The organism is Stenotrophomonas sp. AS1, from assembly GCF_048957655.1.
Lineage (GTDB): Bacteria > Pseudomonadota > Gammaproteobacteria > Xanthomonadales > Xanthomonadaceae > Stenotrophomonas > Stenotrophomonas bentonitica_A.
In genome coordinates, this window is the sequence record NZ_JARVXM010000001.1 from 288,358 (window position 1) to 403,700 (window position 115,343).

Sequence of the window (115,343 nt, forward strand, 5' to 3'; positions counted from 1 at the left end):
CGAGGGCAGCCCGCTGGCGCAGCTGCGCCCCTTCGCGGCCGACGCGGACACCCTCGCCGCGTTCGTTGCCGCCCTGCAGACGTTCACTGCGGCCGAGCAGCACCGGCAGGCGATCCTGCTGGCGCACCCAGCCAGCTTCGAGCTGGACGATCCCGCGCCGCACCAGGCCTGGAAGTCGGCGCACGTGGCGACCCTGCTCGGCCTGGACGACGCACAACGGAGCCGACTGGCACGCTGGCTGCCGCTGTTCCGCACCGCACGCGCGGGGCAGCCAAGCCAGGGCGACATCGCCCTGGACCGGCTGCAGCAGATCGAGAAGGCCGTTGCGGCGCTCGACCTTGACGCGTTTTCGAGCACGCTGTCGCCGGCCCTCACCGGCATCGACGAGCGCACGCTTGCGCAGCTGCAGCGCGACGCGGCGCGCGTGCTGGGCGCGCGCGGCCTGCTGGCGCGCATCAATCCGCTGCACCTGCTCCGCCGGCAACGGGTGAACCGCGTTCTGCAGGCGCAGTCCCATACGATGGGGGAAGCGGGCACCGCAGCACTGCTGGCCGCCGCGACGCTGGAAGCGCGCCTGCGCCCGCTGCGCACCGAACTGGCCAGCCTGCACCAGCAGCTGGCGCTGGGCCCGGTTGGCCAACAGACCGGCATCGCGCTGGGCCCGATGGCACGCGCCAGCGCGCGCCAATTGTTGGATGTACAGGCACTGGCGCAGGCGCTGGCGCAGTCGCCGCGCCCCCAGCAGGCCGACGACGCAGCCCTGGCGGGCGACCGCGCGCACCTGGACGCACTGCTGCAGGACCTGGATGCCTCGCTCGCCCGGCATGCCGCCCGCCATGCCAGCGCGCAGCAGCTCGCACTGCTGGCCGACTGGCTGGAGCAGGCGCTGGCCGACGCATTGGCCACCGCCATCGCCCACAACCAGAGCAACGCCCAGGCGCTGCAGCACCTGCACGATTCCCTGCCCCATCTGGCTGCCTACCAGGCCTTCCGCGGTCGCGCCGGGCAGCTGTCAAGCGCAGACCTCGAACTGCTGGCACTGCTGCGCCAGCTGCAACCGCAGCTGGATACTCTTGCCACCGACGCGCTGGAGCCGGCCGTGCGCCGCCTGTTGCATCGCGAAGCACGGCTGGGCTGGAAGCACCGCATGGAGCAGGCGAACCCGGCGCTGCAGTTCGGCCAGGATGAAACCCGGGCCAAGGTCGCCAGCCTGGCAGCTGCCGACCAGCAGATGCGGCGGCTCAACCGCCAGATGCTGGGCACCCACATCGACCTGGAGCAGTTGGGCAACCGCAAGCAGTGGGAAGACGTCACCCGGCTGACCGGGCGCCGTTCGCGCCGCCTGCGCGAGTTCATCGAGCTGGGCAGCGAACTGGGCCTGATGCACCTGCGCCCGGTCTGGCTGATGAACCCGGACGTGGCCAGCCGCGTGCTGCCACTGCAGGCGGGGCTGTTCGACACGGTGATCTACGACGAGGCCTCGCAGATGCCGGTCGAGTTCGCCCTGCCCACGCTGTTCCGTGGCCGGGTCACGGTCGTCAGCGGTGATGAGAAGCAGATGCCGCCCACCGCGTTCTTCTCCAGCCGGGTGGAAAGCGATGAAGCAGAGGTCTTCGATGGCGACGAGCCCGATGCCGAGGTCGATGCCGAGCAGCGCGACGCCTTCGAGGAAACCTGGAACCGGCGCGAAATCAAGGATTGCCCGGACCTGCTGCAGCTGGCCCGCAATGCCCTGCCCAGCACCACGCTGCAGATCCACTACCGCTCGGCGTACCGCGAACTGATCGGCTTCTCCAATGCGGCCTTCTACGGCAACCGCCTCAACGTGCCGGTACGCCATCCGCGCAGCAGCATCGCGCGGATCAAGCCCCTGGAGCTGATCCAGGTCGACGGCGTGTACCAGCACCAGAGCAACCCTGCCGAGGCGGCGCGGGTGGTGGAGTACCTGGCCCAGGTGTGGCAACAGCCCTATGCCATGCGCCCCTCGGTGGGCGTGGTCACCTTCAACCGCAAGCAGGCCGAGTTGATCGAGGAACACCTGGAACAGCGCGCCGGGCAGGATGCCGCCTTCCGCGCCGCATTCGCCGAGGAACGCGAGCGCAGCGAAGACGGCGAGGACATGGCGGTCTTCGTCAAGAACGTGGAAAACGTGCAGGGCGACGAGCGCGACATCATCGTGTTTTCCTCCACCTTCGGCCGCAACGCGCAGGGCACCTTCCGGCGCAACTTCGGCGTGCTCGGCCAGACCGGCGGCGAGCGCCGCCTCAACGTGGCCGTCACCCGCGCCCGGCAACGGGTGGTGATGATCACCTCCATGCCGATCGCCGACATCTCCGACCTGTTCAACACCCAGCGCGCCCCGGCCAGCCCGCGCGACTACCTGCAGGGTTACCTGGAGTACGCCCGGGCCCTGTGTGCCGGCGAGTTCGACGGCAGCGCACGGCTGTTGGATCGCCTGCAGACCGACCGCAGCGTGGCCAACCGCACCCACGCGGCGCCCGCCGACGGGTTCACGCAGATCGTCGGTGCCTACCTGCAGTCGCTGGGATGGAATGCGGCCGCCGCCAGCGAAGGCGATGCATTCGGGCTGGACTTCGCCATCGAACACCCCGACACCGGCAACTTCGCCATCGGCATCGAGTGCGACGCGCCCAGCCACCCGCTGCTGGCGCATGCCCGCGCCCGTGAAATCTGGCGACCCTCGGTCCTGCGTCGCGCCATCGGCGGCATCCACCGGGTGTCCTCGCATGCCTGGTACCACGACGGCGAGGCCGAACGGGCACGCCTGCGCGTTGCCATCGAGGCGGCCATGGCCCCCGCCCCGGTGCCGGCCCCGCCTGTCCCCGCGCAACCGGAAACCCTGCCATGAGTGGTCCCAAAGTCGTCCGCATCGTGACTGCCGAAGAACTGCTGGCCCTGCGCGAGGCGATGCTGCACCGGCTGGACCAGGCGGTTGCGCGCTGGCAGGCGCAGTGCGAGCAGGTCGGCGAGCGTGACGCCTCGGCCGTGGCCGCCGTCATGGCACGCCGCCAGGCGCTGCAGGCACTGCTGGCAGACAGCGACAACACGCGGTATGCGCGACTGATCGAGGCCGAAATCGCCTTCCTGCAGGCCGACACCCGCGACCGCGAGGCGCGCGCCGTGGACCGCGCTGCGGCAGGCCGCCAGCAGCAGCGGCGGCGGCGCGACAACGCGGCGGCCGTGCTCAAAACGCTGCAGGATCGACCCGTCGATGCAGACGCGGGCCTGCTGCAGGCGCTACGGGCACTGGCCGACGGTCATCCCGGTGCTGACGCGGAGGCGGTGCTGGCCCGTGCCTTCGCCCTCCTTTCGCCCCCGGAGGAGCAGGCAACACTGAGCGAGGACCAGCGCGCGTTGGCCACTGCATTGCAGACCTCGGCGCCCACCCCCACGCTGGCCGACTGGGCCGCCGGGCAGCCCGCCGACCCCGGACGCGAGGCGCGCCTGCTGCGCGTGGACCGCTACATCGCCGAACTGCAGGTACTGCAAGGCCCGGCAGTCGCCGCGCCCTACCTGGAGGCGCTGCACCATGCCGAGCAGGAAACCGCTCCGCAGCGGCGCAACCTGCTGCTGGACAGCCTGGTTCTGGAACTGGCCGCCGCCTCGGCCGCGTTCGCCCAGCGCCGCGTGCAGCTGGAGCGGCTGCAGGATGTGGCCAGCAGGCTGGCGGCACTGGACCCGGTTGACCCTGCGCCGTTGCTGGCCCAGGTGGGCGCGTGCAGTACCGACACCGCGCTGCCGCTGCTGACCGCGCTGACCCAGCAGTGCGACACCGCCCTGGCCAGCCACCAGCAGGCGCTGGCGGCAGTTTCCCGGCGCCAGGCCGTACTCGACGGTCTGGCCAGCCTCGGCTATGAGGTGCGCGAAGGCATGGCCACCGCATGGCAGGACAGCGGCGCGGTGGTGCTCAAGAAAGCCGCCACCCCCGGCTATGGCGTTGAAGTGGGCGGCCAGGCCGACGGTGGGCGTCTGCAGGTTCGGGCCGTGGCGCTGGCGGCCGACCGCGACCGCAGTCGCGACCGCGACATCGAAACCCTGTGGTGCGGCGAGTTCGGACGGCTGCAGGCGCTGTTGCACGGTCAAGGCACTGAGCTGGTGGTCGAGCGGGCGCTGGGCGTGGGTGAGGTGCCCTTGAAGGAGGCCATCGCCACCGCGACGCCGTCCGGACAGGTGCAGGTGTCGCACGCGCGCAGCGGCTCGATCTGACGTCACGGAACGGTTCTTGCACGACCCCGGGTATTCCCCCGTGTCGTGCAGCCCATGTCCGAGAACGAACAAGCCGGCGAAAAGACCGAGCAACCTACCGAAAAACGCCTGCGCGATGCCCGGGAGCAGGGCAACATCCCGCGTTCGCGTGAACTGGCGACGGCGGCTGTGTTCGGTGCGGGTGTGCTGGCGCTGATGGCCTTCTCCGGCACCATCGCCCGCAACGCCAAGACCTGGATGCAGGTCGCGCTGAGCCCCGAGCCGGGGCTGCGCCTGCATCCCCAGGCGTTGTTCGGGCACTTCGGTGAATTGATGCTGCGCTTGCTGGTGGCCATGTGGCCGCTGCTCGTGATCTGTCTGCTGGCCTGCTTCCTGTCGCCGGTGGCGATGGGCGGGCTGCGCTGGTCGAACAAGTCGCTGATGCCCGATTTCAAGCGGCTCAGCCCGATGGCCGGCATGAAGCGGCTGTATGGCCCGGAAGCGATTGCCGAGTTCACCAAGTCCCTGCTGCGCATCGCCTTTGTCGGCACCGCCGCCGGGCTGGTGGTGTGGCACGGCATCCGCCCGCTGCGCGACCTGCTCAACCAGCCACTGGAGTCCGCGATGATCCACGGCTTGGGCTTCACCCTGAAGCTCATGCTCGCCACCGGCGGCGCAATGATGCTGCTGGCCGCCATCGATGCCCCGTACCAGCGCTGGAACTGGATGCGCAAATTGAAGATGACCCGTGAAGAGCTGCGCCGGGAAATGAAGGAGAGCGAGGGCAGCCCGGAGGTCAAGGGCCGCATCCGCCAGCTGCAGCAGCAGATGTCCAACCGCCGGATGATGGAAGCGGTGCCCACCGCCGATGTCGTGGTGGTCAATCCCACCCATTACGCGGTCGCCCTGAAGTATGAAGGCGGAAAGATGGGGGCGCCCACCGTGGTGGCCCTGGGCGTGGATGAAACCGCCCTGCGCATCCGTGAGGTGGCCGACGGCAACAAGGTCGCCATCGTCTCCGCCCCGCCTTTGGCACGCGCCTTGTATCGGGAAGGTCAACTTGGAAAGGAAATTCCCGTGAGACTGTATTCGGCCGTGGCCCAGGTGCTCTCCTATGTCTACCAGCTGCGTGGCTGGCAGACCGGGCCGATGCCGGCAGCGCCCAGCATCGACATCGATGAATTCGGCAAGGGAGGCCGCCCGTGAGCGCGCAGCCGGCCGGCATGAACGCGCGCCGCGCGCTGGACATGATCCGCCACGGGCTGGGTGCCCCGCTGATCGTGCTGGCCCTGCTGGCGATGGTGGTGGTGCCGCTGGCGCCGCCCGTGCTGGACGCGCTGTTCACCTTCAACATCGCCATCTCGCTGATGGTGCTGCTGGCGGTGGTCTATGTGAAGCGCCCGCTGGACTTCACCATCTTCCCGATCGTGCTGCTGATCACCACCATGCTGCGGCTGGCGCTGAACGTGGCCTCCACCCGCGTGATCCTGCTGCACGGCCAGAACGGCCACGAGGCCGCCGGCAAGGTGATCGCCTCGTTCGGCGAGTTCGTCATCGGCGGCAACTACGCGGTCGGCATCGTGGTCTTCGCGATCCTGACCATCATCAACTTCGTGGTGATCACCAAGGGCGCCGGGCGCGTGTCCGAAGTGACCGCACGCTTCATCCTCGATGCCATGCCCGGCAAGCAGATGGCGATCGACGCCGATCTCAACGCCGGTTTGCTGACGCGTGAAGAGGCCAAGGCCCGCCGCGAGGAGGTCCGCGAGGAAGCCGACTTCTACGGCGCAATGGACGGTGCCAGCAAGTTCATCCGCGGCGACGCGATCGCCGGCATCCTGATCCTGTTCATCAACCTGGTCGGCGGCCTGGCGGTCGGCGTGCTGCAGCATGGCATGCCCTTCGGCGATGCCGCCGCGACCTACACCCTGCTCTCCATCGGTGACGGCCTGGTGGCCCAGCTGCCGGCCCTGCTGGTGTCCTCGGCGGTGGCCATGCTGGTCACCCGCGCCTCGCGCTCGCAGGACATGGCCCAGGCCATGATGGGCCAGGTATTCGGCCAGTACCGCGCACTGACCATCGCCGCAGCGATCCTTGCAGTCGTCGGCCTGGTCCCGGGCATGCCCAACGTCGCCTTCTTGACGCTGGCCGCGATCCTCGGCTTCATCGCCTGGAAGGCGTGGAAGAAGAGCACCGCCCAGGCCGCGGCGGCTGATTCCCCGGCCGCCAACCGCCCCGATACCCTCGGCCTGCCCGGTGCAGCGCCCTCGCCCACCGCCGAGCTGACCTGGGACGAACTGCGCCCGGTCGACCCGCTCGGCCTGGAAGTCGGCTACCGGCTGATCCCGCTGGTGGACAAGAACCAGGGCGGCGAGCTGATGGCACGGATCAAGGGCGTGCGCCGCAAGCTCACCCACGACATCGGCTTCCTGATTCCCTCGGTGCATATCCGCGACAACCTGGAACTGCCGGCGACCGCGTATCGCCTGCTGATCCACGGGGTGCCGGTGGCCACCGCGGAGATCCATCCCGACCGCGAACTCGCGCTGGACCCGGGCAGTGCGCTGGGCACGCTGGAAGGCATTGCCGGCAAGGACCCTGCCTTCGGCCTGGATGCCACCTGGATCCAGCCGCACCAGCGCGCCAATGCCGAATCGATGGGCTACACCGTGGTCGACCCGGCCACCGTGGTCGCCACCCATCTGTCGCACCTGATCCGCGAGCACGCCCCGGAGCTGCTCGGCCACGAGGAAGTGCAGCAGCTGCTGGCCAACCTGGCCAAGAGCGCCCCCAAGCTCGTCGAAGATCTGACGCCCAAGTCGCTGCCGCTGTCGGCCGTGGTGCGGGTATTGCAGAACCTGCTGATCGAGCGCATCCCGATCCGCCAGCTGCGCAAGATCGTCGAATCGCTGGTGGAAAGCGCGCCGACCAGCCAGGACCCGGCCGTGCTCACCGCTGCCGTGCGCAACGCGCTGGGCCGCTTCATCGTGCAGGAGATCGCCGGGATGTCGCCGGAGCTGCCGGTGTTCACCCTCAACCCGCAACTGGAACGGGTCTTGCAGGAGTCCACGCAGGGCAACGGCGCCGCGCTGGAACCCGGACTCGCCGAGCGACTGCATCAAAGCCTGGCCGAATGTGTCGGCAAGCAGGAAGCGAAGAACGAGCCCGCGGTCGTGCTGGTGCCTGGCCCGGTACGTGCGGCGCTGGCACGGCTGGTACGCCACAGCGTCCCCTCGCTGTCCGTACTCGCCTACAGCGAGGTGCCCGAGGACAAACGGTTGAAGCTGGTCGGCACGATCAGTTGAGCCGGACGCCCGACGGTACCGCGACAGAAAACAGACACCTCATTCGATTTCACCGCAGCAGGAAATAAAGGGACTCCCTGACCGTGCAGACCACCGACAACCAGCGTTTCCCTTCCACGACTCCGCCGCCCCAGTCCCGGTACCACAGCATGAAAATCAAACGCTTCGTCGCCTCCGATATGCGCTCGGCCATGAACCTGGTGCGCAAGGAACACGGACCGGACGCAGTGATCCTGTCCAACCGCCGGATCGAGGAAGGTGTCGAAATCGTGGCGGCGGCCAACTATGACGAAAGCGCCGTGCAGCGTGCGCTGGAAGCGGCCCGCAAGGACGTGGCCCCACCGCCGGTGCCGCGCCCGCGCAGCGCCGCCGATGCCGTGATCGCCGCCGTGACCCGCCGCAGGGCCCCGGCCGCGGCGCCCGAGCCGGTGGCCGCGACCACTTCGGCCGTCGCCGCGCTGGCCCGCGCCGCCGTCGGCGCCACCGGTCGCACCCTGGATACCGCCAACGAGATCGTGCCGCCGCCGGGCAGCAGTGGCTTCGCCGCCACCCTGGCCCGTGCCAGCGTCGGCCCGGCCGTCAACGAACCGTCGCTGCCGGAGCAGATCTTCGCGCCGTTCAATGTCGAGCAGGCGGCGGCCGCGTCGCCAGCGCTGCTGCAGCCTGAGCCGCCTGTCGCCGAGCCCACCGTGGCGGCCGTGAACCCGCCGATCAACCGCGCGCGCTTCGTCATCGACCCGCCGATGGACGACGAACCGCACTTCCAGATGCACGTGCCGGCCGCGGCCGTGGCGATGCCGCCGCTGCCGGTCAGCGTCACCGTGCCGCCGGCCCTGCCTGCGGCCGAGAGCGTCGTGGCAGCGCAGGACACGGCCGCCCAAGCGCGTGCCGAAAACCCGGCGCCCGCCGTTGTCGCCGAACCGGCGCAGGCCCAGCCCCAGCCGGCCGCCGAACTGGTGGTGGTGCAGCGTGATGACGAAGAGATCCGCCAGCTGCGTCACGAAGTGGCCGGCATGCGCCATGTCATCGAGCGCGAGATGAACCGCTTCACCGACGAGCGCCTGCGCGGCTCGCCGGTCCGCGCTGCCGCACTGGACCTGATGGACGAGTACGGCTTCGATGCCGGCATCAGTCGCGACGTGGCCATGCAGGTTCCGCTGGACACCGAAGCCCACCGTGGCCGCGGGCTGATGCTCGGCCTGCTCTCCAAAAAGCTGCCGATCGCCCCGGTCGACCCGCTCGAAGCTGGCGGCGTGATCGCCCTGGTCGGCCCCACCGGTGCCGGCAAGACCACCACCATCGCCAAGCTGGCCTCGCGCTTTGCCGAGGCGCATGCGGCCCGCGATGTCGCCCTGGTCACCACCGATACCGGCCGCATCGGCGCCCGCGAGCAGCTGTACGGCTTCGGCCGGCAGCTCGGCATCGCGGTCCATGAGGCCAGCAGCGGCAGCGATCTGAACCAACTGCTGGAGCGCCTGAAGGACTACAAGCTGGTCCTGATCGACACCGCGGGCCTGGGCCCGCGTGACCGCGCCCTGGCCGCCCAGCTGCAGTGGCTGCGCGCGGCCCAGCAGATCCGCACCCTGCTGGTGCTGCCGGCCAACACCAGCTTCGGCGACATGGACGAGGTGGTCCGCCGCTTCAGCGCCGCCAACCCGCAGGGCGTGGTGCTGAGCAAGCTGGACGAGACCGGCCGCTTCGGCAGCGCCCTGTCGGTGGCCGTGGACCACCGCCTGCCGATCACCTGGGTCACCGATGGCCAGGACGTTCCTGAAGACCTGCACCGTGCCAGTGCGGCCAATCTTGTACTTCGCCTTGAAGATTTGCGCCGCGCGGCCGATATGCCCTGCAACCCGGAGTTGAACCATGCCGTCGCGTGAGTACGCCAAGCTGACCAAGACCTTCCCGTTGTCGGCTCCCCGAAGCCAGCCGCTGGGCCCGGTCCGCACCATCGCCGTCACCGGCGGCAAGGGCGGCGTGGGCAAAACGAACGTTTCGGCCAATCTGGCCGTGGCGCTGGCAGACATGGGCAAACGCACGCTGCTGCTGGACGCCGACCTCGGCCTGGCCAACATCGACGTGATCCTGGGCCTGCAGCCGAAGGTGACCCTGGCCGACCTGGTCGCCGGGCGCTGCACGCTGGAAGAAGTGATCATGGAAGGCCCCGGTGGCGTGCTGGTGGTCCCGGCCGCCTCCGGCCGCCGTCACATGGCCGAACTGCAGCCGGCCGAACACGTCGGCCTGGTCAATGTGTTCTCCGAGCTCGAGCGCGAGCTGGACATCATGATCGTGGACACCGCCGCCGGCATCACCGATGGCGTGCTCACCTTCTGCCAGGCCGCGCAGGACACCGTGGTGGTGGTCTGCGACGAGCCGGCCTCGATCACCGATGCCTACGCCCTGATCAAGGTGCTCTCGCGCGAGCGCGGCGTGGACCGGATCCAGGTGGTGGCCAACATGGTCCGCGACCCGAACGAAGGCCGCGTGCTGTACGAGAAGCTGACCCGCGTGTGCGAGAAGTTCCTCGCCGATGTCTCGCTGAACTACCTGGGCTGCGTGCCGCAGGATGACTGGCTGCGCCTGTCGGTGCAGCGCCAGCAGCCGGTGGTGAAGGCCTACCCCTCCAGCCCGGCGGCCCTGGCGCTGACCGAGATCGCGCGCCGCACCGCCCGCTGGCAGGCCCCGACCGAGCCGCGTGGCGGGGTCGAGTTCTTCCTGGAACGCATCCTCAAGCAACGCGGGGTGACGGTATGAAGGGCGCAGCACAATACAAAGAGGTCCAGCGGACCGCGGCCAACGAGTGCATTGCCCAGCACTCGGACCTGGTCCGGCGGATCGCCCACCATCTTGCCGCGCGCCTGCCGGCGAGCGTGGAAGTGGACGACCTGATCCAGGCCGGCATGATGGGCCTGATCGAGGCCTCGCGCAGCTACGACGCCGACCAGGGCGCCTCCTTCGAGACCTACGCCTCGATCCGCATCCGCGGTTCGATGATCGACGAGATCCGCCGGGGCGACTGGGTGCCGCGCTCGGTCCACCGCCGGGCCCGGGATGCCGCCGCCACCATCCGTCGCCTCGAGCAGAGCACCGGCCGCGCCGCCAGCGCCACCGAAGTGGCGGCCGCGATGGACATGCCGCTGCCGGATTACCTGCGGCTGATGGAAGACGCCTCGCGCGGCCAGGTGCTGAGCCTGGAATCGCGGATCGAAGACCAGGGCGAGCTCGACACCGTCGCTCAGGGCGGCCCAACCCCGCAGCAGGTGCTGGAACGCGGCGAGTTCGGGCGCGAGCTGGGCAACGCGATCGGCTTGCTGCCCGAGCGCGAACAGCTGGTCCTGTCGCTGTACTACGAGCAGGAACTTAACCTGAAAGAGATCGGCGCCGTACTGGGTGTGAGCGAATCGCGCGTGTGCCAGATCCATGGCCAGGCCGTGCTGCGCCTGCGGGGCCGGCTGAAGATCTTCGAGGCGGCAGACGCCGGCCTCGAGAACCATTGAAATCGAGGAAAGTGCTTTGAACAAGAACATGCGTATCCTGATCGTCGACGACTTCTCGACCATGCGTCGTATCGTCAAGAACCTGCTGGGCGATCTGGGCTTCACCAATACGGCCGAAGCCGAGGACGGGCATGCCGCGCTGGCGATGTTGCAGAGCCAGCCGTTCGATTTCGTGGTCACCGACTGGAACATGCCGGTGATGACCGGCATCGACCTGCTCAAGGCCGTGCGTGCCGATGCCAAGCTCAAGACCCTGCCGGTGCTGATGGTGACCGCCGAAGCCAAGCGCGAGCAGATCATCGAAGCGGCCCAGGCCGGCGTGAACGGCTACATCATCAAGCCCTTCACCGCACAGACCCTGGAAGAGAAGCTCGGCAAGATCTTCGAACGCCTGGCGGCGAGCGCCTGATGGAGACCCTGAGCGACAAATCCGCGCTGGTGCAGCGCCTGCAGGATGCCCTGGCCGCCCTGGAAACTGGCGACGAAGCCGGCTGGCGCCGGGAAATCGACGCCCTCGCCGCGCTGCGCACGCAGCCGATGATGGCCGGCCTGAACCGCCTGGCTCGCGAACTCGGCCAGGCCCTGGGCGAGCTGCCCAGCCTCCCCAGCGAAGCCGGCGAACTGGATGACGCCTGCGCGCGCCTGGACCACGTGGTAGCGATGACCGAACAGGCCACCCACCGCACGCTGGACCTGGCCGAGGAGTGTCGCTCGCTCACCGAACAGCTGCGCGCCAACGGGTTGACGCCCGACCAGGGCCAACAGCTCGACCGGATCCGCCACAATCTCACCGAAATCGCGCTGACGCAGAGCTACCAGGACCTCACCGGCCAGATCATCCGCCGCGTGGTGGGGATCGTGCGCCGCGTGCATGAAGGTTTCGGTGCGCTCGGTCTGCCGCCACAGGAAGACGAGAAGAAGCGCGACAACAACGGCCTGGCCGGCCCGGCCGTGAACGGCCTGGATCGCCATGCGGTGTCACAGAACGACGCCGACGACCTGCTCTCGGACCTGGGACTGTAACGATCATGAGTGCTGTTCCAGACGATATCGCTGCCGACTTCATCCTCGAGGCCCAGGAAATCCTGGACCGCCTCGGCGAACAGCTGGTGTCGCTGGAGCAGGCGCCCCAGGACGCCGACCAGCTCAATGCCGTGTTCCGCGGCTTCCACACGCTCAAGGGCGGTGCCGGCTTCCTCGGCATCCAGGCGATGGTCGAACTGTGCCACGCGGCCGAGGAAACCCTCGGCATGGCGCGTTCGGGCCAGGCCACGCTGCAGGCGCACCACTTCGATGCGGCCCAGCAGTCGCTGGACTACCTGCAGTCGATGCTGGATTCGGTCTCGGCCGGAACCGAGCCGGGCTATGCCCCGCCGGAACTGATCGCCCAGTTCGACGTCAACGGTCCGGCCACCCCGACACCCGCGGCTGCCGCCAGCGCCGGCAGCGGCGGTGGCGAGCTGATCACCGATGATGAGTTCGAAGCACTGCTCGACCAGCTGCATGGCGGCGCCGCGCCGACCGCGGTGGCCGTGTCGAAGAAGGACGACGGCCTGATTGGCGAAGACGAGTTCGAAGCCCTGCTTGACCAGCTGCATGGCGGCGCCGTTCCCGGTGCCAAGGCCATTGCCGCTGCGCCCGTGCCTGCCGCGCCCCCGCGCGCCGTGGCCGCCCCGGCGGCGCCGAACGCCAAGCCGGCCCCGGCCAAACCGGTCGCCGAAGCCGAACACACCGTGCGCGTGGATACCAAGCGCCTGGATGCGATCGTCAACCTGATCGGCGAGCTGGTGCTCTCGCGCAACCGCCTCAAGACCCTGCGTGCGCGCCTGCACGATGAAGAACTCGACCGCGCGGTGTCCACGCTGGACATCGCCACCGCGCGCCTGCAGTCGGCGGTCATGCGCACCCGCATGCAGCCGGTCGGCAAGGTGTTCTCGCGCTTCCCCAAGGTGGCCCGCGATGTCGCACGCTCGCTGAAGAAGGAAGTCGAGCTGGAGCTGATCGGCGCCGAAACCGAACTGGACCGCAACCTGGTCGAAGCACTGGCCGATCCGCTGGTGCATCTGGTCCGCAACGCGATCGACCACGGCGTGGAAATGCCGGAGCTGCGTGAAGCCCAGGGCAAACCGCGCAGCGGCCACGTGCGCCTGTCGGCCCAGCAGGAAGGCGACTACGTCAGCATCGAGGTGCAGGACGATGGTGCCGGCATCGATCCCGAACGCCTGCGCCAGAAGGCGCGCGAGAAAGGTTTGATCGATCCGGAAGCGGCGGCTCGCCTGAGCAGCGAAGAATGCCTGCACCTGGTGTTCCTGCCCGGCTTTTCGACCAAACAGCAGGTCACCGACATCTCCGGCCGCGGCGTGGGCATGGACGTGGTCCAGTCGCGCATCCGCGAGCTGAGCGGCCAGATCCAGATCCAGTCCGAACTGGGCCGTGGCAGCCGCTTCATGATCCGCGTGCCGCTCACCCTGGCGATCCTGCCCACCCTGCTGGTGCAGGCCGGCGAAGACGTCTACGCCCTGCCCCTGGCCCGCGTGATGGAGGTGCTGCATGCGCCCAACAGCTCGCTGGGCTGGTTCGATGGCCGCGCCGTGCTGGACCGCAAGTCGCACACGCTGGCCCTGGTCGATCTGCGCCACTGGCTGGATGTGGAGCCGATGCCCTCCTCGCTGCTGACCATCGTGGTGCTGCAGGCCGGCGAAGCCCGCTTCGGCCTGGTGGTCGACCAGGTGCGCGGCCGCGAGGAAGTGGTGATCAAACCCCTGCCCAAGGCGCTGCGTGGCCTGCGCGGCTATGCCGGTGCCACCCTGATCGGCGATGGCCGGATGGCGCTGATCCTGGACGTGGATGGACTGCGCACCCACCACGATTGACCGCGTGAAAGTGTGACCGCCGCATCACTGGATTCTTTCGGCGTCTCAAGTCCCATTCATACAAGCCGATAACGGACCCATGGACAGACTCAGCCTCATTGGACTATTCCTCGCGTTGGCCTCGCTGGTCGGCGGCAGCATCCTCAAGGGAGCCGGTCTGGCGTCGCTGTGGTCGCCGGCCGCCTTCGTGATCGTCATCGTCGGCACCATCGCCGCGATCCTGCTGCACACCTCGCCGGCAGTCTTCAAGCATGCGTTCAAGATCGTGCGCTGGGTGATCCGGCCGCCGAGCAGTGACCGTCGCCAGTTGATCCAGCAGATCGTGGAATGGAGCAACATCGCACGCCGCCAGGGCCTGCTCGGCCTGGAAGCGCAGGTGGATGCGCAGGACGATCCGTTCCTGCGCAAAGGCCTGCAGCTGCTGGTGGACGGCGTGGAGCCGGAGACCATCCGGCACATGATGGAAATTGAACTGAGCAGCCAGGAAAGCCAGGACCTGGCCGCCTCCAAGGTGTTCGAGGGCATGGGCATCTACGCCCCGACCCTGGGCATCATCGGCGCCGTGCTCGGCCTGATCGCGGTGATGAAGAACCTGGCCGACCCGAGCAAGCTCGGGCATGGCATCGCCGCGGCGTTCACCGCCACCATCTACGGCATCGCCTCGGCCAACCTGCTGTTCCTGCCGGTCTCGGCCAAGCTCAAGAGCGTGATCCATCACAACAGCCGCGACCGCGAGATGATCATCGAAGGGCTGATCTCCATCGCCCAGGGCGAGAACCCGCGGAACATCGAAACCAACCTGTCCGGGTTCCTGCACTGACATGGCCCGCCGCAGGCACCACGAAGAGCACGCCAACCATGAGGCCTGGGCGATTCCCTATGCCGACCTCATGACGCTGCTGCTCGCCTTCTTCGTGGTGATGTACGCCATCTCCTCGCTCAACGAAGGCAAGTACCGGATCATGGCCGACGCGTTGACCACCGCCTTCGGTGGCGCGCCGCGCACGATCAACCCGGTGCAGGTCGGCAACCAGCAGGTCCAGGGCGGTGGCTGGGACAGTCCCTCGGTGATCAAGGCCGGAAACCGGATCGGCCCCTCCGCACCAGCACCGAGCAACGACCCGACCCTGCTGCCGGCGATGGCCTCGCAGATGCGCATGCCGGTCTCGATCCGCAACCAGGAACAGCTGCAGCGTGCCGAGCGCCAGCTCAGCGGCATCGCCGACAAGCTCACCGCCACGCTGGCACCGCTGATCGAGCGCGGCATGATCACCGTGCGCCGCACCGAGCTGTGGATCGAGGTGGAGATCAACAGCGACATCCTGTTCCCGACCGGCTCGGCCACGCTGGACGTTCACGCGCGCGACACCCTCTCCAAGCTGGCCGAAGTGCTGCGGGATGCCCCCAACGGCGTACGCGTGGAAGGCCATACCGACAACATCCCGATCGCCACCTCGCTGTTCCCCTCCAACTGGGAGCTCTCGGCCGGACGCGCGGCCAGCGTGGTGCACCTGTTCGCCGACCAGGGCCTGCAGCCGGCACGCCTGGCGATGGTCGGCTACGGCCAGTTCCGCCCGCGCGAAGACAATGCCAGCGCCGAAGGCCGAAACCGCAACCGGCGGGTGATGGTGATCATCCTGGCCGACACGGCGCAGAGCATCGACCCGATCACCGACCGGCTCAGCGCCGACGCCGACGCCACCGATGCCGCCAAGGCGTCCAGCGCCGGCAACCCCGTTACCCCCGTTACCCCCATCGCACCGGTGCAGTTGCCACCGGTGCCGGCCGGCAGCCGCGTTGGCGCCGCCGTTCCGCCCGCAATGAAGGAGTGAACCGCATGCGTATCTGGGCTGTTGCCAATCAGAAAGGCGGCGTGGGCAAGACCACCACGACGCTCGCACTCGGCCGCGGCCTGGCCACGCAGGGCCACCGCGTGCTGTTGATCGATCTGGATCCGCATTCCTCGCTGACCCGCGCCTTCGGCGTGCCGTTGGATCCGCCTCCGCAGGGTGTGCTGGAGCTGTTCGCCACGCCGCCGGCCGAGTTGCCCACCCTCGCCCGCCACAGCGACATCCCGGGCCTGGACTACGTCTGCGCACAGGCGGCACTGGCCACGCTGGAACGGCGCAGCGCCAACCAGCCGGGCCTCGGCCTGGCCCTGCAGAACGCGCTCGGCCGTCACCAGGGCCAGCATGACTACATCCTGCTGGACTGCGCGCCCACCCTGGGGCTGTTGATGATCAACGCACTGGCCGCGGCCGACCGCCTGATCATCCCGACCCAGGCCGAGCCACTCGCCCTGCATGGCCTGGATGGCATGGTCCGCACCGGCGAGATGGTCGAGCGCTCGCGCCGCCGCGCGCTGCCGATGTCGATCCTGCCGACCCTGTTCGACCGCCGCACCCGCGCCGGCAACGAGACCGTCAAGCTGATGCAGGACAAGCATGGCCATCGCGTCTGGGAAGACGCGATTCCGGTCGATACCCGCATCTGCAATGCCGCCAGCCTGACCGTGCCGCCGCAATCGGAGGATTACCCCGGCCGTGGCCTGGCCGCGTATCGCCGCGCGCTGGAATGGATCCTGGCCGACGATGCACAGCAGATGGAGCGCGCGGCATGAACACCGCCGGCGTGCTCGACGATTACCTGGAGCAGCTGCTTGGCGACGCGATGCCGCCGCCGGCAGCGTCACCGGTGGCCGTCGCGACGGCCGACACCGTCAAAGCGACCGGCGGCCTCGACGCCGCACCTGCGACTGTCGAAACGGCCAGCGCCGACGCGGCGCCGGCCACCGACGAACAGACCGCCGCTGGTACAGCGCCGGCGGCAGACGACCCGGTTGTCCCGCCAGGCTTCAGTGACCTGCTCGACGAGCTTCGCGACGATCCGCTGCTGAGCGGCGCCATGACGCTGCCCACGGCGGGCGCTGCACTGGACGCCGAGGCAGCCTCGGCTGCCATCAGCGCGCCTGCGCCGGGATTCGACGACCTGCTCGACGAACTGCGCAACGATCCGCTGCTCAGCGGCGCGATGCCCGCGCCCGCCGAAGAAGCGCGCCCCAGCTGGGACGACCTGCCGCCCGAGGTCGTCTACGAAACCGATCCCATGCGCGCAGGCGCCAGCACGCCGGCCGAATTGCCCGCGCCTGTCGCGCCAGCCGCCCGCGCACCGATTGCCCGGCAGATGCCCTCGATGCCGCCCATGCCGGCAGCAACGAGTGCCCGCGCCGGCACGCCCTCATTGGCACAGAGCCGGCCTGGCAGCTGGGAAGAGCTGCAGCGCCAGGCACGCGACCCGGCCTCCAGCCCGCGCGAGAACCGCCGTGCCAGCGAGCGTACCTCGCGCTGGCTGCGCCTGCGCTGCGGCGCCCAGGCCTACGCGCTCGAACTGCTCAAGGTCCAGGAAGTGGTCCTGCCCGTGCCGCTGCTGCCGCTGCGCGGCACCTCCCCGGCGATGCTGGGCATCATGAACCTGCGTGGCCAGGTCGTGCCGGTAATGGACCTGGGCCTCCACCTGGGCAGCAGTGCGGCCGGCAATGACGCCAACACCCGCATCGTGGTGCTGGAGGAGAACGGCGAGACCATGGGCCTGCGCGTATCGGCCGTGGAGGATGTCGCCAATCTCACCGATTCCCAGATCGAGCCCCCCGACACCGCCCGCATCTGCCAGATCTCCAACGACCTGTTCCGTGGCGTGGCCCGGTGCGGCGCCCAGCCGATGATCCTGCTGGACGCGACCCAGTTGCTGAACTGACCAGCACCCACGCGATCGCCCACGCCGCCCCTAAAGCTTTGTGGGTTCGGGCCGTTATCTCTCTCGGAACCGTTTGTCCGGAGCAATGATGAGCACTGTGGCCCTGGGTGATGATCTCGGTATCGAGACCAGCACCGAGCTGAAAACACGTTTGGCCCCCCTGGTGGATCAGGCCGGCGATCTGACGCTGGATGCCAGCCAGATCGGCCGTATCCATACCGCCTCGGTGCAGGTGCTGTGCGCATTCGTCGAGGCCCGCCGCAAGGCCGGGCATCCCACCGGATTCCACGGTTGCACCGCAACCTTCCGTGATGCCGCGCGACTGCTCGGCGTCACCCAGGCCCTCGGCCTGGATGCACCCCATGACAACCTGAAATCTGTGGAGAACGCTGCATGAGCGCACGTATCTTGGTGGTGGACGATTCGGCGTCGATGCGCCAGATGGTCTCTTTCGCCCTCACCTCGGCCGGCTTTTCCGTCGAGGAAGCCGAAGACGGCGCGGTCGCCCTCGGGCGTGCCAAGGGCCAACGCTTCAACGCGGTGGTCACCGACGTCAACATGCCGAACATGGATGGCATCTCGCTGATCCGTGAGCTGCGCCAGCTGGCCGAATACAAGTTCACGCCGATGCTGATGCTGACCACCGAATCGGCTGCGGACAAGAAGTCCGAAGGCAAGGCTGCCGGTGCCACCGGTTGGCTGGTCAAGCCGTTCAATCCGGAACAGCTGGTGGCCACCGTCCAGAAAGTCCTGGGCTGATCCCGCTTCACCTTTCCCTCCCCTCGCAACCGGACACCCCGCACCATGAGCATGGATCTGCAACGTTTCCACGCCACCTTCTTCGAAGAAAGCCGCGAGGGGCTGGATGCGATGGAAGCTGGCCTGCTGGCGCTCGAATCGGGCCAGCAGGACCCGGAGATCATCAACTCGGTGTTCCGCGCCGCGCACTCGATCAAGGGCGGCGCCGGCACGTTCGGCTTCGATGCGATCGCCGCGCTGACCCACGTGCTGGAAACGCTGCTGGACGAACTGCGCGCCGGCAAGCGCGCGCTGGAGCCGGCCGCGGTGGACGCGATGCTGGCCTCGGTGGACGTGCTGCGCGCCCTGCTGCGTGAAGCAGAGCATGGCCAGGCGGCAGACCCGCAGGCGGTTGCCGAGGTCAAGGCGCGCCTGGAAGCGGTGCTGTCCGGCCAGGCCGCCGCCGTGGCGCCGGTCGCCGCCGCCAAGGTCGATGACACGCCCGAGGCGTGGCAGATCGGCTTCGTGCCGGCACCGTCGCTGTTCATGAGCGGCAACGACCCGCTGCGCATCATCCGCGAGCTTGAACACCTGGGCTCGCTGCAGGTTGCCGCGCGCCTGGACCGCCTGCCCGGCTTCGACCAGCTTGATCCGCTCGAAGCGCATCTGGCCTGGGACCTGGGGCTGGTCGGCAAGGTGCCGCGCAGCAAGATCGAAGATACCTTTGCCTGGGTCGTGGACGACTGCGAACTGGACATCCGTCCGGCCGCGCCGCCGAGCCTGGCCACCAGCGCGCCGGCCGAGGCCAAGCCTGCCGTCGCCCCCGCCATCGCCCCCGCCGCACCGGCCGCAGCAGCACCGGCCCCCGCCGCACACGAAGCTGAAACCTCGATCCGCGTCAGCGTGGACAAGGTCGATGCGCTGATCAACCTGGTCGGCGAACTGGTCATCACCCAGGCCATGCTCAAGCAGGTCTCGCACGCACTGGATCCGGCACAGGCCGAGCAGTTGCTGACCGGGCTGGACCTGCTGGAACGCAATACCCGCGATCTGCAGGAAGCAGTCATCGGCGTGCGCATGCTGCCGGTGGATGCGGTGTTCCGCCGTTTCCCGCGCCTGGTCCGCGATCTCTCTTCGCGCCTGGGCAAGCACGTGCGCCTGCGCACCATCGGCGAAGGCACCGAGCTGGACAAGGGCCTGATCGAAAAGATCGCCGACCCGCTGGTGCACCTGGTCCGCAACTCGATCGATCACGGTCTGGAAATGCCGGACGTGCGTCGCGAGGCGGGCAAGGACGAAACCGGCACGATCACGCTGGCCGCCTCGCACCAGGGTGGGCACATCGTGATCGAAGTCAGTGACGACGGCCGCGGCCTGAACCGCGACAAGATCCTGTCCAAGGCGCTCGAGCGTGGCCTGAGCGTGCCGGACAACCCCACCGACGCGCAGGTCTGGGACCTGATCTTCCAGCCGGGCTTCTCCACCGCCGATGCCGTCACGGATCTGTCGGGGCGTGGCGTCGGCATGGACGTGGTCCGCCGCAACATCCAGGCACTGGGCGGTGAGGTGCAGCTGGAAAGCCAGGCCGGCAACGGCACCCGGGTGCTGATCCGCCTGCCGCTGACGCTGGCGATCCTGGACGGCATGACCGTCTCGGTGGCCGGCGAAACCCTGATCCTGCCGTTGGCCTACGTCCTCGAAGCCCTGCAGCCGCAGGCCGACGATGTGCGCACCATGGCGGGCGAAGGCCGCGTGCTGCGCGTCCGCGGCGAGTACCTGCCGATCCTCTCGCTCAGCGAGTACTACGGCTACGGCGGGCGCGCGCTGGACGATCCGCTGGTGGTCGTCGTCGAGGGCGATGGCCAGAAGATCGCGCTGGAAGTGGACGAACTGGTCGGCCAGCAGCAGGTGGTGGTCAAGAACATCGAGAACAACTACCGGCGGATCAGCGGCGTGTCCGGCGCAACCATCCTGGGCGATGGCCGGGTCGCGTTGATCGTGGACATCGGCGGCCTCGTGCGTTCGCTCAAGGTGCCGCAGGCCGCGTAACGCCGCTGCCATCGCGTTGGTCCCGACGCCGCCGCTCCCCCGGGAGCGGCGGCGTTCGTTCGTGGGCGCGCGGTCCCATGCGCGTGGGCCGGAAAGTGTGACCTTCATCCACCGCCTCGCCCTCGTGATTGCCCTGCCATCCGTTCGCCACGGTATGGCCGATCCACCCATAACCCTTGCAACAGCAACCATCGGCGACCGATGAACCGCAGCTGCGCTCGTGAAAAAAATGTGACGTCGCACTATCAAGTTGCAACGGATCGACGCCGCTATCCGAAGTAGCGACCACGGCAACCGGCTCGCGCCTGCGCTCCACCCTCTCCCACCCCGCTGATTCCGCCCAGCACCCCACGGCTGTGCGCCACTGCCCTGCCCGGAGTTTCAACCATGAAGTGGTTCCACGACCTGCCCATCGCCCGCAAGCTGGCGGTAGGGTTCACCCTCACCACGTTGATGACGCTGGCCCTGGGCAGCTTCGCCCTGGTCCGCCTGGGCGAGGCCAACGCACAGCTGCGCGCGATGAGTACCAACGACATTCCCTCGGTGCAGCACCTGGGCGAAGTGCGCGCGCAGCTCGGCGAGTTCCGCACCTACGAAATGGCGCAGCTGACCGTGCTCGACAAACCCGAGTCGGTTGCCGACTACGACAAGCGCATGGCCGACACCGGCAAGGTCGTCAACGCCGAGCTGGCCGCGTATGCCGCCCTGCCGGCCGGCGACAAGGAACGCCAGTTGTATGACGTGGTCGCCGCGCGCACCGCCGATTACTTCAAGGCCAACGGCCTGATCAAGGAAGCGATCGCCGCCGGCGACGGCGTCACCGCCCAGCAGATTTCCGATGAGCAGTCCCGCCCGGCACGCCGCGCCCTGTTCGCCGCGCTCAAGGAGCTGGGGGAGTTCAGCAATGGCGTGATGGCCAGCCGCATCGAGACGGCCAACGCTACCCACCAGAACAGCGTCTACGCGATCATCGGCTGCATCTTGCTGCTGTCGCTGCTGGCCGCCGTGATGGGCGTGGTCATCTCGCGCGCCATCACCCGCCCGCTGGGCCAGGCCGTGCACGCCATCCAGTCGGTCGCCCGTGGTGACCTGTCGGTCAACATCCAGGCCACGAGCAAGGATGAAGCAGGCAAGATGCTGGCCGCCACCCGCGACATGACCGTGATGCTGCGCCGCTTCTCCGAGCAGACCCAGCAGATGGTCGACATGCACGCCGGCCCGGACATCAGCCACCGCATCCCGGAAGATTTCCCCGGCGTGTACGGCCAGCTGGCCATCGGCATCAATACGGTGATCTTCGAGCACCTGGATGCGATCAAGGACGCGATCAACGTCCTCAACCAGTACGCCGCCGGCGACCTTTCGCCCGATGCCCGCCGCCTGCCCGGCAGCCGCGCGATCCTGCACGAATCGATGGATGCGGCCAAAGCCAGCCTGCTGGCGATCAATACCCAGATCCAGGCACTCGCCCAGGCGGCCGCGGCCGGTGACTTCACCCAGCGTGGCGATGCGACCCGCTTCGACCACGACTTCCGGGTCATGATCGAGCACCTCAACACCATGATGCAGGTCGCCGATGGCAACCTGTCCCAGCTGTCGCACCTGCTGCAGTCGATCGCCAACGGCGACCTGACCGCCCGCATGCAGGGTGAGTTCCGCGGGGTGTTCGCCTCGATGCGTGATGATGCCAACACCACGGTCGCCCAGCTGACCCGGATCGTCGGCCGCATCCAGCAGGCCTCCTCCAGCATCAGCACCGCGGCCGGCGAGATCGCGTCGGGCAACAACGACCTGTCGCGCCGTACCGAGCAGCAGGCCGCCAATCTGGAAGAAACCGCGGCTTCGATGGAGGAGCTGACCTCCACCGTGCGCCAGAACGCCGAACACGCCCGTCAGGCGAACCAGCTTGCGATCGGCGCGCACTCGGTCGCCTCGCAGGGCGGTGACGTGGTGGGCCGCGTGGTCAGCACCATGCACGAGATCGACGCCTCCTCGCGCCGCATCGCCGACATCATCACCGTGATCGACGGCATCGCCTTCCAGACCAACATCCTGGCGTTGAATGCCGCGGTGGAAGCGGCCCGTGCCGGCGAGCAGGGCCGTGGTTTCGCGGTGGTCGCCTCGGAAGTGCGCACCCTGGCCCAGCGTTCGGCCGGTGCGGCCAAGGAGATCAAGGGCCTGATCGACGAATCGGTCGGCAAGGTTGCCGAAGGCTCGCAGCTGGTCAACCAGGCCGGCGCGACTATGGGCGAAATCGTGGCCTCGGTGCAGCGCGTGACCGACATCATGGCCGAGATCTCCGCCGCCTCGCAGGAACAGTCGGCCGGCATCGAGCAGGTCAACCAGACCGTCGTGCAGATGGATGAGACCACCCAGCAGAACGCCGCGCTGGTGGAAGAAGCCACTGCCGCCGCCCGTGCCATGGAAGAACAGGCCGGTCACCTGACCGACGCTGTCGCACTGTTCAAGCTGGACAGCCACGGGCACGCGGCACCGGCCACCGTGGTCCATGCACCGGCCGCGCCACGAGCCGTCGCAGCGGCCAAGCCGCGCAGCGTCGTTGCCGCACCGCGCCGGGTCAGCCCCCGCGAACCGGCCCTGGCCAACGACACCGAGTGGCAGGAGTTCTGATCGCGCCTGCCACGTGATCACGCGCCCTTCGACACCCCGCTCCGGCGGGGTGTCGTCGTTTCGGCAGGGCCATCGCGCATCGCCGCGCTGCAATTGCCCCTACATAAATGTGAACTACTGCCGATAAACGGACAGAGCCCCGGCATCTACGCCTGCCGGCACCCGCCCAACCCAGCAGATTCCATGTCCGAAGGCAGCCTCGACGCACACGACCGCCCCCATGGCATCCACGACGATGCCACGGATGACAGGTACCTGGTCCGCAACCCCCGCCAGATCCGGCAGTTGCTGCAGGCGCTGATCGACCAGCGTTCGTTGATCAACGCCCATCTCGGCGGCCGTGACCAGTCCTTCCCCACGGCCGTCCTGGAGCTGGACGAAGACGACGACTGGCTGCTGCTCGACGGCAGCCCGTCCGAGCCCTCCAATCGCGCCGCCGAGGACGCCGGCCACCTGCTCTGCTTCGCCCAGCTGGACCGGGTGATGGTCCGCTTCCGCTTGGACGGGCTGGAGCGCGTGCGCAACGAAGGCCATGTTGCCTTCCGCGTGCCGTTCCCGCAGGAACTGGTGCATCTGCAACGCCGCGAACTGTACCGGCTGGAAACGCCGATCACCGATTCCCCGCACCTGCAGTTCCCGGTCAACGAAGATCGCAGCGAAGCGCTCCAGCTGCGCGTGGTCGACATCAGCGGCGGTGGCCTGGCCGTCACGGTGCCGGTGGACTGCAACGTGTTCTCCCTGCAGAAACGCTACGCCGCCCGGCTCGACCTCCCCGACGGCAACCCGCTGCACGTCTCGCTGATCGTCTGCAACCAGTTGGCGCTCAGACTGCCCAACGGGGCGGAGATGAAGCGGATCGGCATGCGCTTCGACGACCTCCCGCGCGGCGGCGACAGCGCGATCCAGCGCTACATCTTCCGTATCGACCGGCAGCGGAGTGCGCGGAAGAACGGGGAGAGTTGATCGCTGCTTCAACGGCATGGCGTCGCCGCATCCCTGCGGCTCATGCTCCCGACTGAAGGCAGGGTTTGGGTGGGTGGAAGCTAAAGTCGCCCCCGGGCAGGCCGATATCCAGCGTGACCCCCGGTTTTTCGACCGCCACGCCCGACCCAGGACCCCTCGATGAACGACAAGAACAGCAACGCCGCCAGCGACGGCGGCGAGTACCTCAGCTTCACCCTCGGCGCCGAGCACTACGGCGTGGACATCCTCAAAGTCCAGGAAATCCGCGGCTACGACTCCGTCACCCGCGTGCCCGATGCCCCGGATTACATCAAAGGCGTCATCAACCTGCGCGGCACCATCGTCCCCGTCATCGACCTGCGCCTCAAACTGCGCCTGGAAAATGCCACCTACGATGCCTTCACCGTGATGATCGTCCTCAACGTCGAAGACCGCGTCGTTGGCATCGTCGTGGACAGCGTCTCCGACGTCATCCCGCTCGCCGCCGACCAGATCCGCCCGACCCCCGAATTCGGCGCCGCCGTCGATACCCGCTTCATCTCCGGCATCGGCACCCAGGACGACCGGATGCTGATCCTGCTGGATATCGAAACCCTGCTCGACAGCGCCGACATGGGCCAGGCAGCGGTCATCGACGACGTCGCCGCCTGAGACAACCGTCACAGAAAAACGGCAGTCACGCCGCTGCCGCCGTCTGCAACGGCCACCGTCGAAAAAATTGCTTCAGTTCCCCCCTGACCGGCCGATAGCTGGTTTCAGAACCCGGCTGCACTGGATCGCCCATGGCCGGGCCACCTTGCCCATATCCCCGGAGAATTTTCCCGATGAAGTCCCTGCTTGCCCTGTTCTCGGTCGCCGTGATCGCCTCTTCCGCCTCCACTGCATTCGCCCAGTCCGGTGAAATGATTCCGCCGGAACTGGCACCGCGCTCGGTCGGCAAGGACGGCATGGTCTGCGGCAAGGTCGAGAAGGCCCGCTACGCCGAAGGCTCCGAAGGCCAGCCGACCTTCCTGTACATGGGCGGCGCGTTCCCGCGCCACACCTTCTCGGCCCGCATCGCCGGCGCCAACCGCGACAAGTTCAGCTTCCCGCTGGAATCGCTGGAAGGCAAGACCGTCTGCGTGATCGGCAAGATCGCCCGCGATGCCTCGCGTGCTGAAATCGAAGTCAGCTCGCCGGCCGGCCTGAAGCTGGCCAACATCAAGTAACTGCCCGTTCGCCCTGCCACGCCGGCCCTGGCCGGCGTGGTCGCTGCAACCGGCCCCGACGGCCGGACGCGTTTGCCACTGGAGACCGCACCTGCCATGCCGTGGATCAACAACCTCAAACTGATGCCCAAGTTGATGCTGACTTTCGGCGTCCTCCTGCTGGTGATGCTGCTGCAGGGCATCGTGGCCTATCGTGGCCTGCACTCACTCAACAACGTCACCACCGAACTGGCCGGCCCCCGGATGGACAGCATCCGCACCGCCGGTGAGCTGCGTGGCATGGTCGGCGAGTACCGCAACTCCGCCTACCAGGGCCTCATCCGCGCCAGCGATGACGTCAAGGCCGAAGCCAAGGCCCGCGCCGCGGAGCTTCGCACCCAGATCGACGCCTCGATCAAGAAATACCCCGCGCTGATCGACAATCCCCAGCAGAAGAAGCTGTTTGACACCTTCGCCAAGGATTGGACCGATTCGCTGGCGTCCTACGACGCCGTTACCGAAATGCTCGAGCTGGACCTGCCCGACGATGCCGTGGACACCTTCGTCGGCGAAACCCGCGCCAAGCACCGCAAGGCCTCGGCGGCGCTCGAAGCGCTGATTGCTGAAGACAACCGTCTCGCACGCGCCTCCCGCGAGGAAGCCGAATCCACCTACGCCGCCTCCGCCACGCTGACCGTCATCACCCTGCTGGGCGGCGCCGCCCTGGGCCTGGTGCTGGTGTATCTGTTTGCCCGTTCGCTGGTGGGCAGCATGCGCGGCGCCGTCTCGGTCGCCAACGATGTCGCCAGCGGCAAGCTGGACGGCCATATCGACGTCAGCCGCAAGGATGAAGTCGGCGATCTGCTGCAGGCGATGCAGCGCATGCAGCGCGACCTGCGCGAGCGCACCGAAACCGACCAGGCCATCGCCCGCGAGAACCTGCGCATCCGCACCGCGCTGGATTACAGCTCCACCGGCGTCTACCTGACCGATGCCCACCACACCATCGTCTACAGCAACCGCGCCCTGCAGCAGACCCTGAGCCAGTACGAAGCCGACATCCGCAAGGACCTGCCGGACTTCGACGCCGCCGCTTCGCTGATCGGCAAGTCGGCCGCGACGCTGGAACATGGCAGCGAAATCGATCCCCGCACGCTGGCCCAGCTGCAGCAGCACGGCGTCAGCCGCCGCCCGATGCAGTTCGGCCAGGCCCAGTTCGCCCAGGTGATCTCCTCCATCGCCAACGAGCAGGGCGAGACCGTCGGCCACGTCATCGAATGGCGCGACCGCACCCCTGAAGCCCTGGTGGAAGCCGAAGTTGCCCGCGTGATCGCCCAGGCAGCGGCCGGCGACCTCTCCGGTCGCATCGACAGCGACGGCAAGGAAGGCTTCTTCCTGCAGCTGGCCCAGCAGCTCAACGGTCTGCTGGATGCCAACTCGGCCAGTATCGAACAGGTCTCCAACCTGCTCGCCTCGCTCTCGCAGGGCGACCTGACGGTGCGCATGCACGGCGACTTCCAGGGCGTGTTCGCCCGGATGCGCGACGATGCCAACGCCACCGCCGAACAGCTCAGCGGCATCGTCACCCGGATCAAGCACTCCAGCCAGCAGATCAACTCGGCCGCCAGCGAGATCGCCACCGGCAACAGCGACCTGTCGCGCCGCACCGAGCAGCAGGCTGCCAACCTGGAAGAAACCGCCGCATCGATGGAGGAACTGACCTCCACCGTGCGCCAGAACGCCGAGCACGCCCGCCAGGCCAACCAGCTCGCCATCGGCGCACACAGCGTCGCCTCCCAGGGCGGTGATGTGGTCGGCCAGGTGGTGACCACCATGAGTGCGATCCAGACCTCGTCCAAGAAGATCGCCGAGATCATCTCGGTCATCGATGGCATCGCCTTCCAGACCAACATCCTGGCGCTGAATGCCGCGGTGGAAGCTGCGCGAGCCGGCGAGCAGGGGCGTGGTTTTGCGGTCGTCGCATCGGAAGTGCGCACCCTGGCCCAGCGCTCGGCCGGCGCGGCCAAGGAGATCAAGGGCCTGATCGACGACTCCGTCGGCAAGGTCAACGATGGCTCGGCGCTCGTGCAGAAGGCCGGCGCCACCATGGGCGAAATCGTCGCCTCGGTGCAGCGCGTGACCGACATCATGGCCGAGATTTCCGCAGCTTCGCAGGAACAGTCGGCCGGCATCGAGCAGGTCAACCAGACCGTCGTGCAGATGGATGAGACCACCCAGCAGAACGCCGCGCTGGTGGAAGAAGCCACCGCCGCTGCCCGTGCCATGGAAGAACAGGCCGGTCACCTGACCGACGCGGTGTCCATCTTCAAGCTCGACGAGCAGGAGATCGCCCCGGCGCCGGTCGTGGCCGCACCGCCGCGCGCCGTGCGTGCGCCGCTGGCGCAGGCCGCGGTACGTCGCCCGGCCTCGCGCCCGGTGGCCACCGAACTGGCCGACGGCGACTGGCAGGAGTTCTAAGCCCCGCCACGCACCACGCGGAAAGGCCCCGATGCATGCGCATCGGGGCCTTTTTTCTGCGCGTTCCACTGCGGCGCCGCCCGCAACCTGAATACGCTCAGTCGAGCGGACTCAATCGTGGCGACCTGCGGCCGATAACAGCATTGCCGCGACATGTCTGTCGATCAAAGACCCCTGCCCATGAATCTACTCAGCCGCTGGAACCAGTCCTTCTCCAACCTGTCCGTCAGGCGCAAGCTCAACCTGCTGACCGCACTCATCGCCGTCGGCGTGATCGCGCTGGCGATCATTGCTGCCCGCATGCAGTACCTGGACCTTGCCGAAACCCGCAAGGAAGCGCTGAAGACCCAGGTTGAACTCAGCTACGGCATCCTGGCGCACTACACCCGACTGGCCAGTTCCGGCGAGCTGACCGAAGAGGCTGCCAAGGCAGCGGCGTTGCAGGCGCTGGACGTGATGCGTGCCGACAATGACAGCGCGTACTACAACGTGCTCGGCACCGACTACACCCTGTTGATGCACCCCTTCGCGCGTGACCGCGTGGGCAAGGTGCAGAAGGACTACACCTCCAAGGACGGCGTGCCGATCTATCTGCAGCAGGTCGACATGGCCAGGACCGGGGGCGGCTACACGTATTACAAGACCACCAAGCCCGGTAATGACGCCCTGATCGAGAAGGTCACCTACGCCGGCATGTACGCCCCGTGGCAGTGGGTCATCACCAGCGGCGTGTACATGGATGACGTGCAGTCCGACGCATTGGCCTTCACGGCCGTGATGACCGCCAGTGGCGGCGCCGTGGTGTTGATCGTGCTGGGGCTGAGCTGGCTGATCGGCAATCGCATCACCCTGCCCCTGCGCCAGGCCACGCACGTGGCCGAAAGCATCGCCCGCGGCAAGCTGGACAGCCGCATCGGCGAGCAGGCGCACGACGAGCCCGGCCGCCTGCTGGAAAGCATGGCGCGCATGCAGGAACAGCTGCATGCGGTGATCAGCGGCCAGCGCGAGATGGCCCGCCGCCACGATGCCGGCAGCACCGGCTACCGCATGGACGAAACCGCCTTCCCCGGTGAGTACGGCCTGATGGTGCATGAAACCAATACCCTGGTCGGCGCACACGTGCAGACCATGGATGCGGTGCTGGCGGTGGTGCAGCGCTACGCGCAGGGCGACCTCAGCGCGGACATCGCGCGCTACCCCGGCGAGAAGGCCGCCATCACCGCCACCGTGGATGCGGTCAAGCAGAACCTGGGCAACATCAACGGCGAGATCCAGCGCCTGGCCGCGGCGGCCGCCGCCGGCGATTTCAGCCAGCGTGGCGACACCGCCCGCTTCGATCACGATTTCCGCCGGATGATCGGCCACCTCAACGCGATGATGCAGGTCAGCGATGACAACCTGGGCAAGCTCTCCCAGCTGCTCTCGGCGATCGCCGAGGGTGATCTGACCGCACGCATGCACGGCGACTTCCAGGGCGTGTTCGCCACCATGCGCGACGATGCCAACGCCACCGTCGCGCAGCTGACCCAGATCGTCGGCCAGATCCAGGAGGCCGCGGGCAGCATCAACCTCGCCGCCGGCGAAATCGCCACCGGCAACAGCGATCTCTCGCGCCGTACCGAGCAGCAGGCTGCCAACCTGGAAGAGACCGCGGCCTCGATGGAGGAACTCACCTCCACCGTGCGCCAGAACGCCGAGCACGCGCGCCAGGCCAACCAGCTGGCGATCGGCGCCCACACCGTGGCCACCCAGGGCGGCCATGTCGTCGGCGAAGTGGTCACCACCATGGCCGCGATCCAGACCTCCTCGAAGAAGATCGCCGAGATCATCTCGGTCATCGACGGCATCGCCTTCCAGACAAACATCCTGGCGCTGAACGCCGCGGTGGAGGCGGCACGTGCCGGGGAACAGGGACGTGGTTTTGCCGTGGTCGCCTCCGAAGTGCGCACCCTGGCCCAGCGCTCGGCGGGTGCGGCCAAGGAGATCAAGGGGCTGATCGACGACTCGGTCGGCAAGGTCGCCGAAGGCTCGCAGCTGGTCAACCAGGCCGGCGCGACCATGGGCGAGATCGTCGCCTCGGTGCAGCGCGTGACCGACATCATGGCCGAGATCTCGGCGGCCTCGCAGGAGCAGTCCGCCGGCATCGACCAGGTCAACCAGACCGTGGTGCAGATGGACGAGACCACCCAACAGAACGCCGCCCTGGTGGAAGAAGCCACGGCTGCCGCCCGCGCGATGGAAGAACAGGCCACCCAGCTGGCCGATGCCGTGGCCATCTTCCGCCTGGACGACCAGGTCGCGCAGGCCGTCAGCGCGGTCACCGCCCGCGCGGTTGCCGGGATGCCGCCGGTGCGTCCCGCCAGCCGCCCAACGCCGGCCCCGCGTGCCGCCACGCCGATGCGTCCCGCGCGCAGCACGCCGGCCGATGACGGCAACTGGCAAGAGTTCTGAGTGCCCGCGGCGATCACCCGGTCGCCGCATCCCCTTCCCCTGCGAGTCCGCCCGTGTCCACGCCCCCCGCCAACGCCGCTTCACCGAACGCTCGCGAATTCGAGTTCGCCGACCGCGACTTCCGCCGCGTCTGCGAACTGATCTACCAGCGGGTCGGCATTTCGCTGGCGCCGGCCAAGCGCGACATGGTCTACGGCCGGTTGTCGCGCCGGCTGCGGGCGCTGGGCATGCGCAGTTTCAGCGAGTACCTGGACCAGCTTGAAGCCCACGGCGGCGACGAATGGCAGGCGTTCACCAATGCGCTCACCACCAACCTGACCGCCTTCTTCCGCGAGCCGCACCACTTCGAGAAGCTGGCCGAGGAACTGCGCCTGCGCGCCGGCCAGGGCACGCTGCAGCTGTGGTCGTGCGCGGCCTCCACCGGTGAGGAGCCCTACTCGATGGCGATCACCGCCTGCGAGACCTTCGGCACGCTCAAGCCGCCGGTACGCATCCTGGCCACCGACGTGGACACCCAGGTGCTGGCCACCGCCGGCCGTGGCGTCTACGCGATCGACCGCGTCGCCGGGCTGGATCCGGCGATCCGCAAGCGCTACTTCCAGCGCGGCACCGGTCCCAACGAAGGTCACTGCCGGGTCAACCCCGCGCTGCGCGACCTGATCGACTACCGCCCGCTCAACCTGCTCGCCACCCGTTACGACGTTGGCGGCCCGTTCGATGCCCTGTTCTGCCGCAACGTGATGATCTACTTCGACAAACCCACCCAGCGCGGCATCCTCTCGCGGCTCATCCAGCACATGGGCGATGACGGCCTGCTCTACACCGGCCACTCGGAGAACTACCTGCACGCCGCCGACCTGATCCAGCCCTGTGGCCGCACGCTGTACAAACGCGCGCCGGGAGCGCCGGCATGAGTCTGCCGATCCGCAACGACGAGGTGATGCGGTATTTCGACAGCCGCTTCCAGGTCACCGCGGCCAAGCTGCTGCCGACCCAGTACCTGGCCGTGGACGACGCCACTGCGTTGACCACCACCCTGGGCTCCTGCGTGGCCGCCTGCCTGCGCGACCCGGTGCTCAAGATCGGCGGGATGAACCACTTCCTGCTGCCCGAGGGCAACGTCGGTGATGGCGCGCCTGCACGCTACGGCAGCTATGCCATGGAACTGCTGATCAACGACCTGCTCAAGCGCGGCGCCCACCGCAAGCGCCTGGAGGCCAAAGTATTCGGCGGTGCCAACGTGCTCAAGGGATTCACCAGCAATCCGGTCGGCACCCGCAACGCCGAGTTCGTCCGCCAGTACCTGCAGGCCGAGCACATCCCGATCATCGCCGAGGACCTGTGCGGCATCCACCCGCGCAAGGTGTGGTTCTTCGCCGATACCGGGCGCGTGGTGGTGCAGCGACTGCCGCACGCCCACGAAGCCGAAGTGGCCGCGACCGAATCGGCCGTGCGCGCCCGCCTGTCCAAAGCCCCCGTCACCGGTGGCGTGGAGCTGTTCGAATGAGCCACGGTGTGCCCTGCAAGGTCCTGATCGTCGACGACTCGGCGGTCGTGCGCCAGATGCTCAGCGAGATCCTCGCCAGCGATCCCGGTATCGAGGTGGTCGGCACCGCGGCCGATCCGCTGCTGGCGCGCGAGAAGATCAAGCGCCTGGCGCCGGATGTGATCACGCTGGACGTGGAAATGCCGCGCATGGACGGGCTGGCCTTCCTGGAAAACCTGATGCGCCTGCACCCCCTGCCGGTGGTGATGATTTCCTCGCTGACCGAGCGCGGTGCCGACACCACCCTGCAGGCACTGGCGCTGGGCGCGGTGGACTTCGTCTCCAAGCCCAAGCTCGACGTCGCCCGCGGTCTGCAGGGCTACGCCGAGGAGATCATCGCCAAGGTCAAGATGGCCGCGCGCTCGCGGGTGCGGCCCCTGTCGCGGCCGAACCCGCCGCGCATCACGCTCGATGCCGTTGCGCCCGTGGCCGTGCCCCGCTCCATCCAGTTCCGCACCACCGACCGCCTGATCGCCATTGGTGCCTCGGCCGGGGGTACCGAAGCCCTGCGCGTGGTGCTGGAGGGCCTGCCGGCAGACGCCCCGGCGGTGGTGATGACCCAGCATCTGCCGGCGCAGTTCAGCACGCCCTTCGCCGAGCGCCTGGACCGCCATTCGGCGATGTCGGTGCGCGAGGCCACTGACGGTGAAGCGGTGCTGCCCGGCCACGCCTACCTGCCCCCTGGCGGCAAGCACCTGCGCGTGATCCGCGACGGTGCCCGCTGGCGCTGCCGGATCGACGATGGCCCCCCGATCAACCGCCACAAGCCGGCGGTCGATGTGCTGTTCCGCTCGGTGGCCGAAAGTGCCGGGGCCAACGCCATCGGCGCCATCCTGACCGGCATGGGCGACGACGGCGCCCGCGGCCTGCTGGACCTGCGCAACGCCGGCGCCCCGACCCTGGTGCAGGACGAGGCCACCAGCGTGGTCTGGGGCATGCCCGGCAGCGCGGTGAGGATCGGCGCGGCCGAGGAAATGGTGCCGCTGGAGCGGATCGCCGAGCGCTTGATGGCGTTGGCGCGCAGCTGACCGCGGCGGACCGCCCGCTGGCCCTATGCCCAGTACAACCGCATCGGGTTGTCCACCAGCAGCTTGCGCTGCAGCTCGGCGGTCGGCGCGATCCGGGGAATGACATCCACCAGCGCGCCGTCATCGGGCATATGCGATTTCAGGTTCGGGTGCGGCCAGTCCGTGCCCCACAGCACGCGATCGGGGAAGCGCTCCACCAGATGCAGGGCGAACGGCACCACGTCGTCATAGGTCGGCGGGCCGCTCCGTGACAGACGCTCCGGGCAGCTCACCTTGCTCCACACATTCGGGTGCTCGGCCATCAGCCGCACGAACTGCTGGAACGCCGGGCCATCCACGGGTTGGGTGACGTCCGGGCGCCCCATGTGGTCCACCACCACGGTGGTCGGCAACGAGGTGAAAAAGCCCCAGCGTTCGGCCAGGTCGGCCGCCTCGAAGTAGACGACCACGTGCCAGCCCAGCGGCGCGATGCGCTCGATGATCGCGCGGTAGTAGGCATCCGGCTTGGGGTCGACCAGCCGCTTGACGAAGTTGAAGCGGACCCCGCGCACACCGGCCGCGTGCAGCGCTTGCAGCTCGGCATCGGTCACGCTGTCACGCACGGTCGCCACGCCACGGGCGCGTCCTTCCGCGCTGCGCAGGGCGTCGACCAGGGCGCTGTTGTCGGCGCCGTGGCAGGTGGCCTGTACGATCACGTTGCGCTCGAAACCCAGCCGGTCGCGCAGCGCGAACAACTGATCCTTGCCTGCATCGCACGGGGTGTACTTGCGCTCGGGGGCATACGGAAACCGGTCGCCCGGGCCGAACACGTGGCAATGCGCATCCACCGCCCCGGGCGGCGGCACGAAACCGGGCACGCTCGGGTCCGGGCAGAAATCCAGCCAGTCAGCGTCTTTCACGAACGTCGTCATCTCACAGACCCCTTGCCTTCAGCTGTGCATCCAGGCGCGGGTAGACGCGCCGCGCGTTGCCTTCGCAGACCTTGCGGCGGTCGCCTTCGGACAGGCCCAGCGCGTTCACGTAGCGCAGCGTGTCGTCGAAGAACTGCCCGGTCTCCGGGTCAATGCCCCGCACCGCGCCCACCATTTCCGAGCCGAACAGGATGTTGTCGATGTCGATGACCCTGAACAGCAGATCGATGCCCGGCTGATGATAGACGCAGGTATCGAAGAACACGTTCTTCATCACGTGCTCGTTCAGCGGCGGCTTGCCCAGCATGTCGGCCAGCCCGCGGAAGCGCCCCCAGTGGTAGGGCACCGCGCCGCCGCCATGCGGGATGATGAAGCGCAGGTCCGGGAAGTCACGGAACAGATCGCCCTGCAGGAACTGCATGAACGCCGTGGTATCGGCATTGAGGTAGTGCGCGCCGGTGGCATGGAAGTTGGCATTGCAGCTGCCCGAGACGTGCACCATCGCCGGCACGTCCAGTTCCACCATTTTCTCGAAGAACGGATACCAGGCGCGGTCGGTCAGCGGCAGGCCGGTCCAGTGTCCGCCGGACGGGTCGGGGTTGAGGTTGCAGCCGACGAAGCCGAGTTCGTTGACGCAGCGCTCCAGCTCGGCAATGGAGTGGGCGATCGGTACGCCAGGCGACTGCGGCAGCTGGCACACGCCGATGAAGGTTTCCGGGTAGAGCGCCACAACGCGGGCGATCAGGTCGTTGCAGCGGCGGGTCCACTCGGCGCTGACCCGTTCATCGCCGATGTGGTGGGCCATCGTGCTGGCGCGGGGGGAAAAGATGGTCATGTCCGCACCGCGCTCGCGCAGCAGGCGCAGCTGGTTGACCTCCACGCTCTGGCGCAGTTCCGCATCGCTGATGTCCGGATAGACCGGCACAGGCAGCGAGGGATCGTTGTAGTGCGCGATCTGCTGTTTGCGGAAGGCGTCGTGGCTGGCGGGGGCGGTCGTGTAGTGACCGTGGCAGTCGATGATCATGCAAGGGCCTCGTGGGGGAGGAATCACCAGCCGAACAGCTGGGCGAAGTGGATGTCAACGCGCAGCCCGACGATCAGCGCATCGGGGATGTCGGTGGTGCGGGTCGGCGCGTAGATGGGGTCGGGGTTGATGACGTACTGCAGGTTGGGCATCACGCGGATCCCCTTGTGCACGGCCCAGCCGTAGCTGAGTTCGGCGATGATCTCGTCCGCGTGTGACGCCCCGCTACCGCCGTTGCGGGTGCGCCGGTCGTGCAGGAAGTCGATCTGTTCATCGCTGAAATGGGTGTTGGAGACGAACATCGCCAGCGTGTCCTGCTCGCGGCCGGCGAAAGTACCGGTCTTGACGAAGCCGGCCGAGAAGAAGGTGTCGATCGGTGCTTCGTTGGCCGTGTTCACGTATGCCCGTGCGAACAGCGCGAGGTTGCGCTTGCCTTCGCCACGCCAGACGGTCTGGTCGGCCATCGCATACCCGCCCGCCCGCGCACCGTCCTGCACGGCGGTCGGTCTGCCGGTCAGCGCCGCGGAGTTGCCGTCGGCGTCGTAGTAGGAGCTCTTGCCCCCATCGCTGTTGCGGTACATGCCCAGCCGGTAGGTCCGTGGCATGCGGTCATTGGCGAAGCTGGTCTGGTAACCCACTTCATAGGCGGTGATGGTGCCGGTGCCCTCGCCCACCGAAAAGTCCAGGCCGTTCTTGCCAGCCTTGTTCAACTCGTTGTTGTAGTCGAACGCGCCGGCCTGCGCATACCAGCGCTCGCTCACGTCGTAGCGCACGATCCCGGCCCAGGACGCGTTCGGGTAGGCGGTGATGCCCAGGTCGGTGATCGCCCCATACGGGGTCAGGCACATCGCATTGCTCATGAACACGCAGTTGAGCGCGGAGCTGTTGAAGTAGCTGTTCACCGGGGCGCGCCCGGCGATGATGCTCAGGCCGTTGTCGAAGCGGTGGCGCAGGGTCAGGCGGGTCAGGCGCCCGCCGGCCACCGGCCGCCAGGTCTGCTGGGCACTGATCGAATTGCCGATTTTCTCGCGCGCCAGGTTGCGGCCGGCGAACCAGGCCCACTGCGCGTCGACCTCGGTGTTGTGGATACCCCACAGCGTGTCCAGATCCAGCTTGGACTGGGCCATCACCCAGTACGAGCCTTCGGTACCCTGCTCGACGCCGCCGACCGGATTGGAGGCGACGTTGCCGACCAGGTCCAAGGTGAGATCGACGCCATCGGGCAGACCGCCCTGGGGTGAAGAGGACGCGGCGAACGCCGGCGCCGCCAGGCTGGCAGCCACCAGCAAGGAAAGAGTGTTGCGGGAGAAACGGGACACAAGCGCCTCCTGTGCGCGGCAGGAGCCGCGCAACGGATGGATGTCGGGAGGCCGCGGCAGCGCCGCGGCGAGAGGATCAGACCGTGGCGGCGGTCAGCACGCGGCGGCGCAGCCGGCGGGTGCCGATCTGCTCGGCCAGCACCTTCTCATCCAGCTTGCCTTCCCACTTGGCGATGACCAGCACCGCGATCGCATTGCCGATCAGGTTCACGAAGGTCAGCCCCTCGGCCAGGATCCGGTGGATGCCGAGGATCAACGCGATGCTCGCCACCGGAATGGTGCCGGTCGTGCCCAGCGTCGCCGCCAGCACCACGAATGCCGCACCGGCCACGCCGGCCGCCCCTTTGGAGGTCAGCAGCAGCACCGCAATCAGGCCCAGCTGGTGCCACACGGTCAGTTCGGTGTTGGTCGCCTGGGCCAGGAACAGCGCCACGGTGGTCAGGTACAGGCAGGTGCCATCCAGGTTGAACGAGTAACCGGCGGGGATCACGAAACCGACCACGCCTTCCTCGCAGCCCAGCTTCTTCATCTTCTCGATCAGGCGCGGCAGCACCGTTTCTGTTGAGGTGGTCGCCGCGACGATCACGATCTCATCGCGCAGATAGCCCAGCAGCCGCCACAGGCTGGCGCCGGTCCACCAGCACACACTGCCCAGCACCAGCACGGTGAACAGCCCGCAGACCACGAAGAACTCGATGATCAGCTCGCCCAGCGACAGCAGCGAACCCGCGCCGAACTGGCCGACGGTGAAGGCGATCGCACCAAACGCACCGATCGGGGCGAAGTACATGATGTAGCCGATGATCTTGAACAGCGCGCCCGAGGTCGACTCGATCACCTTCATCACCGGCGCGCCGCGCTCGCCGATCGAGGCCAGCGCCACGCCGAACAGCACCGCCACGAACAGCACCTGCAGCACATGCGCTTCGGTAAAGGCGCTGACCAGCGTGTTGGGGATGATCGCCATGATGTAGGACACGATCGACTGGTCGTGCGCACTGTGCACGTAGCCCTGGATGCTGGCCATGTCGATCGTGGCCGGGTCGATGTTCATGCCGGCGCCGGGCTTCCAGACATCGACCACGACCAGGCCCACGATCAGCGCCAGGATGGTGATGACTTCGAAGTAGATGAGCGACTTCAAGGCCAGGCGGCCCACGCTGCGCATGTCGCGCATGCCGGCGATGCCATGCACCACCGTGACGAAGATGATCGGACCGATCATCATCCGGATCAGCTTGATGAACGCGTCGCCGAAGGGTTTCATCGCCGAGCCGATGTCTGGCTGCAGCCACCCCAACAACACACCGATCAGCGTACCGGCCAGCACCTGGAACCAGAGCTGGCCAACAATGCCGAAGCGGCTCGGCCGCTTCTCTACAACGGTCATATCAACCCTCCCAGGTCACAAGAATAAGGACGTCGTGCGTATTCAGTCGAACAGCACGCCGTCGAAGAGCTTCCGCGCAGTGCGCAGTACGGCGGCGCGGGACACCTGCCCGGCCGTATCCAGATCAAGCACGGCCGCGGTGCTGCCGCTGGGATGTTCGATCTCCAGCGTCTGGTGCAGGCCGCCGGGCAGCACCGCCAGGGCGTGCGCGGGTGAGTCCGGCAGCAGGCAGGCGGTGGCGACCGTCACTGCGCCGAGCACGCCGATGGAGGCGTGGCAGCGGTGCGGAATGAAGGAACGGACGCTGATCACCCCGCCCGCGCGCGGCGCGGCCACCAGCATCATCTTGGGCACCGACTGGGCACGGACATCGCCGAGCCGCATCAGCGGGCCGGCCTGCAGGCGGATGGCCTCCAACCGTGCCTTGAGCGCCTCGTCCGCATCCAGCGTGGCGCGGTCCTCATGCCCGCTGATCCCGACATCGCCGGCACGCAGCACCACGCACGGCATGCCGTTGTCGATCAGTGTCACCTGCACGCCGTCGATGACATCCACGGCCTGGCCGGTCGGCAGCAGGGCACCACAGCTGGAGCCAGCAACATCGGCGAACGCCAGCGGCACCGGCGCGGCGCTGCCAGGGACACCATCGATGCGCGCCTCACCGTCGTAGGCCACCTTGCCCTGCGGCGTCTGTACGCTGGCCACGGCGAGCGTATCGGTGTTGCACATGAAGATGCGCACCTCGGTCTGATCCGTGGTGGCGGCAACCAGCCCGCGCTCGATCGCGAACGGGCCGACCGCGGCCAGCATGTTGCCGCAGTTCTGCGCATCGCTCACCACGGCCTGGTCCACGAAAACCTGCAGGAACAGGTACTCCACGTCGGCATCGGCGCGACTGGAAGGCGCCACGACGGCGACCTTGGAGGTCAACGGATCGCCGCCGCCCATGCCATCGATCTGGCGCGGATCGGGCGAACCGAACGCACGCAGCAGGAAGGCATCACGCGCGGCCGGCTCGGCGGGCAGCTCCGACGCGAGGAAGAACCCGCCCTTGGAGGTGCCACCGCGCATCCACATCGCGCGCACTCCCTCACTCATAGCGCAGGCCCTTGGCCGCCAGGCGCTCACGCATCTGGTAGATGTCCAGGCCGAGCTCGCCGTTGGCCAGGCGTTCGCGCTTGTCGGCCTCGCGCGCCTCGCGCGCCCGTGCGTCGGCGGCTACCCGGTCTGCATCGGCACGCGGCACGATGCAGACGCCGTCATCGTCTGCGATCACCACGTCGCCCGGCTGGACCAGCGCCCCGCCGCAGACCACCGGCACATTCACCGAACCCAGCGTTTCCTTGACCGTACCCTGTGCGTGGACCGCGCGGCTCCAGACCGGAAAGCCCATCGCGGTGAGGTCACGCACGTCGCGCACGCCAGCATCGATCACCAGCCCGCGGCAGCCGCGCACCTGGGCCGAGGTCGCCAGCAGATCGCCGAAGTAGCCGTCAGTGCAATCACTGGTGGGCGCGACCACCAGTACATCGCCCTCGCGCAGCTGTTCGATCGCCACGTGCATCATCCAGTTGTCGCCCGGCGGCACCGACACAGTGACCGCGCTGCCGGCGATGCGGACGCCGCTGTAGATCGGGCGCAGCCGTGGATGCAGCAGGCCGCTGCGACCCTGCGCTTCGTGCGCGGTGGCGACACCGGCCTCTGCCAGAGCCTGAATCGCCGCCGGAGCAGCGCGTTCGATAGAAGAAACTACCCGGGACATCCATCCATCCTTCGTTGACGATGACGCAGTCTGTCGTCGCCCGGCCTGCCCCCTCAAGATCGTTTTTCGAAACAGCCATTGGATTTGGTTATAGTTGATCCATGAGCAGCCCTCTGGATCTGAACCTCAAGCATCTGCACGCCCTTGCCGCCGTCTACCACCACGGCGGCATCAGCGCCGCCGCTCCGCACGTGAACCTGTCCCAGCCGGCCCTGACCCAGGCCATCGCGCGGCTGGAGAAACAGTTGGACGCGCCGCTGTTCGACCGGCAGCCCGGTGGCATGTCGCCCACCGAGGCGGCCGACCTGCTGGTCCCCCGCATCGAACGCGCGCTGGACTACATCACGCACGGGGTCCGCGTGGCCCGTCGCGCGCAGCGGCTGCCGGCGATGCCGGCTGTCGAACGCCGCGTCACCCTGGGCCAGCTGCGCGCCCTGGCGGCGGTGGATACGGCCGGCAGCTTCACCCTGGCTGCCAGTCGCGCGGGCGTGTCGCAGCCCGCGATCTACCGTGCGGTGCACGAGTTGTCCGAGGTGATCGAAACACCGCTGACCGTGCGCCGAGGCAAGACCGTACAGCCCACTCCGGCGGCGACGCGCATGCTGCGCCTGGTCCGGCTGGCCCTGTCCGAACTCGGCGCCGGCATCGATGAACTCGCCTCGCTGCGCTCGCAGCAGGGCGGCCGGGTTTCGCTGGGGGTCATGCCGCTCGCGCGGGCGATCCTGCTGCCCCAGGTACTGGCACGCTTCGCGCGGGCCTATCCGGGCGCCACGGTGAACGTGATCGAAGGCCCCTACGCCGAACTGCTGGGCGATCTGCGCGAGGGCAGCCTGGACCTGTTGATCGGCGCGATGCGCGACAGGCTGCCGGTGCGCGATATCGCCCAGGAAGGGCTGTTCGACGACGACCCGGTCATTGTCGCGCGCAGCGGTCATCCCCTGGCCGCGACCAAGGGCTTCGGCTTTGCCCGGCTGCTGGACTACCCGTGGGTGATCGCCGCGACCGGCGCACCGGTGCGGGCGCGCTGGGAACACATGTTCCGGCAGCACGGCCACGAACCGCCGCGGCTGCGCATCGAGTGTGGTTCGGTGTTGATCACGCGCGGCCTGCTGCTTGAAGATGATTGGCTCACCTTGATGTCGCGCGATCAGTTCGTGTTCGAACGTCGCGCCGGCCTGCTCTGCGAGGTCGGGCGGGCCGGTGATGACCTGCGCCGCCGCATCGGCCTCACCACCCGCGCCGATTGGCACCCTACCCGGCTGCAGCAGGCGTTCGTGGAAACCTTCCGCCAGGTCTGTGCCGAGCGCAACGAGGTGACCGACGACGCCTGGCCGTTCCGGTTTCCAGCGACCTGATCGTGCACATGAAAAAACACCCGGCTCGCGCCGGGTGTTTTCGTGTTTCATCCATCGGCCAGTGACCGATGGGTTACCGAAGCCGGGCAGCGCCCGGCGTCGGATCAGGCAGCAACCGTACCGGCCACGTCCTGATAGTCCTCGATCTGGTCGAAGTTCATGTAGCGGTAGATGTCCTTGCTGCTGGCATCCAGCACGCCGATGTCGGCCATGTACTCTTCCTTGGTCGGGATGCGACCCAGGCGCGAGCAGATCGCGGCCAGCTCGGCCGAGCCCAGGTACACGTTGGAGTTGCGGCCCAGGCGGTTCGGGAAGTTGCGGGTCGAGGTGGAGAACACCGTCGCGCCCTCACGCACCTGCGCCTGGTTGCCCATGCACAGCGAGCAGCCCGGCATTTCCATGCGGGCACCGGCGGTGCCGAACGTGCCGTAATGGCCTTCCTTGGTCAGCTCCGAAGCATCCATCTTGGTCGGCGGGGCGACCCACAGCTTGGTCGGGATGTCGCGCTTGCCTTCCAGCAGCTTGGCCGCCGCACGGAAGTGACCGATGTTGGTCATGCACGAACCGATGAACACTTCGTCGATCGCCGCACCGGCGACGTCGGACAGCGTCTTGACGTCGTCCGGATCGTTCGGGCAGGCCACGATCGGCTCGTGGATGTCGGCCAGGTCGATCTCGATGACGGCGGCGTACTCGGCGTCGGCATCCGGCTCCAGCAGCTCCGGGTTGGCCAGCCAGGCTTCCATCTTCTCGATGCGGCGCGCCAGCGAACGGGCGTCCTGGTAACCCTCGGCAATCATCCACTTCAGCAGCGTGATGTTGCTGGTGAGGTACTCGATGATCGGCTCCTTGTTCAGGTGCACCGAGCAACCGGCCGCCGAACGCTCGGCCGAGGCATCGGAGAGTTCGAACGCCTGCTCGACCTTCAGATCCGGCAAACCCTCGATTTCCAGGATGCGACCGGAGAAGATGTTCTTCTTGCCGGCCTTGGCCACGGTCAGCAGGCCGGACTTGATCGCGTACAGCGGGATCGCGTTGACCAGGTCACGCAGGGTCACGCCCGGCTGCATCGTGCCCTTGAAGCGGACCAGCACCGATTCGGGCATGTCCAGCGGCATCACGCCGGTGGCGGCCGCGAAGGCGACCAGGCCCGAGCCGGCCGGGAACGAAATGCCCACCGGGAAACGGGTGTGCGAGTCGCCGCCGGTGCCGACGGTGTCGGGCAGCAGCATGCGGTTGAGCCAGCTGTGGATCACGCCATCGCCCGGGCGCAGCGAGATGCCGCCACGGGTGGAGATGAACTCCGGCAGGGTGTGGTGGGTCTTGACGTCCACCGGCTTCGGGTACGCGGCGGTGTGGCAGAACGACTGCATCACCAGGTCGGCCGAGAAGCCCAGGCAGGCCAGGTCCTTCAGCTCGTCACGGGTCATCGGGCCGGTGGTGTCCTGCGAGCCCACCGAGGTCATCTTCGGTTCGCAGTAGGTGCCCGGGCGCATGCCCTTGCCTTCCGGCAGGCCACAGGCGCGGCCGACCATCTTCTGCGCCAGCGAGAAGCCCTTGCCGGTATCCGGCGGGTCCATCGGCAGGCGGAACAGATCGGTCGGGGCCAGGCCCAGCGCCTCCCGCGCCTTGGCGGTCAGGCCACGGCCGATGATCAGCGGAATGCGGCCACCGGCGCGCACTTCGTCGAACAGCACGTCGGACTTGACCTTGAACTCGGCGATGACCGCACCGTCCTTGAGGGCCTTGCCGTCGTACGGGCGCAGCTCGATCACATCGCCCATGTTCATCTGCGACACGTCGAGTTCGATCGGCAGCGCGCCGGCGTCTTCCATCGTGTTGTAGAAGATCGGGGCGATCTTCGAACCCAGGCACACACCGCCGAAGCGCTTGTTCGGAATGAACGGAATATCTTCGCCGGTGAACCACAGCACCGAGTTGGTGGCCGACTTGCGGCTCGAACCGGTACCGACCACGTCGCCCACGTAGGCGACCAGGTGGCCCTTGTCCTTCAGCGATTCGATGAACTTGACCGGGCCGCGCTTGCCGTCTTCTTCCGGCTCGATGCCATCACGCTTGTTCTTCAGCATCGCCAGGGCGTGCAGCGGGATGTCCGGGCGGGTGGTGGCATCCGGGGCCGGCGACAGGTCATCGGTGTTGGTTTCGCCGGTCACCTTGAGCACGGTGATGGTCAGGCTCTCGGGCACCTGCGGGCGGCTGGTGAACCACTCCGCATCGGCCCAGCTCTGCAGCACGCCCTGGGCGTTCGCGTTGCCGGCCTTGGCCTTTTCCTGCACATCGTGGAAGGCATCGAACACCAGCAGGGTGTTCTTCAGCGCATCGGCGGCGATCGCGCCGACGATGGCGTCGTCCAGCAGCTGCACCAGCGGGGCAACGTTGTAACCACCGAGCATGGTGCCCAGCAGTTCGGTGGCGCGCTCACGCGTGATCAGCGGATTGACTTCGCTGCCCAGCGCGATCGCGGCCAGGTACGAGGCCTTGACCTTGGCGGCGTCATCGACGCCGGCCGGCACGCGGTGGGTCAGCAGTTCCAGCAGGAACTCGGCTTCGCCCGCCGGCGGGTCCTTCAGCAGCTCGATGACGTCGGCCGTCTGCTGGGCGCTCAGCGGCAGCGGCGGGATGCCAAGCGCGGCGCGCTCGGCTACGTGGTGGCGGTAGGCTTCCAACATGACAACTCCCGGGTGATTCTTTGAAAGAATGCGGTTTAAAAGTATGGGCTCAGGCGTGCGGCACGATCAGCTTCAGGCCCTTGAAGTAGTCGCGGTAAAACGTGTCGTTCCAGGTGATCAGGCCATCGCACTGCAGGAGTGCATGCGACCCGACCATGAATTCGTCCAGCCCGCGTGGCTTGGCGCCCCGCTGCCGGTGCCGGCGGTGCATCTCACCGGCGCGCAATGCGGATTTGGCCTCCAGCGGACTGAAGTGGACGCCCATTTCCTCCAGCGCCTCCTGCACTTCGGCGCCGCCGCGCAGCGACGCGCAGATCTCGGCGAGGGTCACCCCGCAGATCACCACGCGCCCGCCGACCAGGCTCTGGCGCAGGCCCGCTTCGACCGCATCAGCCTGCGGGCCATTGCTGAGCAGTTCAATCAGCACCGGTGAATCCACGGCGATCATCACGCGCTCATTCCTCGTCGCGGACCGCGCGCACGGCTGCTTCGGCCGAATCGAAACCATCCAGCGCGAACTTGCCGCGGGCACGGGAGATCGCATCGTCCACGCTCTTGCGCAGGATGATGCGGCTGCCCTCGAGCTCCACCTTCAGCTGGGTGCCCTTGGTCAGGCCAAGCGCATCACGGACCGCCTTGGGCAAGGTGATCTGCCCGCGTTCTGCAACGGTAGCTTCCATCGGTACGCCCTCCAAAGTATGCACAAATTATACATACTTCCGGGGGCATACTTCCACTGGAGTACTGATCTGGCCGCCAAGACCCTTGGCACAGAAAGGATCTGTCTCATCCGTGACATGAGGGATACATATCTCCATGTAGCCTGAGACCAACTGCCGCAGGTGGGCACCGCCCTGAATCGTTCATACTCAGGACGATCGCGGGCCCACCGGTCAGCGGCGAACGCAAGCAGGCCTGCCTCGGGCGGGCCAACGCAAGCCATCCGCAAGAGGAGTCATCTGCAATGAGCGATTCGTTCTCCACCCGCAGCCAGCTGGACGTCGGCGGCACCACCTACGACTACTTCAGCCTGCCCAAGCTCGGACAGACGTTCGACATCTCCCACCTGCCCTACTCGATGAAGATCCTGCTGGAGAACCTGCTCCGGCACGAGGATGGCGGCGTCACCGTCGGCAAGGACCACATCCAGGCCGTCGCCCAGTGGGACCCCAAGGCCGAACCGGACATCGAGATCGCGTTCATGCCCGCGCGCGTTGTGCTGCAGGATTTCACCGGCGTGCCCTGCGTGGTCGATCTGGCCGCGATGCGTGATGCCGTGGTCAAGCTCGGCGGACGCCCGGAGCAGATCAACCCGCAGATCCCCTCCGAGCTGGTGATCGATCACTCGGTGCAGGTCGATGTGTTCGGCACCCCCGACGCGCTGGATCTCAACGGCAAGATCGAATTCCAGCGCAACCAGGAACGCTACGGCTTCCTGCGCTGGGGCCAGAAGGCGTTCGACAATTTCAAGGTGGTGCCGCCCAACACCGGCATCGTCCACCAGGTGAACCTGGAAAACCTGGCCCGCGTGGTGATGACCGCAGACAAGGATGGCAAGGCCGTTGCGTATCCGGACACCGTGTTCGGCACCGACAGCCACACCACCATGATCAATGGCATCGGCGTGCTCGGCTGGGGCGTGGGCGGCATCGAAGCGGAGGCGGCCATGCTGGGCCAGCCGTCGTCGATGCTGATCCCGCAGGTGGTCGGCTTCAAGCTGACCGGCCGCATGCCCGAAGGCGCCACCGCCACCGATCTGGTGCTGACCGTCACCCAGATGCTGCGCAAGCACGGCGTGGTCGGGAAGTTCGTGGAGTTCTTCGGCGAAGGCCTGCAGCACCTGCCGCTGGCCGACCGTGCCACGATCGGCAACATGGCCCCGGAGTACGGCGCCACCTGCGGCATCTTCCCGATCGATGAAGAATCACTGACCTACCTGCGCCTGTCCGGCCGCAGCGAGGAGCAGATCGCGCTGGTGGAAGCCTATGCCAAGGCCCAGGGCCTGTGGCATGCCGCCAACACCGCGCACGCCAGCTACAGCGCCACGCTGGAACTGGACATGGGCCAGGTCAAGCCGTCGCTGGCTGGCCCCAAGCGCCCGCAGGACCGCGTGCTGCTGGAAGACGTCAAGCAGAACTACCGCGAGAACCTCGTCGGCCTGACCACCAACCGCGACAAGCGCAACGATGATGTCGCCAAGTTCGTCAACGAAGGTGGCGGCGCGGCGGTCGGCAACGAACAGCTGGCCAAGGGTTACAGCGATGTCGAACTGGATGGCCAGAAATTCCGGCTGAAGGATGGCGCGGTGGTCATCGCCGCGATCACCTCGTGCACCAATACCTCCAACCCGGCGGTGATGATCGGTGCCGGCCTGCTCGCCCGCAACGCGGCGGCCAAGGGCCTGGACCGCAAGCCGTGGGTCAAGACCTCGCTCGGCCCAGGCTCGCGCGTGGTCACCGATTACCTGGAAAAAGCCGGAGTGCTGACCGAGCTGGAGAAGGTCGGCTTCTACGTGGTCGGCTACGGCTGTACCACCTGCATCGGCAACTCCGGCCCGCTGCCCACCGAAGTCAGCGCTGGCATCGCCGCCGGTGACCTGGTGGTGGCCTCAGTGCTGTCGGGCAACCGCAACTTCGAAGGCCGCGTGCACCCGGAAGTCAAAATGAACTACCTGGCCAGCCCGCCGCTGGTCGTCGCCTACGCAATCGCCGGCACCACCGACATCGACCTGACCACCGAGCCGCTGGGCACGGGCAGCGATGGGCAGCCGGTGTACCTGCGCGATATCTGGCCGAGCAACAAGGAAATCGGCGATGTGATTGCCGCGACCATCGGGCCGGAGATGTTCAAGAAGAACTATGCCGACGTGTTCAAGGGCGACACCCGCTGGAACACCATCAAGTCGCCCGATGGCGATCTGTATGAGTGGGACGGCAGCTCGACCTACATCAAGAACCCGCCCTACTTCGAGGGCATGACCATGGACGTCGGCCACATCGACGACGTGCATGGCGCCCGCGTGATGGGCCTGTTCGGCGATTCGATCACCACCGATCACATCTCCCCGGCCGGCAACATCAAGAAGGATTCCCCGGCGGGCCGCTTCCTGCAGGAGCGCGGCGTGCAGCCGGCCGACTTCAACAGCTACGGCAGCCGCCGCGGCAACGATGACGTCATGGTGCGCGGCACCTTCGCCAACATCCGCATCAAGAACCTGATGTTCGGCGGCGAAGAAGGCGGCAACACCCTGTACTTCCCGAAGGATGGCGGCGAGCCGCAGAAGCTGGCGATCTACGATGCGGCCGTCAAGTACAAGGCCGAGGGCGTTCCGCTGGTCGTCTTCGCCGGCAAGGAATACGGCACCGGCTCCTCGCGCGACTGGGCGGCCAAGGGCACCAACCTGCTGGGCGTCAAGGCGGTCATCGCCGAGAGCTTCGAGCGCATCCACCGCTCCAACCTGGTCGGCATGGGCGTGCTGCCGCTGCAGTTCAAGAACGGCGACAACGCCCAGAGCCTGGGCCTGGATGGTTCGGAAGTAATCGACATCACCGGCCTGGAGGATGGCGCCAGCAAGACGGCCACCCTCACCGCGACCAAGGCCGATGGCACGAAGAAGACCTTCGAGGCCCATGTGATGCTGCTCACGCCGAAGGAAGTGGAGTACTTCAAGCACGGCGGCCTGCTGCAGTACGTGCTGCGTCAGTTGGCCGGAAAGAAGTAAGCGCCTGGCACGGCGCCAGTTACGCCCTCTCCGGTAGAGGGATCGCACGACAGCAAGGGGGCAGACGCCCCCTTGCTGCTGTTTGGCGTTCCCCGCCGCCAGTCTTCATTTTCATAAATTTCATAAATCCCATATTTCTCCCAATCCGTACGGATCGGGCTACACTTGACGCCATCCGCCAGGGAGCCGCCGCCATGCTGCACGCGCTCAAGTTCGACCCGATCACCGAGCTGACCCGCACCACCGCCTCGACGGTGAAGGAGCACTGGCGCAAGGTGATGCAGGACGTCCGCGAACAGCAGGCCGTACTGGTCACCAATCACAACGAGCCGCAGGCCGTCATTCTGTCCGCCCAGCAGTACCAGGCCATGCAGGCCGAGGTTGTGTCGTTGCAGCGGGACCTCGCGTCCCTGCGCGAACAGGCCCCGGCCCTGCAGCAGCTCCGTCAGCGCTTCGATGATCGCCTTGCCGTGCTGGACAGCGCCGCGGCCGCCAACAAGGCGCGCGCGCTGCTGCGCAAGCCAGCACGCCTCAAGGGCAAGGTGGCCGCAGGCAGCGGTTACTGATGCCTGCACGGCCCTTCCTGTTCGTGCTGGCAGGGGTCAACGGCGCAGGCAAGAGCTCCATTGGGGGTCATCTGCTCCGCCAAGCGGGTCTGGACTGGTTCAATCCCGACGACTGGGCCCGCCAGCTGTGCCGCGAATTCGGCATGAATCAGCGCGAGGCCAATGGCCGGGCGTGGACGGAAGGCTTCAGCCGACTGCGCTCTGCCATCGCCGAACGCCGCAACCACGCCTTCGAAACCACCCTGGGCGGGCAGTCGATCGCCGCGACCCTGGCCGAGGCCTGCGCCACGCATGACGTACTGGTCTGGTACTGCGGCCTGGCCTCGCCCCAGCAGCACATCGCACGGGTGCGCGCACGCGTTGCGGCCGGTGGCCACCCGATCAGCGATGCGGACATCCACCGCCGCTACCCGTTGGCGCTGCAGAACCTGATCGCCCTGCTGCCAGCGCTGGCACAGCTGCAGGTGTACGACAACAGTGCCGAGGCCGGTCCTGGCCAGCCGGTTGCCGATCCACAGCTTGTGCTGCAGATGGACGGTGGCCGTTTGACCTGGCCTGCGGCCGATGACGTCGCCCAACTGCGGCAGACACCCGACTGGGCCGTGCCGGTGCTGGAAGCTGCACTGCAGTGCCACGACAGCTGCGCTGACGAGCCGCCGCGATGAGCGGGGATGGACGGATGAGCGAACACATGCGGCTGCAAACGTCATTTATCGCCGGCGCCACCCTGCCCCGCGGCCCCACTGCCGCCGTTGTTCACCGGCCCTTCGCGTTTTCCATTCGGGACGGTATGCTGCCGAGGCATGAAACGACGGATACTCTCCGTCATCGCTTTACATCATCCACGTTTCCTGGAGGGGGAATATGAGTCTGGAACGACCCTGGCTGCAGAGCTATCCCAAAGGCGTACCCGCCGAGATCGACGTCAACGAGTTCCATTCGGTCTCGGCCGTCTTCGACACTTCGGTGGCCAAGTTCCGCGACCGCCCCGCCTACTCCAGTTTCGGCAAGGTCCTGACCTACGGGGAAACGGACGCACTGGTCGAACAGTTCGCCGCCTATCTGCTGGGTGAGCTGCAGCTCAAGAAGGGCGACCGCGTTGCCCTGATGATGCCCAACTGCCTGCAGTACCCGATCGCCACGTTCGGCGTGCTGCGTGCCGGCCTGACCGTGGTCAACGTCAACCCGCTCTACACCGCCCGCGAGCTCAAGCACCAGCTGGTGGATTCCGGCGCGGCCGTGCTGGTGGTCGTGGACAACTTCTGCGACACCGTGCAGCAGGTCATTGCCGACACCCCGATCAAGCAGGTGGTGACCACCGGCCTGGGCGACATGCTCGGCGCCAAGGGCATCGTGGTGAACTTCGTCCTGAAGTACATCAAGAAGATGGTGCCCAACTACAGCCTGCGCGGCGCGATCCGCTTCAACCAGGCGCTCAAGCTGGGCAGCCGCCACACCCTGCCCAAGGTCGAGATCGACCACGACGATGTCGCCTTCCTGCAGTACACCGGCGGCACCACCGGCGTGGCCAAGGGCGCGATGCTGACCAACCGCAACCTGGTCGCCAACATGCAGCAGGCCTCGGCCTGGATCTCCGCCTCGGGGATCGAGATGGGCAAGGAGGTGATCATCACCGCCCTGCCGCTGTACCACATCTTCGCGTTGACGGCGAACGGGCTGGTCTTCATGAAGTTCGGTGGCTGCAACTACCTGATCACCAACCCGCGCGACATGAAGGGCTTCGTCAAGGAGCTCAAGGCGACCCGCTTCACCGCGATCACCGGCGTCAACACGCTGTTCAACGGCCTGCTCAACACCCCGGGCTTCGACGAGGTCGATTTCTCCTCGCTGAAGGTCACCCTGGGCGGCGGCATGGCGGTGCAGCGCGCCGTCGCCGAGCGTTGGAAGAAGGTCACCGGCGTCACCCTGGTCGAGGCCTATGGCTTGACCGAGACTTCGCCGGCCGCCTGCATCAACCCGCTCGACCTGGCCGAGTACAACGGTGCGATCGGCCTGCCGATCCCGTCCACCGATGCCTGCGTCAAGGATGACGCCGGCAAGACGCTGGCCGTCGGCGAAGTCGGCGAGCTGTGCATCAAGGGTCCGCAGGTGATGAAGGGCTACTGGCAGCGCCCGGAAGATACCGCGCAGGCGGTGGACGCCGAGGGCTGGCTGCACACCGGCGACATGGCACGGATGGATGAGCAGGGCTTCTTCTACATCGTGGACCGCAAGAAGGACATGATCCTGGTGTCCGGCTTCAACGTGTACCCCAATGAGGTCGAAGACGTCATCGCGATGATGCCCGGCGTGCTCGAAGTCGCGGCGGTCGGCGTGCCCGATGAGAAGTCCGGTGAAGTGGTCAAGGTGGTCATCGTCAAGAAGGACCCCAACCTCACCGCCGAGATGGTCAAGGAACATGCACGCGCGAACCTGACCGGCTACAAGCACCCGCGGATCGTGGAGTTCCGCAAGGAACTGCCCAAGACCAACGTCGGCAAGATCCTGCGCCGCGAACTGCGCGATACCCCTGCGCCGTAACGGTTCCCCAACGGCTGCATCTTCACAGGGCCCCTGCCGGCAACGGCGGGGGCCTTTTGCATTGCGTGAGATGCCGGGGGTGTAGGATCGCGGCGTGTGGACCCGTCAGGCCCGCCGCCCACCGTCCTCCCAGCGGGCCAGCCTCCGAGGAAATCGCCATGAGCACCATTGAAAAGCTGCCCGTCAACCACCGCTACGCCACCATCCGCACGGAAACCACCGGCAACGACGATGCCCATTGGCTGTTCATGCATGCCGATGCCGCCAGCGGCATCCGCCCGTGCTGCCGCAAGGACATGCTCGACGAAATGTGGAACTTCATGAGCGCGATCACCCGCAGCCCGGCCGAGCGCAACAGCGGCAAGCTGCGCCATTTCGTGCTCGCCTCCGATGCCAATGCCTACAACCTGGGCGGCGATCTGGACCTGTTCACCCGCCTGATCCGCGAGGGCAACCGCGACCGCCTGCTGACCTATGCGCAGCGCTGCGTGGAAGGCGTGCACCACCTGCACACCGGCTTCGGTGGCGACGTGCGCTCGATCGCGCTGATCCAGGGCGATGCCCTCGGCGGCGGCCTGGAGATGGCGCTGGCCTGCCACACCATCGTGGCCGAGGAAGGCTGCGGCATGGGCCTGCCGGAAGTGCTGTTCGGGCTGTTCCCGGGCATGGGCGCCTATTCCTTCCTGTGCAAGCGCGTGGCCCCGCAGCTGGCCGAGAAGATCATCCTCGACGGCCGCGTGTATTCCTCCGAAGAGATGCATGCCATGGGCGTGGTCGATGTGCTGGTGCCCAAGGGCCAGGGCGTCAAGGCCGTGGAAGACCTGATCCGCCAGCACCAGCGCATTCCGCATTCGTATCTGGCGATGAACGCCGCGCGCAACCTCGCCCAGGCCGTGCGCTATGACGAACTGCTGGAAATCACCAAGGTCTGGGTGGACTCCGCCCTTGCGCTGGGCGACAAGTCGCTGCGCACCATGGACCGCCTGATCAAGGCCCAGACCCGCCGCGCCACCCTCGACGTCGCCTGAGCCATCCCCTCCCCTGTGTTGTTCAAGCCCGGCTGCCGCCGGGCTTTTTTTTATTGCAGCCCCACTCAGCGCATGTCGCCGCCGTCGTCGGCCTGCCCCTGCGCCTTGCGCTGCGCACGTGCATCCAGCGCCTGCCGGCCTTCCTTGATGCCGGCCTGCAGCAGGGTCACGCGCTGCCGCCATTCGCTCTTGAGCTGCCAGTCGGCCATGCGCATCAGATCCCCGGCGCGGTTGGCAACGCGGACCAGGCCCAGATTGCTGGCCACGCCCTTGATCGCGTGCGCCTGCTCGCGGAAATGGACCCAGTCGCTGCGCTCGCCGTCGGCCAGTGCCACGCCGATGCACTGGTCGGCATCGGCCAGGCATTGGCGGATGAACTCGCGTTCGAAACCGTCGCCCATGCCGAGCGAGGCCAGCTCGTCGAGCACGCCCGGGTCCAGTACACCATCCAGCACGGTAGCGGTACGCACGATCGGTGCGCTGGCCTTGAGCTGGCCGTTGGAGGCGATATCGGCAAGCACATCCAGCAGCCGCACCGCGACCACGGGCTTGGCCAGGAACGTATGCGCGCCGGCCTGCGTGCAGCGTTGGATGGCCTCGGGCGTGACGTCGGCGCTGAGCACCAGCACCGGCGTGCGCGGACCGCCACCGGCCTGCATCACGCGCAGTTCCTTGAGCATGTCCAGGCCACTCATGCCGGGCATGTGCAGATCCACGATGGCCGCATCGAAATCACTCTCGGCCATCGCATCGAGCACCGCTTCACCGCCGTTGACGCACAGCACCTTGTGGCCGGCCTTCTGCAGCAGGCGCTGCAGCACCATCCGGTTGGCCTCGTGATCGTCGGCGACCAGGATGTGCATGCTGCGCACGCGCGCGCGGTGGCGCAGGAACGGGTCGGCAAACGCAATCACATTGCCGTTGCGGTCCGGCAGCCCGTCGCCGACCAGCGCCGGGGTGACCGTGCCCAGCGGCACGCGCGGCGGCGCGAACGGCAGCTCGAACCAGAAATGGCTGCCCTGCGGCGGGTTCTCTTCGTAGCCGATGTCCCCGCCCATCGCCTCGACCAGGCCCTTGGCGATGGTGGTGCCCAGGCCGGTGCCTTCGTGGCGGCGCGCCATGCTGACGTCGGCCTGCTCGAACGCTTCGAACAGGCGCGGGCGCATCTCCGGGGCGACACCGATGCCCGTGTCGAGGATGTCGAACCGCAGGCGCACCCCGCCGTTGGATTCGGCATCGAGCACGGCCACGCGGATTTCGACACGGCCGTGGTCGGTGAACTTGACTGCGTTGCCGGCGATGTTGAGCAGGATCTGCCGCAGGTGACCCAGGTCACCGCGCAGCAGCGGCGGCACGGTATCGGCCACCTTGACCCGGTAATCCAGCCGCTTGGCCTTGGCCTGCGGCAGCAGGATCAACCCGATGGCCTGGATCACATCGGCCAGCGCGAAGTCCTCGGCGGTCACGCGCAACTTGCCCGCTTCGATCGCGGAGATATCGAGCACTTCCTCCACCAGCGCCAGCAGGCTGCGCGAGGACGCCTGGATGGTGTTCACACACTCGCGCTGCTCGTCGTCGAGCTTGGTGGTGGCCAGCAGCTCGGTCATGCCCGACAGGCCGTTGAGCGGCGTGCGGAACTCGTGGCTCATGTTGGCCAGGAAACGGCTCTTGGCCTCGCTCGCGCGGCGCGCCTCGGCCATCGCACGGGTGAGCTGGCGCAGCAGCGTGGAGAAATACAGCGGCACCGCCGCCAGGCCCAGCCACAGGCCGAATGCCAGCCGCGCGTTCAGATGCCAGTACGGGGTCAGCAGTGCGGTGCTGCCGAAGCTGACCATCGCCATCGCCACCGCGACGTACAGATAGTTGTTGCCGTAGCGCATGCCGTTGCCGACCGTCACCCACATCACCACGATGTAGACCCAGGCCAGTGGCTCGCCCATCTGCACCATGCCGGCGGCGATCAGCCCGTAATCGGCGAGCATGCCGGCCACGCGGCGCGGGTCCGAGCGTCCCGGCCGCCACAGCAGCCAGCCGAACAGCCCCAGCGAGAGGGTCAGGCCGGTCAGCACGATCGCCAGCACCCCGTGGTACTGCGCCGGGGGCAGGTCGTGGCGCGGCCCCGGCATGAGCACATACAGCAGGATCAGGGTGATCAGCACGATGCGCACGATCGCCTGGCCGTGTTCGGTATCCGGGCGCTGCGCCAGGCGGTGCTTCAGGCGCGGGTACAGACGACGCATATCACATCCCCGGGCGGGATGACGCGGTGGAGTGCTGTGCGCAGATCTCATCAAGCTGGAGGCGGCCGCGCAGCAGGGCATCGACGCAGCGCGGATCGAACAACCGGCCCCGCTGGGCATACAGATACGCCAGCGTGGCTTCCATGGTCCATGCTTCCTTGTACGGACGCGGTGAGATCAGCGCGTCGAACACATCGGCCACCGCCACGATCCGCGCTTCCAGCGGAATCGCATCGCCGACCAGCCCATCCGGGTAGCCGCTGCCGTCGTAGCGCTCATGGTGGCGCAGCGCGATCAGGGCCCCGACCTGGATGAAACGGTTCTGGCTGCCACTCAGCAGCTCGTAGCCGATCCGCGGGTGCCGGCGCATGATCGCCTGCTCCTCATCGCTCAGCTTGCCCTGTTTGAGCAGGACCGCATCGGGAATGGCGATCTTGCCCATGTCGTGCAGGGGCGCGGCCATCTCGATCAGCTTGACCTCTTCTTCCGGCAGCCCGAGCTGCTCGGCGATCAGCCCGGCGACATGGGCCATGCGCTCCAGGTAGGCACTGGTGCCGGCATCACGGAATTCGATCGCCCGCGCCAGCCGCGACAGTGTTTCGCGCTCGCGCTCCTCCACCTCGTGCATGCTGGCCAGCAGGCGCTGCTCCAGCGACAGCGCGCGCTGCTTGACGTTCTCCGACTGCTGGCGCAGCTGCAACAGGTTGTAGCAGCGCGCGCGCAGTTCGCGCGGGCGGATGGGCTTGACCAGGAAATCGATCACCCCGGCCTCCAGCGCGGCCTGTCGGATCGGCTCGTCGCCGACCACGGTGATCAGGATCACGGGGATGTCGCGGTGCTTGGGCAGGCGGCGGAAGCGGCGGGCGAACTCCAGCCCGTCCATCTCCGGCATGCGGTAATCGAGCAACAGCAGATCCACGGCGTGCGACTCGCACCAGGCAAGCGCCGTCAGCGGATCGCCGAAGTCGTGCACGGACAGTTCCGGCGCGATGTCCTCGATGACATGGCGCAGCATGGTACGCGCGGACGTCTGATCGTCAACGATGACAATATTCAAGGCTGCTTCTGCCTTCTTCCTTGACCACACTGGAACATGCTGCGAAGAGGATACTCCGCCGCTCTGCACACTGGCACCTTGCATCGGTCCGCCTCCCGTCATGAACATCCCAGTTCATGATCGTCGTCACAGTGTGACGCCGGTGTGGGCGTCTCCCTGCGACCCGTCATGGTCTGTGGCCATCACGCCATAGCGCCTGTTAAGGCCACGCAGAAACCATACCCGCGCGGCCACGGCAGCGGAACCCCCGCGCCGGACGTGCCCCAAGCACGCCCGGACCCAGGTCTCAGTTTTCCGGACGCATGTACGGGAACAGCAGCACGTCGCGGATCGAACTGCTGCCGGTCAGCAGCATCACCAGTCGGTCGATGCCGATGCCCAGGCCGCCGGTCGGGGCCATGCCGTACTCCAGCGCGCGGATGTAATCGGCGTCGTAGTGCATGGCCTCGTCATCGCCGCCTTCCTTGGCCGTGACCTGGGCCTGGAACCGGGCCGCCTGGTCTTCCGGGTCGTTCAGCTCGGAGAAGCCGTTGGCCAGCTCCTTGCCGTTGATGAACAGCTCGAAGCGGTCGGTGTAGCCGGGCTGGTCATCGTTGGCGCGGGCCAGCGGCGAGACCTCGACCGGGTGGTCGGTGATGAAGGTCGGCTGGATCAGGGTGTGCTCGACGGTGGCCTCGAAGATCTCCAGCAGCAGCTTGCCCCAGCCGAAGGACGGCTTGATGCGGATCTTCAGGCGCTCGCAGTGGGCGGCCAGCGCATCGCGGTCGGTGCAGTCGGCGGCGCTGATCTCCGGGTTGTGGTGGCGCACCGCCTCGTCCATGCGCCAGCGGCGGAACGCCGGGGCCAGGTCGATCGTGGCGCCGTCCCACTCCACCGTGGTGGTGCCCAGCACCTTGCTGGCCACGTCACGGATCACGCCTTCGGTCAGGTCCATCACTTCGGTGTACGTGGCGTAGGCCTCGTACAGCTCCATCATGGTGAATTCCGGGTTGTGGCGGGTGCTCACGCCCTCATTGCGGAAGTTGCGGTTGATCTCGTACACGCGCTCCAGCCCACCCACGACCAGGCGCTTGAGGTACAGCTCCGGGGCCACGCGCAGATACAGGTCCAGGTCCAGCGCGTTGTGGTGGGTGGTGAACGGCTTGGCCGTGGCGCCGCCGGGGATGTAATGCATCATCGGCGTTTCGACTTCCAGGAAGTCGCGGTTGTCCAGCCACGCGCGCATGGCGCGGATGATCCGCGAGCGCTTGATGAACACCTCGCGCGACTCCGGGGTCACGATCAGGTCGACATAACGCTGGCGGTAGCGCTGCTCCACGTCGGCCAGGCCGTGCCACTTGTCCGGCAGCGGGCGCAGCGACTTGGTCAGCAGGCGGATGCTGGTGGCCTTGACCGACAGCTCACCGGTCCTGGTCCGGGTCAGCCCGCCCTCCACGGCGATGATGTCGCCCACGTCCCAGCCCTTGAAGGCGGTGTAGGCATCGCCCAGCGTGCTGCCCTGCAGGAACAGCTGGATGCGGCCGGACTCGTCCTGGATCTGGGCGAAGCTGGCCTTGCCCATCACGCGCTTGGCCATCAGGCGGCCGGCCATCTTGACCTGGCGGTCGCTGGCCTCCAGCGCTTCGGCGGTCCACTGCTCTGCATCGGCGAACTCGGCCTGCAGGGTGCCGGCGAAGTGCTCGCGGCGGAAATCGTTCGGGTAGGCAATGCCCTGCCCGCGCAGGGCGGTCAGTTTCGCGCGGCGCTCGGCGATGAGGCTGTTCTCGTCGACGGGGGGCTGCGGCGCGGCGGTCTGATCGTTCATGGCGTGGGTCTATGTATGTCGGGGGGGAGGTACGGTCCCCGCCATCATGCCGATGGTCGGGGCGGATTGCGAAACCGGGCGCGGCCCGGGCACAACGGATCGGGGCCGCGCGTGGCGGCCCCGACGGTCAGGCGTCGGTGCGTTTGGCACCCACGGCCAGGCCGGACTTCAGGCTGGCTTCGACGAATTCGTCGAGGTCGCCGTCCAGCACCTTCTGCGTATCGGAGCGTTCGATGCCGGTGCGCAGGTCCTTGATACGGCTCTGGTCGAGCACGTAGTTGCGGATCTGGCTGCCCCAGCCAATGTCGGACTTGGTGGCTTCCACCGCGTCACGCTCGGCATTGCGCTTCTGGATCTCCAGCTCGTACAGCTTGGCGGCCAGCATCTTCATCGCGTTGTCGCGGTTCTGGTGCTGGCTGCGGCCGGTCTGGCAGGCCACGACCGTATTGGTCGGAATGTGCGTGATACGCACCGCCGACTCGGTCTTGTTGACGTGCTGGCCACCGGCGCCGGAGGAGCGGTACACATCGGTGCGCAGGTCGGCGGGGTTGATGTCGATCTCGATGTTGTCATCGACTTCCGGCGACACGAACACCGAGGTGAAGCTGGTGTGGCGGCGGTTGTCCGAATCGAACGGCGACTTGCGCACCAGGCGGTGCACGCCGGTCTCGGTCTTCAGCCAGCCGTAGGCGTAATCGCCTTCCACGCGCAGCGTGGCCGACTTGATGCCCGCGACGTCGCCGCCGGAGACTTCCATCAGCTCGGTCTTCCAGCCGCGCGATTCGCACCAGCGCAGGTACATGCGCAGCAGGATCTCGGCCCAGTCCTGGGCTTCGGTACCGCCAGCGCCGGCCTGGATATCGACGAACGCCGCGGCGTTGTCCATCTGGCCGGAGAACATGCGCTGGAACTCCAGCTGCTCCACGTGCTTCTGGTACTTGTCCAGGTCACTGACCACGGCCAGGGCGGTTTCTTCGTCCTGTTCGCTTTCGGCCAGTTCCAGCAGTTCGCCCGACTCGGTCAGGCCGTCGAGGATCGTGGCGATGCCGCCCACGGTCTTGTCCAGGTTGGCGCGTTCGCGGCCAAGGTTCTGGGCGTACTCGGCGTTGTTCCAGATATCCGGGTTTTCCAGTTCCCGGGTTACTTCTTCCAGACGCTCTTTCTTGGCGTCGTAGTCAAAGATACCCCCTGAGCGAGAGCACGCGATCGGTGAGATCGGTGATGCGCTGGCGGACAGGATTGAGCTCGATCATGTCGGCGATTAATGCGTGCGAAAAGACTGTCCATCATAGCCTATCCGGGCCTTTCCGGCGGTGGCCGGGGCGGCAGGTACCCGCCGGCGGGCAGGAAAGCGAGATCGCTGAACACGGGCGCCCGGCCAGACGGTAGACTTCGGCCCCGCCGCGCGGCCCCCTGCCCGCGGCGTCCCCCAACGCACTACATGGAGCACCACCCCGATGAGGACGTCATCCTCCGCCCTGCTGCTGGCCTTCGCCTGCCTGACCGCCTCCACCGCCGCTTCGGCCCTGGACCTCAAGCAGCTGACCAGCACCGGCCTGAAGGCCGGCCAGGCGCTCACCCTGTCCGACCAGGACGTGGCCAAGGCCGCCGACGAAGCCTGCGTCTACATGGACCAGCAGAACAAGGTCGCCCCCGCCAACTCGCCCTACGCCCAGCGCCTGGCCAGGATCACCCAGGGCCTGGCCAACGAAGACGGCATGAACCTCAACTTCAAGGTCTACCTGACCGACGACGTCAATGCCTGGGCCATGGCCAACGGCTGCGTGCGCGTGTACTCGGGCCTGATGGACATGGCCTCGGACGACGAAGTGCGCGGCGTGATCGGCCACGAGATCGGCCACGTCAAACTGGGCCACTCCAAGACCAAGATGCGTACCGCACTGCTGGCCTCGGCCGGTCGCGACACGCTGGCCGCCTCGGGCAATGCCAATATCGCCACCCTGACCCAAGGCCAGCTCGGCGAACTGGCCGAGGGCTTCGTCAACGCGCAGTTCTCGCAGAAGGAAGAAAGCGCTGCCGACGAATACGGCTACCGCTTCATGAAGCGCCACCAGTACGATCCGGCCGCCCTGGCCAGCATGTTCCGCAAGCTGTCCAGCAAAGGTGGCCTGATGTCCTCCCACCCGGGCTCGGAAGCCCGCGCCGGGCGCATCGACGCGATGATCAAGAAAGACAGCAAGCGCTGAGTTCCCTGCCGGCACCCTGCTCCGCCAGGGTGCCGGTCAGCCAGGCCGGGTCAGGCCGTTGCCTGCACCGCCAGCGCCTGCCGGAACGAGGGCAGCTGCCGGCGACTGCACGGTACGCGCCCACCATCGTCCATGTGCAGCAAGGCCTCGCCCCCGTCCAGCGGCTCGATCGAGACCAGGTGCCGCACGTTCACCAGCCAGCTGCGGTGGGCCCGCACGAACACGGCCGGATCCAACCGTTCTTCCAGTGCCGCCATGGTGCTGCGCAGCGGGTAGTCGTGCCCGCGCACCCGCAGATTGACGTAGTTCCCGGCCGCCTGGGCGTACTCGATATCACCGGTGGCGACCAGGAAGTCGCGGCCCAGCTTGCGCACCAGGAACCGCTCCGGACGTTCCACGGCGTCCACCGGCGGAGCATCGTCCGGCGCGGCCAGCAGATGCGCCTCGCCTTGCCGGCGCCGTCCGAACCAGCTGAAGAAGTGCTCGATCGCCACGAAGGTGAAGAACGCACGCACATCCTTGAGGTACTCGTACACCAGGCGTACCGGCCAGCTGGCATCGTCCTGGTAGTGGTAGCCGAGCGCGGCATAGGCGAGATGGCGCAGCCCCATCATCCCGGTGACATGCACCAGCGACCACGCCACGCTGGCCAGCAGGTACAGCGGCAGGCGGCGCTTCCAGGTATCGGCATGCAGCGGCCAACGCTGGCAGCCCCACCACAGGACCGGCAGGGTCAGCAGGATCATCGTGACGCTGCTCAACTCCCAGATCATCGGCTGCCACAGGCCCAGGTCTTCGCCACGGCGCCCCGCATCCATCACTTCCACCAGCGCATTGGCCACCGCGGTGGTCAGCAGGATCACCGACCACACCAGCATCCGCGCACCCGGCCGCCACCGCGCGGCACGTCCGTTCGCCATTGAATCGTCCATTCGCAAAGGGTCGTCAGCCTGACTCATCACGCCATGGTAGTGCGCCCCGCCCGTCCCTTGGCGACCGCCATTGGTCACTTGGCACCCACGGCAGAGCCCTTTGCCATGGCCGAACCCCCTCACAGTGCGCACCGTGGAGGCTCCTGCCCTCCCTGCCCCATCCATGCCACGCCGCCACGACATCGACGCCCTGCGCGTACTCGCCTTCGCCCTGCTCATCCTGTATCACACCGCCATGGCCTACGTGGACGGCTGGGGGTTCCATCTCAAGAGCGACCACACCGCCGAGTGGCTGCAATGGCCGATGCTGCTGGTCAACCGCTGGCGGATGCAGCTGTTGTTTCTGCTCTCGGGCATCGCCATCGCCTTGATGCGGCCGGAGACACCCATCGTGCGCTTTGCCGTGCTGCGCTCGTGGCGGTTGCTGCTGCCGCTGGTGTTCGGGATGTGGGTGGTGGTGCCGATCCAACCCTACTGCGAGGCAGTGACCAACGGCCGCATCGAGCCCGGCTTCGGCGCGTTCCTGCTGCGCTACTGGCAGATGCCGGCCTGGCCGCAGGACAGCTTTGCCGGCTGGCAGCTGCGCATCACCTGGAACCACCTGTGGTACCTGGCCTACCTGTGGGTCTACACGCTGGTACTGGCCTTGCTGATGCCCGTCCTGGATACCGCTGCCGTGCATCGCGCCGTGGAGCGCTTCGCCCGTGCGCCGGCGCCGCTGCTGATCGGGCTGCCCAGCCTGCTCTCCTTCGGCTGGGTGGCCTGGCTCGATCCCCGGTTCCCGTCCACCAACCTGCTGTTTGGCGATTGGTACCAGCACGCCAAGTACGGAACGGTGTTCCTGGCCGGCTACCTGCTTGCCCGCGCCACCCCGTTCTGGGCGCGCGTGGTCGAGCTGCGCCGGACCACCCTGTGGGTGGCAGCCGTTGCGGCGAGCTGGTACTTCGGCATCCGCCTCCTGGGGCGGGTGTTGCCTGACGATTCGGTGCTGCGGCAGTGGCCGGACAGTGTCTGGACGCTGCAGGTGATGGCCAGCCAGTCGCTGTACCTGTGGGCCGTGCTGCTGGCCCTGCTCGGCTGGGCCAAGGTGTATCTGGATCGCCCGTTCCGCTGGCTGCCGTACTGCACCGAGGCGGTGTATCCCTGGTACATCCTGCACCAGAGCCTGATCATCGCGCTGCTGTTCTGGCTCAAACCGCTGCACCTGGGGCCGTGGTGGGAGCCGCTGCTGGTGCTGGCCGGGACGGTGGCCGGCTGCCTGGTGCTGTACGAAGGGCTGATCCGGCGCGTTGGCTGGCTGCGCCCACTGTTCGGACTGCGCCGGGAGCGGCTCTCGCCGATGCGTCCCGCCGCCGGTGGCGCAGCGGCGGGATCGCCAGGGGCCGGCTAAGCGGCTACTTCACCTCGAACTCCCCGACCAGCACCGTCTCCGCGCGGTCCTTCAACCGCAGCGTGACCTGCTGGTCGCGCTGGTCGCGGCTGCCCCATCGGGTGCTCAGGCGCAGCATCAAGGTGGTGGCACCGGTGACCAGCTGCTCGCGGCTGCCGAAGTAGTTCGCTTCGATCCTGTAGATGCCCGGCTTGGCATCGCGCAACGAGAACTGCTCCGGGCCATAGCCGCCGGTGAAGTCCTGCGACATCTGCCCGCCCTGGTAGGTCAGCCGGTTGCCGTAGTAGGCGCGCTCGCCATTGGGATCGGTGACCCACAGGTCCATGTCGCTGTTGTCACTGTCCCAGCTCAGCACCACGCGCAGGTCCAGCGGCATCGCACGGCGCAGGCGTGGATCGATGGCCGAGGCATCCACACGCTCGCGCGCGATCAGTCGGGTCAATTCATCCAGCGCGATCAGCGAGATGCCGTCGAAGCGGCCATCCCACGGGCGTACCACCACTTCATACAGCGATGCCACCGCCGCCTGGTACTGCCCGGCCGCTTCCAGCGCCAGGCCGAGGTCACGGAAACTCTGCGGCTCCTCCTCGCCCATCGCCAGCACCTGGCGGAACACCGGCACGGCCAGCGCCGGCGCCTTGGCCTGCATCAGGCGATAGCCGAGCACGCGCAGCACGTGGCGGTTTTCCAGTTCCATCTCGGCGAGATTGGAGAGCACGCGCAGGGCCAGCTCCCGCTGTCCGCTGGCCTGCAGCAGATCGGCTACGTCCAGATAGAAGGCGCTGCTGCCGGCGTGCTGTTCGCGCTCCTGCAGATACAGTGGATACAGCTGCGCCGGCTTGGCATCGCGCAGGCGGCGTGCATAGGCCGAATCCGGTGCCCACGGCGCCAGCGTCAGTGTGATCTGGCCACTGTTGGCCCTGGGTGCCGATTTGGGGCGACGCTCGGTGGTGGCCTCCGCCTCATCGGCCGCCGCCGAGGCGGTCAGCTCGACACGGTCCAGCGCCATCGGCGCCGCAGGTGCCGGCGGTGGCGCGGCCATCGCCATGGCCACCGGCGCGGCGACAGCGTGCACGTCCGGCTTGGGCTGCGGCGGCGTATCTTTCGGCCAGCGGGTATTCCACCACTGCTCGCGCTCGGCGAACTGGCGGGCGATGCCATCCAGGCGGCGCTTCCGCTCGGTTGCCACGTCGGCCACCGTCAACGCATGGCGCTGGTCGTAGGCCGCGCGCAGCGGAGCCGGCGGGCGGATGCCATAGCGCAGATAGTCCTCCAGCGTCTCCAGGACCAGCAGCGATGTATCGGCCGTCACGATCCCGAACTGCCGGGCCAGCGCCTTGGCCTCCGGCGCCCCGGCGGGGTCCGCCGCCAGTGCTGCCAACCGGTCATTCGCCCACGCGTGAGCGACCAGGCCGCCGTCCACCGCACGCGCGTTCGCGACGTTGAGCGTGACCGGCTGCGGATCGCTGTCGCCACCACGCAGGGACAGCAGCACCGTCGCATCGGGACGCAGCAGGCGGCCGGTGACGCGAATCCAGCCCTGCGCAGCCCGCGAGGCATCCACGTTCACGTCCTCCACGCCACGTGCCAGCACATCGGTCACTTCGGCGGGCTGCCGCAGCAGCAGCGGCATTACCGTCTCCACCTCCGCCTCGCTGCCCAGCTGCAGCAGCTGACCATGATGGGCGCTGGTCCACGCACGAAGGCGCGGCGCGTCGGTCTTCGCACCGGCGCTGCTCAATGCATACAGGCGCTGATCGGGCGACAGGGTGGGCAACGCCTGGCGGCCATAGTTGGCCAGGCCATCGCTGACCAGCAGGTACTCGCCGATGGTGCGGTTCGGCGTCCAGTCGCCCAGCGCACTGGCGCCATCGTGGGGCAGCGCCAACAGATACTCGCGCAGCGCCGACCAGTCGCCCCGGGTGATCGGGAACTCACGCGGCGCTTCGCTGCGGTCACGCAGCACCGTCAGCTGGACCTGACCCGAGCCGAACACTTGGAAATAGCGGTCCAGCACGGCCAGCTCAGCCGCACGGTTGCGCGTACCGGCCGAACCGGAGGCATCCCAGAGCAGACCGATGCGCGCAGGCAGGACGCGCGCGGCGGTCGGGGTGCGGACGGGCACGCTGGCCAGCAGATAGCGCTGCCCATCATGCAGCCCGGTGACCAGGTCAGTGCTGCGCGCAAGCGGAAGGCTCCACTGCAGTTGGGCAGGCAGATCGGCGCCCCGCCCCTGCCACTGCGCCGCGTAGGCACCGGCCTTCAACGTAAACCCGAGAGGATTGACGCCCACGCCGACCGGCTTGCCGGTCCCGCTGGTCTCCAACCGCAGCGTCAGTTGCTCGGCCTGGCGTGCGAAGGACACCGGCAGTGACCAGTGCAGACCCTGCGGCACGAGCGGCAGGCTGTCACGCAGCACCAGCCGCACACGCCGCTCGCCACGCGCCGGGATGGGATACAGGCGCAGCCGGAACTGATTGCCGGCGGTCTGTTCCAGCAGACCCGGATCGACCTGGCGGCGTTCGATCGCCTCGAAGACCTGGCGTCCCTGCGCCTTGGGTACCGGCACCGCATCGCGAAGCGTGCCATCGATATCCAGTGCGAAGCCGGCCACCTGCTGGCCGTAGGCCAACGGAAATTCCAGCTGCCCTTCCAGCACGCGCGCATTGGGATTGTGGAAGGTCAATTCGATCGTGGTTTCGCCGAGCCCTGCCACGACGCGACTGTCGATGTGGGCCTCGGTCAACCGCACCGGCACCTCGGCACCGGCGACCTCCAGGATGGGTGGGCGCGGCGAGGGAAAACGCCGTGGCTGTGCGTGGGCGCTGGGCAGCTGCCAGCACAGCAGCGCGAGCAGACCGATACTGCGCAGTGCGAGTCCCATGTGAGGCTCCTGATCCGATGTCCCTCCATTGAACGCACCGCGATCCGCAATGGGGTTGAGCGGTGGCAATCGCCTGTTCCGGTCATGGACGCCTCATCCGCGCTGGGCCAAGATCGCTCTCCACGGATTGATGGACCAAGGATGCCGCATGCGCCTGTTGTTGACCGCCCCGCTGTTGATGGGGCTCGCCCTGCCCGGTTATGCCGCCGCCATCGAGGGCGTGACGTTCACCCACCACGACTGGACGCTGGCCTGCGACAACACCCGCACCTGCCGCGCCGCCGGTTATCAGGCCGATGACAATGGCGGCGACCCGGTCTCGATCCTGCTCACCCGCGCGGGCGGGCCGGATCAACCGGTCCACGCGGAACTGATGCTCGGCCAGTACGACGACAACACGGCCACCAAGCGGCTCAGCCTGAGTATCAATGGCACCTCGCTGGGCCCGATGCAGTTCGATGCCGCCGAGGGCACCGCCACCTTTTCCGCGAAGCAACTCGCTGCCCTGCTCGCTTCGCTGGCACGCAACAGCCGCATCGAGCTGATGGGCGACGATGGCGCGCGCTGGACGGTTTCCGATCAGGGCGCCTCGGCCGTGCTGTTGAAGATGGATGCGTTCCAGGGCCGCCTCGGCACACCCGGCGCGCTGATGCGCAAGGGCACGCAGGCCGAATCCTCGGTGCCGCCTGCACTGCCGGTGCCGGTCGTGCAACTGGGCAAGCCGGTGCCAACCCGCCCGGCGGACAAGGCGCTCGCCGCGTCGCCCGCGCTGCGCGCCGCGCTGGCGGCGGTGACGTCGGCCGACGACTGCGAAGGGTTGGGCGCCGGCGGCAGCCTGTCACCGGACGGCGAACCCGAAGCGCTGACCGTACAGCGGCTCAGTGCCGACAAGCTGCTGGTGTCGCTGAGTTGCTGGCGCGGGGCCTACAACACCGGCGACGGCTACTGGGTGATCAACGACCGCGCGCCGTACCAGCCGCGGCTGGTCACCACGGCAGCCGTGGGGGATGAGGTGCGCACCATCCAGGAGGCGCAGAAGGGCCGTGGCCTCGGCGACTGCTGGTCCACCACCACGTGGGGCTGGACGGGCTCGCAGTTCGTGAAGACGGCCGATTCCAGCACCGGGTTGTGCCGCCTGGTTGCCGCCGGTGGCGCCTGGGAAATGCCGACGCTGGTGACGCAGGTACGCGAGTAAGCCGCATCCGCGCCGCCGTCACGCGTCGGCGCAGTGCTCCACAATCAACTGGATCGCGCCGCCGCCCCGGTAATCATCGCTGACCAGCCGGTAGGCGATATGCACCTGGTTGGCCGGTGCATTGCCGGTCCAGCCGCTGAAGTGGATGGCGCTGATCGGCTCGGCACGGCCGGGCACGCGCAGGCTCAGCTTGAGGTGTTTCTCTTTGAGCACCTGCCAGCGGGCTACCTGGAAGTGACCATCGAACAAGGGCTCCGGGAAACCCTGCCCCCACGGCCCGGCCAGGCGCAGTGCCTCGGCATGGGCGAAATCCAGTTCCTGCGGCAACAGCTCGCCGTCGGTGATCAGCAGCTGCTGCAGCGAGAGCGGATCCAGCGTACGTTCCACCACCTCCACGAAGGCCTGCTCAAACGCGGGCAGCTGCGCGTGCGGCAGGCTCAGGCCGGCGGCCATCGCATGCCCACCGAACTTGTCGATCAGGCCCGGGTGCGCCGCGTTGACCAAGGCCAGCGCGTCACGGATATGGAAGCCGGGAATCGAGCGCGCCGAACCGCGCAGTGAATCGCCGCCAGGCTCGGAAGGCGCGAACGCGACCACCGGCCGGTGCAGCCGGTCCTTCATCTTGGAGGCCACCAGGCCGACCACGCCCGGGTGCCACTGCGCATCGAACAGGCAGGCCGCAACCGGGCGCACGCCCTCGGCACTGAGCACCGCACGGGACACGGCCAGTTCGGCGTCGTCGGTCATCAGCTGCTGAACCGCACGGCGCTCCGTATTGATCGATTCCAGCGTTGTGGCGATCTCACGCGCGTGGGCGCGGTCTTCGGTGAGCAGCAGCTCGATGCCCAGTGCCATGTCTTCCAGCCGGCCGGCCGCATTCAAACGTGGGCCCAGCGCGAAACCGATGTCGCTGCCGGTCAGCCGCGAGGCATCGCGCCCGCTGGCTTCGATCAGCGCCTGCAGCCCGACGCAGCCCTTGCCGCTGCGCAGCCGGCGCAGGCCAGCCGAGACGAGGGCGCGGTTGTTGTCATCCAGCGCCACCAGGTCGGCGACGGTACCGACCGCGACCAGGTCGAGCAGGGTCAGCAGGTCCGGCTCCGGGGCCGTGGCGTAGGCGCCCTGCCCGCGCAGGTGGCGGCGCAGCGCCATCAATACATAGAAAATCACCCCGACGCCGGCCAGTGCCTTGCTCGGGAAGGCATCGCCGCTGATGTTGGGGTCCACGATCGCATCGGCCGGCGGCAGGTGCTCGCCAGGCAGGTGGTGATCGGTCACCAGTACTTTCCAGCCCAGCGCCTTGGCCGCGTTGACGCCGGCGTGGCAGGCGATGCCATGGTCGACCGTGACCAGCAGCCCGGGATTGAGCGGGGCCAGTTCGGCCACCAGTGACGGCGACAGCCCATAGCCGTGCAGCATGCGGTTGGGCACGGCGTGCACCACATCGCGCGCGCCGAGCATGCGCAGGCCGCGCACGCCAACCGCACAGGCCGTGGCGCCGTCGCAGTCGAAATCACCGACGATCAGGATGCGTTCGTTGTTGGCGATCGCATCGGCCAGCAGTGTTACCGCGGCCTGCATGCTGCCGAGCAGGTCAGGCGCATGCAACTGGGCCAGTTTCGGCTGGGCCTGTGCGGCATCCGTGACGCCGCGGGCGGCATACAGGCGCTGCAGCAACGGCAACATGGACGAGGGCCACTCGCTGACGGCGGCGGCAGGACGGCGCTGGATACGGGGTGCTTCAGACTGGGTCAAAACAGGCTCGATCAATGACGTGCGCGCCCATGATACCGCCCTGCTACCGGTAGAGCCGTCCGCTGGCCGGCTGCCGTTCGGCGCACTCAGAGCTCGTGCAGCTGCACCGGCTTCTTCCAGAACCGCCAGCGCTGGGCCTTGTCGATCTCCACGCGGGTGCCGTCCTCGAAATCCAGCACCAGCCGCTTCAACTCCCCGCGTGCGATCGCCGCCAGCAACGGGCGGATCGCATCGTTGCCCAGCTGTTCCAGCGAACGCAGCTGGCGCAGGTCCACCAGGGCATCCACGGTCTGCTCCCCGTCGGCCTGCAGGCCCGCGGCCTTGGCCAGTGCCTGCAGCAGCGCATCGCGGCTGCGGACCTGGGCATGCGCGGTGGTCACACGTTCGGGCAGCTCACCGCCGCCCCAGAACCACAGCGAATTGATAGCGCGCTTGCCCTCGCTCACGCGCTGCTGGTTCCACGCATGCTGGTGCAGCACCACCTGCGCTTCGGTCAGCAGGGCGCGCCAGCGGCGGCCGGCATCGCCTTCGGGCAGATGGGCGAACAGATCATCGCCGAGCACTTCATCCGGCTCGGCAAAGGCTGGCAGGGTCGTGCCCGGCGGAAGACGCAGGTACCAGCGCGACGGCACCGGGGCATCCAGCACGAAACCGAACCCGGCAAACAACGGCTGCAACGCCGGCAGCAGGTGCATGGCATCGGCCAGTTCGGGGCGCAGGGTATCCCCGTGCCCCATCAGGCGCGCGCCATGCATGTCCGGCACCACATTGGCCGGATCGGCCCGCAGCCACACCGCCCCGTCGGCATCGCCGACATCCAGCTGGCGAGTCAGGGCTGCGGCCGACCACGCGTCCGGCTGCGTCTGGAAATGCCGACGCAGCTGGGCGCGCTCGCCCGCATCGGCACTGCGGCGTTCGGCACGCCCCAGCGCCTTGGCGACGTCATCGGGCAGCGGCGCCGCCGGAAACCGGCTGCGCGCCGGCAGCAACAACGTCGCCGTGGCCATCGCGGTCAGTCCAGGTACTGGACGCTGACGATTTCGTACTCGCGCTGGCCGGCCGGCGCGTCGATGGTGACCGCATCGCCTTCCAGCTTGCCGATCAGGGCACGCGCCAGCGGCGAGGAGATCGCGATCAGGCCCAGCTTGATGTCCGCTTCCAGGTCGCCAACGATCTGGTAGCGCTTTTCTTCATCACTCTCCACGTCCGACAACTCGACCGTGGCGCCGAACACCACCTTGCTGCCGGCGTTGAGCTTGGTGATGTCGATGATCTCGGCATGCGACAGCTCGCCTTCCAGCTGCTTGATGCGGCCTTCGATGAAGCCCTGCTCTTCGCGGGCGGCGTGGTACTCGGCGTTCTCCTTGAGATCGCCGTGCTCACGGGCCTCGGCGATCGCCGCGATGACCTTCGGGCGCTTGACCGACTTCAGGTGGTCAAGCTCTTCGCGCAGACGCTGCGCGCCCTTCAGGGTGATCGGTGCTCTCATGCGTTCAACTCCTTGTGCAGTTCCTGCAGCGACCAGACCGGGCCGGTCCCGCGGAATTCCAGTGATTGCACCAGCGCCTTGGCGCCGGCAATGGTGGTCGAATAGGTGACGCGGTGCTGCAGCGCCTCGCGACGGATCGAGAACGAGTCGTTGATCGCCGCGCGACCTTCGGTCGTGTTGACGATGTAGACGATCTCGCCGTTCTTGATCGAATCGACGATGTGCGGACGGCCTTCGACCACCTTGTTGACGATCTCGCAGTCCATGCCGTGCTGCTGCAGCCACGCGGCGGTGCCACGGGTGGCGACCAGGGTGTAGCCACGCTCGAGCAGGGCCTGGGCCACCGGCAGGACGCGCTTCTTGTCCGGATCACGGACCGAGACGAAGGCCTTGCCCAGCGGCGGGGCCTTGATGCCACCGGCTTCCTGCGCACGCGCGAAGGCGGCGCTGAAGCTGCGGCCCACGCCCATCACCTCACCGGTGGAGCGCATCTCCGGCCCGAGGATCGGGTCGACGCCCTGGAACTTGGCGAACGGGAAGATCGCTTCCTTGACCGAGTAGTAGCCCGGCACGATTTCCTTGGTGGCGCCCTGCTCGGCCAGCGTCTTGCCGGCCATGCAGCGCGCGGCGATCTTGGCCAGCGGCATGCCGGTGGCCTTTGAGACGAACGGCACGGTGCGCGAGGCACGCGGGTTCACTTCCAGCAGGTACACGATGTCTTCGCCGTTCTCGCCGGCCTGGATAGCGAACTGGGTGTTCATCAGGCCGACCACGTTCAGGGCCTTGGCCAGCTCCACCACCTGGCGACGCAGCTCGGCCTGGGTTTCAGCGGACAGCGAGTACGGCGGCAGCGAGCAGGACGAATCGCCCGAATGCACGCCGGCTTCTTCGATGTGCTCCATCACGCCGCCGATCAGCACGTTGCCGTCCTTGTCGGCAATGATGTCCACGTCCACTTCCACGGCGTTGTCCAGGAAGCGGTCCAGCAGCACCGGCGAATCGTTGGAGACCTTCACCGCGTCGCGGACGTAGCGGGCCAGGTCGGATTCACCGTAGACGATTTCCATCGCGCGGCCGCCCAGCACGTAGCTCGGGCGCACCACCAGCGGGTAGCCGATCTCGCGCGCCAGCAGCAGGGCTTCCTGGTCGTTGCGGGCGATGCGGTTCGGCGGCTGCTTCAGGCCGAGCTTCTCCACCAGCTGCTGGAAACGCTCGCGGTCTTCGGCCAGATCGATGGAGTCCGGCGAGGTGCCGATCACCGGCACGCCGTTGGCTTCCAGCGCGCGCGCCAGCTTCAGCGGGGTCTGGCCGCCGTACTGCACGATCACGCCCTTGGGCTGTTCCAGCTCGACGATCTCCAGCACGTCTTCCAGCGTCAGCGGCTCGAAGTACAGACGGTCGGAGGTGTCGTAATCGGTGGAGACGGTTTCCGGGTTGCAGTTGACCATGATGGTTTCAAAGCCATCATCGCGCAGCGCCAGCGCGGCGTGCACGCAGCAGTAATCGAACTCGATGCCCTGGCCGATGCGGTTCGGACCGCCGCCCAGGATCATGATCTTGTCGCGGTTGCTCGGGGCCGCTTCGCACTCGTCCTCATAGGTCGAGTACAGGTAGGCGGTGCTGGTGGCGAACTCGGCGGCGCAGGAATCTACGCGCTTGTACACCGGGCGTACCTTGTGGGCACGACGCAGCGCGCGCACGGCCGCTTCGTTGGTGCCGGTCAGTTCGGCCAGGCGGGCGTCGGAGAAACCGGCGCGCTTGAGCTTGCGCAGGCGTGCGGCGTCCAGTGCATCGATGCCGTCGGCGGCCACCTCGGCCTCGGCCTGGATGATCTCTTCGATCTGGTCCAGGAACCACGGGTCGATGTGCGACAGCGCGAAGACCTCTTCCACGCTGAAGCCGGCGCGGAACGCATCACCCACGAAGAACAGGCGCTCCGGGCCCGGGGCCTTGAGCTCGCGCTTGAGGGTGGTGATGTCGTCTTCGTTGGCCAGGTCCAGGCCGGTCGGGTCCAGCCCGATCTTGCCGGTTTCCAGGCCACGCAGGGCCTTCTGCAGCGACTCCTGGAAGGTGCGGCCCATCGCCATCACCTCGCCCACCGACTTCATCTGGGTGGTCAGGCGTGCGTCGGCGGCCGGGAACTTCTCGAAGGCGAAGCGCGGGATCTTGGTGACGACATAGTCGATCGACGGCTCGAACGAGGCCGGGGTCAGGCCACCGGTGATCTCGTTCTTCAATTCGTCCAGGGTGTAACCCACGGCCAGCTTGGCCGCGACCTTGGCGATCGGGAAGCCGGTGGCCTTGGAGGCCAGCGCCGAGGAACGCGACACACGCGGGTTCATTTCGATCACCACCACGCGGCCGGTGGTCGGGCTGATGCCGAACTGCACGTTCGAGCCGCCGGTGTCCACGCCGATCTTGCGCAGCACGGCGATGGAGGCATCGCGCAGGCGCTGGTATTCCTTGTCGGTCAGGGTCTGGGCCGGGGCCACGGTGATCGAGTCACCGGTGTGCACGCCCATCGGGTCCAGGTTTTCGATCGAGCAGACGATGATGCAGTTGTCGGCGGTGTCGCGCACCACCTCCATCTCGAATTCCTTCCAGCCCAGCACCGACTCCTCCACCAGCACTTCGGTGGTCGGCGACAGCTCCAGGCCGCGGGTCACGATATCGACCAGCTCTTCGCGGTTGTAGGCGATGCCGCCACCGCTGCCGCCCAGGGTGAAGCTGGGGCGGATGATGGTCGGGTAGCCGACGCGGGTCTGGATCTCGATCGCTTCTTCCAGCGTGTGCGCCACCGCGGCGGACGGGCACTCCAGGCCGATCTCACCCATCGCCACGCGGAACAGCTCGCGGTCTTCGGCCATGCGGATGGCGTCGCGCTTGGCGCCGATCAGCTCGACGTTGTACTTCTCCAGCACGCCGTTGTCGGCCAGGTCCAGCGCGCAGTTCAGCGCGGTCTGGCCACCCATGGTCGGCAGCAGCGCATCGGGCTTTTCCTTGGCGATGATCTTCTCGACCGTCTGCCAGTTGATCGGCTCGATGTAGACGGCGTCGGCCATCTCCGGGTCGGTCATGATCGTGGCCGGATTGCTGTTGACCAGCACCACGCGGTAACCCTCGTCGCGCAGTGCCTTGCAGGCCTGCGCGCCAGAGTAGTCGAACTCACAGGCCTGGCCGATGACGATCGGGCCAGCACCGATGATGAGGATGGTTTTAAGGTCAGTGCGCTTGGGCATTGTCTTCTCTAAGTCTGGACAGCGAGGCAGATGGGGGTGATCGCACGCTGTCGATCAGGAAATATCGTCGGGGTTCAGCGCGATCCGGCACTGGTCCTGCAGTCCTTTGGCCAGCTGCACGCCGATGTCGTCGGGCAGCTCCGATTCGATGTCGAGCGTGGCGATGAAGCGGGTGTAGGCCGGGCTGGCCAGGAACGCAGCCACTTCGGCGCGCTCGGCTTCACTCAGATCCACGTTGGACTTTTCGGCGATCGTCGATGGATTCGCAGCGGCGAAGGCCGAGGAGAGGCTCTTGCCCCCGGGGGTGCCCAGGAAGCGCGACCACTCCGCGATCACCTCGTCGCCGTCGTTGCCGAGGCCGGAGATCACCGAACGACGGAACTGTGCGTCGAGGAGGCTCTTGATCGGCGCATGCGCGCACTGGCGATCGGTCTCGGGCAGCGCATTGAGCGCGGGCACGTTGTCGACCATCAGCTTGGCCATGTCCGTGCCCAGCGTGCCCAGGCCCAGGGACTGGACCACCGCCCGCACCTCCGCATCCGTGGCCGGTGCGGCCTGGGCCACACCGGTGAAGCACAACAGCGACAGCAGCAGCACGGGGCTGCGCATCACGCCTTGGCCTCGGCCATCAGGGTCACGAAGCGGTCGAACAGCGGACCGACGTCATGCGGGCCCGGCGAGGCTTCCGGATGGCCCTGGAACGAGAACGCCGGCACGTCGGTGCGGGCGATGCCCTGGTTGGTGCCGTCGAACAGCGAGCGGTGGGTCACGCGCAGGGTGGCCGGCAGCGAGGCTTCATCCACCGCGAAGCCATGGTTCTGCGAGGTGATCATCACGCGGCCACCGTCCAGGTCCTGGACCGGGTGGTTGGCGCCGTGATGGCCGTGGCCCATCTTGACCGTCTTCGCACCGGAGGCCAGCGCCAGCAGCTGGTGACCCAGGCAGATGCCGAAGGTCGGCACCTTCTTCTCGAGGAAGGTCTTGATGGCGGCGATCGCGTAATCGCACGGTTCCGGGTCGCCCGGGCCATTGGAAAGGAACACGCCGTCCGGGTTCATCGCCAGCACTTCGGCGGCCGGGGTCTGCGCCGGCACCACGGTAAGCTCGCAGCCGCGCTCGGCCAGCATGCGCAGGATGTTGAGCTTGGCGCCGAAGTCATAGGCCACCACCTTGAAGCGCGGTGCGGCGTTGACGAAGGCGTTGCTGTCCAGATCCAGCTGGCCCTCGGTCCAGGTGTAGCGCTTGTCGGTGCTGACCACTTTGGCCAGATCCATGCCCTTCAGGCCGGGGAACGTGCGGGCCGCTTCCAGCGCCGTTTCCACGCTCAGGCCTTCGCCGGCCATCAGCGCACCGTTCTGGGCGCCGCGCTCGCGCAGGATGCGCGTCAGCTTGCGGGTATCGATCCCGGAGATGGCGACCACGCCGCGCTGGATCAGCCAATCCTGCAGCGACACCTGGCTGCGCCAGTTGCTCGGGCGGCGCGGCACATCGCGCACGATCAGGCCGGCCGACCACACCTTGGCCGCTTCGTCGTCCTGGTCGGTCATGCCGGTATTGCCGATATGCGGGTAGGTCAGCGTGACCATCTGCCGGGCGTAGGAAGGATCGGTCAACACTTCCTGATAGCCGGTCATGGCGGTGTTGAACACCACCTCACCAACGGACAGGCCGGGCGCGCCTACGGATTCGCCCTCGAATACGGTGCCGTCTTCGAGGACGAGGATTGCGGCTTGGGTCACGGAAATCTCACTTTGGCTACCGAGGGGTCGCCGAAGTCACGCCTGCGCTTCACGAAAAAGCGGCTGCAAAAAAGCGCGGACTGCGGTTCTGGACCGGTCCGGCTGTCGTGATTCGGCGAGCGGGAATTGTAAAGGGAAGCCGGGTTCGACGCCAGTATCCGCGTGCAATTGCCCTATTCAGCCCGACAGAGGGCATGGCGCCGGTTCAGGCGCCTGCCCCAGCTGGCCGCGCGGGCCCCATTCAGACGGCGGGCGGCGGGGTGGCGCCATCCAGCAGGTCGCGGACCCGATAGCTGCCCGGGGCGCGGCCCGGCAGCTGGGCGGCGGCAAACAGCGCGCCGCGGGCGAAGATGTCGCGGTTGGTGGCGCGGTGGGTCAGCTCGATGCGCTCACCCAGCCCGGTGAACTGCACCAGGTGCTCGCCCACGATGTCCCCGGCACGCAGGCTGGCGTAGTGCGGGTGCGCCCCGCCCTTCTCCGCCGCGGCGCCCAGGGTCAGGGCGGTACCGGAAGGCGCATCCTTCTTCTGGGTGTGGTGGGATTCGACGATATCGCAGTCCCAGCCGGCCAGCGCCGCTGCGGCCCGCTCCACCAGTTCATCCAGCACCGCCACGCCCAGGCTGAAGTTCGAGGCCCAGACCAGTGGAATCCGACCCGCCGCCTGGATCAGTGCCTGGCGCTGCGTCTCGCTGATGCCGGTGGTGCCGGACACGAAACCCGCGCCGCGCTCCACGCACAGCGCCAGCACCGGATCAAAGCCCTCGGGCAGGCTGAAATCAATGGCGACATCGAACTGGGGCGCGCCGGCCAGCTCGCTGCTGGCGAAATGCGGCACGCCGTCCACCACGCGCTGGGCCGGCGAGCGGCGGGTGACCGCGGCAACGACCTGCAGGGCGGGATTGTCGGCGGCAAGACGGAGCAGCGCCTGGCCCATGCGGCCGGAGGCTCCGTGGATGAGCAAACGTAGGGGAGTGGTAGTCATGCCAGCAGGCTAGCGGGTGGCAACGACGATGTACAAGAGGAAAACCACCCGCGGCTTGCTACGCTGGACGACCGGTCCCTCTGGCAGCCTCTCCATGCAGCGTTCGCAGCGCCTTCCCGTCACCCGTAGCGCACCGGCCCTCGGCCATCACCTGGCGTTGCGTGGCGGGCCGATGCGGTATTGATCCATGCGCATCTCCGACATCGCGCGACGCAGCGGCGCCAGCCAGAAGGCCATCCGCCTGTATGAAGCACGCGGCCTGCTGGCGCCGGTCCCGCGGGTCAATCGCTACCGCGACTACAGCGAACAGGATCTCCACCTGGTCCAGCTGATCCGCCAGGCCCTGACACTGGGGTTCCGGCTCGCCGACGTGGCCTGCCTGCGTCGTCCCGACGGCGGCATCGATTGGCCACGCGTGCAGACATTGCTGGTCACGCGCCAACAGGCGGTGCGCGCAGACATGGAGCGCCTCCACCAACTGGACCAGGCGCTCACCGTTCTACGCGATGAGGTGGCCGAACTCGTCGTCCACGGGGATACCGGCGCACTGGAAAGCTGCATGGCCGCTGGCGACTGCCGGGCCGCTTGACTCTGCCCCATGGGGCAGACCGCAGGCTTGCGCTCCGCTCCTGCGAGTACGCCCATGTCCCGCTCCATCGTCATCCTGCTTGGCCACCCCGACCGTGACAGCCTGTGCGGCGCAATGGCCAAGCGCTACCGGGACGCCGCGCAGGCGGCCGGCCACGGCGTCCGCCTGTTTGCGCTGGGCGAGGCAGAATTCGATCCTGTCCTGCGCCATGGCTACCGCCAGATCCAGCCGCTGGAGCCGGACCTGCAGGAGATCATGGCCGCCATTGCCGAATGCAATCACCTGGTGCTGATCTACCCGACCTGGTGGGGCGGCATGCCGGCGCTGTTGAAGGGCTTCTTTGACCGCGCCTTCCTGCCTGGCGTCGCGTTCCGCTATCGCAAGGAGTCGGTGTGGTGGGACAGGTTGCTCAGTGGGCGCAGCGCGCGGGTGATCACTACCCTGGACACCCCACCCTGGTACTACCGCTGGGTGTACCGCATGCCGGGCTATCAGCAGATCCGCCGCACGATCCTGGCGTTCTGCGGGATCAATCCGGTCAGGATCAGCGGATTTGGGCCGGTGCGCAGCACCAGCCTGCAGGTGCGCGAGGGGTGGCTGCGCAAGGTGGCCGCGCTGGGACGGGCGGCGGCGTAGCACCTGGCGCTTGCCAAGGATGCGGGTTTTCTGGGAAACACAGTCACTCGGTATCGCGATCATGACAAGTTTCTGCTTGTCATTAACCATCAAAAATCCGCATTTGGCAGGAACTTCTACCTGAACGTGGGCCTCTACTTCCATGAGATGCTGGAAGAACCACTGGGCGAAACCGCGATAAGAGGAGCGTTCAAAGTCCATACTCCGGCTCCCCACCCCCACGTCAGCTGGCGCATAGAAAACACGCCGGGGATGCCCGCCGCTGTCACGCAGGAGCATTTGGATTCGTTGGTCGTGCAGAATGATACTGACGATCTCCGCAGAACGCTGGGCTTGGCACTGGGGGTTTTACTGGCATTCGTTGACGCGCACGCTGATCGCAAGGCGCTCCGCCAGCTGACGGATGCTCGCCTGTTCAACGCGATGATCCTTAAAGAAGTGTAGCTACGTTAGCCGTGCACGGCATTTGCCGCCGATGTTCCCACCGTGTCGGGGCAGTTTGTGTAAGCCTCAGCGTATCGAACAGGTGAACGTCGCGCGCGATACCCCTGCGCCGCGTGGATCCCGCGTCAGTGCTGCTTCGGGGGCGTCGGCCCACAACTGTCGCAGCCGCCACACGCACCACCGCCACCCGTGGCAGGTGGCGCGATCTTCCGGCCCAGCACCTGCAGCCAGGCGGCGCGCCGCGGCTTCACCAGCCCCAGCGCGATCGCCCCGCGCGCCTTGCGCACGGTGCCGGGGAACTGCTTCTTCATCACCACCCACGCGCTGACCAGCACGGCCAGCGCGATCACGGCGTACTGCAGCAGCAGGCCGGTCTCCATCAGCCGCCGCCCAGTGCCACGGTCACCTGGTAGGTGATCAGCGAGGCGATGTATGCGGCCGCGAACAGGTAGAACGTGGCGAAGCCCATCTGCTTCCACGAGTTGGTTTCGCGCTTGATCGTGGCCAGCGTCGAAATGCACATCGGCGCGTAGATGTACCAGACCAGCAGCGACAGCGCGGTGGCCAGCGACCAGCCATCGCTGATCAGCGGGGTCAGCGCCTGACTGGCCGCATCGTCATCAGCGGCCGACAGCGCATACACCGTGGCCAGCGAGGCCACCGCGACTTCACGCGCGGCCAGGCCCGGAATCAGCGCGATGCAGATCTGCCAGTTGAAGCCCAGCGGCGCGAAGAACACGGCCATGGCGTGGCCGATCTGCCCGGCGAAGCTGTAGTCGATCGCCGGCATGGTCGCGTTCTCGGGCGCGCCCGGGAAGGACAGCAGGAACCACAGCAGGATGGTCAGCGCCAGGATGATGCCGCCCACGCGCTTGAGGAAGATCATGCCGCGCTCGTACAGGCCCACCGCCAGATCGCGCGGGTGCGGGATGCGGTAGGACGGCAGTTCCAGCATCAACGGATGCTCGCTCTTGTCGCGGCGCCACTTCTTCATGGTCCAGGACATCAGCAGCGCGCTGAGAATGCCGGCCGCATACAACCCGAACAGCACCAGGCCCTGCTGGTTGAACACGCCCCAGATCTGCTTCTGCGGGATGAAGGCGCCGATCAGCAGCGCATACACCGGCAGGCGCGCCGAACAGGTCATCAGCGGCGCGACCAGGATCGTGGCCAGCCGGTCGCGCGGGTCCTGGATGCTGCGGGTGGACATGATGCCCGGCACCGCGCAGGCGAAGCTGGACAGCAACGGGATGAACGAACGGCCGGACAGGCCGGCCGCGGCCATCATGCGGTCCAGCAGGAAGGCAGCGCGCGGCAGGTAACCGGACTCTTCCAGCGCCAGGATGAAGGCGAACAGGATCAGGATCTGCGGCAGGAACACGATCACCCCACCGACGCCGGCGATGATGCCGTCGGTGAGCAGGCTGTTGAGCGGGCCCTCGGGGAGCGCGCCGCCGATCCAGCCCCCCAGCGCGGCCGTGCCGGCCTCGATCAGGTCCATCACCGGCGTGGCCCAGGCATACACCGCCTGGAAGATCAGGAACATCACCACCGCCAGGGTTAGCAGCCCGAACACCGGGTGCAGCAGCCAGCGGTCCAGCGCGTCGTCGATCTTCGCCGTCCGCGTCGGCATGCTCACCGAAGCGGCGAGGATGTCGCGCACCTGGGCGTGGTAATCGGTCGCCGCGGGCACCGCGACCGGGGCCTGCAGGTGCGGCACCATCGCATCCAGGCGCTCCACCAGCCTGGCCGCGCCGTTGCGGCGCACCGCCACGGTCTCGACCACCGGCACGCCCAGCGCCTGCTCCAGCGCCTGGACGTCGATCTTGATGCCACGGCGCTCGGCCGCATCGACCATGTTCAGCGCCACGATCATCGGCTTGCCCAGCTCGCGCAGTTCCAGCGCGAAGCGCAGGTGCAGGCGCAGGTTGGTGGCATCGATCACGCACAGCAGCACGTCCGGGGCGGCCTCGCCCGGGTAGAAGCCCCGGCACAGGTCCCGGGTGATCGCCTCGTCCAGGCTGGCCGGCTGCAGGCTGTAGGCGCCCGGCAGATCGAGGACGGCGAATTCGCGGCCGGACGGCGCGCGCAGGCGGCCTTCCTTGCGCTCCACGGTTACGCCGGTGTAATTGGCTACTTTCTGGCGGCTGCCTGTCAGCTGGTTGAACAGCGCGGTCTTGCCGCTGTTCGGGTTGCCGACCAGGGCGATGCGCAGGGCGTTGGTGGCAGCGCTCATGCGCGGGCCTCCTGGCCCTGCAGCGCGGTGACCACGATGCGGGCGGCCTCACTGCGGCGCAGCGCGAAGCGCGTGAACCCGACCTGCACCAGCAGCGGCTCGGCGCCGACCGGACCACGGGCTACCAGACGGACCTCTTCCCCTTTGACGAAGCCAAGCTCCTTCAGGCGGCGGGCGATCGCATCGTTTGCGTGTAGTTCCTGCACGGACTCCACCAGGGCGGAGCTGTACAGCGCCAGATCGGACAACGTCACGGAGCGCCTTCTCGATGATAGGAATGGTTATCAATTCTACCATCGCCGCGCCGCGTCATTGCCCGTGACCAACGGCCCGCTATGATCTGTACATGTATGGAGTAAACCCGCCCATGAGTGACGCATTACGGATTGAACGCAGCGCCTCGGTGCTGACCCTGTGGCTGAACCGCCCGACCCTGCACAATGCCTTCGACGCCTCGTTGATCGCCCAGCTGACCGCCGCACTGGAGGCCGCCGGACGCGACGACCATGTCCGCGCGGTGGTGCTGGCCGGGGAAGGCGCCTCCTTCTCGGCGGGTGCGGACATGCAGTGGATGCGTGGCATGGCCGCCGCCAGCGAGGAGGACAACCGCCAGGATTCGCTCGCCCTGGCCCGCCTGATGCGGACCCTGGACGAGCTGCCCAAGCCGACCATCGCCCGCGTGCAGGGTGCCGCCTTCGGTGGCGGGGTCGGCCTGGTGGCCTGCTGCGATATCGCCATCGCCAGCACCAGCGCCCGCTTCGGCCTGACCGAAAGCCGCCTGGGCCTGCTGCCGGCGGTGATCTCGCCCTATGTCATTGACGCGATCGGCCCGCGCCAGGCCCGCCGCTGGTTTGCCACCGGCGAGCATTTCGACGCCGAAACCGCCCTGCGCATCGGCCTGGTGCACCAGCTGATCGAGCCGGAACGGATCGACGAGGCCGTCCAGCGCCAGCTCGGCCTGCTCGACAAGGCCGGCCCGGTGGCGTCGGCCTCGGCCAAGGACCTGGTCCGGCGCGTGGCGCTGGGCCGCGACCGGGACGCCACCGACCGCGACAACGCGGCGCTGATCGCCCGCCTGCGGGTCTCGGCCGAAGGCCAGGAAGGCCTCGGGGCCTTCCTCGACAAGCGTTCCCCGCATTGGGTCACCCAGGACTGAGGACAGCGTCATGCTCGACCATGTAGGTATCCGCTGCGCCGACTTCGGGCGCAGCCTGGCGTTCTTCCAGCAGGCCCTGGCGCCGCTGGGCATCACCGTGGTGATGCAGGTCTCGGCCGCCCAGACCGGCGAGCATGACCACGCCGGCTTCGGCCGTAGCGGTAAACCGGACTTCTGGATCAGCAACGCCCCCGGCGCCCATGGCGGCGTGCACCTGGCCTTCAGCGCGACACGGCGGGCCGACGTGGACGCTTTCCACCGTGCGGCACTGGCGGCCGGTGGCACCGACAATGGCGCCCCGGGCATCCGCGAGCATTACCACCCCGATTATTACGGGGCGTTCGTGCTCGATCCGGACGGCAACAACATCGAAGCGGTCTGCCACCACCCCGGCTGACCGCGTACGCCGGCGGGATGGCCGCTTTGTCGCCCATCCCGCGTATCCCCTTTTCGTGGCCCGCCGGGGAACGTGGGCCGCCTTTCGTCTGACAGGAATCTCCGTGACCTCTACCCCACCCCGCCCCCTGCTGGTCGTCCGTCGCTCCGTTCGCGGAGGGCCGGCACATGGATGACTTCGTCCGCATCGTCGAGGTCGGCCCGCGCGACGGGCTGCAGAACGAAGCCCAGCCGGTGGCCACCGCCGACAAGATCGAACTGATCCGCCAGCTCTCGCTGACCGGGCTGCGCACCATCGAGGCGACCAGTTTCGTCAGCCCGCGCTGGGTGCCGCAACTGGCCGATGCCGCCGAGGTGTACACCGGCATCGAGCGCCGCCCGGGCATCGATTACCCGGTGCTGGTCCCCAACGAACAGGGCTATGACCGTGCACGCGCGGTGGGCGTGCAGGAAGTGGCGGTGTTCACGGCCGCCTCGGAAACCTTCAACCGCACCAACACCAATGCCGGCATCGACGAGTCGCTGGCCCGTTTCGCGCCGATCCTGGAGCGGGCCAAGGCCGACGGGGTCAAGGTGCGTGGCTACGTTTCCACCGTGCTTGGCTGCCCCTACCAGGGCGAGGTCGCGGTGAGCGAGGTGGTGCGCGTCGCGCGCGCGCTGTACGAGATGGGCTGTTACGAAATCTCGCTCGGCGACACCATCGGCGTCGGCACGCCGCGCAAGGCCCGCGCCATGCTCAAGGCCGTCGCCAACGAACTGCCGATGGCCGCGCTGGCGGTGCACTTCCATGACACCTATGGCCAGGCCCTGGCCAACATCGATGCCTGCCTGGAAGAAGGCGTGCGCGTGGTCGATTCGGCGGTCTCCGGAGCGGGCGGCTGCCCGTATGCCAAGGGCGCCAGCGGCAACGTCGCCAGCGAAGACGTGGTCTACATGCTGCATGGCATCGGCATGCGCACCGGCATCGATCTGCCGGCGCTGGCCGCCACCGGGCGCTGGCTGGCCGCACGGCTGGGGCGCGAGACCGGCAGCAAGACCGGCAGGGCGCTGGCGGCGACATGAAAAGCGGCGGCCCGCGCAAGGACGCTGCGGTAGGTGATCATCTCACCGCCCACGTCCACGCGCTGGCCGCCCTGCAACGCGCCCTGGCACAGTCGCCGGGCGATCTGCGCGGCCTGCTGGAAGAAGTGCAGCAGGCCCTGCAGGAGGCCATGGACGAGCGCCAGCTGGCGCTGCGTCGCTATGCCGCGCTGTTCGATGCGGTCCCGGACCCGGTCAGCATCCTCAGCGAACGCGGCGTGGTACTGGACCTCAACAAGGCTGGCGTGCGCGCCTATGGCCGTCCCCGCGAGGAAATCGTCGGGCAACCGATCGAGCTGCTGAACCCGGACCTGCCGGGCGACCACCTCGATCCGGTCTGGGAGGCACTGCACCGGGGCGAGACCTATGTCATCGAGGTCACGAACATGCGCGGCGATGGCAGCCGCTTCCCGGTGGAGGTGCATTCGGCCGGCTTCGAGCACCAGGGCGAGCACTGCATCGTGGCGGTCGCGCGCGACCTGAGCAGCCGCTGGCAGGCCGAATCGCGCTACCGGCTGCTGATGGAATCCATCGACAAGGGCGTGATCCTGTTCGATCGCCAGTTGCGGGTGGTCTCGGCCAACCCGGCCGCGCACCGCATTCTGGGCACCGCCGGCAATGGCGGCAGCCTGCAGGCGATGCTTGCCCCGGAAGACTGGATCAGCGTGGACGAGCACGGCCACCCGCTCACCCGCGAGCAATGGCCGGCCAGCGTCTCTCTGCACAGTGGGCGCATCGTGCGCAGCACCATCGTCGGGCTGTACCACCGCCCGCGCGGCCGGATGATCTGGATCTCCACCACCAACGTGCCGGTGTACGGCAACGGGCGCGATGCGCCGGACCATGTGTTCGGCCTGTTCAGCGACATCACCGAACTCAAACGCAACAACACGCTGTTCGACCGCGCGCAGTCGCTGGCGCACATCGGCGGCTGGGAGTGGGACCGCGGCCTGCAGCGGCTGTACCTGACGGACGAGGCGACCCGCATCCTCGGCCAGGAGCTGCCGATGCGCGACATGGCCGAGCTGCTGGAATGCCTGCGCGTGGACGACCGCGCGCAGCTGCAGCAGGCGCTGCTGGAGGTGGTCGACCGCCAGGTCTCGTTCGAACTGGAGCTGCAGGGCCAGCGCAGCGACGGGCATTCGTTCTGGGTGCGGATGATCGGCGAGGCCGAGGCCGGGGATGTCGATGCCGCGCGCATCGCCGGCACCGTGCAGGACATCACCGCGCGCAAGCAGGCCGAGGAGACGCTGCGGATCCAGGCGCGCACCGATCCGCTCACCGGGATCATGAACCGCGATGCGGTGCTCAACGACCTGGCCATGCGCATGGCCAACCCGACCCACTGCCGGGTCGCGGTGCTGTACATCGACCTGGACCGGTTCAAGACCGTCAACGACCTGCTGGGCCACAACGCCGGTGACGAACTGCTGATCGATGCCACCCGCCGCATCGCCACCGCGATCGGCACCGAAGGCCTGCTGGCCCGGTTCGGCGGCGATGAGTTCCTGGTGATCTGCGATACCCGCGACCAGGCCGATCAACCCGAGCGGCTGGCCACGGCGATCACGCGCGCCTTCAGCACACCGTTCCGCTTCGGTGCCGACGAATTCCCGGTCACCACCAGCATCGGCATCGCGCGCGCGCCGCAGGATGGGCTGCGCCCGCAGCAGCTGATCCAGAACGCGGACATCGCCATGTACGACTGCAAGCGGCGCACCCGCAACGGCTGGCAGGTGTTCTCGCCCGAGCTGGCCCAGCGCCAGCATGACCGCCTGCAGATCGAGAGCCGGCTGCACCGGGCGCTGGACGACGACGAGTTCCATCTGGTCTACCAGCCGCAGGTCAACCTGCACAGCGGCCAGCTGATCGCCGCCGAAGCGCTGATCCGCTGGCGCAATACCCAGCTCGGCGAGCTGCGCCCGGACATCTTCATCGGCCATGCCGAGAGCACCGGTGACATCGTCCGGATCGGCCTGTGGGTGCTGCGCGAAGCCTGCCGGCAGGTCCGCCAGTGGCAGGATGACGGGCTGGGCATCGTGCGGGTGGCGGTCAATGTGTCCTACCGGCAGTTCGTGGGCGAGGACCTGGCCCGGCATGTCCGCGCGGTGCTGGACGAGTTCCATCTGCCCGGCAGCGCGCTGGAACTGGAATTCACCGAACGGGTGCTGATCGAAGATGCCCCGGACACCCTGCGCACCTTCGCGCAGCTGCGCGAGATGGGCGTGCTGCTGACCATCGACGACTTCGGCGAGGGCTACAGCGCGCTGAACTATCTGCGCCGGCTGCCGATCCATGGCCTCAAGCTGAGCCAGCTGTTCGTCGAGGGGGTGCCGGCCAACCGCTCGGACGTGGCGGTGTGCGAGGCGGTCTGTGGGATCGCCCGCAGCCTCGGGCTGGGCCTGGTGGCCGAAGGCATCGAATCGGAGGCCCAGCGCCAGTTTCTGACCTCCTTGGGGGTCTCGGTCGGCCAGGGCTTCCTGTTCGCGCCCGGGCTGGCGCCGGACGAATTCGCGCGGCGCCTGGCGCTGCGCGCCCGCGTCGCGGTGGGCAGTGCACAACGGTGATGGCGGCCGCTTCCGCTAGAATCAGCGGTTCTTGAACCAGCGGGATCGTGCAATGCAGCTGTCTTCTGTCCGCGCCGTCATCACCGGCGGTGTCTCCGGCCTTGGCCTGTCCGTGGCCCAGCACCTGGTCGCCAACGGCGCCAAGGTGGCCCTGTTCGATCTCAATGACGACAAGGGTGCGGCCGCCGTGGCCGCGCTTGGCGAAGCCAACGCGCGCTACTACAGCACCAATGTCAGCGACGAAGCCGCCGTGGCCGCGCAGATCGATGCCGCCTGCGACTTCCTGGGTGGGCTGAACACCGCGATCAACTGCGCCGGCATCCTGGGCGCCGGGCGCGTGCTGGGCAAGGAGGCGCCGATGCCGCTGGCCAACTTCCAGGGCACGGTGATGGTCAACCTGGTCGGCAGCTTCAACGTCGCCAAGGCGGCCGCCAACCGCATGCAGCACAACACCCCGGGCGACGATGGCGAGCGCGGCGTGATCATCAACACTGCCAGCGTGGCCGCCTATGAGGGCCAGATCGGCCAGGCCGCCTATGCCGCCTCCAAGGGCGGCGTGGTCAGCATGACCCTGCCGATGGCACGCGAGCTGTCGCGCTTCGGCATCCGCGTGATGACCATCGCCCCGGGCATCTTCTGGACCCCGATGGTCGATGGCATGCCGCCGGCGGTGCAGGAATCGCTGGCCGCCTCCATCCCGTTCCCGCCGCGCCTGGGCAAGCCGGAAGACTTTGCCGGGCTGGTTGCCTACATCCTGGGCAACACCTATCTCAACGGCGAGACCATCCGCCTTGACGGCGCCGTGCGTCTGGCGCCGAAGTAAGCGAGCACGCAACCCGCAGGGTGCCCGGTTCCGGCACCCGCCACCTCCACGAACCGACCTTCATTCCCATGAAAGCCAGCGACATCAAGAAAGGCAACGTCGTCGAATTCAACAACGGCGTCTACCAGATCCGCGACATCGAACGCAGCTCCCCGCAGGGCCGCGGCGGCAATGTCCGCTTCCGTTTCATCATGTACAGCGTGCCGGGCGGCAACAAGCTCGATTCCAGCTTCGACGCCGACGACAACCTGCCGGAAGTCGAACTGCTGCGCCGCCAGGCGACCTACTCCTACATGGACGGCGATGCCTTCGTCTTCCTGGATGACGAGGACTACACCCCGTACATGGTCGATGCCGATGTGCTCGGCGATGACGCCGGCTACATCACCGACGGCCTGACCGGCATCTACGTGCAGGTGATCGACGAGACCCCGGTGGGTGTGCAGCTGCCGACCAGCGTGGTGCTGGAAGTGGTCGAGACCCCGCCGGAACTCAAGGGTGGCACGGCCACCAAGCGCCCGAAGCCGGCCAAGCTCAACACCGGCATCGAAATCATGGTGCCGGAGTACATCGCCAACGGCGAGCGCGTGCTGGTCAACACCACCACCGGTGAATTCGCCGGCCGTGCCGACTAAGCGCGCCGCACCGACCGTCCTGCTCCTGCTGCTCGCGGCGTGTTCGCCGCGGGCAGTGGAGAGCGAGACGCTGGCGCCCGTACCTTCGGCGACGGGCACAGCGCCGGCGGGGAACACCGCTGATGCGCGCTGCGAAGTGCCTGCAGAGATCTTCGTGGCCGAGGACATCCGCATGTACTGCGCGATGCCGGGCGACGTGCAGGCGTTTCTGACGCGCGAAAGCGCCTGTCAGCACTTCGCTGGCGAAGAAGCCTACGACGAGGACCGCGCCCGCGAACTGGCGTATGCGATCCACGAAACCTGCGACGACCGGGCTGCGCTGTTCAATCAGCTGCTGCAGCGCCACGCCGACAACTGCCTTGTGCACACCGAGCTGATGCTGCTGGGCACGCGTAACGAGCTCGCGCTGGATGCGGACAGCCGGGCGCAACCCAACCCCTGCCCACGCGGCTTGTGACCCTGCACCGGACGCGCAGGCGCGCAATCCGGTGCGTTCCCTTCGATCAGGGCTTGGCAGCCAACGACGGCGCACCGGCGAAATCGCCGCAGCCGTGGTACTGGCGCGCGCCGACGGTAAGCATGGCCGTGGCGCCGAAGGCCTGGCCACTCATGTTGTCCTGGCACACGGTGCGCTGGAAGGTGAGCTTCACCGGGGTGCCGTCAGCAGCGGTACCGGACCAGCCATCACAGCCCTGGGTGGGGCTGGCGATCTCGAGCTTGCGCTCGCCGTAATCCATCTCGATGTGCAGCGCCGGGGTGGCCCCCGCGCCGACCTGGGCCAGCCAACCGGGCTCATTGCCGGTCGCGCGGAACCCGGCGGCTGCATCGGCGCCGGCTTCAGTATCGGCCTTGGCGGCCGCATTGGCCGGCGGCGCTTCGCCGCCCTGCTCGCCGGTACCGGTGCAGGTGCGATCGGGCTCGCCCTTGAGGATCAGGATCCCGTCAGTGGTGCCCTTGGTCCAGAATTCGTTGCCCTGCCCGTCTCCGTATTTCGCGCCGGAGGCGGCCGGCTGCGAGGACATGGCAAACGTGCGATCGGCAACCACCACCGTGGCCGAATCCTGGCCGCGATACGTGGCATGCACTTCCAGCTCGCCACAGCGGAACGCGTAACTGCGCTCATCGGTGGTGGAGGCATCCATCGGTGGGGGCGCTTCGCTGCCATCGGCGGCAGGGCGGCTCTCGGTGGCCGGTTGGCAGGCGGCGAGTGCGCCGGTAATGGCCAGGCTCAACAGCCAGGGAGATGCGCGCATGAGGAACTCCTTGCGATAACGTCGACAACACTTGATCGTACCTGCCGCGCCGTGAGAGCGGGTGAAGCGAGGCTGACCCCGGCGGCAGGCCTGAACACGCGGTTCAGTGCGCACGCGGCGCGGCCGGCAGCACGCACAGCGAAAGCAGATGCACGCCGGGTGCGCCCGTGCAGCGCGCCCAGACCCGCAGCAGCCGCATCGCATGCAGCTGCCGACCGTGCTCGCCGTCGAGATGGAGGCGCATCTCGCCGGTGACCAGCACCATGGCGCCGCAGGCGAGCTGCTCGGTCTGCTGCCGCTCGATGGCAACGATGCGGATGCGCCGCGCATTCCAGCCCGCCAGCAACGCCGAGGCATCCTGACGCTGGCCATCGTGGTCGGTCAGGAACAGCGCTGGCGAGAGCAGTGCGTTCACCTGCTGCGGCTGCCACTGGATCAGCGCGTCCCACAGTCGCGCCTCGGCCGCCTCCACGTGCGCCGGTTGCAGTATCGCGCTCATGGGCGCACCGGACATCGTCGTCGTGGCCCGCTGGCGCGCACGCCCAGCGTATGGATTGCCGCCACCAGGGCGGCATGCGTCTTCCTGCTCTTCATCTGCACAGCTGCCGGAACACCGGCCGAAATCACGATGGCGGCAGTCTGCGCGGCCTCGGTGGGGTTTCGATGGAGGAAGTGTGGAGATACGATGGAGCCCAAGCACCTTCCGGCTTTGCCCTGCATGCCCGCCTCCGATCTACCCGGCGCCCCGACCGCGCGCTGGGATCATTCGCTCAATGCCCTGGTCCTGATCGTCGAGGACGAACCCGAGATCGCCGACATCGTCGCGGCCTACCTGGTCCGCGAAGGCCTGCGCACACTGCGCGCGCAGGATGGCCACACTGCCCTTTCCCTGCACCGCAGCGCACGCCCGGACCTGGTCCTGCTCGACGTGCAGATGCCGGGCATGGATGGCTGGACCGTGCTCAACACACTGCGCCAGCGCGGCGACACGCCGGTGATCATGTTGACCGCGCTGGACCAGGACCTGGACAAGCTCACCGCGCTGCGGATGGGCGCGGACGATTACGTGGTCAAGCCGTTCAACCCGGCCGAGGTGGCCGCGCGGGTGCGCGCGGTACTGCGGCGCACCTTGAACGCCGCGCGCCAGAGTGCACCGGAGATCCTGCGCGTGGGCAGTTTGGTGATCGATCCGGAGCACCACACGGTGCATGTCGAAGGCGACGGCTACAGCCACGAGCTGCTGCTGACCCTGACCGAATTCAAGCTGCTGCACTGCATGGCCCTGGCACCGATGCGCATTTTCAGCCGCAGCGAACTCATGCATGAGTGCCTGCCGGAAAGCGAGGCGCTGGAGCGCACCGTGGACAGCCACGTCAGCAAGCTGCGCCGCAAGCTTGACGATGTCGGCCTGGCGAACGTGCCGGCCAGCGTGCGCGGCGTCGGGTACCGGCTGGCGGCGGACCACTGATGCGCCGCTCGGGCCTGAGCCGGCACATCGTGGTGTCGATGTCGATGATGGTGCTGGCGGTCATCGTGATGGTGATCCTCAGCTCCTACCTGCTCTATGCGGTGCTGGTGGCGTTTTACCCCGGCGGCGTGGACGAACCGGTCAGCTGGGTGCCCAGTGGCCCGGAACTGGTCTGGATGGTGGGCGTGACCCTGATCGGGTTGACGCTGGCGGTCGCCGCGTCCGTGCGCCTGTCCCAACGCATCCTGACCCCGCTCAACGCGGTGGTGGACAGCATCGGGCGGCTGGCCGATGGCGACCTGGGTGCACGCGCGGCAGTGAGTGACCGCTCGCTGGGCGAAGTGGCGCTGCTGGTGGACGACTTCAACGCCATGGCGCGCCGGCTGCAGAACATCGAGGCCGACCGGGTGATGTGGCACGCGGCGATCGCGCATGAACTGCGCACGCCGGTCACCATCCTGCGCGGCCGCCTGCAGGGCCTGGCCGAAGGCGTGTTCGCCCCGGACGAAGGCCAGTTCCGCAGCCTGCTGGCGCAGGTGGAGGGGCTGTCGCGGCTGATCGAAGACCTGCGTGTGCTCAGCCTGGCCGACAGCGCCCGCCTGGACGTGCGCCGCGCCCGCAACGATGTGGTGCAGGAAGTGCACACGGTGATGACCCTGGTCGATCCGGGTTTCCGCAGCAGCGGCTTCGTGCTGGAACTGGAGACCTCACGCGAGGAGCATCCCGCACATTGCGACCCGACCCGCGTGCGGCAGGCATTGATGGCACTGCTGGAGAATGCACGCCGCTATGCGACGCCGGGCCGGGTGCGCATCGCGGTGCACGACACCGCGACCCATGTGCAGATCGCCATCGATGACGAAGGCCCCGGCATCGATGCAGCGCTGCGCGAGCAGATCTTCGATCCCTTCCTGCGCGGCGATGGTTCGCGCTCGCGTCAGCGCGGCGGCAGCGGGCTGGGGTTGGCGGTGGTCAAGGCGATCGCCGATGCGCATGGCGGCCAGGTCGCCTGCAGCGCCAGCACCCTGGGCGGCGCACGTTTCGTCATCGAGCTGCCGCGGCAGTAGCAGCGTCCTGGAGGGCCAGCTCGCGCATCCGCGTGCCGAGCCGGGCCAGATTGCGGTCGATCGTGGCCAGTTCGCGTTGCTGTGCGGCCGGCAGGCGCTGCTTCAACTGCGCCTGCAGCGCCTTCCAGGCCGGGACGCCCTGGGCGCTCAGCTGCGCCGCCGCCTCCGCAGCCTGCACGCGCTCCTCGGCCAATGGCAGCCCGTAGCCGCCAAGGCTCACCAAGGCGGCCGGACTGACCAGCTGCCCGGTGTCCTCGAGCAGCGCGCGCAGCGTGTTGCGCGCCGCGGCATCGCCAGGGCGCGGATGGCCGAGCAGCCGTTTCAGGGCATCGCGCGCGCGCAGCTCCTCACGGTGCAGCGCCGCCTGCTCCAGCAGCAGCAAGGCGGAGGTGGCGCGCAGGTCGCCCTGCTCCACCCAGCGTGACCGGGCGCTGGCAGGCTGCCGCAACCAGTCGCCTACCGTTGTCGCGCCCAGCGGCAGCTGCCGCTGGGCGACATCGAACAGCTGCTGGTAATGGTCTGCGGCCGAGGCGAAGTAGTAACCCTGGCGCGTCGCCTGCGCGCGATCGGCCAGCACGCTGGCATCAGCCACGCCCTGGCGCTCCAGCCGGGTCAGCAATCCGCGCGGGGTGATCCGGTTCAACCCGGGCGAAGCAAGGCGTGGCACGCCTTCCTGCAGCAGCTTGCCGGTCTCCACCGCGCAGTTGTTGCTGACGAACAGATACCGGCCGTCATAGCTCCAGTGCACCTGCGCGACACGCTCGAGCAGGCGGGCGATGTCCTGGTCATCCAGCGCCAGCGGCACCGAAGACAGGCCGCGCAGCTCGAGCTGGGTGTACTCGTTGATGACCTGGTTGAGCGGCAGCACGAACAAGCGCGAGGGATAGGAACCGGTCAGCCCGCGCCAGCTGGAGATCTGCACATCGCCAACGAAGGCGCGGTAGGACAGCACGCGGTGATGGGACAGGTCCATCCGGCACGCCGGCCCGCGCGGCCGGCCCGGTGCGCAGATCACCAGCCGCAGCATGCTGTGGCCCCAGCGGCTCATCAGCTGCTCGTTGCCTTCGGCGAGCAGGTAGTCGACGGCGTAGATCCGGGCCGGGTCCAGTTCCAGCAGGCTCGCCGCGCCCGCGTCTTCCTCGGCCTGCATCAACGGCAGGCGGCTGTCGCAGGCCACGGTGTGGTCGATCGGCCCCAGATGCTCGGCAAACCAGGCGGCCACCGCCGGCCGACGGCAGGCGTAATCGGGATCGAGCAGCAGGTGCTCGGCATTCACCGCCAGGAATTCCGCGGGGCGTGCGCGCTCATAGTCGTCGGGGCTGCGCCCGCTGAAGGCGTTGGCGGTACGGCCAAGTTTCCACGGTCGCCGCTGCCACCCGGCCAGATCGCGCAGCCGCGCATCGCGCGACCAACCGCCCTGCGGCGAACGGTCCAGTACGTGGGTCAGTTCATGGATCAGCGCGGCCTCGAGCGGGCGCGGCAGCGGTTGATCGTCTTTCACGGTGTCGAGCAAGGCGCGCTGCAGGGTGATCGCCCCGTTGCGGGCGCGCCCATGCACGTGCGCGGGGAGCGTGTCCGACCAGCGCACCTGCACCGGGTGCTGGAACCGTGCCTGCCACTGCGGCGGCAAGCGGCCGCGCACCTGCTGCAGGGTACGCTCGGCCGCGACGATCTGCGCCGGATCCAGTCCCTGCGGCTGCAGCTCCAACGTGAGTGCCGCGTGCGCCCATGGCGCGGCAAGCCATGCGACCAGGACCGCCCAGCGCCAGCGGCGGACCTGACCGGTAGGGCGCATCAGCGGGCCAGCAGCGTCCTGGCCAACACCATGTCACTGGCCTGCTGCTGCGCGACGCTCTGCTCGCGCAGGTGCAGCAGCGCCGCTTCCAGGCGTGCACCGCGGATGGCGCCATCGCTGGCCACGAAGGCAGCAGCGTCGTCGCGGGCATCAATCACGATCTTGTCGTCGCCGGAGCTGGACGAACCGGCCGACGACGCGCCGGAGGCGGAACCGGCGGAGCTGCCGGCAAAACTGGAGGCCATCGCCGACAACGGCAGGGCGAGCACGGCAAGGAGCAGGATCGGACGCATCATCGGGGTGTCGTTCGCGGTGGAAAACACAGAGCGTATAGGCTGCGTGAAATCCTGTCTTGCCTCAGAGGTCGAAAACCTTGCCCGGATTCAGCAGCGCTTGGGGATCAAACGCGCGTTTGACCGCCTTCATCAGGGCGATTTCCGGCGCACTGCGCGTGCTGTCCAGGTAGCCCTTCTTGACCAGGCCGATGCCGTGCTCGGCCGAGATGCTGCCATCGAAACGGCTCAGCACACCGGCGAGCAGTTTGGTGACGTGCTCGCACTGGGTCAGGAACTCCGTATCGGCGGTATCGTCAGGCTTGAGCACATTGATGTGCAGGTTGCCGTCGCCGATGTGCCCGAACCAGACCACCTCGAACTGCGGGTACGCCTGCCCGATCAGCGCCTGGGTTTCGGCGAGGAAGGCCGGCATGGCCGAGATGCGCACCGAGACATCGTTCTTGTACGGCTTGTAGCGCGCCACCGCCTCGGTGATGCCCTCGCGCAGGCGCCACAGCTGCGCGGCCTGCGCATCGCTCTGGCTGACCACGCCATCGCTGACCCAGCCGTGCTCCATGCAGTCTTCGAACGCCGCCATGGCCGCCGCTTCCTGGGCCTCATCGCCGGACGCGAACTCGGTGACCACGTAATACGGGTAGACCTCGGCGAACGGTGCCTGCGCCCCATGCGCCAGCACATGCTCGAGCGCGCGGTCGGTGAAGAACTCGAACGCCTGCAGCTGCAGCCGCTCGCGGAACGCGGCGAACACCTGCATCAGCACCTCGAACGAGGGCAGCGCCAGCAGCATCACGTTGCTGGCCGGCGGCGGATCGGTGAGCTTCAGGGTGGCTTCGACGATCACGCCGAGCGTGCCTTCCGAGCCGACCAGCAGCTGACGGAAATCGTAGCCGCTGGAATTCTTGATCAGGCCCTTGTTGAGCTCGACCAGCTCACCGGCCATGGTCACCACCTTCAGCCCGGCGATCCACTCGCGCGTGTTGCCGTAGCGGATCACCCGGATGCCGCCGGCATTGGTGGCGATGTTGCCACCGATCGAGCAGGAACCGCGCGCAGCGAAATCCACCGGGTAGATCAGCCCGTGTTCGAGCGCGGCGTTGTGCACCGCCTCCAGCGCCATGCCGGCCTGCACGGTCAAGGTGCGGTCGACCGCATCGAAGGCCAGCGGCTTGTTCATGCGCTCCAGGCTGAGCACCAGCTCGCCGTGCGCCGCCACCGCGCCACCGGACAGGCCGGTACGGCCGCCCGAGGGAACCACGGCCACGTGTTGGGCGCTCGCCCAGCGCAGGATCGCCTGCACCTCATCGACCGTTCCCGGCAGTGCGATCGCCAACGGTGCCGGCACCCAGCGCCGGGTCCAGTCGCGGCCGTAGTGCTCCAGATCGGCCGGGTCGGTCTTCAGGCGCAGCCCGGGGCAGTCGTGCAGGAGCGAATCAAGGCGCGGATCGGTCATGGGGCGTCTGGCGGTGCCGGGGGAGCCCGCAAGCCTGCCAGCCACCACGGGCCGCGTCCAGTAGCGGAGCCCCGGGTGCCGGAGCCCGTGGCGATCCCCAGGGCGCGCAACGGAAATAGGTGCATCTGAAACCGTTTTGCCACCGATTGGCGCACCGCACCATCGCCGCCCGCTTCTGGCATAGTTGAGGGCTCCCGCCGCCACACGTCGCACGCCGCCCATGTCGCCGAAAAAGACCTCGTTCCCGAAGCAGGATATCCGCGTACTGTTGCTCGAGGGGGTCAGCCAGACCGCGATCGACGTGTTCACCGCGGCCGGCTATTCGCAGATCGAACTGCACAGCAAGGCGCTGCCCGAAGACGAGCTCAAGGCACGCATCGCCGAGGCCCACATCGTCGGCATCCGCTCGCGCACGCAGCTCAGCGCGGACGTCCTGGTACATGCCAAGCGTCTGATGGCGGTCGGCTGTTTCTGCATCGGCACCAATCAGGTGGACCTGGAGGCGGCAGAACTGGCCGGCATCCCGGTGTTCAACGCGCCCTACTCCAACACCCGCAGCGTGGCCGAGCTGGTGATCGCCGAGGCGATCATGCTCACCCGTGGCATCCCGCAGAAGAACGCCGAATGCCATCGCGGCGGCTGGTCCAAGTCGGCCGCCGGCAGCCATGAGGTGCGCGGCAAGACGCTGGGCATCATCGGCTACGGCCATATCGGCACCCAGGTCGGCGTGATGGCCGAAGCGATGGGCATGCAGGTGATCTTCCATGATGTCGAAACCAAGCTGTCGCTGGGCAATGCCCGGGCGGCGATCAGCCTGGACGACCTGCTGGCACGTGCGGACATCGTCACCGTGCATGTGCCCGAGACCCCGGCCACCCAGTGGATGATCGGCGCCGATGAACTGGCCCGGATGCGCCCTGGCGCGCACCTGATCAATGCCGCGCGCGGCACCGTGGTCGACATCGACGCTCTGGATGCGGCGCTGCGTTCAGGCCACCTCGGCGGCGCGGCGGTGGACGTGTTCCCGGTCGAGCCCAAGGGCAACGGCGATGCCTTCGTCTCGCCGCTGACCGCGCACGACAACGTGATCCTGACCCCCCACGTGGGCGGCAGCACGCTGGAAGCGCAGGACAACATCGGCGTGGAAGTGGCGGCCAAACTGGTGCGCTACAGCGACAACGGCAGCACCCTCTCGGCGGTCAACTTCCCGGAAGTGACCCTGCCCGAGCATGCCGAGAGCCTGCGCCTGCTGCACATCCACCAGAACGTGCCGGGCGTGCTCTCCAAGGTCAACGAGATCTTCTCGCGCCACAACGTCAACATCGACGGCCAGTTCCTGCGCACCGACCCCAAGGTCGGCTACGTGGTGATCGACATCACCGCCAGCGAAGCCCAGGCCGGCGCGGTGCGCGAGGAGCTGGCGGCCATCCCGGGCACCCTGCGCACCCGCGTTCTTTATTGACGGGTCAGCCAGCGCTTGGCCATGCGCGGCAGCGAATCATCCCCATCGGGGGTCTCGATCGCCGCGTTGGCCACGTCACGGATCTCACGCCAGGCCAGCGCCAGTGATTCTTCGCTGATCGCGAACTTCTCGCTGCCCAGCGCCCGCACCACATAGCGGGCGTCGTAGTGCCAATGCCCCGGCACGTCCTTGCGTTCCGGGATCCAGTGCTTGTCGATGTCGAACAGTTCGCCGTCCTCCAGCACCAGCGCGGTCAGCCCGGATTCCTCCTCGGCCTCTTTCAGCGCCACCTGGGCCAGATCGCGCTCGCCATCGGCGTGGCCGCCCAGTTGCAGCCAGCGGTCCAGCTTGCGGTGGTGGGTCAGCAGGACCCGCTGCCCGTCGGCGCTGACCAGCCAGGCGCTGCCGGTGAAGTGGCCGGCCAGCCGCTCACGCAGGAAGGGATTCAGAGGATCGTCCAGGAGTGTGCTGAATTCGTCAGCCAGTGCGGCTTGATCCGGGTGGCGGCGGGCGTAGGCGTCAAGCTGACTGCGCAGTGCAGCGTCAGGAATGGCAACGGATTCGGGGTTCAGCGACATGGCAGGAGCAGGCATCGTGCGGATTTGGCCGATTATCGCTCGGCCATGCTGCATTTGTGCTTGTACAGCGGCTTCAGCTTTGGCTAAGGTACAGCGGGCCCCGCACCGCTGGGGCGCCCAGTCGCCATCAGGGCGTGCGGCAATGTACCGCGCGCCTCACCTTTGTTCTTTTAGGGAAGCACTGCATGCTGAAGTCTCTGTTGAGGGTCAAACCGGTCGCACCGGCACCGCACGTCGATGCTGGCGAGCCCATCGAAGGCAGCCTGGATGGCGAGCCCACACTGAAACGGACCCTCACAGCGAAACACCTCATCCTGCTTGGCATCGGTGCGGTGATCGGTGCGGGCATCTTCGTCATGACCGGCCAGGCCGCGGCCTTCCATGCCGGCCCTGCCGTCACCCTGTCATTCATCGCAGCAGGCCTGGCCTGTGCTCTTGCCGGCCTGTGCTACGCGGAGTTCGCGGCCATGATGCCCGTCTCGGGCAGCGCGTACTCTTACTCATACGCGACCCTGGGCGAAGGCATGGCCTGGTTCATCGGCTGGTGCCTGGTACTGGAGTACCTGTTCGCCTCGGCATCCGTTGCGGTGGCTTGGTCGGCGTATCTGATCAGCTTCATCACCACCACCCTGCATCTGCCCTTCCCGGACGCGCTGGCATCGGCGCCGGTGGCGTGGGAAGCAGGACAGTTCGTGTCCTCTGGGAAGCTGTTCAACCTCCCCGCCGTTCTGATCGTGGCGGCCGTCACCGGCCTGCTCTACGTCGGCATCACCCAGTCGACCTTCATCAACGCCATCATCGTCGCGATCAAGGTCGCGGTGATCTGCCTGTTCATTGGCGTCGGCGTGGCGTACATCGATCCCGCCAACTGGACTCCGTTCGTTCCAGATAACACGGGCACGTTCGGCGAGTTCGGCTGGAGCGGCGTCCTTCGCGCGGGCTCCATCGTGTTCTTCGCGTTCATCGGGTTCGATGCGGTGTCCACCGCCGCCGGTGAAACCAAGGATCCACAGCGCAACATGCCGATCGGCCTGCTGGGTTCGCTGGCCATCTGCACCATCATCTACGTGATCGTGTGCCTGGTGCTGACCGGTCTGGTGCCCTACACCCAGCTCGGTACTGCCAAGCCGGTAGTGACCGCGCTGGAAGCCCACCCCCAGCTGTCGTGGCTGAAGACCTTCGTCGAAGTCGGCGCCATCGCCGGCCTTTCCTCGGTGGTGCTGGTGATGATGATGGGGCAGACCCGCATCGCCTACACGATCTCGCGCGACGGCCTGCTGCCAAGACTGTTCGGCAAGGTGCACGCACGGTTCAAGACCCCGTATGTGGCCACCATCATTGTGGGCGTCATCGCAGCGGCGCTGGCTGGCCTGATGCCCCTCAATGTCCTCGGTGAACTCGTGTCGATGGGCACGCTGCTCGCGTTCGCCACTGTCTGCGTGGGCGTGCTGATCCTGCGCTACACGCGCCCGGAACTGCAGCGACCGTTCCGCGTCCCGGCCGTGTGGCTGATCTGCCCCCTGGGCGCGCTGGCATGCCTGACGCTGTTCGGCATGGCATTCCGTGAGCACTGGCATCTGTTTGTTGGCTGGACCTTGCTGGGGACACTGATCTACTTCGGCTACGGCATCCGCCACAGCAAGCTGAACAAGAAGTCCGCCTGAGTGCTGCCGGGCCGGCCCAGTGCCGGCCCGGTCGTTTGTTACATCGCGCCTGAGAAGAAATCCAAACCATGTTCAAGCAACTGTGGGCCACCAAGCATCCGCACGCCGCCCATGAAGACGCCAATGGCCTGAGCCTGCGCCGTACCCTCGGCCCGTGGGGCCTGACCGCGCTGGGCATCGGTGCGGTGATCGGCGGCGGCATCTTCGTGATCACCGGCCAGGCCGCAGCCAACCATGCCGGCCCGGCGATCATGCTGTCGTTCGTGCTGGCCGCGATCTGCTGCGCGTTCTGCGCGATGGCCTATGCCGAATTCGCGGCGATGGTGCCGGTCTCCGGCAGCGCCTACACCTATACCTATGCCACGTTCGGCGAGCTCTCGGCCTGGTTCATCGGCTGGATGCTGGTACTGGAATATGGCGTCTCCGCCTCGGCGGTGGCGGTCAGCTGGACCGGCTACTTCCTGAGCCTGCTCAGCCATTTCGATATCCATCTACCCGCCGCGCTGGTCAGCGCGCCGCTGGATGGCCAGCTGCGCCCGACCGGCGCGATCGCCAACATCCCGGCCGCCGTGCTGGTCCTGCTGCTGACCTGGCTGTGCTACGTGGGCATCAGCAAGTCCTCGGCCATGAACATGGCCATGGTGGTGCTGAAGACCGCGCTGATCCTGCTGGTGATCGTGGTGGGCTGGAAATATGTGGATCCGGCGAACTGGACCCCGTTCATTCCGGACAACGAAGGCCCGGGCAAGTACGGCTTCGACGGCGTGCTGCGCGGTGCCGCGATGGTGTTCTTCGCCTATATCGGTTTCGAGGCGGTGTCCGTAGCCGCGCAGGAATCGCACAAGCCGCAGCGCGACATGCCGATCGGCATGCTGCTCTCGCTGGTGATCTGCACCGTGCTGTACATCGCCATGGCCGCGGTGATGACCGGGCTGGTGCCGTACCAGCTGCTGGGTACCGATGAGCCGGTGGTGACCGCGGTGGCCGCACATCCGCAGCTGGGCTGGTTGCGCGTGGTCGTGGAGATCGGCGCGCTGATCGGGCTGTCCTCGGTGGTGCTGGTGATGGTGATCGCGCAGCCGCGCATCTTCATGATCATGGGCCGCGACGGGCTGCTGCCGCCGCTGTTCACCAAGATCCACCCCAAGTACCGCACGCCGCACATCAACACCGTGATCACCGGCATCGGCATCGCGCTGCTCGCGGCGGTGTTCCCGCTGGACGTTCTGGGCGAGCTGACCTCGATGGGCACGCTGATCGCGTTCGCGGCGGTCTGCGCCGGCGTGCTGATCCTGCGCCGCACCCAGCCGGACCTGCCGCGTCCGTTCCGGATGCCGATGGCGTGGCTGATCTGCAGTCTGGGCGTGCTGAGCTGCATCGCGCTGCTGACCGCGATGACGGCCCACAACTGGATGCTGATGGGCTTCTGGACGCTGGGCGGTTTCGCGATCTACTTCGGTTATGGGTATCGCCATAGCCGGCTGCGCGGGAATTAAGGATCACGCCTAAGCCAACGGCCGAAGCACCGGCCGAAGCGTCAGCTCTCCTGTTTCGGTCGGTTTGGCGGGGCGGTATGGGTTCGCGGGGGACGCCGTGAATCCATCCATGGATGGCTTATTATGAGCCGCATGGATGCGGCGACATAAGCCTACAGGGACGTACTTGCGGCGTCCCCCGCAAACCCCACCCCGTCCGGCCCAGTCGACAAACCTGCTTTTAGCGTTTGACCTAGCTAAAATGACCGGCATGAGCACCCCCACCTTCCCGTACGACACCGCGCGCCTGAGCGAGCTGGCCCAGCTGCTGATCGACAACGTCCGCGAGCTGGCCCACGCCGGCTGGACCCCGGCCACCAGCAGCAACTTCTCCCACCGCCTGGATGACCGCCATGCCGCGATCACCGTGTCCGGCAAGGACAAGGGCCGGCTGGTGGAGGACGACATCATGGTGGTCGATTTCGACGGCAAGGCCGTCGGCCGGCCGCTGCGCCCGTCTGCCGAGACGTTGCTGCACACCCAGCTGTATCGCCGCTTCCCGGAGATCGGCTGCGTGCTGCACACCCATTCGCCGGTGCAGACCATCGCCTCGCGGCTGTATGCGCCGCAGGGCCATATCCGGTTGGAAGGCTACGAGCTGCTCAAGGCCTTCCACGGCAACAGCACCCACGAGATGGCGGTCGATGTGCCGGTGTTCGCCAACACCCAGGACATGGATGTGCTCTCGGCCCAGGTCGATGCCCTGCTCGACACCCAGCCGCTGTGGGGCTACTTGATCGACGGCCACGGCCTGTATGCCTGGGGCCGCACCATGGCCGAGGCACGCCGCCACATGGAAGCCTTCGAATTCCTGCTCCACTGTGAGCTGGAGCTGCGCAAGCTGCGCGGCTGATCGCGCTCAGATTCCTGAAGAGAATCTGTATTCCGCGCATCGCCATCAGTGCGTCGCCCCCGCCTCGGCGCCGCACTGGTACCCTTTCCTTCCCCCTCTTCGCCTCGATGCCGCCGCCATGAGCCGACTCCGCATATTTGATGACACCGCCCCGGATGTCCCGCTGTTCGACAGCCGGGATGGCGAGGCGATCGCTGCCGAACTGACCCCGATCGGCGTGACGTTCGAGCGCTGGCAGGCGGCCCATGAGGTCGCCCCGGGCGCCAGCCAGGACGAGGTGTTCGCCGCCTACAAGGTCGACATCGACCGGCTGGTCGCCAAGCACGGTTTCAAGAGTGTGGATGTCGCCTCGATCGCGCCGGACAACCCCAACCGCGCCGAACTGCGCAAGAAGTTCCTGGACGAGCACTTCCACAAGGAAGATGAAGTCCGCTTCTTTGTCGCCGGCTCGGGGCTGTTCACCCTGCACGTGGATGGCAAGGTCTACGAGATCGAGTGCGTGAAGAACGATCTGATCGCCGTGCCCGATGGCATCACCCACTGGTTCGACATGGGCGAGGAGCCGAGCTTCGTGGCCATCCGCTTCTTCACCGAGCCGGATGGCTGGGTCGGCCATTTCACCGGCAGTGACATTGCCCAGACCTTCCCGCGTTACCACCCCGCACAGCACCAGGCCGACTGATCCATGCCGCATCCGACCGTCATCCTCACCGATATCGAGGGCACCACCAGCAGCATTTCGTTCGTCAAGAACGTGCTGTTCCCCTATGCGCGCAAGGCGCTGCCGGCGTTCGTCGCCGCGCATGGCCAGGAGCCGCAGGTGCGCCGCTGGCTGGATGCGGTGGCGGTCGAGATCGGCGGCGCCTGCCAGGACAGCCTGATCGTGGAGACGCTGCAGGGCTGGATCGACCAGGACCGCAAGCACACCGCGCTCAAGGCGCTGCAGGGCATGATCTGGGAAGCCGGCTACCGCAACGGCGACTACAAGGCGCACTTCTATCCCGAAGTGGCCGCCGTGCTGAAGGGCTGGCATGCCGAGGGCAAGCCGCTATACGTGTATTCCTCCGGCTCGGTGCCGTCGCAGAAGCTGTTCTTCGGCTTCAGCGAGGCCGGTGACCTGACCGGGCTGGTCTCGGGCTGGTTCGACACCGAGGTTGGCGGCAAACGTGAGGCGGACAGCTACCGCCACATCGTCGAGGCGATCGGCGTGCCGGCCGGGCAGATCGTCTTCTTGTCTGATGTGGTCGAAGAACTGGATGCCGCGCGCGACGCCGGCCTGCAGACCCGTCTGCTGGATCGCCTGGACGATTACCCGCTGCCGCGCAGCGGTGAAGCCACCCACGGCCACGACCGCGTCGAGAATTTCCAGCAGATCACGTTGTAAGACCCCCCATCGGCAGAGCCACGCCATGCGTGGCTGCGTTTGGCGCGATGCCGGCACCGCGCCAGCCACCCATGGGGTGGCTCTACCTTGCGTCGGCCAGCGAGGTGAGGCGGAGGGTGCGGCGCAGGGTCGGCAGGTCCGCTTTACTGCCCAGGCGGATGGTGACCGTCTCGCCCGGCACCAGGTCCAGCGCGTTGTCGTCCAGGGTGGCATCCACGCCGTCGAAGTCGATCCACAACGCACGCACCAGCTTCGGTGCACGCAGGGTCAGCACGGCACCCTCGCCGTCCGCGCGCAGCGTGCTGTCGATCTTCGCCGGTGACAGCGCCAACGCCTTGGCCGGTGCGAAATACACCACCTGCTGCGACAACAGCGTGGCGCCATCGAACAGCTCGACTACCGCAACCGTGCGGGTGGGATCGGCGCCCTTCAACAGGTCCGCGTCGGCGAATCGCCCCACCTCCAGCGCAGACAACGGCGGCAGTGCCACGGTATGCCGCTGCTCATTGCGCAGCGCGCCATCGAGATCCATCACCCGCATCCGCCACGTCGCCTGCAGGCCCTGCTGACGATCGTTGAGCAGGCTCACCCGGGTCACGCCTTCGTCGCGCAGTGCGGCCACCGCGCGGTCGGCGAAGAACCGTTTGGCGTGGAAGTGCAGCGCTTTCCAGCGGCCGGCGTAGTCGATGCTGGACCACGAGGCGCCCGGCCACACATCGTTGAGCTGCCAGTACAGCGAGCCCATCGTGTACGGCCTGGAGGCGCGGTGATGCAGCGCGGCGAGCTGGATGCCGTCGGCCTGCATCACCTGGCTCAGATACACGAAGGCCGGGAAGTCGCGCGGCGTGCCGTACTCCTCCTCGATGTACTTGAGCAGGCGCTGGTTGCCCTCGCCTGCCATGAATTTCTGGTGCGCGCGCACCGTCGGGCTGTCCACCTGCTGTTCCGCGGCGGGAATGATGCCGTCCAGCGTGCGCAGCACCGGCCAGGCCTGCAGCCCGTACTCGGACATGAAGCGCGGCGTTTCGTGCAGGTAGGCGGTGACCGGCAGGGCCGGATTGCCCCACACCTGCCAGTAGTGCTTGTCGCCGCGGGTGGAATCGTTGGCCTTCTCGTCCAGGTCGTTGCTCGGCGAGCTCGACCAGTACGGCACGCCCAGGCCCTCCTCGGCCACCACCTGGCGCAGGTCATTGCCGAACAGGTCCACGTAGCCCTGCCAGACCTTCGCGGCGAACGCGGGATCGGCGGCGGTCATGTCGCGGCCGTGGCCCCAGTCCTTCCACGCGGTTTCTTCTTCGTTGTTGCCACACCACAGCACCACGCTGGGGTGATGTCGCAGGCGCCGCACGTTGTCGCGCGCCTCGGCGACCACGTTCGCGCGGAAGTCCGGATCGTAGCCGGGCTGCATGCCGCCCCCGAACATGAAGTCCTGCCAGACCAGCAGACCGAGTTCGTCGGCGATGTCGAAGAACACGTCATCTTCGTAGTAGCCGCCGCCCCAGTTGCGCAGCATGTTCATGTTGGCATCGCGTGCAGCGGTCAGCTCGCGCCGGATCCGCGCCGCGTCCACGCGCGCCGGGAACATGTCGAACGGGATCACGTTGGCGCCCTTGGCGAAGATCGGCACGCCGTTGATCACGAATGCGAACCCCTGCCCGCCGTTGCGGTCCACTTCCCGGCGCAGCTCGACGGTGCGAAGGCCGGTGCGATGCTCGATGCGGGTCGCGTCCGTCGTGCCAGGGGCCAGCGTGGCGCGCACGGTGTAGCGCGCCTGCTCGCCCTGCCCGGCCGGCCACCAGCGCCGTGGCTGCGGTAGCGCGACCGGCATGACGATCCGGTTGTCACCGGCCTTGAGCAGGGCTTTGCGGTCGATGCGCGCCACGCGCTTGCCGTCCGGATCCAGCACCTCGACCTGCACCGCTGCAGTGCCGACGGCAGCACTCTCCACCTCCACCGCAACCTCAAGGTCCGCCCGCGTCGCATCCAGGGCGCGGGTCTGCACGGCCAGCGCGGTCAGGCGCTGCGCGTCCCAGCTCTCCAGTCGCACTGGGCGCCAGATGCCGGCGGTCACGTATCGCGGGCCCCAGTCCCAGCCGAAGTGGTAGCCCGGCTTGCGCACGAAATTGCCGACCATCGCGTCTTTGGGCTCATCGCCATAGGGCGAGGGATAGTTGCCGGCGATCTTGTGCGGCATCGCCTGCACGCCCGGCAGCAGGGTGCGGATCGGCGAGCGCAGCACGATGCGCAGTTCATTGCCGCGCGCGCGCAGCTTCCCGTCGACCCGGGCCCGCCAGGTGCGATGGCTGTTGTCGGCCTGCAGCAGTGGCTGACCGTTGAGGGTGACGGTGGCGAACGTGTCCAGCCCGTCGAACGCCAGCTCGGCATGCGCACGGGCGAGCGTGCCGGCATCCACATCGAACCGTGCGCGGTACTCCCAATCGGCCAGGCCGATCCACTGCAGGCCGGCCTCCGGGGCGCCGACGTAGGGATCCGGAATCTGCCCCTGCGCCAGCAGGTCGGTGTGCACGGCGCCGGGCACCTGCGCCGGGCGCCACTGTTGCAGGCCAGGGTGCGCGGCACCGCGCGCGTCACCGGGTAGCAGGCGGAATGACCACTCCGCCGCCAGCGGGGCGGCTGCCACGGGCAGTGCCCAGGCGGCCAGCAGGACCAGCATCAGCCAGCAGGCCGGTGCAACGACATGGAGACGGCTGTGCGTGCGCATGGGGATCTGCCTGGCTGCGGGAGCAGCCGACCAACGGTCGGCTCTACCGGGTTGGGGTAGCCGACCGGCGGTCGGCTACTGATTCAACGCACTACGTTGAGCACTTCGTAGCACGCGCCCATGGTGTGGTAGTCGGTCTTGCCAGCCGGGCTCTTTTCATCGCTGTACTTGCGGTTGTCCGCGTCCAGGATGCGATACCAGGCGCCGTAGCGATGATCGATCATGTGCTGCCAGGCGTAGCCCCACAGTTTGTCGTACCAGTCCCAGTACACGGCGTCGCCGGTGCGCTTGGCCAGCAGCGCGGCGGTGGCCAGCGATTCGGCCTGCACCCAGAAGTACTTGTCGTCATCGCACACGCTGCCGTCCGGGGCGAACCCGTAGTACAGGCCGCCGCGTTCGGCGTCCCAGCTGCGTTCCACCGCCACATCGAACAGATGCCGCGCGGTCGGCACGAGCCAGTCGGCCTGTACGTGGCGATCCAGGATCAGCAGCAGCTTGGCCCACTCGGTCTGATGCCCCGGCTGGAAACCCCAGGGGCGGAACAGGTGCTTGGGATTGTCACGGTTGTAGTTCCAGTCGATCTGCCACTGGGTGTCGTAGTGCTCCCACACCAGCCCGTCGCCCTGCGCCGCCTGGCGGCGGGTCATGTGGTCGGCCAGCAGCAGCGCACGTTCCAGGTAGCGCTGCTCGCCACTGGCCTCGAATGCAGCCAGCATCGCTTCGCACATGTGCATGTTGGCGTTCTGGCCGCGGTAATCGCTGAAGGTCCAGTCGGCGTCGGCTTCGTCCTTGTACAGGCCGAACGCCGGCTCCCAGAAGCGCGTCTCCAGCAGCTGCCAGGTCTCGTCCATCCACGCACGGGCCTCGTTGACGCCGGCCTTCAGCGCGCAGCTGTAGGCCAGCAGCACGAACGCCACGCCGTAGCAGTGGTTGGTCGCATCTTCGACCACCCCATCGCGCAGCGTCCAGGCGTAACCGCCGGTCGCCGGGTTGCGATGCACCTCGCGGAGGTAGCGGAGGCCGTGTTCGACCGCGGCCAGGTCGTCCGGCTTGCCGAACTCGCGGTAGGCCATCGCGTGGTTGAACACGAACCGGGTGCTGCTGACCAGATGGCGATGGCTGGCGTCGTAGACGCTGCCATCGTCACGGTAGTAATGGAAGAAACCGCCCTTGGGGTCGATTTCATGCGGCTGGTAGAACGCCATCGTCTGCGCGATATGGGCGCGCAGGAACGCGGGCGAGCGGAAATCGGGGGTCGGCGGAACCGGCGTGGTCATGCGGCGTCATCCTGTTGTTGCTGGAGCAGGTGCTGGACTTCATCACGGCTGGGCATCGCGGCGAAGGCGCCCTTGCGGGTGACCGCGAGCGCCCCGACGGCCGCACCGAAACGGATCGCCTCCACCAGCGCGGCGGGGTCCTGGCAGAAGGCGGCAAAGCCCGTCCCGTCGCCACCGCGCTCGCCGATGCCGAACAGCAGCCCGCCAACAAAGGCATCGCCCGCCGCAGTGGAATCCACCGTGGTGACGCGGAAGCCGGTGAGTACGCCGTGGGTGTGACGGGTGTGCCAGCGGATCGGCGCGGCACCGTCGGTGATCACCACCGCCTGCGCCTGCGCGGCGAGCAGGCGCCCGACCACGGCGGCGTCACCGCCCGGCACCGAGGCCGCCAGATACTCGAGTTCTTCGCGCGAGAGCTTGACCAGATCGGCCAGCGACAGCGCTTCCCACAACCGCGGCAGCGGGTCGACACCGGTCGGCCACAGCGCCGGGCGCAGGTTGAGGTCGAGGCTGACCATCGCACCGGCCTGGCGCGCGCGGCGCATGCCCTCCAGCGTCGCCTCGGCGATCTCGGCCTCGGTCAGGCTGTTGGAGCACACATGGAAGCTGCGCGTACCTTCAAAGCAGTTCGGGTGGAAATGCGCACTGCGGAACAGCAGGTCCGCCGCCGGCGGGCGGTAGAAGCTGAAGCTGCGCTCGCCGCTGGCATCCAGTGCCACGAACGCCAGCGCGGTCTTGGCCGCATCGGTGCGTACGATGCAGTCCGTCGCCACGCCGGCACTGGCCAGGCTCTCGGCGAGGAAGTCGCCGAACATGTCCTGGCCGAGCATGCCGGCGAAATGGGTGTCCGCACCAAGCCGCGCCGCAGCAACGGCGACGTTGGCGGGCGCACCGCCGGCATACTGCAGGAAGGCACGCGGGGTGTCCGGGGTGGCCGGCGGTTGGGCAAGTAGATCGATCAAAATCTCGCCGAAACAAACAATCTTGGACATCGTGGCCTCAAGCTCCCTGGCGGATTCCAGCGGCCGGGCGCGAGCCCCACAGGCCGTAGAAGATGATGTAGCCGTAGCACAGCAGCGGCAGGATGAAGGACGGCTGCAGGCCGATATGGTCGGCCAGCTTGCCCTGCAGGACCGGGATCAGCGCCCCACCGACGATCGCCATGATCAGCAGGCTCGACGCCTTGGTGGTCAGCGTGCCCAGGCGTTCGATGCTCAGCGCGAAGATCGTCGGGAACATGATCGAATTGAACAGGCCGATCGCCACCACCGAGTACAACGCCACCTGCCCCTGGGTGAGCATGGTCAGCGCCAGCAGCGCCACGTTCATGCTGGCGAACAGGGTCAGCAGCAGACGCGGCGAGAAGCGGGTCATGATGGCCGAACCGGCAAAGCGGCCGATCATCGCCATCGTCCAGTAAGCAGAGACGTAATGCGTGGCCTGCTGTTCGCTGAAGCCACCGATGTTCGGCAGCGACAGGTAGTTCACGAGCACGCTGCCGACCGCCACCTCCGCACCCACGTAGAAGAAGATGCCGAGCACGCCGAACCGGACGTGGCGGTGACGCAGCGCCTCCATCAGGGTGTGCTTGTCGCCGCTGTTCTGCTCGGTCGTCTCATTCAGTGCCGGCAGGCGGAACAGATAGACGAACACGGCAAGCAGGACCAGCGCGATTGCCAGGCCGACATACGGGCCCTGCACCGACTGGGCTTCCTGAGTGCGATAGGCCAGCTGTTCGGCCATCGGCAGCACATTGATCTCGTCCGCACTCTTGACGGTGTTGCCCAGGATGAGCAGGCCACCGAAGATCGGCGCGATCGCGGTCCCCAGCGAGTTCAGCGCCTGGGCCAGGGTCAGTCGGCTCGACGCCGTCTGTTCCGGACCGAGCAGCGCCACATACGGGTTGGCCGCCACCTGCAGGACAGTGATACCCGTGGCCAGCACGAACAGCGCACCCAGGAAGGCTTCATACACGCGCAGCTCGGCCGCGGGCCAGAAGCCGAGCGCGCCCACTGCGGCGATGGCAAGGCCGGCCACGATGCCGTTCTTGTAGCCCAGCCGTGCGACCAGGCGACTGGCCGGCACCGACATCAGGAAGTACGCGCCGAAGAAGGTGAACTGAACCAGCATCGCGCGGGCGTAGGTCAGATCGAACACGGCCTTCAGATGCGGGATCAGGATGTCATTGAGGCAGGTGAGGAAGCCCCACATGAAGAAGATCGTGGTCGCCACGGCCAGCGCAACGCGCGTGTTCACCACGGGCGCGGCGGAGGATGAGGATGGGAGGCGGGGCGTTGGAGAGATGGGCATTCAGGTACGCGCCTCAGTGCGCGAGCAGGTGATTGGGGGAGCCATCAGACAGTCATCGCGCCGCTGCTCTCGCGAACGCGGAGCTGGACCGGTGCAACGGTACGGGCCGGTGCGGCGTCGGGATGATCCAGACGCAGCAGCAGCAGTTCGGCGGCCTGTCGCCCGCGTTCGCGCGGGTTGACGGTCAGCGTGGTCAGCGGCGGCGATGCCACCGAGGCCTCGGAAATATCATCGAAACCGGTCACCGCGAAATCGCGGCCCGGCTGCACGCCACGCGACGCCAGGCCCAGCATCAGGCCCAAGGCGACGCTGTCGTTGTAGCAGACCGCTGCGGTCGGCACGGCATCCAGCGCGAACAGCTCGCCGGTGCGCGCGGCCGCATCCAGGCGGCTGGGCGAGGTTTCGATCAGCCACTCCGGCTGCACCGGCATGCCGGCTTCCACCAGGGCCTGCGCATAGCCGGTGCGGCGCTGATGGCAGGAACTGGAGACCGCATGGCCGCCATAGAACGCGATGCGGCGGTGGCCCTGCTCGATCAGATGACGCGTGGCCAGGTAAGCACCCTGCTGGTTGTCCAGGGTCAGGAAGTCCCAGTCGGCACCGGGCAGCTCGCGGTTGAACAGCAGCACGTTGGCGTGCCCGAGCACCTGGCGCAGCTGCCCGGCATCGCTGCCTTCGGCGGGCGACAGGATCAGCCCGGCCGGCATGTGCTCCATCAACGTGGTCAGCACCGCCTGCTGCCGCTCCGGCGATTCACCGGTGCTGCCAAGCAGGGTCACGAAGCCCTTGCCGCCCAGCGCTTCGTCCACCCCGGAGGCGAACTCGGCGAAGAACGGGTTGGACAGGTCGTTGATGACCAGCGCCACGCTGGACGAGGTACGCCGGCGCAGATTGGCCGCGCCACGGTTGTAGACATAGCGCTGGCGCCGCAGTTCGGCCTCCACCTTGGCACGGGTGTCGACATTCACCAGCGGGCTGCCACGCAACACCAGCGAGACGGTCGCGCGCGACACGCCGATCGCTTCGGCGATGTCGGTCACGGTGACCGCGCGCGTGCCTTTGCCGGCGGGGGTGGCCTTGTCTTTCATCGGGTCGTCGGGTTCCTCAAGCAAGGTGCAAGCCTAAACGATCGCATTGACCAGCGGTCCATGCCCGTGTCGGCGATCAGCCCCGATGGGCTGGCCACGGCACGGGCCGGTGCGTGGCTCATTCGAGCGCCGCGCCCGGGGTGGCGCAGAACGAGGCCGGCAGCGCCTCGGCCTGGGTGCCCCAGCCGTTCTCCGGCGCGGTGCCGCCCAGGGCGAAGGCGATGGTGCCACCGCGCTGCAGCTGCGCCCAGTCCAGCCACACCGGCGCATGCGCGCGGCCATCGACCTGGACATTCTGGACGTACTGCAGCTTGCGTCCGTCGGCGCCCGGTGCCTTCAGGGTGAGCGTCCTGCCCTGGCCCAGATCGATCTCGGCGCGGGCGAAGCGCGGGGTATGCAGCAGGAACTCGCCGCTGCCCGGCACGGCCGGGTACAGGCCGAGCGCGCTGAACAGGTACCAGGCCGACATCGTGCCCAGGTCATCGTTGCCGGTGACCCCGTTGGGCGCGTTGGTGAACAGCTGCTGCGCGGCGCGCACCACGGTGGCAGTCTTCCACGGCTGGCCGATCAGCGTGTACATCCACGGTGCATGCAGATCCGGCTCGTTGTTCGGGTTATAGCGGTACTGGTTGTAGTAGCTGTACGGGCCAACCACCCATTCCTTGCGTGCGGCGGTCAGCGGCGAGGTCACCAGCGCGTCGTAGGCGAAGAACGTGTCCAGGCGGCGAGCGGCCTGCTCGCGGCCGTGCATGGCCTGGACCAGCCCGGGCACGTCCTGCTGCGCCAGCCACTGGTACTGCCACGCGGTGCCTTCATGGAAGCCATGGTGCGAACGCGGGCTGTACTTGCCATCGGCCGGCAGGTACCACGCGCCATCTTCCATGCGCGGCCGCGGGAAGCCGTTGAAATCACCCTCTTCGTCGCGCACCGACGGGTCCCACACCTTGTGCCAGTTGCGGCCACGCTCACGCAGCACGCCGGCATCGGCAGCATGACCGAGGCCATCGGCCATCTGCGCCAGCGCGCAGTCGGCCAGTGCGTACTCCAGCGTTGCCGAGCCACCATGGTGCGGATCCACGTCCATGCCCTTGGAGGGGAAGGCGCGGTCGTACTGCACGTAGCCGTTGGCCAGGTAGCTCGGGTTGCCCGAACGGCCTGCATGACGCGAGTTCATCGGCGGCACCTCGAAGGCGTTCTTGCGCAGCGCGGTGTAGGCCTCGCCCTCGCGGCCGGCCAGCGCGCCGAAACGCCACAGGTCGACCAGGAACGGCGTCACCGGATCACCGGTCATTACGTTGGTTTCGAAGTTGGCATAGCCCCAGCGCGGCAGCCAACCGCCCTGCGCCTCGATGGCCAGCAGCGTGCGGCCGATGTCGCGCGCGACCTCCGGCTTGGTCAGGGCCAGCCACTGGTTCTGCGCGCGGTAGGTATCCCACAGCGAGAAGTACTCGTAGTAGGTCCAGCCGTCAGCGCGATGAATGTTGTCGTCGTAGCCACGGTAACGGCCGTCGGCATCGCTGCCGGTCAGTGGCTGCAGCAGCGCGTGGTACAGCGCGGTGTAGAGCACGGTACGGTCATCGTTGCTGCCGCCCTGCACACGCACGGCCGCCAGTTCCTTGCGCCACTGCTGCTGTGCCATCTGCCGCATCTGGTCGAAACCAAGCAGGCGGTCGCCCTGCATGCCATCGCTGCGCAGGTTGGCGCGCGCGCCTTCGGCATCCACGTGGGAGATCGCGCTGACCGCGGTCACCGCGCGGCCCTTGCCCAGGTCGAAGCTGAGCCAGGCGCCACTCGGCTTGAGCTCACCTTCCATGCCATGGCGGGCGCCGGGCAGGCCACCGCCCTCGCCCCAGGTGCCGAACGACTTGAACGGGCGGTCGAACTCGATGCGGAACCACGTGGTGTACTGATGGCCACCGCAGAAGCTCTTGGTGACCAGCTTGCCTTCCACGGCGCGGTCGCCGACCACATCGACCACGCTGCCGATCACCGAATGGCGCTCGTTGGCCTGGCCGAGGTTCACCAGCACGTGGCCGGTGCCTGCATCGGCGGCGAAGGTGTAACGCTCGGCCGCGGCACGGGTGCGTGCGGTGGCTTCGGCATCGATGCCGCCGTAGTTGGTCAGGCGCACCTTGTAGTAGCCCGCCTGCCCGACTTCGCCATCGTGGGTATAGCTGGAGGCGTAGCGCTTGTGATCGAAGCTCTTGGCGTCGTCGGTATTGAAGTCGCCGCCCGGGCCGATGCTGCCGGTCACCGGCAGGACCGAGACCTGGCCGCCCTGCTCCCAGCAGCCCGCACCGGAGAGGAAGGAATGCCCGAAACCCCGGATCTTCGGATCGTCGTAGCGCCACCCGGCGTAGTGCTCACCGATCGGGCTGACCTGGATCAGGCCGAACGGCGCCGAGGCACCCGGGAACGTATTGCCATCGTCCTTGCTGCCGATGAAGGTGTTGACCTCGCGCTCCAGCGCGGCGGGCGCGGCCTGCAGCATCAGCGGCGCGCAGCTCAGCGCCAGCAGGCAGGCCAGGCCGGCGAGCGGGCGGCGGCGGGCCGGGATGGCGCCGGCGGCGGAAACGACGGAAGGACGGTGAGAAAGACGGGTCACGGACACGGACTCCTTGGCGGACGTGGCGGCAGCGCGAACCAGTGGCGGCGGGCGCCTCTAATTCCCTGGACTGGGCGACCCAATCCACACCCCGGTGAATTTAGATCGATTTAAGTAAAGCACGGGAATTTCAATCGATGCATTCTGCGCTGCAACATCGAGGACCGGTCGCCAGCACCCCGCCCTGCCCGAGCCTGCGCAGTGCCTGGCAGTGCCCGGTGCCGGGGGCCGACATTCCGCCTCATCGGCCGATATAGCGGGCTGAAGCCCCGGACCCAGCAACATCGCGGGATCGGCCCGGGTCAAGCGAAAGCACGCCCCGCGTCCATATTGCGGAGCAGCATGCTTCCCTCGCGCGGTCGTGCTAAAAATCCCCCGCCAATCGTTTAGATCGATCCAACTTAAAACGGTCACGATTGCCGGAAGTGGGGAGCCGGGGGACTGCCCCACGCGATGCATGCGGGACGCGCCAGGCAACTCGACGCTCGAGATAATTTGGCTCCACCCATTAGATCGATTCAAAGAATTCGTATCGCCACCGTTTCAATCCAGGAGAGGGAGAGAGTGGAATGAAGATGTCACGCATGCACCGCCGCGTTGCGTTGTCCGCGGCCATTGCCAGCGCGTTGGCCACGGCCGTCGTGCCGGCCGCGCTCGCGCAGCAAGCCACCCCGGCCACGGGTACACCCGATGCCACCACGCTCGACAGCGTGACCGTCACCGGCTACCGCTACGCCATCGAAAAGAGTCTGCAGCAGAAGCGCGACGCCAACGCCGTGGTGGAAGTGATCACCGCCGAGGACGTGGGCAAGTTCCCCGACAAGAACGTCGCCGACGCGCTGCAGCGCGTGCCTGGCGTGGTCATCGAGCGCAGCGGTGGCGAAGGCAAGACCGTCAGTGTCCGCGGCCTCGCTCCGGACCTGACCCTGACCCAGTTGAACGGCAACTACGTGGCGACCTCGGAAACCAACAACGAGGCCACCCGTTCGTTCAACTACACGCTGCTGCCGGCCAACATGCTTTCCAGCGCCGAGCTGTTCAAATCGCCGGAGGCCCGCCTGGATGAAGGCGGCATCGGCGGCACCGTGATCCTGCACACCCGTCGCCCGCTCGACATGGAAGCCAACTCCGGCTACGTGAACCTGGAGGGCACCTCCTCGGACACCAGCCACGACGTGGATCCGCAGACGTCGGCGCTGTACTCCTGGCACAGCAAGGATGAGCGCTTCGGCGTGCTGGTCGGCGCGACCAAGCAGACCCGCACCAGCCGCACCATGCAGGCGAGCACCGAGGATTACCAGTGGTACGGCAACGGAACCGACGCGGTGGATGCGTACGGCAATCCGCAGCTGCAGGACGGTATCCACTACTGGTGGGGCCAGTCCGGCTTCAATGACCAGAGCGGCCGCAACTACAGCGAATTCTTCATGCCGACCTCGGTGAACTTCGCCGTGAAGGAAGAGAAGCGCGAGCGCACTGGTGGCCAGTTGACCTTCCAGTTCAAGCCGACCGACAACCTGACGCTGACCGCCAATTACTTCCGCTTCGAGCTGGAAGGCAATTACACCCAGAACATGTTGAAGATCCCGGAATGGAACCTCGCCCGCTTCAACGGCGACGGCAACTGGGACGGCGGCCGCCTGCTCAACGGGCTGAACTTCGACCCCTCCGGCAGCATCGTGACCGGCGCGCAGTACGAAAAGCTGGCCGGCAAGACGTATTACTGCAGCGAAGAACAGGCTGCGGCCGCCGGCATGGCGCCGGGCGGCTGGGGTCCGGACGACTGCACCATCCCCACCCCGCAGCTGACCGGTACCTACAGCAAGGAAAAGGCGCTCTCGCAGACCGGCGACCTGACCGTCGAGTGGGATATCAGCCCGCTGTGGAAGGCCTCCTTCACCGGTGGCCGCACCTGGTCCGAAGGTGGCCCGTCGATGAACTTCGACATGTCCGCCAAGCCGCGCCGCCAGGTCGACGGTGTGTGGCAGTCCGGCAACACCTACAGCGCATGGGATCTGACCGGTACGCCGAGCGCCACCTTCTCGCCGAACCTGCAGGACCAGTTGATGGCCGGCATCGCCGAGATCGACACCGGCTCGACCGGCTCGTCGTGGATGCAGACCGAGGTCAAGCAGAACTACTTCCAGGCTGACTTCACCAAGCTGTTTGAAAGCGGCTGGCTGGACTCCATCCAGTTCGGTGCCAAGTACCGCGACGGCGATGTGCACCGCAATACCGGCAACACCTACTGGGTGTGCCAGGGCAAGGATCCGGCCGACTACGACAACAACCGTTACCAGGCCGGTTGCGATGCCACCGCCGGTGTCGCCCAGCCGGGCTTCTTCCTGTCCAACCCGATCAGCAACATCGCCGGCGGCTTCAACGCCAACGTGTTCCCGGGCATCAACTACCCGGCCTACATCAACTACCTCAACGAGAAGTACGGCGGATCGCACAGCCGCAAGGAAGAGGACTTCGTCTACAACGTCAACGAGAAGATCTACTCGGGCTACTTCCAGGCCAACTTCCGTACCGAGCGCGTGCGCGGCAACGTCGGCGTGCGCGTGGTCCGGACCAAGCAGTTCGCCGAATCCAGTGACTCGGTCGAGAAGTTCAACGACTACTTCCAGGACAACGCCGCCGGCTCGCCGATGGGCTGCAACGATCCTGCTGCCGCGCCGCTGATCGCCTCCAATACCGGCTATGTCTGCCAGAGCGGCTTCGTGCGCCTGCCGGATGGCCTGGCACGCGAGAGAACGTACGCCTTCACCTCGATGGACAAGACCTACACGGACTTCCTGCCGAGCTTCAACATCGCCTGGGACATCACCGATACGCTGGTGCTGCGCGGTGCGGCCTCCAAGGTCATCGCACGCCCGAGCTACACCAGCATCGCCGCCCCCGGCGCGCTGAACTACATCAGCGAGGAGTACAGCAACGACCGTCGCGTTGCCGGCGGCACGGACACGCCCGGCTGGTACGGCTATGGCAGCAACAAGAACCTGGAACCGTTCGAAGCGACCCAGTTCGACGTCGGCCTGGAGTGGTACTTCAAGCCCGGCGCGGTGGCGGGCCTGGGCCTGTTCCGCAAGAACGTGGACAACTTCACGGTGCCGGTGGTCCGCGACCAGCAGATGAATGTCGGTGGCGAAACGGTCACGGTGCAGAAGTACGAGACCCAGGCCAACGGCCGCGATGGCGTCTCGCAGGGCGTAGAGCTGTACGGTCAGTACACCTTCGACACGGGCTTCGGCATCCAGGCCAACTACACCTACAACGACACCAACCTGGCCGCCATCGTGCTCGATGGCGAAGAGATCGGTTCCTCGCCGCTGGTGGGCAGCGCCAAGAACCAGGCCAACGTCACCCTCTTCTACGAGAACGAGAAGTTCCTGGCACGGGCGTCGTACAACCGCCGTGGTGAAGTCGTGGGCGGTCCGGTCAACGGCATGAGCCAGTACTCCGAACCGTACGACCAGCTGGATCTCAACGTGGCCTACAACTTCACCGAAGCGCTGACCTTCACCGCCTCGGTGCTGAACGCGACCAAGTCCGAGCAGCGCATCCATCTGGGCAACGACACCAAGGCCCGCCTGGTGTCCAACACCTACACCGGGCGCCAGCTGTACTTCGGCGTGAACTGGAAGTTCTAAGCGTCACCCGCCCCCGCCTCCGGGCGGGGCAACGGTCCTCCACGGCAGCTGCGCTTTCACAGGCGGCTGCCGTTTTTTTAATCCAGCGCCGCGCGCAGTGCACTGACCTGCGCCGCGTCGGTGACGGTCCAGTCCGGCGACAACCCGATCAGCGCCGGATTGTGATGGCGCATCGCCGAATGGTGTGTGGTCTTCGCCGAGGCATGCAGTTCGAGGCACCCACTGCGCTGGGCCAGCTCCACGATGTTGCCCGCCGTAATTCCCGCCCCGGCCATGAGTGATAGCCGATCACCTGCCTGCGCCACCAACGCGGCCAGGACATCGGCACCGGCCAGCGCACTTGCCTGCCCGCCCGAGCTCAGGATGCGATGGCACCCCAGCGTCACGATCTGCTCCAGCGCCGCGGGCAGATCACGCGCGGCATCGAAGGCGCGATGGAAGGTGATGCCGAGCGGGCCCGCTGCGGATACCAGTTCCCGGCACAGCGGCATGTCGATGCCACCGTCGGCATCCAGCGCACCAATCACCACGCCATCGCAGCCGAGTTGGCGGCAATGCGCGATGTCGCGCAGCATGATCTCGGCCTCGAGCGCGGTGTAGCGAAAATCCCCGGGCCGCGGCCGGATCAGCACGAACAAGGGAATCCGCAGGCGATCACGGGCGACCGCGATGCTGCCCTGCGACGGGGTCGTGCCGCCCTCGGCGAGGTTGTCGAACAGCTCGACCCGATCCGCCCCGCCGTGCTGGGCCGCCAGGGCGGAGGCCACCGAATTCGAGGCGATCTCCAGCAGCCGGCGCGGCGCGCTCACGTCTGCTCGCTCGTGTACACCGAAGCGGAATCACGCAGATCGTCCTGCCGGTCCTTGTCGCAGACCGCGTAGACGAAACCGCGGTGCAGTGCGTAGGCACCCACTTCGCCGTGCTTGTTCAAGGCGAGGAAACAGACCTGCAGGGTCCTGCTCGCCTCGGGGCGCTTGCGCACCACCCGCGCGATCGCCTCGCGGCAGGCCTCGGCCGGCGAGCGCCCCTGGCGCATCAACTCGACCACCAGGAACGAGGCGGCATTGCGGATCATTTCCTCGCCCACGCCCGAAGCGGTGGCGGCACCGACCTCGTTGTCCACGTACAGGCCCGCCCCGATGATCGGGCTGTCGCCCACGCGGCCGTGCATCTTCCAGGCCATGCCACTGGTGGTGCAGGCACCGGCCAGACGCCCCTGGGCATCGATGGCGAGCATGCCCAGCGTGTCGTGGTTGCTGCTGTCACCGGGGCGGCTGCGCCGCTCGGCATTGATCTCGGGGGTGTACTGCGCGGTCTTGAGCCACTCGCGCCAGGCCTTCTCGGCTTCCGGGGTGAGCAGCTTCTTCCGCTCAAAGCCCTGCTGCACGGCGAACTGCTGCGCGCCCTCGCCGACCAGCATCACGTGCGGGGTCTGCTCCATCACCCGCCGTGCCACGGAGACCGGGTGCGCGATATCACTCAGCGCCGCCACCGAACCACAGCGGCCATCGCCATCCATGATGCTGGCATCCAGGCTCAGCACGCCATCACGATCGGGATTGCCGCAGCGCCCGACCGTGGGATTGCAGAGATCACTCTCGGCCCAGCGCGCACCGGCTTCCACGGCATCGAGCGCCGAACCACCGGCCAACAGCGTTTTCCAGGCGACCTGGTTGGCCCCTACGCCGAAATCCCAGGTGGACACCACCCGAGCACCGGCGGCGGAACGCGCCTGCAGCGTCGGCAGTGCGAGGGCGCCAGCGGCCAGGGCACCGGCCTGGAGAAATCGCCTGCGGTCAGTCATGGGTAGGTCTCCAGCGAACGGGCAAGGAAAGAATTACACGACGATACAGCGATGTTCCGCGTGCCAGACCGCCGCGCCAAGAACGCCCAGCTCGCCGTGGTCCACCCGCCAGATCGGCACCTGGCGCAGCACCTCGTGCATCACGCCCTTGGCCAGGAAACGCGCGCGGAAACGGCCATCACGCAGGAAGCGATCCACCCGCGTGGAGATGCCGCCTGCCAGATAGACCGAGCGGGCACCAAAGGTGGTGGCCAGGTCGCCGGCCAGGCTGCCAAGCCAGGCGCAGAACACCTCCAGCGTTTCCACCGCCACCGGATCCACGCCCTCGTGCGCGGCGGCGATCAGCGCCTCGGTGCTGGTCCAGTGCGGTGTGACGCCACGGATATCGCACAGGCAGGGATACAGGTTCATCAGGCCGCCACCGGACAGCACGCGCTCGTTGTCCACGTGGTCCCAGCGCTGGAGCAGGCGCGAGAGCACCTCCAGCTCCAACGGATTGCAGGCATTCAACGCGGCATGGCCGGCTTCACTGGCCAGCACCGGCCGCTCGCCGCCTTCAAAGCGCAGTGCCGCGCCCAGCCCGGTGCCCGGCCCC

Annotated in this window: 94 protein-coding genes (2 of these 94 only partly in view); 54 read left to right on the forward strand and 40 right to left on the reverse strand. The window is 67.5% G+C overall.

The features are described from left to right. The 26 genes from PV764_RS01250 to PV764_RS01375 form a co-directional block, all read left to right on the forward strand. Window positions 1-2,869: the 3' end of an AAA domain-containing protein gene (locus PV764_RS01250; RefSeq protein WP_421116020.1), read on the forward strand. It extends 3,431 nt beyond the left edge of the window; 2,869 of the gene's 6,300 nt are visible here — the last part of the coding sequence; its start codon lies beyond the left edge, outside the window; the stop codon is at window positions 2,867-2,869. Further along, a complete protein-coding gene (locus PV764_RS01255) occupies window positions 2,866-4,227 on the forward strand; it encodes a hypothetical protein (RefSeq protein ID WP_421116021.1) in 1,362 nt (453 codons plus the stop codon). Before PV764_RS01250 ends, PV764_RS01255 begins: the two co-directional genes overlap by 4 nt. A 54-nt stretch (window positions 4,228-4,281) precedes the next feature. Continuing rightward, entirely contained in the window at window positions 4,282-5,412 is a 1,131-nt protein-coding gene (flhB, locus tag PV764_RS01260) for a flagellar biosynthesis protein FlhB (RefSeq protein WP_421116022.1), read from the forward strand. Between the two features lie 17 nt (window positions 5,413-5,429). After that, window positions 5,430-7,511: a flagellar biosynthesis protein FlhA gene (flhA, locus tag PV764_RS01265; RefSeq protein ID WP_026070046.1), complete on the forward strand. Its 2,082-nt coding sequence runs from the start codon at window positions 5,430-5,432 to the stop codon at window positions 7,509-7,511. Window positions 7,512-7,660: 149 nt separating this feature from the next. Continuing rightward, window positions 7,661-9,391: a flagellar biosynthesis protein FlhF gene (flhF, locus tag PV764_RS01270; protein ID WP_421116023.1), complete on the forward strand. Its 1,731-nt coding sequence runs from the start codon at window positions 7,661-7,663 to the stop codon at window positions 9,389-9,391. Further along, window positions 9,378-10,265: a MinD/ParA family ATP-binding protein gene (locus tag PV764_RS01275; protein WP_421116024.1), complete on the forward strand. Its 888-nt coding sequence runs from the start codon at window positions 9,378-9,380 to the stop codon at window positions 10,263-10,265. The genes flhF and PV764_RS01275 overlap by 14 nt, the downstream gene beginning before the upstream one ends. Next, window positions 10,262-11,008, forward strand: coding sequence for an RNA polymerase sigma factor FliA (locus tag PV764_RS01280; protein WP_019182907.1), 747 nt, complete (start codon window positions 10,262-10,264; stop codon window positions 11,006-11,008). The genes PV764_RS01275 and PV764_RS01280 overlap by 4 nt, the downstream gene beginning before the upstream one ends. A 16-nt stretch (window positions 11,009-11,024) precedes the next feature. After that, window positions 11,025-11,417 (forward strand): chemotaxis response regulator CheY, encoded by a 393-nt coding sequence (gene cheY / locus PV764_RS01285; RefSeq protein ID WP_019182908.1) that lies wholly within the window; start codon window positions 11,025-11,027, stop codon window positions 11,415-11,417. Then, complete coding sequence (locus PV764_RS01290; RefSeq protein ID WP_019182909.1) at window positions 11,417-12,031, forward strand: protein phosphatase CheZ; 615 nt, start codon at window positions 11,417-11,419, stop codon at window positions 12,029-12,031. Before cheY ends, PV764_RS01290 begins: the two co-directional genes overlap by 1 nt. A 5-nt stretch (window positions 12,032-12,036) precedes the next feature. Beyond that, the gene (locus tag PV764_RS01295) at window positions 12,037-13,881 is read left to right on the forward strand and encodes a chemotaxis protein CheA (RefSeq protein ID WP_046273860.1); all 1,845 of its coding nucleotides are present in this window, start codon (window positions 12,037-12,039) and stop codon (window positions 13,879-13,881) included. Window positions 13,882-13,960: 79 nt separating this feature from the next. Continuing rightward, the gene (locus tag PV764_RS01300) at window positions 13,961-14,701 is read left to right on the forward strand and encodes a flagellar motor protein (RefSeq protein WP_019182911.1); all 741 of its coding nucleotides are present in this window, start codon (window positions 13,961-13,963) and stop codon (window positions 14,699-14,701) included. A 1-nt stretch (window position 14,702) separates the two neighbouring features. Then, window positions 14,703-15,713: a flagellar motor protein MotD gene (motD, locus tag PV764_RS01305; RefSeq protein ID WP_399618168.1), complete on the forward strand. Its 1,011-nt coding sequence runs from the start codon at window positions 14,703-14,705 to the stop codon at window positions 15,711-15,713. Between the two features lie 5 nt (window positions 15,714-15,718). Further along, a complete protein-coding gene (locus PV764_RS01310) occupies window positions 15,719-16,501 on the forward strand; it encodes a ParA family protein (RefSeq protein WP_070427596.1) in 783 nt (260 codons plus the stop codon). After that, a complete protein-coding gene (locus PV764_RS01315; protein ID WP_421116025.1) occupies window positions 16,498-17,634 on the forward strand; it encodes a chemotaxis protein CheW in 1,137 nt (378 codons plus the stop codon). Before PV764_RS01310 ends, PV764_RS01315 begins: the two co-directional genes overlap by 4 nt. A gap of 88 nt (window positions 17,635-17,722) precedes the next feature. Further along, window positions 17,723-18,031 carry an STAS domain-containing protein gene (locus PV764_RS01320; RefSeq protein ID WP_019182915.1) on the forward strand — a complete coding sequence of 103 codons (309 nt, stop codon included), beginning with the start codon at window positions 17,723-17,725 and terminating at the stop codon, window positions 18,029-18,031. Beyond that, a complete protein-coding gene (locus PV764_RS01325; protein ID WP_019182916.1) occupies window positions 18,028-18,393 on the forward strand; it encodes a response regulator in 366 nt (121 codons plus the stop codon). The genes PV764_RS01320 and PV764_RS01325 overlap by 4 nt, the downstream gene beginning before the upstream one ends. 45 nt (window positions 18,394-18,438) lie before the next feature. Next, complete coding sequence (locus tag PV764_RS01330; protein ID WP_421116026.1) at window positions 18,439-20,421, forward strand: chemotaxis protein CheA; 1,983 nt, start codon at window positions 18,439-18,441, stop codon at window positions 20,419-20,421. A 387-nt stretch (window positions 20,422-20,808) separates the two neighbouring features. Continuing rightward, a complete protein-coding gene (locus tag PV764_RS01335; RefSeq protein WP_421116027.1) occupies window positions 20,809-23,052 on the forward strand; it encodes a methyl-accepting chemotaxis protein in 2,244 nt (747 codons plus the stop codon). Between the two features lie 183 nt (window positions 23,053-23,235). Beyond that, window positions 23,236-24,015, forward strand: a complete 780-nt coding sequence (locus PV764_RS01340; protein ID WP_421116028.1) for a flagellar brake protein — start codon at window positions 23,236-23,238, stop codon at window positions 24,013-24,015. 159 nt (window positions 24,016-24,174) lie between these two features. Further along, a complete protein-coding gene (locus tag PV764_RS01345) occupies window positions 24,175-24,666 on the forward strand; it encodes a chemotaxis protein CheW (RefSeq protein WP_019182921.1) in 492 nt (163 codons plus the stop codon). A gap of 173 nt (window positions 24,667-24,839) precedes the next feature. Further along, window positions 24,840-25,223 (forward strand): hypothetical protein, encoded by a 384-nt coding sequence (locus PV764_RS01350; protein ID WP_019182922.1) that lies wholly within the window; start codon window positions 24,840-24,842, stop codon window positions 25,221-25,223. A 96-nt stretch (window positions 25,224-25,319) separates the two neighbouring features. Continuing rightward, on the forward strand, window positions 25,320-27,680 hold the full coding sequence (locus PV764_RS01355) for a methyl-accepting chemotaxis protein (RefSeq protein ID WP_261997532.1): 2,361 nt from the start codon (window positions 25,320-25,322) through the stop codon (window positions 27,678-27,680). A gap of 180 nt (window positions 27,681-27,860) precedes the next feature. Continuing rightward, window positions 27,861-30,131 carry a methyl-accepting chemotaxis protein gene (locus PV764_RS01360; RefSeq protein ID WP_421116029.1) on the forward strand — a complete coding sequence of 757 codons (2,271 nt, stop codon included), beginning with the start codon at window positions 27,861-27,863 and terminating at the stop codon, window positions 30,129-30,131. A 53-nt stretch (window positions 30,132-30,184) separates the two neighbouring features. Next, a complete protein-coding gene (locus PV764_RS01365) occupies window positions 30,185-31,045 on the forward strand; it encodes a CheR family methyltransferase (RefSeq protein ID WP_421116030.1) in 861 nt (286 codons plus the stop codon). Further along, complete coding sequence (cheD, locus tag PV764_RS01370; RefSeq protein WP_019182926.1) at window positions 31,042-31,638, forward strand: chemoreceptor glutamine deamidase CheD; 597 nt, start codon at window positions 31,042-31,044, stop codon at window positions 31,636-31,638. Before PV764_RS01365 ends, cheD begins: the two co-directional genes overlap by 4 nt. Further along, on the forward strand, window positions 31,635-32,705 hold the full coding sequence (locus tag PV764_RS01375) for a protein-glutamate methylesterase/protein-glutamine glutaminase (RefSeq protein ID WP_070427310.1): 1,071 nt from the start codon (window positions 31,635-31,637) through the stop codon (window positions 32,703-32,705). Before cheD ends, PV764_RS01375 begins: the two co-directional genes overlap by 4 nt. 23 nt (window positions 32,706-32,728) lie before the next feature. Here the strand turns inward: PV764_RS01375 and PV764_RS01380 are convergent, their stop codons facing one another. The 6 genes from PV764_RS01380 to PV764_RS01405 form a co-directional block, all read right to left on the reverse strand. Next, entirely contained in the window at window positions 32,729-33,616 is an 888-nt protein-coding gene (locus tag PV764_RS01380) for an amidohydrolase family protein (RefSeq protein WP_421116031.1), read from the reverse strand. Window position 33,617: 1 nt separating this feature from the next. Continuing rightward, window positions 33,618-34,640, reverse strand: coding sequence for an amidohydrolase family protein (locus PV764_RS01385; protein ID WP_421116032.1), 1,023 nt, complete (start codon window positions 34,638-34,640; stop codon window positions 33,618-33,620). Window positions 34,641-34,663: 23 nt separating this feature from the next. Beyond that, window positions 34,664-35,959, reverse strand: a complete 1,296-nt coding sequence (locus PV764_RS01390) for a carbohydrate porin (RefSeq protein ID WP_421116033.1) — start codon at window positions 35,957-35,959, stop codon at window positions 34,664-34,666. A gap of 76 nt (window positions 35,960-36,035) precedes the next feature. Then, window positions 36,036-37,349, reverse strand: a complete 1,314-nt coding sequence (gene dctA, locus PV764_RS01395) for a C4-dicarboxylate transporter DctA (protein WP_046273429.1) — start codon at window positions 37,347-37,349, stop codon at window positions 36,036-36,038. Window positions 37,350-37,391: 42 nt separating this feature from the next. Further along, window positions 37,392-38,447: a 4-oxalomesaconate tautomerase gene (locus PV764_RS01400; RefSeq protein ID WP_343311989.1), complete on the reverse strand. Its 1,056-nt coding sequence runs from the start codon at window positions 38,445-38,447 to the stop codon at window positions 37,392-37,394. Further along, window positions 38,440-39,111, reverse strand: a complete 672-nt coding sequence (locus PV764_RS01405; protein ID WP_421116034.1) for a 4-carboxy-4-hydroxy-2-oxoadipate aldolase/oxaloacetate decarboxylase — start codon at window positions 39,109-39,111, stop codon at window positions 38,440-38,442. Before PV764_RS01405 ends, PV764_RS01400 begins: the two co-directional genes overlap by 8 nt. 101 nt (window positions 39,112-39,212) lie before the next feature. On the opposite strand from PV764_RS01405, the gene PV764_RS01410 reads away from it, so the two are divergent. Further along, window positions 39,213-40,466 carry a LysR family transcriptional regulator gene (locus tag PV764_RS01410; RefSeq protein ID WP_019182934.1) on the forward strand — a complete coding sequence of 418 codons (1,254 nt, stop codon included), beginning with the start codon at window positions 39,213-39,215 and terminating at the stop codon, window positions 40,464-40,466. 104 nt (window positions 40,467-40,570) lie between these two features. Here the strand turns inward: PV764_RS01410 and acnB are convergent, their stop codons facing one another. Genes acnB through PV764_RS01425 form a run of 3 tightly spaced genes read right to left on the reverse strand, consistent with a single transcriptional unit; the run spans window position 40,571 to window position 43,836 of the window. Beyond that, window positions 40,571-43,156 (reverse strand): bifunctional aconitate hydratase 2/2-methylisocitrate dehydratase, encoded by a 2,586-nt coding sequence (acnB, locus tag PV764_RS01415; protein WP_421116035.1) that lies wholly within the window; start codon window positions 43,154-43,156, stop codon window positions 40,571-40,573. A gap of 49 nt (window positions 43,157-43,205) precedes the next feature. Beyond that, window positions 43,206-43,604 (reverse strand): type II toxin-antitoxin system VapC family toxin, encoded by a 399-nt coding sequence (locus PV764_RS01420; protein WP_019182936.1) that lies wholly within the window; start codon window positions 43,602-43,604, stop codon window positions 43,206-43,208. A 7-nt stretch (window positions 43,605-43,611) separates the two neighbouring features. Next, window positions 43,612-43,836 carry an AbrB/MazE/SpoVT family DNA-binding domain-containing protein gene (locus PV764_RS01425; protein WP_019182937.1) on the reverse strand — a complete coding sequence of 75 codons (225 nt, stop codon included), beginning with the start codon at window positions 43,834-43,836 and terminating at the stop codon, window positions 43,612-43,614. 284 nt (window positions 43,837-44,120) lie between these two features. Here PV764_RS01425 and acnA point away from each other — a divergent pair, with 284 nt between their 5' ends. The 5 genes from acnA to PV764_RS01450 all read left to right on the forward strand — a co-directional run bounded on the left by acnA (window position 44,121) and on the right by PV764_RS01450 (window position 51,012). Then, window positions 44,121-46,877 carry an aconitate hydratase AcnA gene (gene acnA, locus PV764_RS01430; protein WP_421116036.1) on the forward strand — a complete coding sequence of 919 codons (2,757 nt, stop codon included), beginning with the start codon at window positions 44,121-44,123 and terminating at the stop codon, window positions 46,875-46,877. A gap of 194 nt (window positions 46,878-47,071) precedes the next feature. After that, the gene (locus PV764_RS01435; protein ID WP_070427301.1) at window positions 47,072-47,443 is read left to right on the forward strand and encodes a type II toxin-antitoxin system prevent-host-death family antitoxin; all 372 of its coding nucleotides are present in this window, start codon (window positions 47,072-47,074) and stop codon (window positions 47,441-47,443) included. Beyond that, window positions 47,443-48,108, forward strand: a complete 666-nt coding sequence (locus PV764_RS01440) for an AAA family ATPase (protein ID WP_421116037.1) — start codon at window positions 47,443-47,445, stop codon at window positions 48,106-48,108. The genes PV764_RS01435 and PV764_RS01440 overlap by 1 nt, the downstream gene beginning before the upstream one ends. A gap of 199 nt (window positions 48,109-48,307) precedes the next feature. Continuing rightward, a complete protein-coding gene (locus PV764_RS01445) occupies window positions 48,308-49,984 on the forward strand; it encodes a long-chain fatty acid--CoA ligase (protein ID WP_046273435.1) in 1,677 nt (558 codons plus the stop codon). 158 nt (window positions 49,985-50,142) lie between these two features. Continuing rightward, window positions 50,143-51,012, forward strand: coding sequence for a crotonase/enoyl-CoA hydratase family protein (locus PV764_RS01450; RefSeq protein WP_070427299.1), 870 nt, complete (start codon window positions 50,143-50,145; stop codon window positions 51,010-51,012). 65 nt (window positions 51,013-51,077) lie between these two features. Here the strand turns inward: PV764_RS01450 and PV764_RS01455 are convergent, their stop codons facing one another. From PV764_RS01455 to prfB, 4 genes are all read right to left on the reverse strand, one after another. After that, entirely contained in the window at window positions 51,078-53,252 is a 2,175-nt protein-coding gene (locus tag PV764_RS01455; RefSeq protein WP_421116038.1) for an ATP-binding protein, read from the reverse strand. A gap of 1 nt (window position 53,253) precedes the next feature. Further along, a complete protein-coding gene (locus PV764_RS01460) occupies window positions 53,254-54,393 on the reverse strand; it encodes a response regulator (RefSeq protein ID WP_019182944.1) in 1,140 nt (379 codons plus the stop codon). A gap of 202 nt (window positions 54,394-54,595) precedes the next feature. After that, a complete protein-coding gene (lysS, locus tag PV764_RS01465) occupies window positions 54,596-56,113 on the reverse strand; it encodes a lysine--tRNA ligase (protein WP_421116039.1) in 1,518 nt (505 codons plus the stop codon). Between the two features lie 127 nt (window positions 56,114-56,240). After that, window positions 56,241-57,366 (reverse strand): peptide chain release factor 2 gene (prfB, locus tag PV764_RS01470; protein WP_102788438.1). Its coding sequence is split into 2 segments (ribosomal slippage): window positions 56,241-57,290 and window positions 57,292-57,366, totalling 1,125 coding nucleotides; the frame shifts between segments, so codons are not numbered across the junction. 204 nt (window positions 57,367-57,570) lie between these two features. Here prfB and PV764_RS01475 point away from each other — a divergent pair. Continuing rightward, window positions 57,571-58,320: a M48 family metallopeptidase gene (locus PV764_RS01475; protein WP_019182947.1), complete on the forward strand. Its 750-nt coding sequence runs from the start codon at window positions 57,571-57,573 to the stop codon at window positions 58,318-58,320. Between the two features lie 50 nt (window positions 58,321-58,370). On the opposite strand, the gene PV764_RS01480 is transcribed toward PV764_RS01475, so the two are convergent. After that, entirely contained in the window at window positions 58,371-59,240 is an 870-nt protein-coding gene (locus PV764_RS01480) for a LytTR family DNA-binding domain-containing protein (protein ID WP_019182948.1), read from the reverse strand. Window positions 59,241-59,415: 175 nt separating this feature from the next. Here PV764_RS01480 and PV764_RS01485 point away from each other — a divergent pair, with 175 nt between their 5' ends. Beyond that, on the forward strand, window positions 59,416-60,642 hold the full coding sequence (locus tag PV764_RS01485; protein ID WP_421116040.1) for an acyltransferase family protein: 1,227 nt from the start codon (window positions 59,416-59,418) through the stop codon (window positions 60,640-60,642). Between the two features lie 4 nt (window positions 60,643-60,646). On the opposite strand, the gene PV764_RS01490 is transcribed toward PV764_RS01485, so the two are convergent. Then, on the reverse strand, window positions 60,647-63,526 hold the full coding sequence (locus PV764_RS01490; RefSeq protein WP_421116041.1) for a VIT domain-containing protein: 2,880 nt from the start codon (window positions 63,524-63,526) through the stop codon (window positions 60,647-60,649). A gap of 148 nt (window positions 63,527-63,674) precedes the next feature. On the opposite strand from PV764_RS01490, the gene PV764_RS01495 reads away from it, so the two are divergent. Beyond that, a complete protein-coding gene (locus PV764_RS01495; RefSeq protein ID WP_421116042.1) occupies window positions 63,675-64,721 on the forward strand; it encodes a DUF1176 domain-containing protein in 1,047 nt (348 codons plus the stop codon). Between the two features lie 18 nt (window positions 64,722-64,739). Here PV764_RS01495 and recJ read toward each other — a convergent pair whose 3' ends face one another. The 7 genes from recJ to dapB form a co-directional block, all read right to left on the reverse strand. Further along, window positions 64,740-66,404 (reverse strand): single-stranded-DNA-specific exonuclease RecJ, encoded by a 1,665-nt coding sequence (gene recJ / locus PV764_RS01500; RefSeq protein ID WP_421116186.1) that lies wholly within the window; start codon window positions 66,402-66,404, stop codon window positions 64,740-64,742. A 155-nt stretch (window positions 66,405-66,559) separates the two neighbouring features. Beyond that, a complete protein-coding gene (locus PV764_RS01505) occupies window positions 66,560-67,480 on the reverse strand; it encodes a phosphoglycerate mutase (protein ID WP_046273446.1) in 921 nt (306 codons plus the stop codon). Between the two features lie 5 nt (window positions 67,481-67,485). After that, entirely contained in the window at window positions 67,486-67,950 is a 465-nt protein-coding gene (gene greA, locus PV764_RS01510) for a transcription elongation factor GreA (protein ID WP_026069738.1), read from the reverse strand. A gap of 8 nt (window positions 67,951-67,958) precedes the next feature. Beyond that, on the reverse strand, window positions 67,959-71,201 hold the full coding sequence (gene carB / locus PV764_RS01515; RefSeq protein ID WP_019182957.1) for a carbamoyl-phosphate synthase large subunit: 3,243 nt from the start codon (window positions 71,199-71,201) through the stop codon (window positions 67,959-67,961). A 54-nt stretch (window positions 71,202-71,255) separates the two neighbouring features. After that, window positions 71,256-71,813 (reverse strand): hypothetical protein, encoded by a 558-nt coding sequence (locus PV764_RS01520; RefSeq protein ID WP_139146366.1) that lies wholly within the window; start codon window positions 71,811-71,813, stop codon window positions 71,256-71,258. Further along, window positions 71,810-72,940: a glutamine-hydrolyzing carbamoyl-phosphate synthase small subunit gene (gene carA, locus PV764_RS01525; RefSeq protein ID WP_019182959.1), complete on the reverse strand. Its 1,131-nt coding sequence runs from the start codon at window positions 72,938-72,940 to the stop codon at window positions 71,810-71,812. The genes PV764_RS01520 and carA overlap by 4 nt, the downstream gene beginning before the upstream one ends. Before the next feature lie 241 nt (window positions 72,941-73,181). Then, window positions 73,182-73,922, reverse strand: coding sequence for a 4-hydroxy-tetrahydrodipicolinate reductase (gene dapB, locus PV764_RS01530; RefSeq protein WP_026069739.1), 741 nt, complete (start codon window positions 73,920-73,922; stop codon window positions 73,182-73,184). 187 nt (window positions 73,923-74,109) lie between these two features. Between dapB and PV764_RS01535 the strand changes: the two genes are divergently transcribed. The 3 genes from PV764_RS01535 to PV764_RS01545 are packed head-to-tail and all read left to right on the forward strand — an operon-like array spanning window position 74,110 to window position 75,591. Continuing rightward, on the forward strand, window positions 74,110-74,511 hold the full coding sequence (locus tag PV764_RS01535; RefSeq protein ID WP_019182961.1) for a MerR family transcriptional regulator: 402 nt from the start codon (window positions 74,110-74,112) through the stop codon (window positions 74,509-74,511). Between the two features lie 54 nt (window positions 74,512-74,565). Next, window positions 74,566-75,147, forward strand: a complete 582-nt coding sequence (locus tag PV764_RS01540) for an NAD(P)H-dependent oxidoreductase (RefSeq protein ID WP_019182962.1) — start codon at window positions 74,566-74,568, stop codon at window positions 75,145-75,147. Window positions 75,148-75,150: 3 nt separating this feature from the next. After that, window positions 75,151-75,591: a DUF4304 domain-containing protein gene (locus PV764_RS01545; protein WP_421116187.1), complete on the forward strand. Its 441-nt coding sequence runs from the start codon at window positions 75,151-75,153 to the stop codon at window positions 75,589-75,591. A gap of 125 nt (window positions 75,592-75,716) precedes the next feature. Here PV764_RS01545 and PV764_RS01550 read toward each other — a convergent pair whose 3' ends face one another. Genes PV764_RS01550 through PV764_RS01560 form a run of 3 tightly spaced genes read right to left on the reverse strand, consistent with a single transcriptional unit; the run spans window position 75,717 to window position 78,081 of the window. Beyond that, a complete protein-coding gene (locus tag PV764_RS01550; RefSeq protein ID WP_421116043.1) occupies window positions 75,717-75,971 on the reverse strand; it encodes a DUF6587 family protein in 255 nt (84 codons plus the stop codon). Beyond that, the gene (gene feoB, locus PV764_RS01555) at window positions 75,971-77,827 is read right to left on the reverse strand and encodes a ferrous iron transporter B (protein ID WP_019182965.1); all 1,857 of its coding nucleotides are present in this window, start codon (window positions 77,825-77,827) and stop codon (window positions 75,971-75,973) included. Before feoB ends, PV764_RS01550 begins: the two co-directional genes overlap by 1 nt. After that, window positions 77,824-78,081, reverse strand: coding sequence for a FeoA family protein (locus PV764_RS01560; protein WP_019182966.1), 258 nt, complete (start codon window positions 78,079-78,081; stop codon window positions 77,824-77,826). Before PV764_RS01560 ends, feoB begins: the two co-directional genes overlap by 4 nt. 113 nt (window positions 78,082-78,194) lie before the next feature. Here PV764_RS01560 and PV764_RS01565 point away from each other — a divergent pair, with 113 nt between their 5' ends. The 7 genes from PV764_RS01565 to PV764_RS01595 all read left to right on the forward strand — a co-directional run bounded on the left by PV764_RS01565 (window position 78,195) and on the right by PV764_RS01595 (window position 84,941). Next, complete coding sequence (locus PV764_RS01565; RefSeq protein WP_019182967.1) at window positions 78,195-78,983, forward strand: enoyl-CoA hydratase-related protein; 789 nt, start codon at window positions 78,195-78,197, stop codon at window positions 78,981-78,983. Between the two features lie 10 nt (window positions 78,984-78,993). Then, complete coding sequence (locus PV764_RS01570) at window positions 78,994-79,380, forward strand: VOC family protein (protein ID WP_399618255.1); 387 nt, start codon at window positions 78,994-78,996, stop codon at window positions 79,378-79,380. 167 nt (window positions 79,381-79,547) lie between these two features. After that, on the forward strand, window positions 79,548-80,441 hold the full coding sequence (locus PV764_RS01575; RefSeq protein WP_399618258.1) for a hydroxymethylglutaryl-CoA lyase: 894 nt from the start codon (window positions 79,548-79,550) through the stop codon (window positions 80,439-80,441). Beyond that, window positions 80,438-83,026: a sensor domain-containing protein gene (locus tag PV764_RS01580; protein WP_019182970.1), complete on the forward strand. Its 2,589-nt coding sequence runs from the start codon at window positions 80,438-80,440 to the stop codon at window positions 83,024-83,026. The genes PV764_RS01575 and PV764_RS01580 overlap by 4 nt, the downstream gene beginning before the upstream one ends. Before the next feature lie 52 nt (window positions 83,027-83,078). Next, the gene (locus PV764_RS01585; protein ID WP_019182971.1) at window positions 83,079-83,849 is read left to right on the forward strand and encodes an SDR family NAD(P)-dependent oxidoreductase; all 771 of its coding nucleotides are present in this window, start codon (window positions 83,079-83,081) and stop codon (window positions 83,847-83,849) included. Window positions 83,850-83,917: 68 nt separating this feature from the next. Then, window positions 83,918-84,484 carry an elongation factor P-like protein YeiP gene (gene yeiP / locus PV764_RS01590; protein WP_019182972.1) on the forward strand — a complete coding sequence of 189 codons (567 nt, stop codon included), beginning with the start codon at window positions 83,918-83,920 and terminating at the stop codon, window positions 84,482-84,484. Further along, the gene (locus PV764_RS01595) at window positions 84,474-84,941 is read left to right on the forward strand and encodes a hypothetical protein (RefSeq protein ID WP_070473205.1); all 468 of its coding nucleotides are present in this window, start codon (window positions 84,474-84,476) and stop codon (window positions 84,939-84,941) included. The genes yeiP and PV764_RS01595 overlap by 11 nt, the downstream gene beginning before the upstream one ends. Before the next feature lie 46 nt (window positions 84,942-84,987). Here PV764_RS01595 and PV764_RS01600 read toward each other — a convergent pair whose 3' ends face one another. Then, window positions 84,988-85,737, reverse strand: coding sequence for an MliC family protein (locus PV764_RS01600; protein ID WP_421116044.1), 750 nt, complete (start codon window positions 85,735-85,737; stop codon window positions 84,988-84,990). Between the two features lie 103 nt (window positions 85,738-85,840). Continuing rightward, the gene (locus PV764_RS01605; RefSeq protein WP_157266876.1) at window positions 85,841-86,236 is read right to left on the reverse strand and encodes a nuclear transport factor 2 family protein; all 396 of its coding nucleotides are present in this window, start codon (window positions 86,234-86,236) and stop codon (window positions 85,841-85,843) included. Window positions 86,237-86,455: 219 nt separating this feature from the next. Between PV764_RS01605 and PV764_RS01610 the strand changes: the two genes are divergently transcribed. Together PV764_RS01610 and PV764_RS01615 are read left to right on the forward strand one after the other, a co-directional pair. Next, window positions 86,456-87,205, forward strand: a complete 750-nt coding sequence (locus PV764_RS01610) for a response regulator (RefSeq protein WP_284129415.1) — start codon at window positions 86,456-86,458, stop codon at window positions 87,203-87,205. After that, complete coding sequence (locus tag PV764_RS01615) at window positions 87,205-88,272, forward strand: ATP-binding protein (RefSeq protein WP_046273453.1); 1,068 nt, start codon at window positions 87,205-87,207, stop codon at window positions 88,270-88,272. The genes PV764_RS01610 and PV764_RS01615 overlap by 1 nt, the downstream gene beginning before the upstream one ends. Here PV764_RS01615 and PV764_RS01620 read toward each other — a convergent pair. The 3 genes from PV764_RS01620 to PV764_RS01630 form a co-directional block, all read right to left on the reverse strand. After that, the gene (locus PV764_RS01620) at window positions 88,250-90,067 is read right to left on the reverse strand and encodes a DUF4105 domain-containing protein (RefSeq protein ID WP_421116045.1); all 1,818 of its coding nucleotides are present in this window, start codon (window positions 90,065-90,067) and stop codon (window positions 88,250-88,252) included. The two genes, PV764_RS01615 and PV764_RS01620, sit on opposite strands and share 23 nt — an antisense overlap. Beyond that, the gene (locus PV764_RS01625; protein WP_026069743.1) at window positions 90,067-90,363 is read right to left on the reverse strand and encodes a DUF2388 domain-containing protein; all 297 of its coding nucleotides are present in this window, start codon (window positions 90,361-90,363) and stop codon (window positions 90,067-90,069) included. Before PV764_RS01625 ends, PV764_RS01620 begins: the two co-directional genes overlap by 1 nt. A gap of 61 nt (window positions 90,364-90,424) precedes the next feature. Continuing rightward, window positions 90,425-91,813, reverse strand: a complete 1,389-nt coding sequence (locus PV764_RS01630; protein ID WP_284129417.1) for an FAD-binding oxidoreductase — start codon at window positions 91,811-91,813, stop codon at window positions 90,425-90,427. A 220-nt stretch (window positions 91,814-92,033) separates the two neighbouring features. Between PV764_RS01630 and serA the strand changes: the two genes are divergently transcribed. Continuing rightward, entirely contained in the window at window positions 92,034-93,275 is a 1,242-nt protein-coding gene (serA, locus tag PV764_RS01635) for a phosphoglycerate dehydrogenase (RefSeq protein ID WP_046273456.1), read from the forward strand. Here the strand turns inward: serA and PV764_RS01640 are convergent. Further along, window positions 93,269-93,853, reverse strand: a complete 585-nt coding sequence (locus tag PV764_RS01640; RefSeq protein WP_200899510.1) for an NUDIX hydrolase — start codon at window positions 93,851-93,853, stop codon at window positions 93,269-93,271. The two genes, serA and PV764_RS01640, sit on opposite strands and share 7 nt — an antisense overlap. 185 nt (window positions 93,854-94,038) lie before the next feature. On the opposite strand from PV764_RS01640, the gene PV764_RS01645 reads away from it, so the two are divergent. The 5 genes from PV764_RS01645 (at window position 94,039) to mtnC (ending at window position 99,289) form a co-directional block, all read left to right on the forward strand. Then, the gene (locus tag PV764_RS01645; protein WP_070427280.1) at window positions 94,039-95,517 is read left to right on the forward strand and encodes an amino acid permease; all 1,479 of its coding nucleotides are present in this window, start codon (window positions 94,039-94,041) and stop codon (window positions 95,515-95,517) included. Between the two features lie 68 nt (window positions 95,518-95,585). Then, complete coding sequence (locus PV764_RS01650; protein ID WP_284129419.1) at window positions 95,586-97,013, forward strand: amino acid permease; 1,428 nt, start codon at window positions 95,586-95,588, stop codon at window positions 97,011-97,013. 250 nt (window positions 97,014-97,263) lie between these two features. Next, window positions 97,264-97,905: a methylthioribulose 1-phosphate dehydratase gene (locus tag PV764_RS01655; RefSeq protein WP_026069746.1), complete on the forward strand. Its 642-nt coding sequence runs from the start codon at window positions 97,264-97,266 to the stop codon at window positions 97,903-97,905. A gap of 118 nt (window positions 97,906-98,023) precedes the next feature. Continuing rightward, window positions 98,024-98,587 (forward strand): 1,2-dihydroxy-3-keto-5-methylthiopentene dioxygenase, encoded by a 564-nt coding sequence (locus PV764_RS01660; RefSeq protein ID WP_019182986.1) that lies wholly within the window; start codon window positions 98,024-98,026, stop codon window positions 98,585-98,587. A gap of 3 nt (window positions 98,588-98,590) precedes the next feature. Continuing rightward, window positions 98,591-99,289: an acireductone synthase gene (gene mtnC, locus PV764_RS01665; RefSeq protein ID WP_390330188.1), complete on the forward strand. Its 699-nt coding sequence runs from the start codon at window positions 98,591-98,593 to the stop codon at window positions 99,287-99,289. An 82-nt stretch (window positions 99,290-99,371) separates the two neighbouring features. Here mtnC and PV764_RS01670 read toward each other — a convergent pair whose 3' ends face one another. From PV764_RS01670 to PV764_RS01695, 6 genes are all read right to left on the reverse strand, one after another. After that, complete coding sequence (locus PV764_RS01670) at window positions 99,372-102,011, reverse strand: beta-mannosidase (RefSeq protein WP_421116046.1); 2,640 nt, start codon at window positions 102,009-102,011, stop codon at window positions 99,372-99,374. Between the two features lie 83 nt (window positions 102,012-102,094). Continuing rightward, window positions 102,095-103,288 carry an AGE family epimerase/isomerase gene (locus tag PV764_RS01675; protein ID WP_421116047.1) on the reverse strand — a complete coding sequence of 398 codons (1,194 nt, stop codon included), beginning with the start codon at window positions 103,286-103,288 and terminating at the stop codon, window positions 102,095-102,097. Next, a complete protein-coding gene (locus PV764_RS01680) occupies window positions 103,285-104,280 on the reverse strand; it encodes a carbohydrate kinase family protein (protein ID WP_421116048.1) in 996 nt (331 codons plus the stop codon). The genes PV764_RS01675 and PV764_RS01680 overlap by 4 nt, the downstream gene beginning before the upstream one ends. Window positions 104,281-104,287: 7 nt before the next feature. Next, window positions 104,288-105,598, reverse strand: coding sequence for an L-fucose:H+ symporter permease (gene fucP, locus PV764_RS01685; protein ID WP_019182991.1), 1,311 nt, complete (start codon window positions 105,596-105,598; stop codon window positions 104,288-104,290). A 44-nt stretch (window positions 105,599-105,642) separates the two neighbouring features. Next, window positions 105,643-106,686, reverse strand: a complete 1,044-nt coding sequence (locus PV764_RS01690) for a LacI family DNA-binding transcriptional regulator (RefSeq protein WP_019182992.1) — start codon at window positions 106,684-106,686, stop codon at window positions 105,643-105,645. 118 nt (window positions 106,687-106,804) lie between these two features. Next, window positions 106,805-109,291: a GH92 family glycosyl hydrolase gene (locus tag PV764_RS01695; RefSeq protein ID WP_421116049.1), complete on the reverse strand. Its 2,487-nt coding sequence runs from the start codon at window positions 109,289-109,291 to the stop codon at window positions 106,805-106,807. Between the two features lie 569 nt (window positions 109,292-109,860). Between PV764_RS01695 and PV764_RS01700 the strand changes: the two genes are divergently transcribed. Continuing rightward, window positions 109,861-112,944 (forward strand): TonB-dependent receptor, encoded by a 3,084-nt coding sequence (locus tag PV764_RS01700; RefSeq protein ID WP_421116050.1) that lies wholly within the window; start codon window positions 109,861-109,863, stop codon window positions 112,942-112,944. Between the two features lie 77 nt (window positions 112,945-113,021). On the opposite strand, the gene PV764_RS01705 is transcribed toward PV764_RS01700, so the two are convergent. The 3 genes in view from PV764_RS01705 to PV764_RS01715 are tightly spaced (at most 33 nt apart) and all read right to left on the reverse strand, a layout consistent with a single transcriptional unit that may run on beyond the window. Then, window positions 113,022-113,753, reverse strand: coding sequence for a copper homeostasis protein CutC (locus PV764_RS01705; protein WP_421116051.1), 732 nt, complete (start codon window positions 113,751-113,753; stop codon window positions 113,022-113,024). After that, a complete protein-coding gene (locus PV764_RS01710) occupies window positions 113,750-114,748 on the reverse strand; it encodes an isoaspartyl peptidase/L-asparaginase (protein ID WP_046273464.1) in 999 nt (332 codons plus the stop codon). The genes PV764_RS01705 and PV764_RS01710 overlap by 4 nt, the downstream gene beginning before the upstream one ends. A gap of 33 nt (window positions 114,749-114,781) precedes the next feature. Further along, window positions 114,782-115,343, reverse strand: partial view of a glucokinase gene (locus PV764_RS01715; RefSeq protein ID WP_046273465.1) — the 3' portion only. It continues 440 nt past the right edge of the window; 562 of the gene's 1,002 nt are visible here — the last part of the coding sequence; its start codon lies beyond the right edge, outside the window — the gene reads right to left on this strand; the stop codon is at window positions 114,782-114,784.

What these genes read in the sequence shown, in the direction of transcription:
- PV764_RS01255 (WP_421116021.1), top strand. Translation starts at nt 2,866, where the DNA reads ATGAGTGGTCCCAAAGTCGTCCGCATCGTGACTGCCGAAGAACTGCTG.
- flhB (WP_421116022.1), top strand. Translation starts at nt 4,282, where the DNA reads ATGTCCGAGAACGAACAAGCCGGCGAAAAGACCGAGCAACCTACCGAA.
- flhA (WP_026070046.1), top strand. Translation starts at nt 5,430, where the DNA reads ATGAACGCGCGCCGCGCGCTGGACATGATCCGCCACGGGCTGGGTGCC.
- flhF (WP_421116023.1), top strand. Translation starts at nt 7,661, where the DNA reads ATGAAAATCAAACGCTTCGTCGCCTCCGATATGCGCTCGGCCATGAAC.
- PV764_RS01275 (WP_421116024.1), top strand. Translation starts at nt 9,378, where the DNA reads ATGCCGTCGCGTGAGTACGCCAAGCTGACCAAGACCTTCCCGTTGTCG.
- PV764_RS01280 (WP_019182907.1), top strand. Translation starts at nt 10,262, where the DNA reads ATGAAGGGCGCAGCACAATACAAAGAGGTCCAGCGGACCGCGGCCAAC.
- PV764_RS01290 (WP_019182909.1), top strand. Translation starts at nt 11,417, where the DNA reads ATGGAGACCCTGAGCGACAAATCCGCGCTGGTGCAGCGCCTGCAGGAT.
- PV764_RS01295 (WP_046273860.1), top strand. Translation starts at nt 12,037, where the DNA reads ATGAGTGCTGTTCCAGACGATATCGCTGCCGACTTCATCCTCGAGGCC.
- PV764_RS01300 (WP_019182911.1), top strand. Translation starts at nt 13,961, where the DNA reads ATGGACAGACTCAGCCTCATTGGACTATTCCTCGCGTTGGCCTCGCTG.
- motD (WP_399618168.1), top strand. Translation starts at nt 14,703, where the DNA reads ATGGCCCGCCGCAGGCACCACGAAGAGCACGCCAACCATGAGGCCTGG.
- PV764_RS01310 (WP_070427596.1), top strand. Translation starts at nt 15,719, where the DNA reads ATGCGTATCTGGGCTGTTGCCAATCAGAAAGGCGGCGTGGGCAAGACC.
- PV764_RS01315 (WP_421116025.1), top strand. Translation starts at nt 16,498, where the DNA reads ATGAACACCGCCGGCGTGCTCGACGATTACCTGGAGCAGCTGCTTGGC.
- PV764_RS01320 (WP_019182915.1), top strand. Translation starts at nt 17,723, where the DNA reads ATGAGCACTGTGGCCCTGGGTGATGATCTCGGTATCGAGACCAGCACC.
- PV764_RS01325 (WP_019182916.1), top strand. Translation starts at nt 18,028, where the DNA reads ATGAGCGCACGTATCTTGGTGGTGGACGATTCGGCGTCGATGCGCCAG.
- PV764_RS01330 (WP_421116026.1), top strand. Translation starts at nt 18,439, where the DNA reads ATGAGCATGGATCTGCAACGTTTCCACGCCACCTTCTTCGAAGAAAGC.
- PV764_RS01335 (WP_421116027.1), top strand. Translation starts at nt 20,809, where the DNA reads ATGAAGTGGTTCCACGACCTGCCCATCGCCCGCAAGCTGGCGGTAGGG.
- PV764_RS01340 (WP_421116028.1), top strand. Translation starts at nt 23,236, where the DNA reads ATGTCCGAAGGCAGCCTCGACGCACACGACCGCCCCCATGGCATCCAC.
- PV764_RS01345 (WP_019182921.1), top strand. Translation starts at nt 24,175, where the DNA reads ATGAACGACAAGAACAGCAACGCCGCCAGCGACGGCGGCGAGTACCTC.
- PV764_RS01350 (WP_019182922.1), top strand. Translation starts at nt 24,840, where the DNA reads ATGAAGTCCCTGCTTGCCCTGTTCTCGGTCGCCGTGATCGCCTCTTCC.
- PV764_RS01355 (WP_261997532.1), top strand. Translation starts at nt 25,320, where the DNA reads ATGCCGTGGATCAACAACCTCAAACTGATGCCCAAGTTGATGCTGACT.
- PV764_RS01360 (WP_421116029.1), top strand. Translation starts at nt 27,861, where the DNA reads ATGAATCTACTCAGCCGCTGGAACCAGTCCTTCTCCAACCTGTCCGTC.
- cheD (WP_019182926.1), top strand. Translation starts at nt 31,042, where the DNA reads ATGAGTCTGCCGATCCGCAACGACGAGGTGATGCGGTATTTCGACAGC.
- PV764_RS01375 (WP_070427310.1), top strand. Translation starts at nt 31,635, where the DNA reads ATGAGCCACGGTGTGCCCTGCAAGGTCCTGATCGTCGACGACTCGGCG.
- PV764_RS01380 (WP_421116031.1), bottom strand. Translation starts at nt 33,616, where the DNA reads ATGACGACGTTCGTGAAAGACGCTGACTGGCTGGATTTCTGCCCGGAC.
- PV764_RS01385 (WP_421116032.1), bottom strand. Translation starts at nt 34,640, where the DNA reads ATGATCATCGACTGCCACGGTCACTACACGACCGCCCCCGCCAGCCAC.
- dctA (WP_046273429.1), bottom strand. Translation starts at nt 37,349, where the DNA reads ATGACCGTTGTAGAGAAGCGGCCGAGCCGCTTCGGCATTGTTGGCCAG.
- PV764_RS01400 (WP_343311989.1), bottom strand. Translation starts at nt 38,447, where the DNA reads ATGAGTGAGGGAGTGCGCGCGATGTGGATGCGCGGTGGCACCTCCAAG.
- PV764_RS01405 (WP_421116034.1), bottom strand. Translation starts at nt 39,111, where the DNA reads ATGTCCCGGGTAGTTTCTTCTATCGAACGCGCTGCTCCGGCGGCGATT.
- PV764_RS01410 (WP_019182934.1), top strand. Translation starts at nt 39,213, where the DNA reads ATGAGCAGCCCTCTGGATCTGAACCTCAAGCATCTGCACGCCCTTGCC.
- acnB (WP_421116035.1), bottom strand. Translation starts at nt 43,156, where the DNA reads ATGTTGGAAGCCTACCGCCACCACGTAGCCGAGCGCGCCGCGCTTGGC.
- PV764_RS01420 (WP_019182936.1), bottom strand. Translation starts at nt 43,604, where the DNA reads ATGATCGCCGTGGATTCACCGGTGCTGATTGAACTGCTCAGCAATGGC.
- PV764_RS01425 (WP_019182937.1), bottom strand. Translation starts at nt 43,836, where the DNA reads ATGGAAGCTACCGTTGCAGAACGCGGGCAGATCACCTTGCCCAAGGCG.
- acnA (WP_421116036.1), top strand. Translation starts at nt 44,121, where the DNA reads ATGAGCGATTCGTTCTCCACCCGCAGCCAGCTGGACGTCGGCGGCACC.
- PV764_RS01435 (WP_070427301.1), top strand. Translation starts at nt 47,072, where the DNA reads ATGCTGCACGCGCTCAAGTTCGACCCGATCACCGAGCTGACCCGCACC.
- PV764_RS01440 (WP_421116037.1), top strand. Translation starts at nt 47,443, where the DNA reads ATGCCTGCACGGCCCTTCCTGTTCGTGCTGGCAGGGGTCAACGGCGCA.
- PV764_RS01445 (WP_046273435.1), top strand. Translation starts at nt 48,308, where the DNA reads ATGAGTCTGGAACGACCCTGGCTGCAGAGCTATCCCAAAGGCGTACCC.
- PV764_RS01450 (WP_070427299.1), top strand. Translation starts at nt 50,143, where the DNA reads ATGAGCACCATTGAAAAGCTGCCCGTCAACCACCGCTACGCCACCATC.
- PV764_RS01455 (WP_421116038.1), bottom strand. Translation starts at nt 53,252, where the DNA reads ATGCGTCGTCTGTACCCGCGCCTGAAGCACCGCCTGGCGCAGCGCCCG.
- PV764_RS01460 (WP_019182944.1), bottom strand. Translation starts at nt 54,393, where the DNA reads ATGCAAGGTGCCAGTGTGCAGAGCGGCGGAGTATCCTCTTCGCAGCAT.
- lysS (WP_421116039.1), bottom strand. Translation starts at nt 56,113, where the DNA reads ATGAACGATCAGACCGCCGCGCCGCAGCCCCCCGTCGACGAGAACAGC.
- PV764_RS01475 (WP_019182947.1), top strand. Translation starts at nt 57,571, where the DNA reads ATGAGGACGTCATCCTCCGCCCTGCTGCTGGCCTTCGCCTGCCTGACC.
- PV764_RS01480 (WP_019182948.1), bottom strand. Translation starts at nt 59,240, where the DNA reads ATGGCGAACGGACGTGCCGCGCGGTGGCGGCCGGGTGCGCGGATGCTG.
- PV764_RS01485 (WP_421116040.1), top strand. Translation starts at nt 59,416, where the DNA reads ATGCCACGCCGCCACGACATCGACGCCCTGCGCGTACTCGCCTTCGCC.
- PV764_RS01490 (WP_421116041.1), bottom strand. Translation starts at nt 63,526, where the DNA reads ATGGGACTCGCACTGCGCAGTATCGGTCTGCTCGCGCTGCTGTGCTGG.
- PV764_RS01495 (WP_421116042.1), top strand. Translation starts at nt 63,675, where the DNA reads ATGCGCCTGTTGTTGACCGCCCCGCTGTTGATGGGGCTCGCCCTGCCC.
- recJ (WP_421116186.1), bottom strand. Translation starts at nt 66,404, where the DNA reads ATGTTGCCGTTGCTGCAGCGCCTGTATGCCGCCCGCGGCGTCACGGAT.
- PV764_RS01505 (WP_046273446.1), bottom strand. Translation starts at nt 67,480, where the DNA reads ATGGCCACGGCGACGTTGTTGCTGCCGGCGCGCAGCCGGTTTCCGGCG.
- carB (WP_019182957.1), bottom strand. Translation starts at nt 71,201, where the DNA reads ATGCCCAAGCGCACTGACCTTAAAACCATCCTCATCATCGGTGCTGGC.
- dapB (WP_026069739.1), bottom strand. Translation starts at nt 73,922, where the DNA reads ATGACTACCACTCCCCTACGTTTGCTCATCCACGGAGCCTCCGGCCGC.
- PV764_RS01535 (WP_019182961.1), top strand. Translation starts at nt 74,110, where the DNA reads ATGCGCATCTCCGACATCGCGCGACGCAGCGGCGCCAGCCAGAAGGCC.
- PV764_RS01540 (WP_019182962.1), top strand. Translation starts at nt 74,566, where the DNA reads ATGTCCCGCTCCATCGTCATCCTGCTTGGCCACCCCGACCGTGACAGC.
- PV764_RS01550 (WP_421116043.1), bottom strand. Translation starts at nt 75,971, where the DNA reads ATGGAGACCGGCCTGCTGCTGCAGTACGCCGTGATCGCGCTGGCCGTG.
- feoB (WP_019182965.1), bottom strand. Translation starts at nt 77,827, where the DNA reads ATGAGCGCTGCCACCAACGCCCTGCGCATCGCCCTGGTCGGCAACCCG.
- PV764_RS01565 (WP_019182967.1), top strand. Translation starts at nt 78,195, where the DNA reads ATGAGTGACGCATTACGGATTGAACGCAGCGCCTCGGTGCTGACCCTG.
- PV764_RS01570 (WP_399618255.1), top strand. Translation starts at nt 78,994, where the DNA reads ATGCTCGACCATGTAGGTATCCGCTGCGCCGACTTCGGGCGCAGCCTG.
- PV764_RS01575 (WP_399618258.1), top strand. Translation starts at nt 79,548, where the DNA reads ATGGATGACTTCGTCCGCATCGTCGAGGTCGGCCCGCGCGACGGGCTG.
- PV764_RS01580 (WP_019182970.1), top strand. Translation starts at nt 80,438, where the DNA reads ATGAAAAGCGGCGGCCCGCGCAAGGACGCTGCGGTAGGTGATCATCTC.
- PV764_RS01585 (WP_019182971.1), top strand. Translation starts at nt 83,079, where the DNA reads ATGCAGCTGTCTTCTGTCCGCGCCGTCATCACCGGCGGTGTCTCCGGC.
- yeiP (WP_019182972.1), top strand. Translation starts at nt 83,918, where the DNA reads ATGAAAGCCAGCGACATCAAGAAAGGCAACGTCGTCGAATTCAACAAC.
- PV764_RS01600 (WP_421116044.1), bottom strand. Translation starts at nt 85,737, where the DNA reads ATGCGCGCATCTCCCTGGCTGTTGAGCCTGGCCATTACCGGCGCACTC.
- PV764_RS01605 (WP_157266876.1), bottom strand. Translation starts at nt 86,236, where the DNA reads ATGAGCGCGATACTGCAACCGGCGCACGTGGAGGCGGCCGAGGCGCGA.
- PV764_RS01610 (WP_284129415.1), top strand. Translation starts at nt 86,456, where the DNA reads ATGCCCGCCTCCGATCTACCCGGCGCCCCGACCGCGCGCTGGGATCAT.
- PV764_RS01615 (WP_046273453.1), top strand. Translation starts at nt 87,205, where the DNA reads ATGCGCCGCTCGGGCCTGAGCCGGCACATCGTGGTGTCGATGTCGATG.
- PV764_RS01620 (WP_421116045.1), bottom strand. Translation starts at nt 90,067, where the DNA reads ATGCGCCCTACCGGTCAGGTCCGCCGCTGGCGCTGGGCGGTCCTGGTC.
- PV764_RS01625 (WP_026069743.1), bottom strand. Translation starts at nt 90,363, where the DNA reads ATGATGCGTCCGATCCTGCTCCTTGCCGTGCTCGCCCTGCCGTTGTCG.
- PV764_RS01630 (WP_284129417.1), bottom strand. Translation starts at nt 91,813, where the DNA reads ATGACCGATCCGCGCCTTGATTCGCTCCTGCACGACTGCCCCGGGCTG.
- serA (WP_046273456.1), top strand. Translation starts at nt 92,034, where the DNA reads ATGTCGCCGAAAAAGACCTCGTTCCCGAAGCAGGATATCCGCGTACTG.
- PV764_RS01640 (WP_200899510.1), bottom strand. Translation starts at nt 93,853, where the DNA reads ATGTCGCTGAACCCCGAATCCGTTGCCATTCCTGACGCTGCACTGCGC.
- PV764_RS01645 (WP_070427280.1), top strand. Translation starts at nt 94,039, where the DNA reads ATGCTGAAGTCTCTGTTGAGGGTCAAACCGGTCGCACCGGCACCGCAC.
- PV764_RS01650 (WP_284129419.1), top strand. Translation starts at nt 95,586, where the DNA reads ATGTTCAAGCAACTGTGGGCCACCAAGCATCCGCACGCCGCCCATGAA.
- PV764_RS01655 (WP_026069746.1), top strand. Translation starts at nt 97,264, where the DNA reads ATGAGCACCCCCACCTTCCCGTACGACACCGCGCGCCTGAGCGAGCTG.
- PV764_RS01660 (WP_019182986.1), top strand. Translation starts at nt 98,024, where the DNA reads ATGAGCCGACTCCGCATATTTGATGACACCGCCCCGGATGTCCCGCTG.
- mtnC (WP_390330188.1), top strand. Translation starts at nt 98,591, where the DNA reads ATGCCGCATCCGACCGTCATCCTCACCGATATCGAGGGCACCACCAGC.
- PV764_RS01670 (WP_421116046.1), bottom strand. Translation starts at nt 102,011, where the DNA reads ATGCGCACGCACAGCCGTCTCCATGTCGTTGCACCGGCCTGCTGGCTG.
- PV764_RS01675 (WP_421116047.1), bottom strand. Translation starts at nt 103,288, where the DNA reads ATGACCACGCCGGTTCCGCCGACCCCCGATTTCCGCTCGCCCGCGTTC.
- PV764_RS01680 (WP_421116048.1), bottom strand. Translation starts at nt 104,280, where the DNA reads ATGTCCAAGATTGTTTGTTTCGGCGAGATTTTGATCGATCTACTTGCC.
- fucP (WP_019182991.1), bottom strand. Translation starts at nt 105,598, where the DNA reads ATGCCCATCTCTCCAACGCCCCGCCTCCCATCCTCATCCTCCGCCGCG.
- PV764_RS01690 (WP_019182992.1), bottom strand. Translation starts at nt 106,686, where the DNA reads ATGAAAGACAAGGCCACCCCCGCCGGCAAAGGCACGCGCGCGGTCACC.
- PV764_RS01700 (WP_421116050.1), top strand. Translation starts at nt 109,861, where the DNA reads ATGAAGATGTCACGCATGCACCGCCGCGTTGCGTTGTCCGCGGCCATT.
- PV764_RS01710 (WP_046273464.1), bottom strand. Translation starts at nt 114,748, where the DNA reads ATGACTGACCGCAGGCGATTTCTCCAGGCCGGTGCCCTGGCCGCTGGC.